This window comes from Exiguobacterium sp. s64 (genome assembly GCF_018618035.1).
GTDB classification, from domain to species: Bacteria; Bacillota; Bacilli; order Exiguobacteriales; family Exiguobacteriaceae; genus Exiguobacterium; species Exiguobacterium mexicanum_A.
The window spans coordinates 1-114,944 of record NZ_JACSLH010000006.1; the positions used below are offsets into that span (position 1 = coordinate 1).

Annotated in this window: 119 protein-coding genes, 3 tRNA genes, 2 pseudogenes and 1 other annotated feature (1 of these 125 running past the window's edge); of the genes and pseudogenes, 48 read left to right on the top strand and 76 right to left on the bottom strand. The window is 52.0% G+C overall.

Features of this window, described 5'->3' with window-relative positions; genetic code table 11:
- Positions 1–114: 114 nt before the first annotated feature.
- Positions 115–648: a YceI family protein gene (locus tag KNP64_RS09840; RefSeq protein WP_034780985.1), complete on the bottom strand. Its 534-nt coding sequence runs from the start codon at positions 646–648 to the stop codon at positions 115–117.
- 221 nt (positions 649–869) lie between these two features.
- Here KNP64_RS09840 and exaC point away from each other — a divergent pair, with 221 nt between their 5' ends.
- From exaC to KNP64_RS09855, 3 genes are all read left to right on the top strand, one after another.
- The gene (gene exaC, locus KNP64_RS09845; RefSeq protein ID WP_214793297.1) at positions 870–2,390 is read left to right on the top strand and encodes an acetaldehyde dehydrogenase ExaC; all 1,521 of its coding nucleotides are present in this window, start codon (positions 870–872) and stop codon (positions 2,388–2,390) included.
- 1 nt (position 2,391) lies between these two features.
- Positions 2,392–2,751, top strand: a complete 360-nt coding sequence (locus KNP64_RS09850; protein ID WP_214793294.1) for a DUF779 domain-containing protein — start codon at positions 2,392–2,394, stop codon at positions 2,749–2,751.
- A 149-nt stretch (positions 2,752–2,900) separates the two neighbouring features.
- Positions 2,901–3,620 (top strand): nuclease-related domain-containing protein, encoded by a 720-nt coding sequence (locus tag KNP64_RS09855; protein ID WP_214793291.1) that lies wholly within the window; start codon positions 2,901–2,903, stop codon positions 3,618–3,620.
- Between the two features lie 49 nt (positions 3,621–3,669).
- On the opposite strand, the gene KNP64_RS09860 is transcribed toward KNP64_RS09855, so the two are convergent.
- The 12 genes from KNP64_RS09860 to recX form a co-directional block, all read right to left on the bottom strand.
- Positions 3,670–4,740, bottom strand: coding sequence for an ABC transporter substrate-binding protein (locus KNP64_RS09860; protein WP_214793288.1), 1,071 nt, complete (start codon positions 4,738–4,740; stop codon positions 3,670–3,672).
- A complete protein-coding gene (locus KNP64_RS09865) occupies positions 4,737–5,537 on the bottom strand; it encodes an ABC transporter permease (RefSeq protein ID WP_034780992.1) in 801 nt (266 codons plus the stop codon). Before KNP64_RS09865 ends, KNP64_RS09860 begins: the two co-directional genes overlap by 4 nt.
- Positions 5,534–6,355, bottom strand: coding sequence for an ABC transporter permease (locus tag KNP64_RS09870; protein ID WP_034780994.1), 822 nt, complete (start codon positions 6,353–6,355; stop codon positions 5,534–5,536). The genes KNP64_RS09865 and KNP64_RS09870 overlap by 4 nt, the downstream gene beginning before the upstream one ends.
- Entirely contained in the window at positions 6,342–7,448 is a 1,107-nt protein-coding gene (locus KNP64_RS09875) for an ABC transporter ATP-binding protein (RefSeq protein ID WP_214793285.1), read from the bottom strand. The genes KNP64_RS09870 and KNP64_RS09875 overlap by 14 nt, the downstream gene beginning before the upstream one ends.
- A 13-nt stretch (positions 7,449–7,461) precedes the next feature.
- Positions 7,462–8,001, bottom strand: a complete 540-nt coding sequence (locus KNP64_RS09880; protein WP_214793282.1) for a helix-turn-helix domain-containing protein — start codon at positions 7,999–8,001, stop codon at positions 7,462–7,464.
- Between the two features lie 164 nt (positions 8,002–8,165).
- Positions 8,166–8,435 carry a YfhJ family protein gene (locus KNP64_RS09885; protein WP_214754143.1) on the bottom strand — a complete coding sequence of 90 codons (270 nt, stop codon included), beginning with the start codon at positions 8,433–8,435 and terminating at the stop codon, positions 8,166–8,168.
- The gene (locus KNP64_RS09890) at positions 8,432–8,746 is read right to left on the bottom strand and encodes a YfhH family protein (RefSeq protein WP_214793279.1); all 315 of its coding nucleotides are present in this window, start codon (positions 8,744–8,746) and stop codon (positions 8,432–8,434) included. Before KNP64_RS09890 ends, KNP64_RS09885 begins: the two co-directional genes overlap by 4 nt.
- A gap of 70 nt (positions 8,747–8,816) precedes the next feature.
- Positions 8,817–9,995 (bottom strand): RtcB family protein, encoded by a 1,179-nt coding sequence (locus KNP64_RS09895; protein WP_214793277.1) that lies wholly within the window; start codon positions 9,993–9,995, stop codon positions 8,817–8,819.
- A 9-nt stretch (positions 9,996–10,004) separates the two neighbouring features.
- Complete coding sequence (locus KNP64_RS09900) at positions 10,005–12,050, bottom strand: ABC transporter ATP-binding protein (protein WP_214793274.1); 2,046 nt, start codon at positions 12,048–12,050, stop codon at positions 10,005–10,007.
- A gap of 22 nt (positions 12,051–12,072) precedes the next feature.
- Entirely contained in the window at positions 12,073–13,797 is a 1,725-nt protein-coding gene (locus tag KNP64_RS09905) for an ABC transporter ATP-binding protein (protein WP_214793271.1), read from the bottom strand.
- Positions 13,798–14,113: 316 nt separating this feature from the next.
- On the bottom strand, positions 14,114–15,751 hold the full coding sequence (locus KNP64_RS09910; RefSeq protein WP_214764197.1) for an L-lactate permease: 1,638 nt from the start codon (positions 15,749–15,751) through the stop codon (positions 14,114–14,116).
- 49 nt (positions 15,752–15,800) lie between these two features.
- Complete coding sequence (recX, locus tag KNP64_RS09915; RefSeq protein ID WP_214764198.1) at positions 15,801–16,613, bottom strand: recombination regulator RecX; 813 nt, start codon at positions 16,611–16,613, stop codon at positions 15,801–15,803.
- Positions 16,614–16,771: 158 nt separating this feature from the next.
- On the opposite strand from recX, the gene KNP64_RS09920 reads away from it, so the two are divergent.
- The 5 genes from KNP64_RS09920 to KNP64_RS09940 all read left to right on the top strand — a co-directional run bounded on the left by KNP64_RS09920 (position 16,772) and on the right by KNP64_RS09940 (position 21,854).
- On the top strand, positions 16,772–17,680 hold the full coding sequence (locus KNP64_RS09920; protein ID WP_214793268.1) for a TIGR01777 family oxidoreductase: 909 nt from the start codon (positions 16,772–16,774) through the stop codon (positions 17,678–17,680).
- Between the two features lie 13 nt (positions 17,681–17,693).
- Positions 17,694–18,845 carry an amidohydrolase gene (locus tag KNP64_RS09925; protein WP_214793267.1) on the top strand — a complete coding sequence of 384 codons (1,152 nt, stop codon included), beginning with the start codon at positions 17,694–17,696 and terminating at the stop codon, positions 18,843–18,845.
- 201 nt (positions 18,846–19,046) lie between these two features.
- On the top strand, positions 19,047–19,613 hold the full coding sequence (locus KNP64_RS09930; protein WP_021067763.1) for a GNAT family N-acetyltransferase: 567 nt from the start codon (positions 19,047–19,049) through the stop codon (positions 19,611–19,613).
- 169 nt (positions 19,614–19,782) lie between these two features.
- Positions 19,783–20,472, top strand: coding sequence for a response regulator transcription factor (locus tag KNP64_RS09935; RefSeq protein ID WP_021067764.1), 690 nt, complete (start codon positions 19,783–19,785; stop codon positions 20,470–20,472).
- Positions 20,469–21,854 (top strand): sensor histidine kinase, encoded by a 1,386-nt coding sequence (locus tag KNP64_RS09940; protein ID WP_128123765.1) that lies wholly within the window; start codon positions 20,469–20,471, stop codon positions 21,852–21,854. The genes KNP64_RS09935 and KNP64_RS09940 overlap by 4 nt, the downstream gene beginning before the upstream one ends.
- Positions 21,855–21,878: 24 nt before the next feature.
- On the opposite strand, the gene KNP64_RS09945 is transcribed toward KNP64_RS09940, so the two are convergent.
- Positions 21,879–22,166, bottom strand: a complete 288-nt coding sequence (locus KNP64_RS09945) for a hypothetical protein (RefSeq protein WP_034781013.1) — start codon at positions 22,164–22,166, stop codon at positions 21,879–21,881.
- A 127-nt stretch (positions 22,167–22,293) separates the two neighbouring features.
- Between KNP64_RS09945 and KNP64_RS09950 the strand changes: the two genes are divergently transcribed.
- On the top strand, positions 22,294–22,503 hold the full coding sequence (locus tag KNP64_RS09950) for a hypothetical protein (RefSeq protein ID WP_214793264.1): 210 nt from the start codon (positions 22,294–22,296) through the stop codon (positions 22,501–22,503).
- A 31-nt stretch (positions 22,504–22,534) separates the two neighbouring features.
- On the opposite strand, the gene cdd is transcribed toward KNP64_RS09950, so the two are convergent.
- The 3 genes from cdd to KNP64_RS09965 all read right to left on the bottom strand — a co-directional run bounded on the left by cdd (position 22,535) and on the right by KNP64_RS09965 (position 24,620).
- Positions 22,535–22,942, bottom strand: a complete 408-nt coding sequence (gene cdd / locus KNP64_RS09955) for a cytidine deaminase (protein ID WP_214793261.1) — start codon at positions 22,940–22,942, stop codon at positions 22,535–22,537.
- A gap of 95 nt (positions 22,943–23,037) precedes the next feature.
- On the bottom strand, positions 23,038–24,414 hold the full coding sequence (rlmD, locus tag KNP64_RS09960) for a 23S rRNA (uracil(1939)-C(5))-methyltransferase RlmD (RefSeq protein WP_214793258.1): 1,377 nt from the start codon (positions 24,412–24,414) through the stop codon (positions 23,038–23,040).
- The gene (locus tag KNP64_RS09965) at positions 24,411–24,620 is read right to left on the bottom strand and encodes a hypothetical protein (protein WP_016510454.1); all 210 of its coding nucleotides are present in this window, start codon (positions 24,618–24,620) and stop codon (positions 24,411–24,413) included. The genes rlmD and KNP64_RS09965 overlap by 4 nt, the downstream gene beginning before the upstream one ends.
- Before the next feature lie 85 nt (positions 24,621–24,705).
- Here KNP64_RS09965 and yfkAB point away from each other — a divergent pair, with 85 nt between their 5' ends.
- The 3 genes from yfkAB to KNP64_RS09980 are packed head-to-tail and all read left to right on the top strand — an operon-like array spanning position 24,706 to position 27,244.
- Complete coding sequence (gene yfkAB / locus KNP64_RS09970) at positions 24,706–25,812, top strand: radical SAM/CxCxxxxC motif protein YfkAB (protein WP_214793255.1); 1,107 nt, start codon at positions 24,706–24,708, stop codon at positions 25,810–25,812.
- A gap of 53 nt (positions 25,813–25,865) precedes the next feature.
- Positions 25,866–26,060 carry a hypothetical protein gene (locus KNP64_RS09975; protein WP_021067771.1) on the top strand — a complete coding sequence of 65 codons (195 nt, stop codon included), beginning with the start codon at positions 25,866–25,868 and terminating at the stop codon, positions 26,058–26,060.
- A gap of 41 nt (positions 26,061–26,101) precedes the next feature.
- The gene (locus tag KNP64_RS09980) at positions 26,102–27,244 is read left to right on the top strand and encodes an MFS transporter (protein WP_214793252.1); all 1,143 of its coding nucleotides are present in this window, start codon (positions 26,102–26,104) and stop codon (positions 27,242–27,244) included.
- A gap of 41 nt (positions 27,245–27,285) precedes the next feature.
- Here the strand turns inward: KNP64_RS09980 and KNP64_RS09985 are convergent, their stop codons facing one another.
- Both KNP64_RS09985 and KNP64_RS09990 read right to left on the bottom strand, forming a co-directional pair.
- Complete coding sequence (locus KNP64_RS09985; RefSeq protein ID WP_128123764.1) at positions 27,286–27,588, bottom strand: hypothetical protein; 303 nt, start codon at positions 27,586–27,588, stop codon at positions 27,286–27,288.
- Positions 27,589–27,726: 138 nt separating this feature from the next.
- Positions 27,727–28,662 carry a DMT family transporter gene (locus KNP64_RS09990; protein WP_034781029.1) on the bottom strand — a complete coding sequence of 312 codons (936 nt, stop codon included), beginning with the start codon at positions 28,660–28,662 and terminating at the stop codon, positions 27,727–27,729.
- A gap of 199 nt (positions 28,663–28,861) precedes the next feature.
- Between KNP64_RS09990 and KNP64_RS09995 the strand changes: the two genes are divergently transcribed.
- The 4 genes from KNP64_RS09995 to KNP64_RS10010 all read left to right on the top strand — a co-directional run bounded on the left by KNP64_RS09995 (position 28,862) and on the right by KNP64_RS10010 (position 33,335).
- Positions 28,862–30,769: a heavy metal translocating P-type ATPase gene (locus KNP64_RS09995; protein ID WP_214793249.1), complete on the top strand. Its 1,908-nt coding sequence runs from the start codon at positions 28,862–28,864 to the stop codon at positions 30,767–30,769.
- Positions 30,770–30,888: 119 nt separating this feature from the next.
- Positions 30,889–31,815 carry a carbohydrate kinase family protein gene (locus KNP64_RS10000; RefSeq protein ID WP_034781033.1) on the top strand — a complete coding sequence of 309 codons (927 nt, stop codon included), beginning with the start codon at positions 30,889–30,891 and terminating at the stop codon, positions 31,813–31,815.
- Between the two features lie 66 nt (positions 31,816–31,881).
- A complete protein-coding gene (locus KNP64_RS10005) occupies positions 31,882–32,319 on the top strand; it encodes an NUDIX domain-containing protein (protein WP_034781346.1) in 438 nt (145 codons plus the stop codon).
- 68 nt (positions 32,320–32,387) lie between these two features.
- A complete protein-coding gene (locus KNP64_RS10010) occupies positions 32,388–33,335 on the top strand; it encodes a YihY/virulence factor BrkB family protein (RefSeq protein WP_138859927.1) in 948 nt (315 codons plus the stop codon).
- Between the two features lie 41 nt (positions 33,336–33,376).
- On the opposite strand, the gene KNP64_RS10015 is transcribed toward KNP64_RS10010, so the two are convergent.
- Positions 33,377–33,928, bottom strand: a complete 552-nt coding sequence (locus tag KNP64_RS10015; protein ID WP_034781037.1) for a beta-class carbonic anhydrase — start codon at positions 33,926–33,928, stop codon at positions 33,377–33,379.
- A 19-nt stretch (positions 33,929–33,947) separates the two neighbouring features.
- Complete coding sequence (locus tag KNP64_RS10020) at positions 33,948–34,847, bottom strand: 1,4-dihydroxy-2-naphthoate polyprenyltransferase (protein WP_214793246.1); 900 nt, start codon at positions 34,845–34,847, stop codon at positions 33,948–33,950.
- 166 nt (positions 34,848–35,013) lie between these two features.
- Between KNP64_RS10020 and KNP64_RS10025 the strand changes: the two genes are divergently transcribed.
- Genes KNP64_RS10025 through menC form a run of 6 tightly spaced genes read left to right on the top strand, consistent with a single transcriptional unit; the run spans position 35,014 to position 42,116 of the window.
- Positions 35,014–36,399, top strand: a complete 1,386-nt coding sequence (locus KNP64_RS10025) for an isochorismate synthase (RefSeq protein ID WP_034781040.1) — start codon at positions 35,014–35,016, stop codon at positions 36,397–36,399.
- Positions 36,396–38,045 (top strand): 2-succinyl-5-enolpyruvyl-6-hydroxy-3-cyclohexene-1-carboxylic-acid synthase, encoded by a 1,650-nt coding sequence (gene menD / locus KNP64_RS10030; RefSeq protein WP_214793243.1) that lies wholly within the window; start codon positions 36,396–36,398, stop codon positions 38,043–38,045. Before KNP64_RS10025 ends, menD begins: the two co-directional genes overlap by 4 nt.
- The gene (locus KNP64_RS10035; RefSeq protein ID WP_214793321.1) at positions 38,045–38,821 is read left to right on the top strand and encodes an alpha/beta fold hydrolase; all 777 of its coding nucleotides are present in this window, start codon (positions 38,045–38,047) and stop codon (positions 38,819–38,821) included. The genes menD and KNP64_RS10035 overlap by 1 nt, the downstream gene beginning before the upstream one ends.
- Entirely contained in the window at positions 38,822–39,646 is an 825-nt protein-coding gene (menB, locus tag KNP64_RS10040; RefSeq protein WP_021067784.1) for a 1,4-dihydroxy-2-naphthoyl-CoA synthase, read from the top strand.
- 48 nt (positions 39,647–39,694) lie between these two features.
- Complete coding sequence (menE, locus tag KNP64_RS10045) at positions 39,695–41,065, top strand: o-succinylbenzoate--CoA ligase (protein WP_214793240.1); 1,371 nt, start codon at positions 39,695–39,697, stop codon at positions 41,063–41,065.
- Positions 41,049–42,116, top strand: a complete 1,068-nt coding sequence (gene menC, locus KNP64_RS10050) for an o-succinylbenzoate synthase (RefSeq protein ID WP_214793237.1) — start codon at positions 41,049–41,051, stop codon at positions 42,114–42,116. The genes menE and menC overlap by 17 nt, the downstream gene beginning before the upstream one ends.
- 49 nt (positions 42,117–42,165) lie before the next feature.
- Here menC and map read toward each other — a convergent pair whose 3' ends face one another.
- From map to KNP64_RS10075, 5 genes are all read right to left on the bottom strand, one after another.
- Positions 42,166–42,915, bottom strand: a complete 750-nt coding sequence (map, locus tag KNP64_RS10055) for a type I methionyl aminopeptidase (protein ID WP_214712413.1) — start codon at positions 42,913–42,915, stop codon at positions 42,166–42,168.
- A gap of 11 nt (positions 42,916–42,926) precedes the next feature.
- Complete coding sequence (locus KNP64_RS10060) at positions 42,927–44,120, bottom strand: EAL-associated domain-containing protein (RefSeq protein ID WP_286038425.1); 1,194 nt, start codon at positions 44,118–44,120, stop codon at positions 42,927–42,929.
- A gap of 35 nt (positions 44,121–44,155) precedes the next feature.
- Positions 44,156–44,407, bottom strand: a complete 252-nt coding sequence (locus tag KNP64_RS10065; protein ID WP_034781064.1) for a hypothetical protein — start codon at positions 44,405–44,407, stop codon at positions 44,156–44,158.
- Between the two features lie 100 nt (positions 44,408–44,507).
- The gene (gene cshA / locus KNP64_RS10070; protein ID WP_214793231.1) at positions 44,508–46,010 is read right to left on the bottom strand and encodes a degradosome RNA helicase CshA; all 1,503 of its coding nucleotides are present in this window, start codon (positions 46,008–46,010) and stop codon (positions 44,508–44,510) included.
- 163 nt (positions 46,011–46,173) lie between these two features.
- On the bottom strand, positions 46,174–47,025 hold the full coding sequence (locus KNP64_RS10075) for a CvfB family protein (protein WP_214793228.1): 852 nt from the start codon (positions 47,023–47,025) through the stop codon (positions 46,174–46,176).
- Positions 47,026–47,313: 288 nt separating this feature from the next.
- On the opposite strand from KNP64_RS10075, the gene KNP64_RS10080 reads away from it, so the two are divergent.
- The 5 genes from KNP64_RS10080 to KNP64_RS10100 all read left to right on the top strand — a co-directional run bounded on the left by KNP64_RS10080 (position 47,314) and on the right by KNP64_RS10100 (position 50,865).
- A complete protein-coding gene (locus KNP64_RS10080; protein ID WP_021067792.1) occupies positions 47,314–47,463 on the top strand; it encodes a hypothetical protein in 150 nt (49 codons plus the stop codon).
- Between the two features lie 128 nt (positions 47,464–47,591).
- Positions 47,592–47,834: a hypothetical protein gene (locus KNP64_RS10085; RefSeq protein ID WP_034781078.1), complete on the top strand. Its 243-nt coding sequence runs from the start codon at positions 47,592–47,594 to the stop codon at positions 47,832–47,834.
- 85 nt (positions 47,835–47,919) lie between these two features.
- On the top strand, positions 47,920–48,180 hold the full coding sequence (locus KNP64_RS10090) for a hypothetical protein (protein WP_034781079.1): 261 nt from the start codon (positions 47,920–47,922) through the stop codon (positions 48,178–48,180).
- A 94-nt stretch (positions 48,181–48,274) separates the two neighbouring features.
- Positions 48,275–48,976, top strand: coding sequence for a lysophospholipid acyltransferase family protein (locus tag KNP64_RS10095; RefSeq protein WP_034781080.1), 702 nt, complete (start codon positions 48,275–48,277; stop codon positions 48,974–48,976).
- Positions 48,973–50,865, top strand: a complete 1,893-nt coding sequence (locus tag KNP64_RS10100; RefSeq protein WP_034781087.1) for an ABC-F family ATP-binding cassette domain-containing protein — start codon at positions 48,973–48,975, stop codon at positions 50,863–50,865. The genes KNP64_RS10095 and KNP64_RS10100 overlap by 4 nt, the downstream gene beginning before the upstream one ends.
- 86 nt (positions 50,866–50,951) lie before the next feature.
- Here the strand turns inward: KNP64_RS10100 and KNP64_RS10105 are convergent, their stop codons facing one another.
- From KNP64_RS10105 to KNP64_RS10125, 5 genes are all read right to left on the bottom strand, one after another.
- The gene (locus KNP64_RS10105) at positions 50,952–51,587 is read right to left on the bottom strand and encodes a response regulator (RefSeq protein ID WP_034781089.1); all 636 of its coding nucleotides are present in this window, start codon (positions 51,585–51,587) and stop codon (positions 50,952–50,954) included.
- The gene (locus KNP64_RS10110) at positions 51,584–52,612 is read right to left on the bottom strand and encodes a sensor histidine kinase (RefSeq protein ID WP_214793225.1); all 1,029 of its coding nucleotides are present in this window, start codon (positions 52,610–52,612) and stop codon (positions 51,584–51,586) included. The genes KNP64_RS10105 and KNP64_RS10110 overlap by 4 nt, the downstream gene beginning before the upstream one ends.
- A complete protein-coding gene (gene liaF, locus KNP64_RS10115) occupies positions 52,609–53,301 on the bottom strand; it encodes a cell wall-active antibiotics response protein LiaF (RefSeq protein WP_034781097.1) in 693 nt (230 codons plus the stop codon). The genes KNP64_RS10110 and liaF overlap by 4 nt, the downstream gene beginning before the upstream one ends.
- Positions 53,302–53,387: 86 nt before the next feature.
- On the bottom strand, positions 53,388–54,059 hold the full coding sequence (locus tag KNP64_RS10120) for a PspA/IM30 family protein (RefSeq protein WP_138859937.1): 672 nt from the start codon (positions 54,057–54,059) through the stop codon (positions 53,388–53,390).
- 22 nt (positions 54,060–54,081) lie between these two features.
- The gene (locus KNP64_RS10125; protein ID WP_034781108.1) at positions 54,082–54,465 is read right to left on the bottom strand and encodes a lmo0954 family membrane protein; all 384 of its coding nucleotides are present in this window, start codon (positions 54,463–54,465) and stop codon (positions 54,082–54,084) included.
- Between the two features lie 245 nt (positions 54,466–54,710).
- Between KNP64_RS10125 and rsgA the strand changes: the two genes are divergently transcribed.
- Both rsgA and KNP64_RS10135 read left to right on the top strand, forming a co-directional pair.
- The gene (gene rsgA / locus KNP64_RS10130) at positions 54,711–55,682 is read left to right on the top strand and encodes a ribosome small subunit-dependent GTPase A (protein ID WP_214793222.1); all 972 of its coding nucleotides are present in this window, start codon (positions 54,711–54,713) and stop codon (positions 55,680–55,682) included.
- A 209-nt stretch (positions 55,683–55,891) separates the two neighbouring features.
- The gene (locus KNP64_RS10135; protein ID WP_214789138.1) at positions 55,892–57,118 is read left to right on the top strand and encodes an NAD(P)-dependent malic enzyme; all 1,227 of its coding nucleotides are present in this window, start codon (positions 55,892–55,894) and stop codon (positions 57,116–57,118) included.
- Between the two features lie 39 nt (positions 57,119–57,157).
- On the opposite strand, the gene pflA is transcribed toward KNP64_RS10135, so the two are convergent.
- Together pflA and pflB are read right to left on the bottom strand one after the other, a co-directional pair.
- The gene (gene pflA / locus KNP64_RS10140; RefSeq protein ID WP_021067805.1) at positions 57,158–57,874 is read right to left on the bottom strand and encodes a pyruvate formate-lyase-activating protein; all 717 of its coding nucleotides are present in this window, start codon (positions 57,872–57,874) and stop codon (positions 57,158–57,160) included.
- A 59-nt stretch (positions 57,875–57,933) separates the two neighbouring features.
- A complete protein-coding gene (gene pflB / locus KNP64_RS10145; protein ID WP_214793219.1) occupies positions 57,934–60,180 on the bottom strand; it encodes a formate C-acetyltransferase in 2,247 nt (748 codons plus the stop codon).
- Positions 60,181–60,540: 360 nt separating this feature from the next.
- Here pflB and KNP64_RS10150 point away from each other — a divergent pair, with 360 nt between their 5' ends.
- From KNP64_RS10150 to KNP64_RS10160, 3 genes are read left to right on the top strand one after another with little or no spacing between them, the layout of a single operon-like run.
- Positions 60,541–60,963, top strand: coding sequence for a hypothetical protein (locus KNP64_RS10150; protein WP_214754245.1), 423 nt, complete (start codon positions 60,541–60,543; stop codon positions 60,961–60,963).
- A gap of 54 nt (positions 60,964–61,017) precedes the next feature.
- Positions 61,018–62,184, top strand: coding sequence for a DEAD/DEAH box helicase (locus KNP64_RS10155; protein ID WP_214793216.1), 1,167 nt, complete (start codon positions 61,018–61,020; stop codon positions 62,182–62,184).
- Positions 62,181–62,822, top strand: coding sequence for a hypothetical protein (locus KNP64_RS10160; RefSeq protein WP_138859941.1), 642 nt, complete (start codon positions 62,181–62,183; stop codon positions 62,820–62,822). Before KNP64_RS10155 ends, KNP64_RS10160 begins: the two co-directional genes overlap by 4 nt.
- A 29-nt stretch (positions 62,823–62,851) precedes the next feature.
- On the opposite strand, the gene KNP64_RS10165 is transcribed toward KNP64_RS10160, so the two are convergent.
- The 23 genes and pseudogenes from KNP64_RS10165 to KNP64_RS10275 form a co-directional block, all read right to left on the bottom strand.
- Positions 62,852–63,952, bottom strand: coding sequence for a hypothetical protein (locus tag KNP64_RS10165; RefSeq protein WP_214793213.1), 1,101 nt, complete (start codon positions 63,950–63,952; stop codon positions 62,852–62,854).
- A 10-nt stretch (positions 63,953–63,962) separates the two neighbouring features.
- Positions 63,963–64,769 (bottom strand): hypothetical protein, encoded by an 807-nt coding sequence (locus KNP64_RS10170; protein ID WP_214793210.1) that lies wholly within the window; start codon positions 64,767–64,769, stop codon positions 63,963–63,965.
- Positions 64,766–65,446 carry an ABC transporter ATP-binding protein gene (locus KNP64_RS10175; protein WP_214793207.1) on the bottom strand — a complete coding sequence of 227 codons (681 nt, stop codon included), beginning with the start codon at positions 65,444–65,446 and terminating at the stop codon, positions 64,766–64,768. The genes KNP64_RS10170 and KNP64_RS10175 overlap by 4 nt, the downstream gene beginning before the upstream one ends.
- On the bottom strand, positions 65,424–65,816 hold the full coding sequence (locus KNP64_RS10180; protein WP_214793204.1) for a GntR family transcriptional regulator: 393 nt from the start codon (positions 65,814–65,816) through the stop codon (positions 65,424–65,426). The genes KNP64_RS10175 and KNP64_RS10180 overlap by 23 nt, the downstream gene beginning before the upstream one ends.
- A gap of 123 nt (positions 65,817–65,939) precedes the next feature.
- Positions 65,940–66,545 carry a kinase gene (locus KNP64_RS10185; RefSeq protein WP_138859946.1) on the bottom strand — a complete coding sequence of 202 codons (606 nt, stop codon included), beginning with the start codon at positions 66,543–66,545 and terminating at the stop codon, positions 65,940–65,942.
- 57 nt (positions 66,546–66,602) lie between these two features.
- A complete protein-coding gene (locus tag KNP64_RS10190; protein WP_034781132.1) occupies positions 66,603–68,288 on the bottom strand; it encodes a b(o/a)3-type cytochrome-c oxidase subunit 1 in 1,686 nt (561 codons plus the stop codon).
- Positions 68,289–68,759, bottom strand: a complete 471-nt coding sequence (locus KNP64_RS10195) for a cytochrome c oxidase subunit II (RefSeq protein ID WP_034781134.1) — start codon at positions 68,757–68,759, stop codon at positions 68,289–68,291.
- 22 nt (positions 68,760–68,781) lie between these two features.
- Positions 68,782–68,901, bottom strand: coding sequence for a cytochrome c oxidase subunit 2A (locus KNP64_RS10200; protein WP_232819585.1), 120 nt, complete (start codon positions 68,899–68,901; stop codon positions 68,782–68,784).
- 244 nt (positions 68,902–69,145) lie between these two features.
- On the bottom strand, positions 69,146–69,856 hold the full coding sequence (locus KNP64_RS10205; RefSeq protein WP_214764219.1) for a Crp/Fnr family transcriptional regulator: 711 nt from the start codon (positions 69,854–69,856) through the stop codon (positions 69,146–69,148).
- Between the two features lie 174 nt (positions 69,857–70,030).
- A complete protein-coding gene (locus tag KNP64_RS10210; RefSeq protein ID WP_214793201.1) occupies positions 70,031–71,416 on the bottom strand; it encodes an aldehyde dehydrogenase in 1,386 nt (461 codons plus the stop codon).
- A 99-nt stretch (positions 71,417–71,515) separates the two neighbouring features.
- On the bottom strand, positions 71,516–72,673 hold the full coding sequence (locus KNP64_RS10215) for an MFS transporter (RefSeq protein WP_214793198.1): 1,158 nt from the start codon (positions 72,671–72,673) through the stop codon (positions 71,516–71,518).
- 141 nt (positions 72,674–72,814) lie between these two features.
- Complete coding sequence (gene deoD / locus KNP64_RS10220; RefSeq protein ID WP_034781140.1) at positions 72,815–73,528, bottom strand: purine-nucleoside phosphorylase; 714 nt, start codon at positions 73,526–73,528, stop codon at positions 72,815–72,817.
- A gap of 15 nt (positions 73,529–73,543) precedes the next feature.
- Entirely contained in the window at positions 73,544–74,251 is a 708-nt protein-coding gene (locus KNP64_RS10225) for a response regulator transcription factor (protein ID WP_214793195.1), read from the bottom strand.
- On the bottom strand, positions 74,248–75,996 hold the full coding sequence (locus KNP64_RS10230) for a sensor histidine kinase (protein ID WP_214793192.1): 1,749 nt from the start codon (positions 75,994–75,996) through the stop codon (positions 74,248–74,250). Before KNP64_RS10230 ends, KNP64_RS10225 begins: the two co-directional genes overlap by 4 nt.
- A 107-nt stretch (positions 75,997–76,103) precedes the next feature.
- Entirely contained in the window at positions 76,104–77,303 is a 1,200-nt protein-coding gene (locus KNP64_RS10235) for a M48 family metallopeptidase (protein ID WP_214764224.1), read from the bottom strand.
- Positions 77,304–77,397: 94 nt separating this feature from the next.
- Positions 77,398–78,507, bottom strand: coding sequence for a PQQ-dependent sugar dehydrogenase (locus tag KNP64_RS10240; RefSeq protein ID WP_251126399.1), 1,110 nt, complete (start codon positions 78,505–78,507; stop codon positions 77,398–77,400).
- A gap of 35 nt (positions 78,508–78,542) precedes the next feature.
- Positions 78,543–80,003, bottom strand: a complete 1,461-nt coding sequence (locus KNP64_RS10245) for an MDR family MFS transporter (RefSeq protein WP_214793187.1) — start codon at positions 80,001–80,003, stop codon at positions 78,543–78,545.
- Between the two features lie 63 nt (positions 80,004–80,066).
- Positions 80,067–80,785, bottom strand: a pseudogene (locus KNP64_RS10250) (ABC transporter ATP-binding protein).
- Between the two features lie 24 nt (positions 80,786–80,809).
- Positions 80,810–81,250: pseudogene (locus KNP64_RS14990) on the bottom strand (right-handed parallel beta-helix repeat-containing protein); the annotation flags it as partial.
- Between the two features lie 214 nt (positions 81,251–81,464).
- Entirely contained in the window at positions 81,465–82,760 is a 1,296-nt protein-coding gene (locus KNP64_RS10260) for an ABC transporter substrate-binding protein (RefSeq protein ID WP_214793178.1), read from the bottom strand.
- A 182-nt stretch (positions 82,761–82,942) separates the two neighbouring features.
- Entirely contained in the window at positions 82,943–83,926 is a 984-nt protein-coding gene (gene asnA / locus KNP64_RS10265) for an aspartate--ammonia ligase (RefSeq protein ID WP_371815333.1), read from the bottom strand.
- A 66-nt stretch (positions 83,927–83,992) separates the two neighbouring features.
- Positions 83,993–84,234, bottom strand: a binding site (T-box leader).
- Positions 84,235–84,340: 106 nt separating this feature from the next.
- A complete protein-coding gene (locus tag KNP64_RS10270) occupies positions 84,341–85,246 on the bottom strand; it encodes a carbohydrate ABC transporter permease (protein ID WP_251126400.1) in 906 nt (301 codons plus the stop codon).
- Positions 85,243–86,148: a carbohydrate ABC transporter permease gene (locus KNP64_RS10275; RefSeq protein WP_034781156.1), complete on the bottom strand. Its 906-nt coding sequence runs from the start codon at positions 86,146–86,148 to the stop codon at positions 85,243–85,245. Before KNP64_RS10275 ends, KNP64_RS10270 begins: the two co-directional genes overlap by 4 nt.
- 242 nt (positions 86,149–86,390) lie before the next feature.
- Here KNP64_RS10275 and KNP64_RS10280 point away from each other — a divergent pair, with 242 nt between their 5' ends.
- The 3 genes from KNP64_RS10280 to KNP64_RS10290 all read left to right on the top strand — a co-directional run bounded on the left by KNP64_RS10280 (position 86,391) and on the right by KNP64_RS10290 (position 92,315).
- Positions 86,391–88,076: a formate--tetrahydrofolate ligase gene (locus KNP64_RS10280; protein WP_214793175.1), complete on the top strand. Its 1,686-nt coding sequence runs from the start codon at positions 86,391–86,393 to the stop codon at positions 88,074–88,076.
- 19 nt (positions 88,077–88,095) lie between these two features.
- Complete coding sequence (locus KNP64_RS10285) at positions 88,096–89,025, top strand: alpha/beta fold hydrolase (RefSeq protein ID WP_214793172.1); 930 nt, start codon at positions 88,096–88,098, stop codon at positions 89,023–89,025.
- Between the two features lie 266 nt (positions 89,026–89,291).
- Positions 89,292–92,315, top strand: coding sequence for an SH3 domain-containing protein (locus KNP64_RS10290; protein WP_215114005.1), 3,024 nt, complete (start codon positions 89,292–89,294; stop codon positions 92,313–92,315).
- A 42-nt stretch (positions 92,316–92,357) separates the two neighbouring features.
- Here KNP64_RS10290 and KNP64_RS10295 read toward each other — a convergent pair whose 3' ends face one another.
- From KNP64_RS10295 to KNP64_RS10305, 3 genes are read right to left on the bottom strand one after another with little or no spacing between them, the layout of a single operon-like run.
- Complete coding sequence (locus KNP64_RS10295) at positions 92,358–92,771, bottom strand: hypothetical protein (RefSeq protein WP_214708708.1); 414 nt, start codon at positions 92,769–92,771, stop codon at positions 92,358–92,360.
- Positions 92,768–93,322: a hypothetical protein gene (locus KNP64_RS10300; RefSeq protein ID WP_214793166.1), complete on the bottom strand. Its 555-nt coding sequence runs from the start codon at positions 93,320–93,322 to the stop codon at positions 92,768–92,770. The genes KNP64_RS10295 and KNP64_RS10300 overlap by 4 nt, the downstream gene beginning before the upstream one ends.
- A 2-nt stretch (positions 93,323–93,324) precedes the next feature.
- Positions 93,325–93,684: a hypothetical protein gene (locus KNP64_RS10305; protein WP_034781168.1), complete on the bottom strand. Its 360-nt coding sequence runs from the start codon at positions 93,682–93,684 to the stop codon at positions 93,325–93,327.
- Positions 93,685–93,812: 128 nt separating this feature from the next.
- Between KNP64_RS10305 and KNP64_RS10310 the strand changes: the two genes are divergently transcribed.
- From KNP64_RS10310 to KNP64_RS10325, 4 genes are all read left to right on the top strand, one after another.
- Positions 93,813–93,886, top strand: a tRNA-Gly gene (locus KNP64_RS10310).
- Between the two features lie 16 nt (positions 93,887–93,902).
- A tRNA-Gly gene (locus tag KNP64_RS10315) sits at positions 93,903–93,976 on the top strand.
- Positions 93,977–94,156: 180 nt separating this feature from the next.
- Complete coding sequence (locus tag KNP64_RS10320) at positions 94,157–94,957, top strand: MBL fold metallo-hydrolase (protein WP_034781170.1); 801 nt, start codon at positions 94,157–94,159, stop codon at positions 94,955–94,957.
- Between the two features lie 395 nt (positions 94,958–95,352).
- On the top strand, positions 95,353–95,559 hold the full coding sequence (locus KNP64_RS10325; protein WP_016508383.1) for a DUF3006 domain-containing protein: 207 nt from the start codon (positions 95,353–95,355) through the stop codon (positions 95,557–95,559).
- Between the two features lie 45 nt (positions 95,560–95,604).
- On the opposite strand, the gene KNP64_RS10330 is transcribed toward KNP64_RS10325, so the two are convergent.
- Positions 95,605–96,156 carry a TlpA family protein disulfide reductase gene (locus tag KNP64_RS10330; protein WP_138859961.1) on the bottom strand — a complete coding sequence of 184 codons (552 nt, stop codon included), beginning with the start codon at positions 96,154–96,156 and terminating at the stop codon, positions 95,605–95,607.
- A gap of 74 nt (positions 96,157–96,230) precedes the next feature.
- Between KNP64_RS10330 and KNP64_RS10335 the strand changes: the two genes are divergently transcribed.
- Positions 96,231–97,082: an aldose 1-epimerase family protein gene (locus tag KNP64_RS10335; protein WP_251126401.1), complete on the top strand. Its 852-nt coding sequence runs from the start codon at positions 96,231–96,233 to the stop codon at positions 97,080–97,082.
- Positions 97,083–97,116: 34 nt separating this feature from the next.
- On the opposite strand, the gene KNP64_RS10340 is transcribed toward KNP64_RS10335, so the two are convergent.
- The 3 genes from KNP64_RS10340 to KNP64_RS10350 form a co-directional block, all read right to left on the bottom strand.
- On the bottom strand, positions 97,117–97,335 hold the full coding sequence (locus tag KNP64_RS10340) for a PspC domain-containing protein (RefSeq protein ID WP_034781174.1): 219 nt from the start codon (positions 97,333–97,335) through the stop codon (positions 97,117–97,119).
- A 27-nt stretch (positions 97,336–97,362) separates the two neighbouring features.
- The gene (locus KNP64_RS10345; RefSeq protein ID WP_034781176.1) at positions 97,363–98,067 is read right to left on the bottom strand and encodes an SDR family oxidoreductase; all 705 of its coding nucleotides are present in this window, start codon (positions 98,065–98,067) and stop codon (positions 97,363–97,365) included.
- A gap of 79 nt (positions 98,068–98,146) precedes the next feature.
- Positions 98,147–99,376: an LCP family protein gene (locus tag KNP64_RS10350; RefSeq protein WP_214793163.1), complete on the bottom strand. Its 1,230-nt coding sequence runs from the start codon at positions 99,374–99,376 to the stop codon at positions 98,147–98,149.
- A 202-nt stretch (positions 99,377–99,578) separates the two neighbouring features.
- On the opposite strand from KNP64_RS10350, the gene KNP64_RS10355 reads away from it, so the two are divergent.
- Positions 99,579–100,493 (top strand): hypothetical protein, encoded by a 915-nt coding sequence (locus tag KNP64_RS10355; RefSeq protein WP_214793160.1) that lies wholly within the window; start codon positions 99,579–99,581, stop codon positions 100,491–100,493.
- A 180-nt stretch (positions 100,494–100,673) separates the two neighbouring features.
- Here the strand turns inward: KNP64_RS10355 and KNP64_RS10360 are convergent, their stop codons facing one another.
- Positions 100,674–100,898: a hypothetical protein gene (locus KNP64_RS10360; RefSeq protein ID WP_214764239.1), complete on the bottom strand. Its 225-nt coding sequence runs from the start codon at positions 100,896–100,898 to the stop codon at positions 100,674–100,676.
- Between the two features lie 475 nt (positions 100,899–101,373).
- Here KNP64_RS10360 and KNP64_RS10365 point away from each other — a divergent pair, with 475 nt between their 5' ends.
- Positions 101,374–102,093, top strand: coding sequence for a hypothetical protein (locus tag KNP64_RS10365; protein ID WP_214793157.1), 720 nt, complete (start codon positions 101,374–101,376; stop codon positions 102,091–102,093).
- Positions 102,094–102,151: 58 nt separating this feature from the next.
- On the opposite strand, the gene KNP64_RS10370 is transcribed toward KNP64_RS10365, so the two are convergent.
- Positions 102,152–102,523, bottom strand: coding sequence for a hypothetical protein (locus tag KNP64_RS10370; protein ID WP_034781184.1), 372 nt, complete (start codon positions 102,521–102,523; stop codon positions 102,152–102,154).
- A 102-nt stretch (positions 102,524–102,625) separates the two neighbouring features.
- On the opposite strand from KNP64_RS10370, the gene KNP64_RS10375 reads away from it, so the two are divergent.
- Positions 102,626–103,042 (top strand): VOC family protein, encoded by a 417-nt coding sequence (locus KNP64_RS10375; protein WP_138859966.1) that lies wholly within the window; start codon positions 102,626–102,628, stop codon positions 103,040–103,042.
- Between the two features lie 9 nt (positions 103,043–103,051).
- Here the strand turns inward: KNP64_RS10375 and KNP64_RS10380 are convergent, their stop codons facing one another.
- Positions 103,052–104,101: an NAD(P)/FAD-dependent oxidoreductase gene (locus tag KNP64_RS10380; RefSeq protein WP_034781187.1), complete on the bottom strand. Its 1,050-nt coding sequence runs from the start codon at positions 104,099–104,101 to the stop codon at positions 103,052–103,054.
- A gap of 189 nt (positions 104,102–104,290) precedes the next feature.
- On the opposite strand from KNP64_RS10380, the gene KNP64_RS10385 reads away from it, so the two are divergent.
- Both KNP64_RS10385 and KNP64_RS10390 read left to right on the top strand, forming a co-directional pair.
- Positions 104,291–105,139: an ABC transporter ATP-binding protein gene (locus KNP64_RS10385; RefSeq protein WP_138859968.1), complete on the top strand. Its 849-nt coding sequence runs from the start codon at positions 104,291–104,293 to the stop codon at positions 105,137–105,139.
- A 116-nt stretch (positions 105,140–105,255) separates the two neighbouring features.
- Positions 105,256–105,810 carry a methyltransferase family protein gene (locus KNP64_RS10390; RefSeq protein ID WP_214793154.1) on the top strand — a complete coding sequence of 185 codons (555 nt, stop codon included), beginning with the start codon at positions 105,256–105,258 and terminating at the stop codon, positions 105,808–105,810.
- A 65-nt stretch (positions 105,811–105,875) separates the two neighbouring features.
- Here the strand turns inward: KNP64_RS10390 and KNP64_RS10395 are convergent, their stop codons facing one another.
- On the bottom strand, positions 105,876–106,685 hold the full coding sequence (locus tag KNP64_RS10395; protein WP_214793151.1) for a DUF368 domain-containing protein: 810 nt from the start codon (positions 106,683–106,685) through the stop codon (positions 105,876–105,878).
- 108 nt (positions 106,686–106,793) lie between these two features.
- A complete protein-coding gene (locus KNP64_RS10400; protein ID WP_138859970.1) occupies positions 106,794–107,348 on the bottom strand; it encodes a GNAT family N-acetyltransferase in 555 nt (184 codons plus the stop codon).
- A gap of 100 nt (positions 107,349–107,448) precedes the next feature.
- Here KNP64_RS10400 and KNP64_RS10405 point away from each other — a divergent pair, with 100 nt between their 5' ends.
- Positions 107,449–108,198 (top strand): sugar nucleotide-binding protein, encoded by a 750-nt coding sequence (locus tag KNP64_RS10405; RefSeq protein ID WP_214793148.1) that lies wholly within the window; start codon positions 107,449–107,451, stop codon positions 108,196–108,198.
- A 16-nt stretch (positions 108,199–108,214) separates the two neighbouring features.
- Here the strand turns inward: KNP64_RS10405 and cypC are convergent, their stop codons facing one another.
- On the bottom strand, positions 108,215–109,456 hold the full coding sequence (gene cypC, locus KNP64_RS10410) for a CYP152 family fatty-acid peroxygenase CypC (RefSeq protein WP_214793145.1): 1,242 nt from the start codon (positions 109,454–109,456) through the stop codon (positions 108,215–108,217).
- Positions 109,457–109,539: 83 nt separating this feature from the next.
- On the opposite strand from cypC, the gene KNP64_RS10415 reads away from it, so the two are divergent.
- On the top strand, positions 109,540–109,899 hold the full coding sequence (locus KNP64_RS10415; RefSeq protein ID WP_214793142.1) for a potassium channel family protein: 360 nt from the start codon (positions 109,540–109,542) through the stop codon (positions 109,897–109,899).
- Between the two features lie 18 nt (positions 109,900–109,917).
- Here the strand turns inward: KNP64_RS10415 and KNP64_RS10420 are convergent, their stop codons facing one another.
- Positions 109,918–111,276: an alanine/glycine:cation symporter family protein gene (locus KNP64_RS10420; protein WP_138859974.1), complete on the bottom strand. Its 1,359-nt coding sequence runs from the start codon at positions 111,274–111,276 to the stop codon at positions 109,918–109,920.
- Positions 111,277–111,407: 131 nt separating this feature from the next.
- Positions 111,408–111,677 carry a membrane protein insertion efficiency factor YidD gene (gene yidD / locus KNP64_RS10425; protein ID WP_138859975.1) on the bottom strand — a complete coding sequence of 90 codons (270 nt, stop codon included), beginning with the start codon at positions 111,675–111,677 and terminating at the stop codon, positions 111,408–111,410.
- Between the two features lie 205 nt (positions 111,678–111,882).
- Between yidD and KNP64_RS10430 the strand changes: the two genes are divergently transcribed.
- Positions 111,883–112,665 (top strand): pyrroline-5-carboxylate reductase family protein, encoded by a 783-nt coding sequence (locus tag KNP64_RS10430; RefSeq protein ID WP_138859976.1) that lies wholly within the window; start codon positions 111,883–111,885, stop codon positions 112,663–112,665.
- Between the two features lie 36 nt (positions 112,666–112,701).
- Here KNP64_RS10430 and KNP64_RS10435 read toward each other — a convergent pair whose 3' ends face one another.
- From KNP64_RS10435 to KNP64_RS10455, 5 genes are all read right to left on the bottom strand, one after another.
- A complete protein-coding gene (locus KNP64_RS10435) occupies positions 112,702–113,406 on the bottom strand; it encodes a DUF554 domain-containing protein (RefSeq protein ID WP_214793139.1) in 705 nt (234 codons plus the stop codon).
- A 159-nt stretch (positions 113,407–113,565) separates the two neighbouring features.
- Positions 113,566–113,638: transfer RNA gene (locus tag KNP64_RS10440), tRNA-Val, on the bottom strand.
- An 86-nt stretch (positions 113,639–113,724) separates the two neighbouring features.
- A complete protein-coding gene (locus tag KNP64_RS10445; protein ID WP_214793136.1) occupies positions 113,725–114,282 on the bottom strand; it encodes a GNAT family N-acetyltransferase in 558 nt (185 codons plus the stop codon).
- 67 nt (positions 114,283–114,349) lie between these two features.
- Positions 114,350–114,664, bottom strand: coding sequence for a DMT family transporter (locus KNP64_RS10450; protein ID WP_021065258.1), 315 nt, complete (start codon positions 114,662–114,664; stop codon positions 114,350–114,352).
- Positions 114,661–114,944 carry the 3' portion of a DMT family transporter gene (locus KNP64_RS10455; protein WP_167491846.1) on the bottom strand. Its footprint extends 61 nt past the window's final position, so the window shows 284 of its 345 coding nt (coding positions 62–345); its start codon lies off the right edge, out of view — the gene reads right to left on this strand; its stop codon occupies positions 114,661–114,663. Before KNP64_RS10455 ends, KNP64_RS10450 begins: the two co-directional genes overlap by 4 nt.

Consider the following 114,944-nt stretch of genomic DNA (forward strand, 5'->3'; position numbering starts at 1 on the left):
GCGGCTCCCTGCTTGCCCCCAGAAAAGCGAGCTGTGCCCGGTCGGGCAAATAAAAAAGACTGCAGACAATGTTTTGTCTACAGTCTGAAAGTCGCTCGCGAGAGCGACTTTTTTTTATGCCTCCGACTCCGTGAACTGGAGCTCAAAGTCAAACTTCACTTTTTTATCGACGAGGACGCCGCCCGCTTCAAGCGCCTGGTTCCACGTCAATCCGTAATCTTCCCGGTTGATCGACCCGTCACCGGTGAAGGCGTGCTTCATGTTGCCCCATGGATCTTTCGCGCTTCCCTCATATTCGACTTCGAACGTCTCTTCCCGGGTCGTCCCGCGAATTGTCAAATTCCCGGTCAGTTCGAATTCACCGCCGCCTTTTGAGCGGAACGATGTTGACTCGAACACGATGTCCTCGTGTTGCTCCACATCGAAGAAGTCTCCGGACCGTAAATGGTTGTCGCGATCGCTGTTATTCGTATCGATCGATGCCGCCTTGATCGTCACGTTCACGCGGGCGTTCGCGAGATCGTCCGGTTGTCCGTTCGCTTCGACGTGAAAATCTTTGAACTCCCCTTTTACTTTCGAGATCATCATATGCTTGACCGTAAATGTAATCGAACTGTGTGCCGGGTCGACTTGATATGTTTTTGCCATTATTACGTCCACTCCTTCGATTTAAAATTGATACTAATATGATGTTTACCACAAATCTTGACTTCAAAACATTACCTGCTAAATGTGACAAATTATTGTCAAAAAATTTTGACTTTTATCACATCCTCCCGTTACGATGGAAAAAGGGAACAGTTGGCTTACAGTAAAATGTAAGCGCATACATAAGGTCCTTACACTTTACGGAAAAGGGAGGAACGACCATGATTTATGAAGTCCCAAACTCGACAGGCACGAAAGTTCACTTTAAAGACCGCTATGAAAACTACATCAACGGAAAGTGGACCGCGCCTGCAGGGGGAGAATATTTTGAGAACACCTCTCCGGTAAATGGTAAAGTTTTATGCGAAGTCGCCCGCTCGACGAAAGAAGATATCGAGCTCGCCTTGGATTCTGCCCATGCCGCCAAAGACTCCTGGGGCAAAACGTCGGTCACCGAACGCTCTGTCATTTTAAATAAGATCGCCGATCGTATGGAAGCGAACCTCGAAATGCTCGCATACGCTGAGACGTGGGAGAACGGGAAAGCCGTCCGTGAGACGCTCAACGCCGACCTTCCGCTCGCCATCGATCACTTCCGCTATTTTGCGGGCGTCATCCGGTCACAGGAAGGCGGCATCAGTGAACTCGACAACGACACGGTCGCTTATCATTTCAATGAACCGCTCGGTGTCGTCGCCCAAATCATCCCATGGAACTTCCCGATTTTGATGGCGGTCTGGAAAGTCGCGCCGGCCCTTGCTGCCGGAAACTGTATCGTGTTGAAACCAGCTGAACAGACGCCTGCTTCCATCATGGTGCTCATGGAATTGATTGAAGACTTGCTCCCGCCAGGCGTGTTGAATATCGTCAACGGGTTCGGACTCGAGGCCGGCAAACCGCTCGCGTCGAGCGACCGCGTCGATAAGGTCGCGTTCACGGGTGAGACGACGACAGGTCGACTCATCATGCAGTATGCCTCACAAAACATCATCCCGGTCACGCTCGAACTCGGCGGCAAATCGCCGAACATCTTCTTTGCCGACATCATGGACGCCGATGATGATTTCTTTGACAAGTCGATCGAAGGACTCGTCATGTTCGCCTTGAACCAAGGCGAGGTATGCACGTGCCCATCACGCGCGCTCATCCACGAGTCGATTTATGAGCCATTCATGGAACGCGTCCTCGAACGGGTCAAAGCGATCAAACTCGGAAATCCGCTCGACCCTGACGTCATGATGGGTGCCCAAGCCTCAAATGAGCAGATGGAAAAAATCTTGTCGTATTTGGAGATTGGAAAGTCGGAAGGCGCGGAGTGCCTCATCGGCGGTGAACGCAACATGATGGACGGCGAACTCGCTGACGGTTATTATGTGCAGCCGACCATCTTCAAAGGCCATAACAAGATGCGTATCTTCCAAGAAGAGATTTTCGGACCGGTCTTGTCGGTGACGACGTTCAAGGACGATGCCGAGGCGCTCGCCATCGCGAATGACACGTTATATGGACTCGGTGCCGGCGTTTGGACGCGTGACATGAATCGGGCTTACCGGTTCGGTCGCGAGATTCAAGCCGGTCGCGTCTGGATCAACTGCTATCACCAATATCCGGCCCATGCCGCGTTCGGCGGATACAAGATGTCTGGGATTGGCCGTGAGAACCATAAGATGATGCTCAACCATTATCAACGGACGAAAAACATGCTCGTCAGCTATAGCGAACAAAAACTCGGGTTCTTCTGAGATGGTGAATCGCGTCGAGGCCACCCCCGCCACGCTCGCGCTCCTCGAACAGCTGAAACGAAAACATGGACCGCTCTTGTTTCACCAGTCGGGCGGTTGTTGTGACGGGAGCTCCCCGATGTGTTTCCCCCAAGATGAGTTCATGATCGGGGATCATGACGTCCTGCTCGGTGAGATTGGTGGGTGTCCGTTCTATATGCACGAGAAGCAATACGATTATTGGAAACACACCCAGCTCATCATCGACGTCGTCGAGGGCCGGGGCGGCATGTTCTCGGTCGAGGGCGTGGAAGGAAAACGATTTTTAAGTCGTTCCCGCGTGTTCACGGACGAAGAACGGGCCGAGTTGCATCAAAGCTGAATGTAGAAGACCAGTCATCTCGATGGCAGGTCTTTTTTCAATCAATAGACATCTTTTTCTTAAAATCACATTTCCAATTATCCCCAAAAATCAACCTAAAAATCGGCTCGATTCGATATAGTAAAGAGAGACACGAAAGGAGGCAGCCCATGTCCGAGCTTCTAACGAGCACGTTCAACGGAATGTTGATTTCATTGGTCAGTCTATTCGGTCCTTTGTTCCTGGTGATGAGCGGTATGTTGTATACGAAGGTCAAGCGCTATAAACGGAGCCGCTATTACGCCCAGACCGGACACAGCTATTTCAAAGTCGTTCAAGACACCGGCTTATACGGCGAGTATTTATGTGTCGCCGCCATCGAGGAGCGCGTCCCGAATCCCTTCATCTTGACGAATCTATATTTGCCCCATCCAAAGAATCGAGAGCGTACGACTGAAATCGATGTGGTGTTCATCAACCAGAGTGGTGTCCACGTGATTGAGTCAAAAAATTATAGCGGCTGGATTTTTGGACATGAACAAGAACGGCACTGGACGCAGTCGATGCCGAATCGAAAGAAGTTCCGCTTTTTCAATCCGATTAAACAAAACGAGTTGCATATGAAAGCGATGGAACAAAAGCTTGCTGTGGAGCGGAGTCTGCTCCACTCTTGGATCGTCTTCAGCGACCGGTCGACCTTGAAACGCATCGACGTGGCGGACGTTCCCGTCTTGAACCGGAAGACATGGAAACAGCAGATTGCCTTGCCAGGCGAGGCCCGGTTGACGTTGGCGGAACAGACGGCCATCTACGAGCAGCTGCTCCAATTCGCATCTGCGGACGAAGCCGTCAGGGAGGCCCATATCGCTGCCAAGCAACGGGTGACGTGATTCCCCGCCCCATCCAAAAAAGTCCCGCTCACGGTGAGCGGGACTCCTTTTATTTACTTTGCATTTTAAAGCGCAAGTAGAGTTCGTTGTAGTACGCGTTCATGCGCTTGCCTAAGTTCTCATACACTTCGAGCTCATCTGTCACTTCTTTTGACGGATAAAAACGTTCGTCTGACGTCACTTCTTCATCTAAGAATTCAAGTGCCGCTTCGTTCGGTGTCGAATATCCGACATAGTCGGTATTGCGGGCCGCGATTTCCGCGTCAAGCATGAAGTCGATGAACTGGTGCGCGCCTTCGACGTTTTTCGATGTGTTCGGGATGACGAGGTTGTCGAACCAGAGATTCGTCCCTTCTTCCGGGATCACGTACGTCAACTCTTCGTTCTCGTACATGATTTCGGAGGCGTCACCTGACCAGACGACGGCCGCGGCCGCTTCGCGATTGGCCATGAGCATCTTGATTTCATCGCCGACGATCGCTTTGATGTTCGGCCAGAGCGTCTCGAGCTTTTTCTCCGCCTCGAGCAACTCGTCTTTGTCCGTCGTGTTGAGCGAGTAACCGAGCGAGTTCAGACCGAAGCCCATCACCTCACGAGTCCCGTCTGCGAGCAAGATGTCATTCTCGAGCGGCATGTCCCATAGGTCGTTCCATGACGTAATCTCACCGTCGACGAGCTCAGGGTTGTACACGATACCGACCGTTCCCCAGAAGTAAGGGACCGAGTACGTGTTACCCGGATCGAACGACTTGTCGAGGAAACGTGGGTCAATGTTATCGAAGTTCTCGAGCTTGTCATAATCGATTGGCAGGAGCAGGTCCTCTTCGATCATTTTACTGATGGCGTAATCCGACGGGACCGCAATGTCGAACGCCGTACCGCCTTGCTCGATTTTCGTGAGCATCGCCTCGTTCGAGTCGAACGTCTGATAGATGACTTTCAAGCCCGTCTCTTCCTCGAACTCGCCAATCAAGTCTTCATCGATATAATCGCCCCAGTTGTAGACGACGAGCGTGTTATCGCCGCCGAACCCTTGCGCCATATTGATTTGATACACCCAGAGCAAAAGGCCGAAACTGACGACGACCGGTACCGTCAACATGATGACCAATTTTTTCATCGTCTTACCTCCTTCGCTTTACCACCGCGTTGGGCAAGTACATAATACCCAAGGACGAGAATGAGTGTGAACAAGAACAAGATGGCTGACAAGGCGTTAATTTCGAGCGAGATACCTTGGCGAGCCCGTGAGTAGACTTCGACGGCAAGTGTCGTAAAGCCGTTGCCGGTCACGAAGAACGTGACGGCAAAGTCATCGAGCGAATACGTGAGCGCCGTGAAGAACCCGGCGAAGATGCCCGGTGTGATATACGGCAAGATGACTTTCGTCAACACGTCCCACGTGCTCGCGCCGAGGTCACGCGACGCATCGATGAGCGTCGGGCTCATCTCTTGCAGCTTCGGCAAGACCAAGATGACGACGATCGGCACCGAGAAAGCGATATGCGCCAATAGCACCGAGTAGAAACCGAGCTGAATCCCGAGCATCGTAAACAGGATGAGGAACGACGCCCCGATGATGACGTCCGGACTAACGATCAACACGTTGTTGAGCGATAAGAGCGACGTCTTCGTGAAGCGTTGCCGCGCCGTATAGATGGCGAGCGCGCCGATGACGCCGAGCACGGTCGAGATCGTCGCCGACAGCAGAGCGATGACGATCGTGTTCAAGACGATGACGAGCAGGCGTGTGTCGGTAAAGAGCGACTTGTACCAGTCGAGCGTGAAGCCTTCAAAGTTACTCATCGTCCCGCCACTGTTGAACGAGTAGACGACCAAGTAGATGATTGGTGCGTAGAGGATGAAGAACACCGCCATCAAATAGAGGTTGGCTAATTTAAATTTTTTCGGTTTCATCGACGCACCGCTCCTTTCGCGCCCCAGTCACGTGTGATGACCATGACGAGGACCATCGCCAAAATCAAGAACACGGCAATCGTCGAGCCCATGCCCCAGTTTTGCGTGACGAGGAATTGTTGTTCAATCGCCGTCCCGAGCGTGATGACTCGGTTTCCGGCGATGAGTCGGGTGATCATGAACAGTGACAATGCCGGGATAAAGACGATTTGAATCCCTGACTTCACGCCGTCGAGCGTGAGCGGGAAGATGACCCGGCGGAATGTCGTCCAGTTCGAGGCCCCGAGGTCACGCGACGCATAGACGAGCGACGGCGGGAGCTTTTCAATGGCGTTATAAATCGGCAAGATCATGAATGGGATGAAGATGTACACCGACACGAACACGAAACTAAAATCCGTGAACAAAATCTGTTGTGTCCCGATGCCAATCGCCTCTAAAAATTGGTTCGTGATGCCATACGTCCCGAAGATGCCGAGGAATGCATAGGCTTTAAGCAATAAGTTGATCCATGATGGCAAAATGATGAGCAAAAGCCAAAGTTGCTTATGCTTTGTCTTCGTCAATAAATAGGCGGTCGGATACCCGATCAACAGCGAGAAGAACGTGATCAAGAACGCATACCAGAAGGAAGACAACGTCATCGTCAAATACGTCGACGTGAAGAACATCTGATAGTTCTCTAAACTCAAGTTCCCTTCGATATCAAAAAACGAGTAGTAGACGACGAGCAGGAGCGGCGCGATGACGAACAGCGCGATCCATAACCAATAGGTCGTCAAATAGACCGTCTTCGCGGTTTGACTAGTTTGATTCATGAGTGACCTCCTCATAGGACTCGAGACGACGGTCGAACTCTTCCTCCGTCTCCCCTAAGCGCATGACGTGAATCGCCTCGTCATCGAACGTGAGGCCGATTTTTGAGCCGACGACCGATTTTTTCGTTGAATGGACGAGCCATTCGTTCCCTTCTTGGTCATAGCAGCAAATCTCATAGTGGACGCCGCGGAACAGTTGCGAGTCGACGTCGACGACCAGTTTCGCCGAGTCGACCGACGTCATCTCCAAATCTTCCGGACGGATGATGACTTCGACTTTTTCATTGCGATCAAACCCTTGGTCGACACAATCGAACGTCTTCCCGGCGAACGTGACAATGTTATCTTCTGGCATGACGCCCGGTACGATATTCGACTCTCCGATAAAATCAGCGACGAAACGGTTGATCGGCTCGTCGTAAATGTCGGTCGGTGTCCCGCTTTGGACGATCTTTCCGTTATTCATGACGAAAATCTCATCCGACATGGCGAGCGCTTCTTCTTGGTCGTGCGTGACAAAGATGAACGTGATGCCGAGACGCTGTTGCAATTCACGAAGCTCATATTGCATCTCGGTCCGGAGCTTCAAATCGAGCGCCGAGAGCGGCTCATCGAGCAAGATGACTTCCGGTTCGTTGACGATGGCACGGGCGATGGCGACACGCTGTCGTTGCCCGCCTGACATCTCATCGATTTCACGTGACTCGTACCCTTTCAAGTTAACGAATTTGAGCGCCTGTTCGACTTTCGTCTTCACGTCCGCTTCTTTCATCTTTTTGATGCGCAGACCGAATGCGACATTCTCGAACACGTTCAAGTGCGGGAAGAGCGCATAGTCTTGAAACACAGTGTTCACTTGACGTTTGTTCGCTGGGACGTCGTTAATGCGCTTCCCGTTGAACTGGATATCGCCTTCTGTCGCATCCGTGAAACCTGCGATCAGACGCAAAATCGTCGTCTTCCCACAGCCAGACGGTCCGAGCAACGTGTAGAACTTCCCTTTCTTAATCTCGAAGCTGATGTTTTCTAAGACGACGGTGTCATCGTAACGCTTCGACACATTGTCAAAGCGAATAATCGTTTCTGGGTTCATTTCAGTTCCTCCCTTATAAATATGAATGGGTCGCGACGATTAAACATTCACTCTCGCCGTCATAGTCGTTGACGAGTTGATGCGAATCGGAGGCGACATAATATAACGTTTCTCCGGCTTTTGCGAAGTATGTGTGGTGGCCGAGCTTGAGAGCGACCCGCCCTGACAGGACGTAGACGAACGTCTCCGAACGGGAAGGCTCGTAACGCTTGAATTCCCCATGTTTGGAGAACGTCAGCAAAATCGGTTCCATCTCTTTTTCGTTCGATTCCGGGATGAGCCATTCAGTCCGATATTTCCGTTCCTCGTCGACGTAGACGGTCCGATCGTCCTCGGTATAGATCACTTTTTGATTCACATCTTCATCAAAAAATTCTTTCGGCGAACATCCGAGCACTTCCAACAAGTCGAATAGCGTCTCAAGCGAAGGTGAACTCAAATCACGCTCGATTTGAGAAATATAGCCTTTGCTCAAATCCGTGCGCTCGGCCAACTCTTCTTGCGTCAGCCCTTTCTTGACGCGGAGCCGCTTGATTTTTTGACCGACTTCCAAGTCACAATCCCTCCTTTCAGCTTTGATTCAAGTTTAGTGAAAGATGATTCCAACTAAAGAAAGTTTATAAATACTTAACTACAAAGCGAACTAATAGCGACCTTTATTATAACGGATTGTGTGCAGTTTGCAAGTAAAAAATCACGCCGATTTCCGGCGTGATTTTAATGGATGTCGCGCTGGGACATCAAATGTTTGAACTTCTCGTTTTTCGTTTGGAACAAGTGAAGCTGGGGCCCGTATGCATCGATCTGTTGGACGACGTATTGGAACGATTTCGCTTCCCCTGGATACGGTTCGCCGGCACGGGCGAGCGTCGTCTCAAAATCCTCCCACAACACTTCAACCCACGTCAACGCCTCGAGCTCGCTCAAGACATCGTTCTTCTGTTTCAAGATTTCGGCCAAGCGCTCGTATTGTTCGGTCCGGTTCATGCTTTCACCTCCGACAGCTCTGAGAGCGGAATCGCATGTTCAGCCGTCTCCCCTTCGAACGTCCCCCAGCCCATGACGCCGTTCACAAATTTCAATCGGAACGGACGGTCATTATAGTTGACGATGTACGTCGTCCCCGGCTTGAACGATTTCGGGTCAATCAAATAACTCTCGGCGATCGCGATGCGTCGCAAGACGACCTCGATTTCACTGACCATGCCCATCTGTTCGGCTTTCCGCTTCCGTTCATGGAGCGCTCGAATCTCTTGTTCGAGTTCATATTTCGATAAATCACTCAATCGTTTTTCCATTTCGCTCACCTCTCTTGTAGCGTATCAGATTTTTCGCGGAAAAGAAAAAGGCGAAACTGAATTCGCCCTTTCAGTTCGCCTTGAAGTTGTAGAGCGGTTTGATGACTTGATTGATGGTGACAGCCGGCTCGATATAACGGACGATTTCCTTCATCGACTTATAGACGAACGGTGACTCGTCAATCGTCGATGGTCGGACCGAAGTTGACCAGACATCCGCCATCGACTTTTTAAATTCGTTGAAGTCGACGCGTTTTCGCGCGGCCGAGCGCGACATGACGCGACCCGCACCGTGTGGACCCGAGTAGTTCCAATCCGGGTTGCCTTTCCCGGTACAAATGAGCGAGCCGTCGCGCATGTTCATCGGGATGATGACCCGCTCGCCGTTCCGCGCCGAGATGGCCCCTTTCCGAAGCATCATCGCGTCGTGGTCGATATAATTGTGGACCGTATCGAATTGATCGACGACGTTCCAGTTCATCGCCTCGACGATGACGTCGGTCATGGCGAGACGGTTGGCGGCCGCATACTGCTGTGCGATGCGCACGTCGTGCATATAATCTTCCATCGCTTCCCCTTCGACGTAGGCAAGGTCGCGGAATCGTTTCCGTACCTCACGCTCCGTCTCGAGATAGGCCGAGATGTCCTGCTGCCGCCCCGTTGCCTTCATCCGTTCAATCTCGTCTTGAATGTCGGTCGTCTTCATCATGTGTTCGACCGCCAACTGTTGATAATGATCGGCGATTTGGACACCGAGGTGGCGTGAGCCGGAATGAATGACGAGAAACGTGCGTCCGGCCTCGTCCCGGTTCACTTCGATGAAATGATTGCCCGAACCGAGCGTGCCGACCGAGCGGAGGGCCCGGTCCAGTTTATACGGTGCCCGCACGTCCTCGAGCGGGAGCTCGGAGGCGTAAGGGTGTTCCGCATCCCGGATGTTCATCCCACTCGGTACATATTGACGGATGACGTCGTCGAGCCGTTGAAAGTCGATGCGCTTTACCTTGATCTCCGTACAGAGCATGCCACACCCAAGGTCGACGCCGACGAGGTTCGGCACGACCTTGTCGTGAATCGTCATCGTCGTCCCGACGACCGATCCTTTGCCGGCATGCATGTCCGGCATGATTCGAATCGAGGCGCCTCGCGTGAACGGTTGATCGACAAGTGTTTGGATTTGGGCCCGCGTCGTATCGTCAATCCGTTCATTGAACACTTTGGCCCGGTTATGCTTTCCGATAATCTCCATAAGACCTCCTCAACTGATGGCTTGTTGTTTACTTTGCAACTCATGCATCCGGGCGTAGACCCCGCCATCAGCGATGAGTGATTGATGGTTGCCTCGCTCGATGATGTGACCGTGATCGAGGACGAGGATTTGGTCCGCTTCCCGTATCGTCGAGAGACGGTGCGCGATGACGAACGTCGTCCGCCCGTACGTGAGCGTCTTGAGCGCGTCTTGGATGAGCGCTTCTGTCTCCGAATCGACACTTGCCGTCGCCTCATCTAAGACAAGGATGGCTGGGTCGAAGACGAGGGCACGGGCGAAACTGATCAACTGGCGCTCTCCGCTCGAGAGCGAGGCGCCGCGTTCGATGACCGGCTCGTCTATTCCATGTGGCAACTGTTTGACGAATCGATCGGCTCCGACCGCCGTCAACGCTTGCCAAATCCGCTCGTCCGAGATCGTCTCGTCACCGAGCGTCACGTTCGTCCGAATCGAACCCGTGAACAAGAACGGGTCTTGGAGCACGATACCGAGATGGGCGCGTACGGCTTGCGTCGGCAGTTTCGTCACGTCCATGCCATCAATGTTGAGCGTTCCTTCTGACGGGTCATAAAAACGCATGAGCAGGTTCATGATCGAACTCTTGCCGCTGCCCGTATGACCGACGAGCGCCACCGTCTCACCCGGTGCCGCATGGATGTCGATGTGTTGAAGCACCGGTTTCCCGGCCTCATAGCTGAACGACACGTCCTCGAAGGCGACCTCGCCTTTAAAGCGTGCAATCCGTTCCGTGGACACGTCTTCCCCTTTCTCGTCGAGCAACTGGAACATCCGGTCTGCCGAGACGAGCGCTTGTTGGAGCGGGGACAGTTGGTTCATGATTTGTGTGACCGGCTCAAAGATCCGTGACACGTAATCGATATAGGCGTATAAAATCCCGAGCGTGAGCACGCTGCCCGTTCCAAGCGTCTGCGCACCGACGACCCAGATGAGTAAGGCGAGCGCCATGTTGCGGAAGAAGTTGACCAAGTTGTGCGACATGAGCGCATCCAGTTTGAGCAGTTTCCGTCTCGTTTGGAAGTTGTCGCTGTTTTTCTCGTTGAACTCGTCATAGACGAGATTTTCTTTGACGTACGACTGAATGATCGGCATCGTCTGGATGCTCTCATTCAATTGGGCGTTCATATCCGCGACGAGGGCACGGACACGGAAGTTGTTTCGGGTCGACAGGCGTTGGAACAGCTTAATCCAGACGATGACGACCGGGATGATGATGAGCGAGACGAGACCGAGGCGCACGTCCAAGAAGAACATGGCGATCAGGACACCGATCATCATGACGACGCTTTGGAAGACGCGTGCGAGCACGCCCAAATATAGGTCGCGAATCGTCTCAGTGTCATTCGTGACGCGGCTGACGATTTTCCCGATCGGTGTCTGGTCAAAGTAGCGGACCGGAATCGTCTGCAAATGTCGCATGACGTCGAGTCGCATCGTCTTGACAATCTTATGGGCCGATCGCTGGAGGAGCATCTGTTGCCCCCAGTTCAAACCCGCCGCGATGAGGAGCAAGACGACATACAGGCCGGACAACAACAGCACGGCCCGCAAATCCGTCTCATAGAAGCGGAAGACGTCGGTCGATGTGAGCGGCACGATATTGTCGTACGTCGCTGATTCCTCGCTCCGTGTGATGGTGAGGACGCCGTCTTCGACTTCACGTACCCCACCACTCATGACAGCGTCTGGGACGAGATAGTATCCGTCCGTCGTCTGAACGATCGAGACAGGTCGGACGACGGTCTCTCCGTCGAGCCGTGTCTCTTTTTCATAGGAGTTGCCGTCAAAGTCGACACTCCCGCCTGACTCGACTTGAACCCAATCGCGCTCGATGGCGACGATATGGTCGTCGATGATAATTTTGGCGATATACGGTCCGGCTAGTTCGGCCCCGACCGCTAAAAATAGTAAGGTCAAACCGAGGAAAATCGAGTGTCTCACTTGTTTGGCATAGCCGACGAGTGAACGGATCGTTTTTTTCCTGCGGACTGGATCTAATTCGTATTGATCGATCATGAGAGATTCCCCCTTTCCCGGATTACTCCGACTCTCCTTGTCGAACGTATTGTTCATAATACCAACCGCGTCGTTCCATCAGTTGGTCATGTGTGCCCCGCTCTGTGACGCGACCGTCTTGCAACACAAGAATCTGGTCGGCATGGGCGACAGCGGACAGGCGGTGCGCGACGATGAACGTCGTCTGTTCGGCCCGGCTCGTCCGGACCGAATCGATGATGCGTGCTTCCGTCTTGGCGTCGACCGCTGAAAGCGAATCGTCGAGCAAGAGGATCTCTGGGTCTTTCAAGAGAGCGCGGGCAATCGAGAGCCGTTGTTTCTGGCCACCCGAGAGCATGACCCCTTGTTCCCCGACGACCGTGTCGAGACCGTTCTCTAAATGCTCGATATCGGTATCGAACGCCGCAAGTCGAATCGCCGTTTCAAGGTCTTGTTCCGTCGCATCGTTTGAGCCGAACAAGATATTGTCACGGACCGTTTTCGAGAACAGCAAATGTTCTTGCGAGACGTAACCGCTCCAACCGCGCACGGTATCGAGTTTGATGTCGTGAATCGGGACCCCGTTGACGAGTAGCGAGTCATCGATCGGATACTCGCGGAGCATTTGACGCAATAGCGTCGTCTTCCCGGCCCCGGTCGGTCCGACGATGCCGATCGTCTCGCCACGCGACACGTGCAAGACGATGTTTTCAAGCGAGGCTCGGGTCGATCCTGGATATTGGAACGATAGTGATTTGAACGTGATTTTCTCCGGGACGCCGACTTCGACCGTGCCGGTCGAGACGACGTCCGGTGTCTCGTTCATCGTCGCCTCGATTCGTTCAAGGCTGGCCGTCCCCCGTTGCACGACGTTGATCAGTTCCCCGAACGCGTACATCGGCCAAATGAGCATCCCGAGATAGATGTTGAACGAGACGAGCTGTCCGAGTGTGATGTCGTTCGTGAACACGAGATACGTTCCGAACGACAAACCGATCAAATAGCTCAAGCCGACGAGCAGTTTAATGACCGGTTCGAACAAGACGTCGATTTTCGCGACGTGCATGTTTTTCGCCATCACGTCGTCGGTGATCGTGTCGAATTTCTTCGTGTCCGCCTCTTCTTGGACGAACGAACGGACGACCCGAAGGCCTGAAATCGATTCGACGACTTGGTCGTTCATCACGCCGAACGCGTCCTGTGCCGCTGTGAAGCGAGCATGGATTTGGCGTCCGAGCTTATTCATCGACCAGGCGAGAAGCGGCATCGGCAAGAGTGCGGCGAGTGTCAACTTCCAATCGATGAACACGCCCATGATTGTGAGGGCGATGAGCGTCATATTGAACGAGTCGACGAGCGTCATGACGCCGAACCCGGCCGTCCGTTCCACCGCCTTCAAATCGTTCGTCGCGAGCGCCATCAAATCCCCGGTGCGGTGCTGTTGATAAAAGCGCGGTGTCTGGCGGAGCAGGTGCCCGAAGAACCGGGCCCGTAATTTCTTCTCGAGCAGGAACGCCGTCCCAAACAGACGGGCAATCCATACATACGAGAGGACGTACGATAAAACCATAATGCTCAGCAATGACCCGACGATGAGAACGAGTCGCTCTGTCGTCAAGCTGCCTTCACGGATCGCATCAATCGCCTGCCCGATAATCCACGGCGGGAGCATATCGACGACCCCGGTGATAATCAACAAGATGATGGCGAAAATATACGTCCGCTTCTGTCTTTTAATAAACCAATCCAATTGTTTAATCAGTTTCATGACTGATTCCCCCTTTCGTCCTTTCCGTGCACGCAAAAAAAGCGCACGTCACCTGATTGTGCAACCAATCGGATGAAGTACGCTTCTGAGTCTTCAGTCTTTTGCATGGTCAGGGAAAGGACACTACCCCTATCCAGCTGCCAAATTACGCAGTCAAATACGAGTAGCCATATGATGTTGTGTGTGTGCGTTGTAGTGTTGGGATGTACTTCATCATGCTGGCTCCTCTCTGTTCATAGTTTGAAAATCTACTAAAACCTTAGCAGACTGTTCAGAAAATTGTCAATATTATTGTCGTAAATAATTTGTAACTTTTTTACAAGAAGAAGGTGGCGAGCATCAAGCCAACAAGACCTGTCGCCGTCACGTAGTAAATCATCGGCATGAGCGTATAGCGAATGATCGTTCCTTCTTTCCCAAGAAGACCTGCGACCGAGGCGACCGCGACGACGTTCAAGACACAAATCATGTTACCGGCGTTGGCTCCTGCCATCTGCATCGATAACGCGAGCGTCTCGTTCAAACCAACGGATTCGGCAACATTCGTCGTCAAACTTGAGAACATCATGTTTGAGAACGTGGCCGATCCGGAAACGAAGGCGCCGAGCGCCCCAATCCATGGTGCGACGAGCGGCCAGACACCGCCGAACGTATCGGCTGCAGCCGTGGCGAGTTCGACCGGCATCGAAGCCAGGCCAGCTCCACCATTTTCTGAGTGAATGAAGATTCGAACCATCGGCACTGACGCAGCGAGCGTGATGGCCGTCCCGACGACACCGAGCGTCGTCGCTTTAAAGACCGAAGTCACTTGTGACCAACTCATGTTGTGGAGGAAGAATGTCGCAATCATCGTCAAGATGAACATGAACCCTGGCGAATAGAACGGTTCCCACGACGTCGAGATTCCTTCGACCCCGATGATGTTTGGCAAGTCAATGCGGACACTGCGTGCCAATTCATTCAAGAATGGCACGGTCCGTGTCAACACGAGGAAAATCGTCAAAATCAAATATGGCGCCCACGCCTTCCACTGCGGAAGTTCACGTTTGCCTTTACCGACAGACGGCTTCTCAAGCGGCTGCTCGATCTCATCGGCATAACCGTCGAACGTCCACACCCGTTTTGGCATGAGGATCCCTTTGCGTGCCATTGTGACGAGGATGACGAGACCCGTCAACCCGCCGAGCATGCCCCCGAATTCAAATCCGAGGATGAGTGTCCAAATGTAGGCCGGGATACTGTAAACGAGTGCTGCGATAATGGCAATCGGGAACACTTCGAGCGCCGGCTTGATTGACTTCTCTTTGCTAAAGAATCGGGTCAGCATCAAAATCAAGATAAACGGAATCAACAAACCGACGAACATGTCGATGAGTACCGTCTGTAAGACGACGCTTGTCAAAAACTCGATCGTTTCCGGTTGATTGACGTCAAGCGACAGCCCGTTCCCAATTCCGATTAAAGCTGGTGTGCCGACCGCACCGAACGTGACCGCCGAGACGTCGGCCGATAAAGCGATGACGACCGCTGCAATCGGCGGGAAGCCGAGGGCGATCAACAGTGGCGCCGCAACCGTAGCTGGTGTCCCGAAGCCCGAAGCACCTTCGATGAATGAGACGAACAACCAGCCGACGATGAGCACTTGAATCCGGGGGTCCGGTGTGATGTTAACGAATCCAGAGCGAATCGCGTTCATACCGCCACCCTCTTTCATCGTATTCATCATCCCAATCGCACCGTACACAATCCAGACCGTCGTGACGGCGATCACGAGTCCTTGTAACGTCGCCGCCATAATCCGTGTCGCATCGAGTTGCCAGACGAAGAACGCCAGTCCTGCCGTCAATACGAGCGAGAGCGGCATCGCGACCGACGCCGGTAAACGCATAATGACCAATAATACGAGCACTGCCACAATCGGCATGAGTGCTGTAATCCATTCAAAAATCGTCAATGTAGACCCACCTTTTCAGATTTTTCCCCTACCGTAAATGAATCTCCCGTTATGACTCTTGTTCAGCGAGTCGATCTAAAGCCCGATCAATCACCTCATATGGAAAACCTTTGCGTCGAAGCTGCATCTTCATCCGCTGTTTCCGCTCATATGGGGCATATCCACTGAACTTCCGATTTAATTTTTCCGCCTGTGTCAAACAAGCCGAAAGTTCAACGTCCTCATCCTCGTTCTCCCAAAACGTGAGAATCGCCTCTGAAATGATATCAAACGTAAATCCCCTTTGCATTAGGGTTTGTTGAATTCTTTGTTGCACTTCTGTGGCAGAACGGCGATTTGTTTCCATTTGTTTCCGATTTACGAATTTTCCGGCCTTTTCAAGCTGGTCTTCGTGTGAAATTGCGCCGATGACTTCTTCAATGATGTCAGCGTCGATTCGGAGCTGGGTGAGTTCTCGTTTGATTTTGATCGGTCCGCTCGGACTCGTATTGAACTTCGTCTGGGTGTAGGCTTTGGCAAATTCAGCATCGTTCAAGTAGCGCTGTTCGATTAATCGCTCGATGACGCGCTTGATGGCTGCCTCATCTATCTCTTTCTTCACGAGGTAGTCACGCACCTCTGAAACGGCACGCATCCGGTACGATAAATAATTGACGGCCGCTTTATATGCTTTTTGTTCTTCTTCGGCTTGAAGGACGTCACGGACGAAGTCGTCTCCGAGCTCCATCCCTTTCGTCAATTCATATTTGATGAAGACGTCGAGGTCGATGGCGAACGCAAACTCCTCACGCCCGTCCTTCTCGACGTACACGTTGAGCCGGTCTTTATTTTTCTTCTGGGTCGTAAACTTGGCAATTTTCACGAAATCCCTCCATTTCCTGCTTCTAACATATCACGTTCCCCTTTCTAGCAGGATTTTTGATAAGTTAGAAGAAAGGGTATTCACAATACGAACGGTCCGCTTTCTTTATGGAACCCATACCCGTTTTGAAATCGCTTCAATATACTGGAGGGAGACTTATGAAAATTGCAATCACCGGCGGAACCGGACTAATCGGTCGCCCGCTCGTCCGCGCGCTCGCCGAGGCCGGACATCAAGTCGTCGTATTGACGCGCCGCCCGCGCCCGCGACAAGGAGGGATCTCGTTCGTTGAATGGTTAACGCCTGACAGCCATCCTGAGTTCGAGTTGCAAGACGTCGACGCCTTCATCCATTTGGCTGGCGCCTCCATCAACGATGGACGCTGGACACATAAACAGAAACAAGCCATTCTTCAAAGCCGAATCGACGGGACGAAAGAAGTCGTCCGCATCATTAAAAATATGAAACGCAAGCCGAGCGTCGTCATCAGCGGGTCCGCCATCGGGATATACGGTGAAGATCGATCCATCACGTATTCGGAAGCGACACCGCTCCCCGACCGGACCAACTTTTTAGGCAACGTCTGCGTGTTGTGGGAGAAAGAGGCTGCCCCGATCAAAGACATGGGAATTCGCCTCGTCACGATGCGGACCGGTGTCGTCTTATCGAATGACGGCGGTGCCTTCCCGCTCATGAAACTGCCGTACACGCTCGGTGTCGGAGGACGGCTCGGCTCAGGACAGCAATGGGTACCGTGGATTCATTTGGACGACCTCGTTCGCCTGTTTGTCCATATCATCGAGACGACTTCCATCGAAGGCCCCGTCAACGGCACGGCACCGACGCCCGTCACGATGAATGAGTTTGGAAAAACGCTCGGACGCGTGATGCATCGCCCGCATTGGGCACCTGCCCCAGCACCGCTCCTCAAGCTCGCGCTCGGAGAGAAGAGTGTCATCGTCCTTGAAGGGGCGAAAGTCGTCCCGACGAAAGCACTCAATCACGGTTTCCGCTTCCGTTACGAAACGTTAGAGCCCGCTTTGAAACAACTACTTCATTTGATTTGAAAGGAGCTAGCACGTGAGTAATTTGTTAATTCGTAACGCCCACATTTATCCAATCACTGCCCCACACTTTTACGGAGATTTGCGCGTCAAGGACGGCAAAATCATTGAAATGGCGGACTTGTTGGACCCGCTCGACGGAGAGACGGTCATCGAAGCCGAAGGCAACTTCTTGTTCCCCGGCTTCATCGATGCCCACACCCATCTCGGACTGTATGACGAAGGGACGGGTTCAGTCGGGAACGATGCGAACGAGACCGTCGAGGCGATGACGCCGCACGCACGGGCCATCGATGGCGTCTATCCGCTCGATGAGGGCTTCCGGGAAGCGCTCATGGCCGGGGTGACGGCCGTCCAAGTCATGCCTGGCAGTATGAACGTCATCGGCGGCGTGACGAGTGTCATCAAAACCCATGGCCGCTTCATCGAGGACATGGTGCTCCGCCGCTATGCCGGCCTGAAACTCGCGCTCGGCGAGAACCCGAAGCGCGTCCACAGCATGGGGAAATCCGGCGAGTTGACCCGCATGGGAATCATGGGCTTGTTACGTGAAGCGTTCCGGACCGTTGATTCGACAAAGACGATCGGCACGTTCGGTAGCCAGATGATTCAACTGGCGCTCGATCGCAAGATGCCGATTCGTGTCCACGCCCACCGCGCCGACGATATTTTATCGGTTGTCCGCTTCGCACAAGAGTTTGACCTCGATTATCGGATCGAGCACTGTACGGAAGGACATCTCGTCGCCGAAAAGTTGCGCGAACTCGGTGTCAAACATGTCACCGTCGGACCAACGTTCACACGGAAGTCGAAAATCGAGCTCCAAAACAAGACGTGGGAGACGTACCGAATCTTACATGAGCACGATATGATCGTCTCCATCACGACGGACCATCCTTATACGCCGGTTCAATATTTGAATTTGTGCGCCGGTCTTGCTGCCCGCGAAGGACTTCCCGTCGACGTCGCGCTCCGCGCCATCACGATTCATCCGGCTGAATCGCTCGGAGTAGACGACCGCATCGGCTCGCTCGAAATCGGCAAAGATGCCGACCTTGTCCTTTGGAGTCACTTCCCGCTCGACTACATGTCAAAGCCGATTATGACCATCGTCGATGGCCACATCGTTTACTCGACGAACCGATCGAAAACACATCATGAGATGTGAGTGAGGCCAGTCGTGAAAGCGCTCTTATTATTTTTTTGTGAAGTTGCATTTTATTTACTTGCTTTTTCAAAAAAACTATATAAAATAATCTTGTAACTTCATAAAAGGGAGCAGCCAAGGCAAGTTCGAACAACGAAGCCAGAAGTATGCTTTCGTTACAACTATTCTTCAGCGGTCTGAAATAGGAGGAGGAATGTAAAGGTGCTCAAATTTCGTGAGCTTACCGACTGCGCGGAGTTGTTCGAACTGATGCAACACCCAGATGTCTTTCCGTATGTCCGTCAAAAGACGGTCCACTTTGACGAGTTTTTATTTAGCACGAAGCAAATCATCGAGCTAGAAGAGCAAGGAAACATCATCTCACGTACCATCACGAACGAGTTTGGTACCCCGATTGGGACAATCAGCTTGTTCGACGTGGAATCGGGCTATGGATTCCTCGGGACGTGGCTTGGCAAACCGTATCACGGCAAAGGTTACAATCAAGTCGCGAAAGAAGCGTTCTTCTCTGAACTTTTCTTCGAGCTTGACATAGAAAGTGTATTTTTAAAAATCCGTCAATCGAATGAGCGTTCGATCGCGGCGGCTGAGAAACTACCGTACGCTTTCTGCGCTAACGAGATCCGGTCTGAACTATTGACTGAAATCAACCAAGGGGACGTCGAATATGTCTTGTATGAAGTGTCGAAGTCGAGTTTCCAACTCTACTTGCACTCACTCCATGCGCCTGAATTCGACCATACCTATGAAGCACAGCTCGAAGCGTAAGCCAATTCTGACAAAGAATTGGCTTTTTTGTGGCATTTTTGTGTGGATTTCATGAGGACAACTTTACGGCAATGAATATTTCTGTTCTAATTCGGAGAGATAGGTATGATAGAGGTATGAGGGAATTATCACACAGCCTCGTTAACCGTTTTGTAAAGGAGAATGCCCAATGTCAGAACCAACGTTTCGCATCTTAGTGACCGATGATGAAGAACAAATGCGGGATTTACTCGTTTCGAATTTAGAGAAGGAAGGATATGAGACCGTCACAGCCACGAACGGCCTCGAGGCAATCGACTTATTGAAAGAACAGTCGTTCCACCTCGTCCTGCTCGACGTGATGATGCCTGAACTCGACGGCCTCACGGCGTGCATGCGCATCCGCGAGTTCTCGAACGTCCCGATTATCATGCTCACGGCCCGGTCAGAAGAACTCGATCGCATCCATGGCTTGAAGATCGGCGCGGATGACTATATCACGAAGCCGTTCAGTCCGCGCGAGCTGCTTGCCCGCATCGAAGCAACGCTTCGTCGGACGCATAACTTCTCGAAAGAACAAGAAGCGACGTTCGATACCGGAGTCTTGTCCATCGATATCGATGGCCGTGCGGTCAGCGTGAAAGGCAAAACGGTCAACTTGACCCGCAAAGAGTTCGATTTGCTCTACTTGTTCATCACGAATGAAGAGAAAGTATTCTCACGTGAACAGTTGCTCGATCAAATTTGGGGCACCGAGTACCACGGTAACCTTCGGACGGTCGACACGCATATCAAGACGCTTCGCCTCAAGCTCGGTGAAGCAGGTGGCTACATTCAAACCGTCTGGGGGATCGGCTACAAGTTCGAGGCGACCGTATGAAGCAATACACGATCCGGAAGCGGATTTGGATCACCATCTGGACCGCTAGCCTCTTCTCCGCGTTCGTGTTCATCATCATGACGTTTTACTTATACGACAAGTTCTATATTCAGACGCAGGAAGAACTGCTCATCAACCGCGGAGAGAAGCTCGTCACCATCTACAAGGCGGACGGCTTCTCTGACGCGTTTTCGGACAGTATGACGTACACGAACGAACTGACCGAGACGAAAGTGTTCCTCTCGTCGGTCAGGGAAGACAGTCTCGGCTCAGGCAAGACGTTTTTACGGGAACAAGACCTCGCCAAACTGCAAGACGGCTACGCGATCTCCGTCACCCGTAAACACCCGACCGAGGATGTGGATATCCTGATGTCCGCCTTCCCGCTCATCCGGGACGGCGAGCTCGATAATGCGCTCATCCTATATATGGAGTTAAGTAAAATCAGTGAGCCGTTCCAACCGATTCGGCTTATGATCACGTTCTTGCTCATCTTGATGATCGTGAACTTGCTCATCTTCGGGACGCAAATTATCGATACGATCATTCAGCCACTCATACAAATGAAGCGAGCCTCGCAAGTATATGCCAAAGGCGACTTCTCGCACCGTATCCCAATTTATTACGATGATGAAATTGGCGAGCTCGCCGAGACGCTGAACCGGATGGCCGAGTCACTCGGTCTCGTCGAAGAGCAACGGAAAGAATTTTTGGCGAACGTCAGTCATGAATTGCGGACACCGTTGTCATATATTCGGGGCTATACGGAAATGCTCCAAGACCCGTCGCTCGACGAGAAAACGAAAAACCAATATTACGAAATCATCGAGAATGAGACAGAGCGCTTGCAACGGCTCGTCAACGACTTGCTCGACTTGGCCCAACTCGAACGCGACTCATATCCGATGACGAAAGAACCGGTCGTCTATTCGCAAGTGCTCGAAGATGTGTTGTACCGTTTCGAGCCGATTGCCGGGGCGAAAGGCGTCACAATCGAGACGGACCTCGATTTCGACTTGATTATTCTTGGGGACCACGACCGGCTCGAGCAAGTCGTTGGAAACTTGCTCGATAACGCCCTTCGCTACACCGAAGCCGGGAAATCGATCCATGTGAAGACATATGCGACCGCCGACAATGCCGTCACCGAGATTCGGGACGAAGGTCGGGGGATCCCGAAAGAGGATCTCGATCAATTGACGAAGCGATTTTACCGTGTCAATAAGTCACGCACACGCGAAGATGGCGGGACCGGGCTCGGCCTCGCCATCGCCAAACACATCATGGAACGCCACGGCGGCTCGATGCACTTCACTTCAGAAGTTGGCAACGGAACGACCGTCACGCTCACATTGCCGCTCTTGCCGGACAAAGACATATAAAAAAGACAGCCGCGGCTGTCTTTTTTATATGTCTTTGCCTTTATAGGCGTCATCTGATTCATTCATGAGACGTTCCCGCTCGGCGTGCGTCTGTGGATAACCATTCGCTTGCCACTCGGCCCGATAGTTCGAATCGAGTTGAGTGAGGCCTTCCTCCGCCTCATCCTTATCCGAATCGACACTTTCCATCTTGTCCATCTTGCTCCATGTATCGTCATCTCGGTCCTGAGTCAAGAGTGCCGCCACTTTTGGTGCGACGAGCGCGGCCCCAGCTACCCCGAGTACGATTCCCATCAATACTTTCTTATCCATCCGAATACCCCTCCTTAGTCACTATGTACGGATAATTCCACTGTTCTGCGAAATCGAAACCCATCTTCTAAAGCGTTTACACCCATTCAGGAAGTGGAATAACAGTCAAGACAAGGAGGCGATGAAGATGAAACAGTCAAAAGATACGTCCAAGCGACCGTTTGATAATCCGGATGCCGTCGATACCGACAAGGAGAGCATTTTCGACCAGGAAGGCATGGAGACCGTTGACCCGATTCCCGTGGAAGAATTGAACGAAAAAGTGAAAGATGAGAAACAGAAACGCCACTCGAAGGACGATTCGGTCAGCGAGAAGAAATATGACGGCAACAAATAAAGATGCGGACGAGTGCGTCCGCATCTTTATGTTACGTTAAATCTTTTGGAGAGAAGCCGTATGGTAGCATCTCTTCTTTTGTCATCACTTTCGTCTCTCCCGCCATGTTCGCGAGAATCAATGTAAAGTCGTCACTGGCAAACTCGGCGATGACTTGACGGCAAGCGCCGCATGGCGAGATTGGCCCGTCCGTGTCGCCGACGACGACGACGGTCTCGATTACCTTGCTGCCTTCCGATACCGCTTTGAAGATGGCAGTCCGTTCTGCACACATCGACAAGCCGTACGAAGCGTTCTCGACGTTGCAACCTGAGATTTCTTTGCCGGTCTCGTCGATGACGACGGCCCCGACGTTGAACTTCGAATACGGTGTATAGGCACGCGACCGTGCATCAATCGCTTTATGGACGAGATCGTTCACTTTTTCTTGTGGGATCATCTGATGTTCCTCCGCTTCTTAACGTTTATCAAAGAAGTCTGACATCTGAACTATAACGTGAAAACGCCATTCTTGCAAGCGTTTTCACAACCCCGTCAATACTTTTTCTTTTTCTTCTTCTCGAAGACGACAATTGACTCGACATGCGCCGTCTGCGGGAACATATCATACGGCTGGATATAGTTAATTTTATAGTCGGCTTTCATGAGTTGATCCGCGTCACGCGCGAGCGTCTGCGGGTTACACGACACGTAGACGATGCGTTTCGCTTTCGATGAAATCATCGCATTCAACAGTTGATGATCGACCCCTGTGCGCGGCGGGTCGACGACGATGACGTCTGGAATCCATCCGTCTTTCACCCAGCGCGGAATCCAATGTTCGGCCCGGCCTTCGACATAAGTCGCATGGCTGAAGCCGTTCTCACGCATGTGCGCGTTCGCATCTTCGACCGCTTCTGGGACGACTTCCATCCCACGGATCTCTTTTGCGTGCGGCGCGAGCCATAGCCCGATCGAACCGACACCGGCGTACGCATCGATGACGCGCTCTTCGCCCGTGAGTTTAGCCGCCTCGACGACTTCACGATACATGATTTCTGTCTGAGCCGGGTTGAGCTGGAAGAACGCGCGCGGTGACAAGTGGTAATGGACGTCATCGAGTTGCTCGTCCATCTTGTCTTGACCGGCGATATGGACCGTGCGGTAACCGAAGATGACGCCCGAACGGTTCGAGTTGATATTAATGTGGAACGACACGACGTTCGGCAACGCCATGATGCGGTCACTCAGTTCGTCCAAACGCGGGACATCCTCGTTCCCGACGACGAGCACGACTTGAACGTCATCCGTCTTATAGCCCGAGCGGACGATGACGGTACGGGCGAAACCGACGTCACGGCGCGCATCGTATACCGGGATGTCGAGCTCGTTCAAAATACGGACGATGGCGTTGTTAATGTTCGTCGTGTCGCGCTGCTGTACCATGCAGTGTTCGATTGGCACGAGCTCATTCGTGTTCGGTTTGTAGAGACCCGACACGATCTCGCCGCGGCGCGTCGAGAGCGGGAATTGTGACTTGTTGCGGTAATACCAAGGGTTGTCCATCCCTTTCGTCGCACGGATATCCGACTTGTCGACGTTCAATTTCGTCTTTTGACGGAAGGCGTTGCGGACGATTTCTTCTTTATAGTCCATCTGCAGGCGCGGACTCATATGTTGAATCTGGCAACCGCCACACTCGTCATAAATCGGACACGGCGGTTTGACCCGGTCCGGTGAATCATTATCGCGCTTGATGACGCGCGCCTCGGCGTAGTTCCGCTCGACGCGCGTAATTTCGACTTTCGCCTTCTCGCCTGGTAATAAGTTCGGAATGAAGATGACCATGCGATCAATCGTCGCGATGCCCTCTCCGTTAATGCCTAGCCGCTCGGCTTGGGCGCTAGTGTATTCTCCTACGATCAGTTTCAATGTGTTTCATCCTTTCGAGATACTTGTTCTAAATCTTTGGCGTAACGTACGACTTTCGCACGTAAGGAATCAATATCAGCTAACAATCGATGCAAATCCTCTGGCGTCGTGAATTCGTCCAACGTATTGACTGATAAGCACAGTAATTCCGTTCTCGATTTTAACACGTTCATTTTTCCTGCCGTATCTGTTCGTGATTTACCCATCTCGTGATCGCTCCTTTGGTTCGTGACAAAGAGTTGTTATTATAGCATACTATTTCGTGTGACTTGATGAAAAGGTGGAATTGATATGCAAAACATCTCGACAACGTTTGATCCGTGGGAAGCCTACCTCGATCAAACCGAGTTCGGTCGCCTCGTCCTTTCGAACGTCGAAGTGACGACGACCAAGCTATGCAACATGCGCTGCGAACATTGCGCGGTCGGCTATATGCTCGACCAGACGGAAGAGCCTGAAGTACCGCTCGACTTATTGATTTCGCGCCTTGATGAGATCGAGCATTTACGCGCGTTCTCAATCACGGGCGGCGAACCGATGCTATCGATGAAATCGGTGCGCAACTACGTCGTCCCGCTGTTGCGTTACGCCAAAGAGCGCGGGGCAAGGACCCAAATCAACTCGAACTTGACGCTCCCGCTCTCTCGCTACCATCTTATTACCCCTTACCTCGACGTTTTGCACATTTCGCATAACTGGGGGACGGACGCCGACTTCTTAGAGGGCGGTTTCGCGATGATGGATCGCAAACCGAGTGCCGAGGCACGGTTGAAGATGCTTCAGACGATGAAAGACAATGCCCGGGCGCTCACCTCCGAAGGCATCATCGTATCCGCCGAGACGATGATCAACAAACGGACGATCCCGCACTTGAAAGAAATCCATGAAGAGATCGTCGCACTCGGCTGTCAGCGTCACGAAGTTCACCCGATGTACCCCGCAGACTTTGCTAGCGCGCTCGAGTCGGCATCGCTTGCCGACACCCGTCAGGCGATTCATGACCTGCTCGATGTCCGGAACGAGAACGTCTGGATGTTATTCGGGACGTTGCCGTTTTATGCCTGCTCCGACGCACCAGAGGACCGCGCCTTGTTGAGACGACTCCACGAGGCGAAGAACGTAACCGTTCGGAACGACCCAGATGGCCGCTCACGCCTCAACACGAATATCTTCGATGGCCAGATTATCGTCACCGACTTCGGAGACGAGCTCGGCACGCTCGGCACACTGTATGATACCTCGTTCCAAGACGCGTATGAAGCGTGGACGAACAGCAGTCTGAACGCCACACTGTCATGCCACTGCCCCGCCGTCAAGTGTCTCGGACCGAACGCGCTCGTCAAGCAAGCGTATTACCCGGACGTGAACTTTCAAGAACGTGTCGCCGAGCCGTTTTAATTGTTTTGTTTCGGGAAATGTTCAGTATATAACCTGAATCGAGGTGTTTAAAGATGACAGCCATCTATGTATTCATGATCACCGTCATGGCCATCATCATTTTCGGTGGTGTGCTCAGCATCTTATTGACAGCCGCATTCGTTTCAGACAAAGTAGACCGTGATGAAGTATTCAGTCAAGGCAGTTGGGATGATGAACTCTTACACTTGAATCATGTACCTCAACCAATTGACGAACCAAAAAGCTGAGACCCTTCTCAGCTTTTTACTATTTGAGTATGAGGTGAATTATGCAACGATTTCGGTTTTCGATTTTATTACTCGTCGTCTTTATTTCTGGTTTGATTCAAGGCGCGCTCATCCCGCTCTTGTCGACGCTCATCGAACGGGACGGCAACCCGGCCTGGTTGAACGGGTTGAATGCGACGATGCTCTACTTAGGCGTCATCGTCTCTGCGCCGCTACTCGAACGGTTCGTCCGCAAGTACGGGTTTCGGCCGACCATCGTCCTCGGCATCGTCTTGACGGCGCTTGCCACGTTCTTTTTGCCGCTCTGGCCGTCACTGCTCATGTGGGCACTCATGCGTTTCGTCATCGGGTTCGGGGATTCGGCGCTCCATTACGGATCCCAAGTGTGGGTCACGTCTGCGAGCGAGAAGCGAAGTCTTGGCCGGGCGATGGCGTATTACGGGATGGCGTTCAGCCTCGGATTCGCGGTCGGCCCGCTCATCGCCCCGCTCGTCGACCTCCACTTTTGGCTGCCGTTCCTCGTCTTGATCGTCTTCTGTCTCGCATCCTTGTTCTTGATCTTCAAGGTCGACAACGAGTACCCTGAGGCTGAGAAAGTGAAGACCGACTCGAAAGGGCGCATCCGCCTCGTCCTCATCGGCGGCGGATATACGCTCTTACCTGCTTTTACATACGGGTTCCTTGAGGCGAGCTTGAATGCCAACTTACCGATTTTCACGGTCCGCAACGACATCGGGCTGACACAGACGAGTACGCTCATCACGACGTTCATCGTCGCCTCGATCATCGTCCAGTTACCGCTCGGTCGCCTCGCCGATCACTTTGGGAAGAAACGCATCCTGCAAATCGTGTTGACGCTCGGAACGCTCGTCTTCGCCGTCGCCAACCTCGCCGTCGAGCATTACCCCTGGCTGCTCGTCTTGTTCGCTCTTGCCGGGGCCGGTCTCGGCTCCACGTATTCTCTCGGTTTGGCTCATATGACAGAAGTGTTGCCACGTTCGTTGTTACCGACCGGCAATATGCTCTATAGCATCTCGTTTAGCGTCGGTTCGATCAGCGGACCGATGATTGGCGCGTTTTGGATTGCGTTACCGAAAGAAGTGTATTTCTTGATGTACACACTTATTCTCGGCATCTTGGCTGTGAGTCTGTTCACAGCGAAAGCGAAGCCGATTGATGCATAAAAGGGTGAGTCTCAACGGAGACTCACCCTTTTTCGTATCACTCATTCCTTGATTGGACCGAGACGAACGTCGTTTCGTTCGAACGCGCGCATGAACACTTCATCGAGCGCGAACGGTTCTGTCTCTAGTGAGGCCAGCACGTCCGACTTGATTGTGACTTCAATGACGCGATCATTGATATGCCACTTCGTCTGGATGTCCTCCCCTTGCCTCGTTGCACGCGCGTCCACTTGGTCGTGATGCTCCTTCAATCCGCGACTTACGCACTTCATCACGTATTTGACGTACTCGTCCCGTGGTTGACGCGAGATGAGTATATTTCGGACAATCGGATTTCTTGCCATGGCACAATCCTCCCTTCTATCAGATTCGCACGCAAGTCTTTACAACGAAGACCGATTTTCAACCGAAAGAATTCAGAATTTTTAATATATTTTGCCATGGGAACAAGATTCCGTCAACCGTGCGTCAGCTTTGTTTGATCAACGGGCCGAACGGTTGACTCGCCCCTGGAAATAAGTCGAGAGATAGATGCCCGCGATGACGAACAATAATCCGACAAGCGCGTTCCACGGGATCGTTTCACCGAGTAAAACGCTCGATAAGACGACACCGAATAAGGGAACAAAAAACATATAAAGTGATACCCGGCTGACCGGATTATATTTCATGAGTGTGTTCCATAACGTGAACCCGATTGCAGACAAGAGCGCGAGATACAGCAAGAAAAAAAGCGTCGTGACCGTGTAAGGAAGGAACACATCCCCTGGCGCGAGCACATAGCCGACGACGAGAAGACCAAGCGAGCCGAATACCATCGCCCAAGCCGTCATCGGGGCGACATCATGTGCGCGTGAGTAGTCTTTCGCAATCAAGTTCCCGAACGCCCCTGAGATCATCGCCATAATGAGCAAGATCTCGCCAATCCCAAATCCTATCTCTGCGTGCGCTGTCGGCCAGTTGGCGATGACGATCCCAGAGAACCCGAGTGTGAGGGCAATCCCCTTCAATCGGTTGAGACGATCATCCTCATAACGGAAATGGGCAAGCGCCATTTGGAAGAATGAGGTCGATCCCGCGATAATCGAACCTTGCACCCCGGTCGAGATGGAAAGCCCGATATAAAAGAACAAATATTGTAAGAATGTCAAAAATGCCCCTAAATGTGCATACGCCTTCAACTTTTCCGCGTTTAATCGAATCGGCCGTTTGAAGACGAGGCGGCTAATCACGAGCAAGAGCAGTCCGGACAATAAAAAGCGTTCGCCGGCAAAAAACAACTGCTGGCCGTACTCGTGCTCTTGAATATCAAGCGCCTCGTAGCTCAGTTTGATGAACGGGAACGCGCTCCCCCATAAAAACGTGTTGAATAGCGCGAGGAACGTGACCGTCCAAGGGCGTTGAAATACATTTTGCATGACACAAAAACTCCTTAATCTTTTAGTTTGTGAGTTATTACGATTGGTGCTAAAATAGACTTACATGATAATCATTATAAATAAGGTTATGAGCTTAAATTAGTATTAAATCCAATCATATCAACAATAGATAATGATAATCATCCTCAATCATTATCATTTAACTGATATATATTCTCATTTAGAAAGAGGTGCTCACATGAACACATCAACCGTCACACAGAAAAAAAGCCACGTCTTCAAACGGGCCAGCTGGATGGAACATATCGAGCTCATCATGGCGCTCATCAGCGGTGTATTGATTGTACTCGCATATATCGCGGAAAGACAAGACGGAGCTCCTGCGCTCTACGTCACCCTCTATTTGACCGCCTTTTTAATCGGCGGATATGCCAAAGCGAAAGAAGGTCTAACCGATACGTGGGAAACCCGTTCGTTGAACGTCGAACTGCTCATGATCATCGCGGCCATCGGCGCCGCGGCCATCGGCTATTGGATGGAAGGTGCCATCCTCATCTTCATTTTCGCTTTGTCCGGTGCACTCGAGACGTACACGATGAACAAAAACGAACGCGCTCTTGAGTCATTAATGGAACTGCAACCTGAACAAGCGACGCGATTGAACGCTTCGGGCGGCCTCGAGGTCGTCCATATCGACGACCTTCGCGTCGGAGACCACATCTACGTAAGACCCGGCGAACGCATCCCGGTCGACGGTCGGATTTTGAAAGGCAGTGCCTCAATCGAGGAAGCCGCCATCACCGGTGAATCGATTCCAGTCGACCGAAACGTCGGCGACGAGGTATACGGCTCAAGCGTTAACTTGAACGGTGTCTTGACGTTAGAAGTAACAAAGCTCGCCACGGAAACGTTGTTCCAAAAAATCATTCAAATGGTACAGCAAGCGCAAGAAGAAAAATCACCGTCCGCCCAGTTCATCGACCGGTACGAGGGACGCTACGTTCAAGTCGTGCTTGCCTCCGTCACCGCAATCATCTTGCTCGGCCCGGTATTGACGCCGTGGTCGCTTGAGACGAGTATTTACCGCGGTATGATTTTACTCGTCGTCGCTTCGCCGTGCGCCCTCGTCGCAGCCATCACTCCGGCCGCACTCGCCGCCATCGCTTCGTCCGCCAAACATGGGATTTTGTTCAAAGGCGGCGTTCACATCGAGAATATGGGCCGTTTGAAAGCGATCGCCTTCGATAAGACAGGCACGCTTACAATCGGTAAACCAGAAGTCCAATCGGCATTGATCCATCCAACCGTTGAGAAAGAGCACGTCTATCGCATCGTCAGCTTGATTGAAGAACATTCGATGCACCCGCTCGCCGAAGCGCTCGTCCAATTCACAGGGAATTACACAGGAACGATGGAACACTTCAAAGACGTGACCGGGTCCGGGATTGAAGCGACGATCGATGGTGTCGCCTATCGGGTCGGCAAACAAAAATTCGCCGATCCGAGCGGAGATTTCTTCCGCGACGATGTCGAACGTTTAAAAGCTGCCGGCCATACGCTCGTGTTCGTCAGCGATGAAGCGAAGACGATTGGAGCGTTCGCGCTCCGGGACACACTGCGCCCTGAAGCCAAACAAGCGATCAAACGACTCAACCAGCTCGGTATCGCGACGATCATGATCACGGGCGATAACGAGGCGACAGCCCGCGCCATCGCCACTGAGGCCGGGTTGACCCGTTACATCGCCGAATGTCTCCCAGAAGAGAAGGTCGAGCAGATTAAACAATTAAAACAAGAATACGGTAGCATCGGCATGATTGGCGACGGCATCAACGACGCCCCTGCCCTCGCGACAGCCGATGTCGGGATCGCGATGGGTGAAGGGACAGACGCCGCCCTCGAGACGGCCGACGTCGTCTTAATGAAAAACGACCTCCGTCGGTTGAGCTCGGCCATCAAACAGTCCCGTAAATTGAATCGCGTCGTCCTCCAAAACGTCGTGTTTGCCCTAGGTGTCATCCTCGTGTTGATCGCGACGAACATCTTCGAACTGCTCGTCATGCCGTTCGCGGTCGTCGGCCATGAAGTATCGACCATCCTCGTCATCTTGAACGGGCTTCGTTTGCTCAGCACCTCGTGGGAATGACAAAATTCGACACTCATTCAAACCGTCGTTGAAAGCCGTTAGTAATTTCGCTATAATTGAAACAATGTGTCTAATGAGACCGGAACTGATAGGAAGATTGGCTAAAGGTGGTACAGTATATGAATACGATTGCAGTAATTGGCAAGGTGTTTGTCGATATTAAAGGAACCTCGTTCGCCCCGCTTCATAAAGATGCCAAGAACGTCGGTGACATCGCGTTCTCGAACGGTGGGACCGGCCGAAACGTCGCCCAAAACTTAGGTGTTCTCGGGAATGACGTCCGTTTCGTGTCGACCGTGACGAACGATCAAATCGGGATGGGTGTTCTCGAAGAACTCCGCGGTTTGAACGTCAACGTCGATCACGTCGATTTGCTCGATGACAATGGGATGGGCATGTGGCTTGCCGTCATGGATAACAACGGTGACCTGCAAACGTCAATCTCGAAGCAACCGGACGAAGCGATGATGGAAGAATGTATCCTCCGTCGCATCGATACGGTGTTCGCTGAAAGTGAGGCGGTCGCGATTGACCTCGACTTGTCGGTCAATGTATTGAACGAGACCATTGAACTGTGCCGCGAAATGAAGCTTCCGCTGTATGGCGTGTGCGGTCATCTGTCGGTGATTGAACGGAACCGTCATTTACTCCAAGGTTTCACCGGCTTCATCTGTAGCCGCGAAGAAGCGGAGATTTTGTCTGATATGTCCATCGTCACAGTGGACGATGCGTTACGCGTCGCCGAAGTGCTCGCGATGAAAGGAGCTCCGCTCACAATCGTCACGATGAGTGAGCTCGGCGCCGTCTATGTCGACTTACGCACGAATGAACAAGGTCACGTCCCGACGACGAAAGTGAAAGTTGCCGACTCGACCGGTGCGGGTGACTCATTCTTCTCCGCTGTCATCTCTGAGTTGATGAAACGTCACCCGATTGAAGATGCGCTCCGACTCGGGATGCGCGTCGCTGGGAAAGTCATCGCCTCGCACGATAACGGCCTGACACCTGACATGTACGCCTCACTTGAACAACCAGCAACAGATTAACCAAAACGCATCGGCCGCGAGTCGATGCGTTTTGTTCACGATACGAAATCGAAAGGAACGATTCCATTGGTCAGAACGAAATTACGCAGTGCCATCATCCTCGTGAATGAACATGACGAAGTCGCGCTCATTCGCCGAGAGAAAGAAAACCTTTTGTATTATGTATTTCCGGGCGGTGGTGTCGAATTCGGTCATACGGCTGAAGAGACGGCCGTCCGTGAAGCGTTCGAAGAGCTCGGCGTCCACGTCGAACTTGAAGGCGTAGCCGCACATGTCGCCTTCAATGGAGAGTTGAACCCATACTACTGGGCCCGGATGACCGGTGGTGAGTTCGGGACCGGGACAGGTGAAGAATTTCAAGCAGAGCAAACGAACGGATCGTATACGCCGATGTGGGTAAAGCGAAGCGCGCTCAGCCATTTACCGGTACGACCACCGTCACTCGCCGACTTGCTGTCGAACGAAGCCGAGCGATTTTTCAATAAAACGCTGGCCGAAGACTGATTTCATGTGTAGCCTCCTGACATTTCGGGAAAGAACGTTTCTAACGATAACGTTCAGGAGGCACATATATGGATACTACAGAAGTAAAAGAAAAAAAGAATTGGTTCGCCTTCGGGAAAGAGTTGCTTCGTCGCTTCAAAGAACATGATGTTCAAGATTACGGCGCGACACTCGCTTTTTTTTGGTTCTTATCGATTTTCCCGGGTATCATCTTCATTCTCGCATTGCTGTCGTTCTTTGACATTTCTCAGGCGTCGTTCCAAGAGCAGTTGAACAACTTGGCGCCCGGGGCGGCCGCGACTGAATTTTTGACCGGTATCTTCGACGCCATCGGCGAACCGCGCGGCGGACTCCTCTCAATCGGTGCGATTTTAGCCATTTGGTCGGCGGCTAAAGGGGTTGAACGCTTGATCAATATGGCGATTCACGCGTACGGGGAAGATAACGAACGTAATTTCTTCGTCAGCAAAGGCATCGCCCTCGGGTTGACGTTATTACTCGGCGTTGGCATGTTACTGCTCATCGTCTCGAACGTATTCGGTTCGCAAATCATCGATTTCGTGGCCCGTTTCATCCCGATTTCGGGGGCCGATGTCATCTTGATCAACGTGTTCCGCTACGTGTTGACGACCGTCATCTTGATTTTCACGCTGTCAATTTTCTATAAAATCGCCCCGCAGCAACACGTGTTCTGGAAAAGCACGATTCCAGGTGCGATCTTTGGCGTCATCGCCTGGCAGCTCGTCTCCCTCGGCTTCAGCCTGTACGTTTCGAACTTCGGCAATTACGATTCGACGTACGGCTCACTCGGAGGAATCATCGTCACGTTGCTTTGGCTCCAGCTGACCGGCATGATCATTTTGATCGGCTCAGAAATCAACGCTACTTGGCAACGTTTCTTCAAAACGCCGAGCGAACGTGAGTACGAGAAAAACTATAAGAAAAATAAAAAGTCCAAATCAAAAGATTCGGACGAAGACGACTATAAAGATATCCCCGTCAACACATACGGGTAACGAAAGAAAGGCGGTCTCTCCAGAAGAGACCGCCTTTTGCATTATGCTTCGACGACGTCAAGACGACCGGTCGCAGGGTCGATGACGAACCCATGGACGTTCGTGCCCGGCGGCAAGAGCGGGTGGTTTTTGACGAGGTTGACCGAGTTGACGACGTTCGCTTCGACCGAGTCGAACCCGTGCAACCACTTCTCCAAATCCATCCCTGACGACTTGAGTGTTTGAAGTGTCTGCGGTTCAATGCCGCGACGTTCCATTTCTGCGATGACCGCATTCGGATCGATCGCCGCCATGCCGCAATCATAATGACCGATGACGATGACCTCTTCGGCCCCGAGCGCATACAACGCGACGAGGATCGAACGCATAACCGATCCGAACGGATGTGACAATACGGCTCCCGCATTTTTTATGATTTTGGCATCCCCGTTTTTTAGTCCGAGGGCTTGAGGCAACAACGCCGTCAGACGCGTATCCATACACGTTAAAATGACGATTTTTTTATCGGGAAACTTATCCGAGACAAATTGCTCATATTGTTTCTCTGTTACGAATTTTTCATTGAACGCTAGCATTTCTTGAACGACTGACATGTGGTTCCCTCCTCTTAATTCACGCGATTAGCCGCGCGACCATTAACCCGATGACCATCCAAGCGCCAAACAACGTGTTCACTTTTGCGGTCATCGCCATCGCCGGCATGAGTTCAGCCGGTTCACGCTTGACCCAAAAACGCTTCACTGCCCGTACCATGATTGGAATTGTCAGCAATGACAACAGCACCCACGGCGTCACGCCAAACCCAAATACGGCGACGAGGATGCCGACCAATGCCGCGATAAAGAATCCGGCCAAGACGAGAACGGCACGACGATGTCCGACGAGACAGGCGATTGTTTTGCGCCCATTCACTTTATCATTATCCAAATCACGAATGTTGTTCGCGAGCAAGATCGCCCCAATCAAAAGCGCCATCGGAAACGATACGAGCAACAGTTCTGTCGTCACCGTCCCGATTTGGATATATCCCGAGATGCCGATGATGACATAACCCATGAATAGGCCAGCGACGATTTCCCCGAACGGCGTGTAGGCGATCGGGAGCGGACCTCCCGTGTACAGGAATCCGACAACCATCGACAGCACACCGATCCAAATTAAATGCCAACTCGTTGAAGCCGCAATATAGAGCCCGAGCACAGCCGCCACCCCATACATACCGAGCGCGATCCCGAGCACTTGTCCGGGTGTGAACCCATCACGTACGATCGAGCCACCGATTCCAATGGAACCTTCGTGGTCGAGTCCACGCTTGTAATCATAATATTCATTAAATAAATTCGTCGCGATTTGAATCAAGACCGAGGCGATGAGCATCGCTAATAACAATCCCCACTTCAACTCGACTTGCCCGAGGACGATGAACGTCCCTAACAGCACCGGTATGAAGCTCGCTGTCAACGTATGCGGGCGAACCATGCGCCAATACGCACCTTTCTCTCTCTTCTTCATGCACTTCCCTCCCTTCGTTAGTTTACGTCTCTTTGAAAAAACCTGTCAATGCCCGCCGCTCGGACGGCTCCCTTCACTTTCTCGAGCATTTGACGGCCAGTTCTGTTGTGAAGTCATGATACACTAAAGAATGAGAATTCCATTGGATTGAGGAGGCTTTTCTTTCATGCCAGATACTCAAACACACATTAAACAACGAATCGAACAAGCCCATAAACGGGCACGTGCTTGGCAACGACCGGTACTTGCCTCGTACACGTGGGAAATCCCTTCGTTCGACGCGTTCCATATTATTCAAAACACTGAAACGTCCCACTACTATTTTTCGACGCCAGACCGCTCCCTCGAGATGCTCGGATGTGCCGATGCGCTCGTGTTGACGGCTTCTGGTCCCGAACGTTTCCAACGTCTACAGTACGATTGGAGCCTGCATCGCCGGGACGTCGACGCGGTCATTTATGCGTTCTCAGGCTTTTCGTTCGACACGTTCGTGCGGCCCCAAAAAAATATGTGGGAAGCGTTCGGTGAAGCATCGTTGGTCGTGCCGAAATTTTTATATCGCCGCTCGGGCGACAAGCACACGTTGACCGTTTCGACGCTCGTCTCGGCCAAACGTTCGGTCGAACAATATTTGATTCAATTGGCCGATCAACTCGCCCAGTTCAACGCGCTACATGCGCCCGACGAACAAACACCGACTTACTCGCAAGTCAAAGACGGCGTCGACCATTTCAAGTCAAGTTTCCAACAAGCTAAACTGAACATCACTGAAGAACGAGTCGAAAAGATCGTCATCGCCCGGGAAGAAATCTATCAGACCTCGGAAGAGGCGTTCCCGTTCGCGACGACACTGCGCCACTTGTCAGAACATCAGACGGGCAGTTACGTGTTCTTGTATCAGCCGAAGCGGGAAATCGGATTTTTCGGAGCGACGCCGGAACGGCTCGTCAAGAAACAAGGACCGTACATTGAAACGGCCGCCATCGCCGGCACCATCAAGCGACCAGACACCGAGATCGAATCGGATGTAGCCAAACAGACGTTACTCCACGACGCCAAAAACCTCGAGGAACACCAAATCGTCGTGAAGGACATCAAGAACGCTCTCACACCATACGCGGCTACCATCAAGGCACCGGAGTCGCCGCGCATCTTGGAGAACCGGTCGGTGTTCCATCTGCACACACCGATTCAAGCAACGCTCGATACGAACGCATCCTTGCTGTCGATCATCGAGTCGCTCCACCCGACCCCGGCGCTCGGTGGATCTCCGAAACGGACATCTGTCCGCTTGTTGCGCGAGATTGAACGGTTCGACCGCGGCTGGTACGGGTCACCGTTCGGTTGGCTGAACACGGACGGTGAAGGAGAGTTCGTCGTCTCAATCCGGTCGGCTCTTGTCCACCATCAATTCGTGGCGCTATACGCAGGCTGTGGAATCGTCCAAGAGTCTGAACTCGAAGCGGAGCTCGCCGAGACAGAAATCAAGCTCAGTCCAATCAAGCAAGCTCTCGGATTGGACAAAGTACGCGCAGGAGGCAATGAAGCATGAATGAACCGTTAACGGAGTGGGTCGCCGGTATGATGAACCGGCTCGTCGAACAAGGAGTCGAGGACGTCGTCATCAGTCCCGGCTCTCGCTCGACACCGCTCGCCATGGCCGCCTATCTTCATCCGAGCGTCCGACATCATATCATCGTCGACGAACGGTCGGCCGCCTTTTTCGCACTCGGGTTGACTCGTTCGCAATCATCGTTGCGCCCGGTCGCGCTCATCTGCACGAGCGGCACTGCCGCCACCAACTACTTTTCGGCGGTGGCCGAGGCAAATATCTCACAACTGCCGCTCGTTGTGTTGACGACCGATCGGCCGCACGAACTTCGGAACGTCGGGGCGCCTCAAGCGATCGACCAAGTCCGACTGTACGGCGAACACGTGAAAGCGAGCGTCGATCTACCCGTTCCTGAAGCAGCGAGCCAGCGCTACATGGAACAGACAGTCGCCCGGCTCGTCCGGACGAGTATTCAAGCACCGTTCGGTCCGGTCCATGTGAACATCCCGTTCCGTGAACCGTTGTTGCCGGATATCGAGCGCTTGACGTCACTCCTGGGCGGTGAATCCGAATCCTCTGAGCCGACCTATCTTAAACCGACAAGTCTCGACTTGAAACGGTTCAAACAAGAGATTGACGTCAATCGTCTCGCCTTCATCGTCGGACCAGGTACTCCGACATCATGGCTTGAGCCTCTCTACACGTCGGCGCTGGCCCATCGTATTCCGGTCTTCGCCGACCCATTGAGCGGGATGCGCCGGTTTGACCATGTCTTGACGAACTATGACGCGTGGCTCGCGAGCGAGCATCGCACGGAATGGACACCTGACGCGGTCGTCCGGTTCGGGGCTGCCCCCGTCTCGAAACGGCTGAATCAGTGGCTTCACGACGTGCCATACGTCTTGATCGAGCAACCGGGATCGTTCCGCGACCCGTCGAACAGCGCCACGGTCGTGTACGGCGATGCGATTAATTATGTCGCCAACATCAACAAAGACTACGACGCCGACTTATTCGATCGTTTCGCATTGTTCGAACGCGTCGCCGAATCCGCAAAACCTGCTTTGAGCGGAGAAAGCGCATTGACGCGTCATTTGCTAGCGTCTCGTCTTGATCGCATCTTCGTCAGCAATAGCATGCCGATCCGTGATATCGATACAACACTTTCAGCCGGTCAGTCAATCGACGTCCTCGCCAATCGCGGGGCGAACGGGATTGACGGCATCATCTCGAGCGCGCTCGGTGCCTGTCACGATACGGACAAGGCCGCCCTGTTAATTGGCGACTTGGCGTTTTATCATGACAGCAACGCCCTGCAACTCGTCAAATCGCACCCAGGTACGTTCTCCATCGTCGTCGTCAACAATGATGGCGGCGGCATCTTCTCCTTCTTGCCACAAGCTTCGATCGCACCGCAAATGTTCGAGGACTTGTTCGGGACGCCGCTCCACTTGAACTTGCGCGGATTTGCCGAGACATACGGACTCAGCTATCGCTTGCTCGAGCAGCCTGAAGATGTCATGACGGCGATTGAAGCAGGTGTTCAGCTGATTGAATTTCCGTCTGATCGCGCTAGAAACGTGGCCGAGCATCGTCGTTGGACCGCTTCGCTCACGGACCGTTTGACGACGGAGAACGAGTCGTGATGCGTTCCGTGCGTGGCGTCTCCTATGAGGTGCTCGAACGTGGAAGCGGCCGTCCCGTTTTGCTTCTTCATGGGTTCACCGGGAGTGCGGCTTGGATCTCCCAGTTCCCTGAGCTTCCCGTCCGGCTCGTCGCCCCGTCGCTATTGCAACACGGCGGCACCGGACAGCAAGCGGTCGGGCGTGCCAAGATGAGTCAACAGATTAAAGACTTGTCGGCGCTACTCGATACGGACGAAGGTCCGTGGACGGTCGTCGGTTACTCGCTCGGCGGACGTATCGGGATGACACTCGCCGCCTATGATGATCGGGTCAACCACTTCATCGGCATTAGCACGACGCCCGGGCTCAACATAGCGGCTGAACGTCGACAACGCCGGCTTCAAGACGAAAAGCTCGCCGAATTCATCGAGCGAGCAGGACTTGAGGCGTTCGTTGACCGTTGGGAACGTCTTCCGCTCTGGCATCAAACCGATGAGATGCGCGCCGCCCTCCGTCCCGAGCGGTTGGCCCAACGTCCAGCCGCACTCGCGGACAGCCTCCGCGCCATCGGGACGGGTAGCATGCCGTCGCTCTGGCCGCTACTCGACCGTTTACCTCGCACCGATTTGATCGTCGGGGAACACGATGTGAAGTTTCAACAGATTGCTCGGAATATGCAGTTGATTCGTCCCGATATTGAAATTCATGAAATTTCGGACGCATCTCATGCTCCACATGTCGAGAATGCCCAACAATTTGGTACAATGATAGAGAAATTGATTATAGGGGGAATTTAAATGGAATCAGTAGCAAACTGGACATCGGTCCGCACGTACGAAGATATCAAGTACGAGAAGTGGAACGGCATCGCCAAAATTACCATCAACCGCCCGGAAGTACGGAACGCATTCCGTCCACTCACGGTCAACGAGCTCATCGACGCGTTCGCACGCGCCCGTGACGATAAAGAAGTCGGTGCCATCATCTTGACTGGTGAAGGCGATCAAGCCTTCTGCTCAGGCGGCGACCAAAAAGTCCGCGGCCACGGCGGCTACGTCGGTGACGACGAGATTCCACGCTTGAACGTCCTCGACCTTCAACGTTTGATTCGCGTCATCCCGAAACCAGTCATCGCCATGGTAGCCGGTTATGCGATCGGTGGCGGACACGTCTTGCACGTCGTCTGTGACTTGACGATTGCAGCCGACAACGCCCGTTTCGGTCAAACTGGACCAAAAGTGGGCTCGTTCGATGCCGGTTACGGTTCAGGTTACTTGGCCCGCATCATCGGCCACAAGAAAGCACGCGAAATCTGGTACCTCTGCCGTCAATACGACGCACAGCAAGCGCTTGACATGGGACTCGTCAACACGGTCGTTCCACTCGAGCAACTTGAAGCCGAGACGATCCAATGGTGCCAAGAGATCTTGCAACACTCTCCGACGGCACTTCGCTTCTTGAAAGCAGCGATGAACGCCGACACGGACGGACTCGCAGGACTTCAACAGCTTGCCGGCGACGCGACGCTTCTCTACTACACGACAGACGAAGCAAAAGAAGGCCGCGACGCCTTCAAAGAAAAACGCGATCCAGACTTCGGTCAGTTCCCGCGTTTCCCGTAAATCGACAAAGAGTAGCGACTTCGCTACTCTTTTTTGGAGGTTCTGATGATGAATCGTTATGTGACACAACATCGACGCGACGCCATGGCACTCGTCACCGCGTCCGTCAGTTTGACTTGGGCCGAGTTAAGCACGGAAAGCTCCCGTTTGGCCCACTTCCTGGAACGGGTCGCGCCCGAAGCCCGGCATATCGGATTACGCGCTGTGAACAGCGCTGATTATGTCATCGCTGTCCACGCCATCCAGTTACTCGGAAAAGTACTCGTTACGCTCAACACACGGTTGACGATGAGCGAACTGGCAGGACAAATCGAGACGGCCGATATCGATGTATTGCTCGTCGATGAACCGATTGAACTGTCGATCACCCAATTCGCGTTGACGTCACGAGATGAGGCGTCACTCGCCACACCGCACGAGTGGGCAGACGATGAAGTCATGTCGCTCATGTTCACCTCAGGCACGACTGGACGGGCCAAGGCCGTAAAGCAGACGTTCGGCAATCACGTCGCGAGCGCTGAGGCGGCCAAGACGCGCCTCGGTTACGGGACAAGTGACCGGATGCTCGTCGTGACGCCGCTCTTCCATATGAGCGGACTCGCGCAAGTGTATCGGAGCGCTCGTTTCGGTTCGCTACTATACGTCGAACCGAAGTTCGATGTCGCTCGTACACTCGAGTTGATTGAGACGGCGAGAATCACCCACATCTCGCTCGTTGCGGTCATGCTTAAGCGGCTCCTCGACGCAGGTCTCTCCTGCCATCAGTTGCAACTTCTGCTCGTCGGCGGCGGTCCCGTACCGCGTCCGTTGCTCGAAGAAGCCAAACGGCGGCAGTTACCGGTCGCCCAGACGTACGGGATGACGGAGACGTGTTCGCAAGTCGCGACGCTGTTGCCAGCCGAGGCACTCGCCCACATCGGTTCGAGCGGTCAAGCAATCGCGCCGACCCACCTCCGTATCAATGCGGATGGGGAGATTGAAGTGAACGGACCGACGGTGACCCCTGGTTACTATAAACAGCCAGAGGCCGATGCTTGGACGCCCGACGGCTATTGGCAAACGGGCGACCTCGGCACGATGAAAGACGGTTACTTGTACGTCCATGACCGCCGCAGCGATTTAATCATCTCCGGCGGTGAGAACATTTATCCGGCCGAAATCGAGAGCGTGTTATTGCGTTGCCCGGGCATTCAAGACGTCGGGGTCGTCGGTCGTCCCGACCCGACTTGGGGAGCGGTACCCGTCGCCTTCACGGTCGGTACGTTCGATTTCGATGAGGCGATTCAGCTGCTGCACGACCATCTGGCATCTTATAAACATCCGAAAGCATGGATTGCCGTCGACGAGCTGCCTCGTAACGCCAACGGTAAATTGATGCGTCATCGCTTAAAGGAGGCTGACCATGATTCGTCGCGCTGAACTGTATATTGTCCCCCTCACGTTCAAACATCCGATTGTCACCGCCCACGCCGTGTTGACGACGAGACGGACGGTCATTCTCCGGCTGGAGACGGTCGACGGTGTTGTCGGCTACGGGGAAGGTGTCGCGTTCGAGACGCCATGGTATACGGCTGAGACCGTCCGCTCCGTCATCGATACGTCGACTTTGATTGTCCAACTCCTGAAAGGGATGACGTTGTCTGCCGCCTCGTTCGGTACCCATGTCAGCTCGATCATCGGCCAACCGATGGCGAAAGCGATGTGGGAGAGCGCTCTATGGGAAGTGGAAGCGGCCCGCGCGAATCAGACATTAAAACAATACGTCCAAGCCGGCGACGCCGTGGCATGCGGCCGGACGATCGGCATCGGTCTGCTTAGTCAAACGCTGAACGCTATCGAGTCGGCACTTGCGTCCGGATTCGACCGCATCAAGTTAAAAGCATCTCCCCATGAACTGCTTCCGGCGCTCGGCGAGATTCGGAGCAATTTTCCGAACGCCCCGCTCATGATTGATTTGAACGGAAGTGGCTCCGGGCAACCGCTCGACTGGTTCGAGGCGTTAGACACTCACCGTCTCTTAATGATTGAGCAACCTTATCCGAGCACCCATTGGGTCGAGACAGCGAATTTACAGGCACGTCTCACCACACCGATTTGCCTCGATGAATCGATCAGTTCAGCACAAGACGTGGCGACGATGCATCGGCTCCAAGCCGGCCGCATCGTTAATATCAAACCGGCCCGCGTCGGCGGCTTGAGCGAGGCGCTGGCGATTCGCGATAGCGGTACCCCCTACTGGGTCGGTGGGATGTATGAGTCCTCCATCGGCCGTTATCACACGCTCTTATTCGCCTCATTGAGCGGAGCCGCCTACCCGGCCGATATGGCCGGGACGAGCGCTTACTTCGAGACCGATTTGCTCGATACCCCGCTCGAGGTCGAGAACGGACAATTGATGCTTCCCGATCAAGTCGCACCGGATTGGAAGATGATCGAGCAACTGAGCGAACAGACGATTCGACTCCTGTAAAAACTCCGCAAAAAAGGCGGCAGACTTCGCGTCTGCCGCCTTTTCATCGTTAACGGAATGTGCCCGTCAATACTTCATAGCCGTCTTTCGTGACGACGACCGTGTGCTCGAACTGGGAGACGAGGCTGTTGTTCGGGGTGAACAACGACCAACCGTCCTCTTCTGATTGATAGACGATTTCATCTTTCGTCGAGATGAACGTCTCGACGGCAATGACTTGTCCTTCTTTCAAGATGTCGTTCTCTTCACGGCTATAGTAGTTCGAAATCGTCTCCGGCTCACCGTGAAGCGTGCGACCGAGGCCATGGCCCGCCAAGTTACGGATGACCGTGAAGCCGTTCTTACGGGCATCGGCATAAATCGCTTTCCCGATTTGGTTGACCTTGACGCCGGCCTTCACTTTGCTGAGACCCGCTTCGAGCGATGTCAATGACACTTCGACCAAACGCTCGTGTTTAGCCGATTTCGGTGTGCCCGCGATGACCGTACGTCCTGTGTCCGCATAGTAGCCGTCCTTCACGGCGGATACGTCGACGTTGACCACGTCGCCATCTTGGATGACGAGGTCACCTGGAATCCCATGGGCTGCGACGTCATTGATGGAAATACACGTATAACCCGGGAACTCATACATCGTGATCGGGGCCGAGGCGGCCCCTTCCGCTTCCAAAATACGCTGCCCGATTTCATCCAACTGTTTCGTCGTCATGCCCGGTTTGACCGCTTTGGCCATCTCATCGCGTGCCAAGGCGACGATTCGCCCAATCTCACGCAATGCATCGTAATCATAATCTAACATCGTTTTCCCTCTCAATCTAATAATCGATTTTGATATAAGAACTCTTCTGATAAGTCCGCAAACAAGAACATGCCGTCCGGTAACGGATAACTGAACGTCCGCGTCACTTCGTTCGAGCTGAAGTCACGATAATCCTCAGACAAGTAGCCGCGTCCACGCACGTCCATTGCCGCCATCGTTCGAATGAAGTACGGTCGGAAACTCCAGTTATAACCGCGATACGTATTGTCGACCGCCCAATCCGACTGCGCCTGATACACGTTCGCGCTCGTCTGGAACCCGGTTTGGTCCGTCAAATAGTAGCGGACGAACGTGCCTTCGAGTTTCGGCGCGATATGGAGCAACCACTCATCTTTTTTATCACGCGACCACTTCCCGCTTTGGACGAGGTCGTGAATTTGTTTATGAAGTTCAAACTCGAGCTCATACAACCGTTTCAATCGCTCTTGGTCGTGCAAAAAGAACGACGGCACTTCCTGCGTCAAGACGCTCATACCTTTCGCTTCGCGCGGCGGCATCGCATCGCTTTGCCCGAGGAGACTTCCCATATAATAACGTCCGCCATGACGCCACGCATAACGCAACTGTCCGAGATGGTCGATCGATTTATAGAGGAGCGGAGCCCCGAGACGGGAAGCGATATATTCCATCGTCTGAAGCATTTGCGGATACGTGACCGATAACGTCTTCTTCTCGACCATCGTCGCCAAATCGACGAGCAACATCTCAGGCGCCACCGTCATGATGTCTTCGATGCTCGTTGATTCTGCGAAGTCGAGCGCGACTTTAACACCAGATGAACGATAATATTGGACGACTCGTGACAAGCGTGACACGTCAACGAGATCCGTCCCTTGAAGCGTCACATAAATGCGATGGAGCGGGAAGTTCAATTCTCGAAGCGGGGCCAAAAACGCCTCGCCTCCTTGTTCGAGAATCCACTCTGACCGACATCGGAACGTGACGAATTGCGTCGCATCCCTTAACTGTTCGGCCGCTAAACGCTCCATCCGTTTGGCGATATCGAGCTGATACTCGAGCGGAACGTCATCGTCGTAAAAGAATGGGGTGAGCGACTCGCCCCTGAACTGTCCATGGACCATATAACCTTCTACTTGGAAGGTGGCGGCTCCCAGGATTGGTTCAAATGTCACTTCGACTTCTTCTGGATTCATCATCACATCCACTGCGTCCAACTTGATCACCTCGTCTTTTTTCTAAACACGAAAGCGAGCTGGGTTCAGCTCGCTCGTGTATGCACATACATATAGGCACCGAAACAAGCAATGAAATATACGATACTCATCACACCGTAGCCGATTCCCATCTTCCCGCCGACGCCGATGGCCATCACAAGCCAAATCATCGCGCCGAACAGGAGCGTGGCGACCGGGATATATCGGAAATTCGGACGCTCGGTCCGCGTTATAATCGGTTTCAAAGCCAGGACGCACGCCACTAGTATGACGAGACCAAAACCTAGTTCAATCATCCGTTGACACCTCATTTTTCTGTCTCTACTCGTTTAGTGTAGCATGACACCAAAAAAAAAACCGCAAATCCACTTAAGGAGATGCGGTTTTAGTTATTGATTAGTCACGCGGACGGCGTGGGCCACGGTCGTCCGAACGACGACGGTCGTCTCCACCCGTACGTTTGCCACGGTATCCACCGCCGCCACCGCTGCGTCCACCACGATCGCCACCACGACGGTCTCCACCGCCACGGTTGCCACGGTATCCACCACGGTCGTTGCGTCCACCTTGACGTTTCACGCGAACTGGTTCTGCATATGAGATTTCAACAGGAGTTGAATCTGGCTCTTTCGTCAATCCACGAAGTGCCGCTGCAAGAATTTCAACTGCCTCGTACTCTTCAAGAAGTTCCGTCGCAAGTTGCGTGTAAGCTTTGAAGTCGCCCGCTTGAACGCGCTCAATCAATTCTTCAGCTGCTTGCTTTTGGTTGCCTTCAAGTACTTCAGCGATTGTCGGTACGTGACGACGGTTCATCTTCTTGTTCGTCACACGCTCGATTGCTTTGACTTGACCGAACTCACGTGGCGTGATAAACGTAAGGGCTGTACCTGTTTTACCAGCGCGGCCTGTACGTCCGATACGGTGCACATAGCTTTCCGGATCTTGTGGGACGTCAAAGTTGTAAACGTGTGTAACGCCTGAGATGTCAAGACCACGTGCCGCAACGTCTGTCGCGACCAAGATGTCGATTGTGCCGTTTTTGAAACGACGGATGACTTGGTCACGCTTTGATTGTGTCAAGTCACCATGAAGACCATCAGCTGTGTAACCACGTTTGATGAGTGCTTCCGTCACTTCGTCAACACGTTTCTTCGTACGAGCGAAGATGATGCTCAGTTCTGGTGAGTCGATGTCGATTAAACGGCAAAGCGTATCGAATTTTTGACCTTCGCGCAATTCGAGGAATTGTTGGTTGATGTTCTCAACTGTCATTTCCTTCGCTTTGACTTTGATAATTGTTGGCGACTTCATGAAGCGCTCAGCAATCTTCTTGATTTGTGGTGGCATCGTTGCAGAGAAGAGAAGCGTTTGACGTTCAGCCGGGAGGCCTTTCAAAATCATCTCAATATCTTCAACGAAGCCCATGTTGAGCATTTCATCTGCCTCGTCCAAAATCACTGTTTGGATTTCGTCGAGTTTGATTGTCTTACGCTTCATGTGGTCCATAAGACGTCCTGGTGTTGCGACGACGATTTGTGGGTTCTTTTTCAAACCACGAATTTGGCGGTCGATTTGTTGGCCACCGTATACTGGAAGTGCGTAAACGCGCTTCGTTTCACCAATTTTATTCAATTCTTCTGCAACTTGAATCGCAAGTTCACGTGTCGGTGCAAGAACAAGTGCTTGGACTTGACGTGCCTTTGTATCGATTCGCTCAATTGTCGGAATACCGAAAGCTGCTGTTTTCCCTGTACCTGTTTGTGCTTGACCTAATACGTCCACTCCTGTGAGTGCGACAGGAATTGTCTCAGCTTGGATCGGTGTCGCTTCTTCGAAGCCCATCTTGAGTACACCTTTTACTAATGCTTCGCTTAACTGTAAATCTTGGAATTTTGTCAAATTATATTCTCCTTTTTTCATACAAAAAACGTCTGAGGTTTTGTTCTACAGACGTTTTTCCAATGTTTCCTCGTAGTCAACTTTACTAACTATAACGTATTTGTTTCTAAAATGAAAGAAATACATTCTAAAACTTTTCATAGCCACCTGGACATGAGTTATCTTATTTCAATTTATAGCCGTTGTCGAGTTTTTCAACTTGCTTTTCTTTCAGCAGTTTCCCGAGTGCGCGTTTGAACGCCGCTTTACTCATCCCGAATTCACGATCGATCACGTCCGGCGCCGTCTTGTCGCCATAAGGCATTTGGCCGCCGCGTTCTTCTATATAAGCACGGATACTTTCCGCGTCCGGGTCGATCGCTTCATATGCCCGTGGTTTCATCGAGACGAGTACCGTCCCGTCTTGTTTCACTTGCGTCACACGCACGGTCAATTGCTCACCGAGATGTGGCCAACGTGTCATCTCTGCTTCATGTAAGAAACCGAGTGATTCATTTTCGACCCAGACGTTCACACCGACGTCGCGTCGATTGACGACGACCGCATGGACATCTTGATTGCCCCATTCTTCTTTAGCGGGACGCGCCAACAAGTTCAAGTACGCATAGTGGGCCGGTTCCCCTAGAAGACGGCTCTTTTGATCGTACTTGAGACGAATGCAAAGCTTGTCCCCTTCTTTTGGCCAATACGACCGGTTCTCAGGAAGATCATCTAATGAGACGAGTACATCCTTTTGAATCCCGATATTGACGAACACACCGGTGTTATACCGGACTCCAGTCACTTCATACCACTCATAGTCATCGAACGTGACGCTCGGAATCGTCATCGTCGAAGCGAGACGTCCTTCTGAGTCGTGATAAAGGAAGACCCGCACCGTCTGTCCGACTGTGACTTCTTCAGTTTGTTCTTTTCGATGAAGGAGTACCTCTTCGCGACCGTTTCCGATAAACACACCAAAATCAGCTGAACGTTCCGCGACCAAGTCTACTACTTCTCCTGCACGTAATGCCATACAATCCACATCCTTTTTCATCTGTTACTGTCAGTATACCTACCTACACACGTTCCTAATCATATCACGTTCGATTTTCTTACTCCGTTCAATTGTGTCTAAAATGTGAACAAGATTGCCCCCCCGTTTTGCTAAATGGGTCCGTATACTAGCTTCTATATTTCAAATTTTGTGACAATTTTGTGAACGTGCATTTTCCATCTAGTATCCACATTTTGAAAACGTTATTATTAAGGAAGTGTTGTTTAACGAATTAGGTTTCAGCCATGGCCGAACGGGGGATAATAAATGTTTGATGTTCAATCTCGATCATTTGCGAAGCGCTTTATGAAAGGCTTATTGATCGCTTTCTTCGCGCTACTCGCTTCACTTAGCTTCATTTTTTCAAACGGAGTCGATACGAACGTATCCTCATCCGTCACGATGGTCCAAGAGTAAACGCCCTCTCCTGACAGAAGGCGTTTTTTTGTTTTGTTCCGACAAAAAAAGGGATTTTTTATGCATCTGTCGAACGAACATAACGTTCGGCTTTTATTATTGAATCATCTGGGAAGGGAGAGTCACTCATGCTATTTTATTTTCTCACCACGATTCTTTCGGTCGTCGGTTTGTCCGTCTCGCTCCAAACCGGTTTTTTCAAAGACCCGATCGGTACATTCCTGTTCGCCGTATTGCTCGCCATGGGCTTATCTTCATTTAAACAGTTGGTCGCACAAACGAACGTCTTGCTCATCGAGCGCCGGAATCAAAAAAAGATCAAGCGCATCGTGGCGCGCATGCATTCAACTACGCGTAAACGTTCTACATAACGCTCGTCTTCCCCCTCCACTTTTGTTATTCTATTCTAGACAAGAAGAGCAAAACGGACTCAACCCGTAGGAGGCACAAACACGTATGAACGAAATCCCTTTATCGAACGAATGGCTATTGCGTTATTCACCTGTCATGGAGCTATGGCTAAAAGAAGACGGCATCTTGCTCGTCGACGATGACAATCGCATTCGACTCACGCTTGAAATCGGCAGTGACCAAGTCATGCAGTTCAAGAGCATCGAACAAGATGGGGCTTACTTTGCTGTGGACCCGGTGAATAAACGAATCACGTTCGAACTCGAGGAAGAAGAAGAGGAAAGCGATTCTCGCTTCTGGGAATAAAGATTCATGCCGAAGAGTCGGATTCTCGTCAAGAGAGGAAGACTCTTTCTTCGTGTCCAGACTCATTACTGAACGATCGAGAGGAGAAATATGTATGATCCGCACCGCCATCTGGTTTATCGCCTTTTTCGCCGTCTTACCGCTGACACTTCCGTTCTATCCGAAAGCGAAGCGACTGACGCCCCCGGAACGTTATGGATACGTCCAAACCGTCGCCTATAAGTGGGCAAGCTTTCTACTACGAATCGCCGGCGCTCGCGTCCGTGTTCACGGCCAAGAGAACATCCCGAATGAACCGGTCGTCTACGTCGCGAACCACCAAGGGAACTTTGATGTCCCAATTATGATCACAGCGACGAAACATCCAAAAGCGTTTATCTCAAAAATCGAAGTGCAAAAGTTCCCAATCATTCCGCGCTGGATGGAACTGATGGGTTGTATCTTCATCGACCGCAGCGACCGGCGCCAGTCCATTAAAGCAATCCGTTCCGGCGTCGAGACGATCCAATCGGGACAGTCGATTATCGTCTTCCCGGAAGGCACCCGCTCAAAAGGCGGACCGATCAAAGAGTTCAAAGCTGGTAGCCTGACGCTCGCCACATCAAGCGGTGCCAAAATCGTCCCTGTCGCCATTAAAGGAAGCCACCATTTGCTCGAGACGACAAACCGAATCACACCGGGTACGGTCGACGTCACGTTTTTACCGGTCATCGATCCGGCAGACGTCCCGAATAAAGAAATTGCGGCGCTGGCAGAGACGATGATTCGCCGCGTCGTTGAAGGAGAAGAATCATGAGTTTATTAGCCATCGAAGGCATTCATAAAGAATTTGCAGATAAAGTCTTGTTCGACGACGTCACGATGACGATTCACCCAGGTAATCGCATCGGGGTCATCGGGGTCAATGGCTCCGGAAAGTCGACGTTCTTAAAAATCATCGCCGGCGTCGAGACCGCAGACCGGGGTTCGATGCAACACCCGAACGATTACCGGATTCGCTATTTGACCCAAACGGTCGACTTCGCCCCCGGGCAAACGATTTTAGATGCGTTGTTCACGAGTGACACCCCGTCCGTCCAAGCGTTGAAACAGTATGAGCTCGCGCGTCAAGCACTCGAGGCGAACCCGACGAGCGAACAATGGTTGGAACGCTTTATGAAAGCCCAGCAAGCGGTCGATGCAGCCGACGCATGGGAGACTGAAGCGAAGTTGAAATCGATTTTAAATCGGCTCGGTCTTCCGGACGTGACGGCAGAGATTAGCTCGCTTTCCGGTGGACAACAGAAACGGGTCGCTTTGGCCGCAGCCCTACTCGATGAAGCTGACTTGTTATTACTCGATGAGCCGACGAACGAACTCGACGCCGATACGATTGCTTGGCTTGAGACGATTCTCGCTGATTACCGGGGGGCCATCCTGCTCATCACCCATGACCGTTATTTCTTGAACCGAGTCACGAATCATATCCTTGAAATCGCCGATGGTACGAGTTACTTCTATGACGGCAACTATGAGCTCTTCCTTGAGAAGCGTGCCGAACGAAAAGCCCGGTCGCATTCAATGGAGCAAAAGCGGCAAAACATCTTGCGTCGTGAGCTCGCTTGGCTGCGTCGTGGTGCCAAGGCGCGGACGACGAAACAGAAGGCACGTATCCAGCGCGTCGAGGACTTGAAGCATCAAGAGACGCTTGCCGAGGATGAGGCGCTCGAAGTATCCGTCGGTTCGCGCCGCCTCGGGAAAAAAGTAATCGAGGTGGAGAACTTGTCCTTCGGTTATGACGATCACTTGCTCATTGAAGATTTCACGTGGTTGTTCGGACGCCGGGAACGGTATGGCATCGTCGGACCGAACGGGAGTGGGAAAACGACACTCATGAACTTGCTTGCCCACCGCCTCGAACCGACGAACGGAACGGTCGTCCACGGGGAAACCGTCCATCTCGGATATTATGGGCAACAAGTCGAATTCGAAGACACAACGCGACGCGTTATCGACGAGATCGAGCGCATCGCCCAAGTCATCTATACGCCGGACGGCGAAACGATCACGGCCAGTCAGATGCTCGAACGCTTCCTATTCACCCCGGACGCGCAATACAAACCGATTGCCAAACTGTCGGGTGGAGAGAAACGCCGCCTCGTCTTGCTTCGGATTTTAATGGACGAGCCGAACGTGCTATTTTTAGATGAACCGACGAACGATCTCGATACGGAGACATTGTCCGTCCTCGAGGACTATTTGGAGTCGTTCCCAGGCACGGTCATCGCCGTCAGTCACGACCGCTATTTCTTAGATCGGATCGCCGAACAGCTGATTGCGTTCGAAGACGGGACGATCAACGTTTATCATGCGGAGTACAGTGACTATTTAGCCACACTCCAAGAACAGACGAAGCAACAAGTGAAAAAAGAATCGAAAGAGAAGAAAGAGCGTGTCAAAGTCGATGTCGTCAAATTCACTTTTAAAGAGCAGAAAGAATGGGAGACGATCGAGGATGATATCGCCTCTCTCGAATCTGAGATCGAAGCAGCCGAGGCACGGCTCGCCGCAGCGGGTAGCGACCTCGGTAAAGTGAATGAACTGTACGCCGACATTGCCGCGTTGAAAGAAGCGCTCGATGCGAAGATGGAGCGATGGGAATATTTATCGGAGATTGATGAACAAATTCAAGCACAGAAGAACTAAAAACAAGGATCACGCGTCGGCGTGATCCTTGTTTGTCGTGTAGCCATGTATGGACAATTCGAGTGCAGCGCTTGGAAGCACCCTGTTCATCCTTTACTGACGATATTATGTTGAAACGCATAAACGACGGCTTGCGTCCGGTCGTAGACGTCAAGCTTCGTCAGAATGTTGGAGACGTGTGTCTTCACCGTCTTCAACGAGATGTATAGTTCATCGGCGATGACTTGGTTCGATTTCCCTTCCGCCATCAATTGCAAAATCTCACGTTCCCTTGCCGTCAGACTCTCGTGCAACGTCTTTTCCGGATGTCGGAGCCGTTCGAGCATCTTGCCCGTCACTTGGGCGGCCATGACCGGATTGCCGGCTGCCGTTTGACGAATCGCATCGGCGATTTCGTTGGCGTTCGCCGTTTTCAAGACGTAACTCATAGCCCCGGCCTCGATGACCGGATACACTTTCTCGTCATCCAAGAAACTCGTCACGACCAAAATCTTGGCCTCTTTCCAACTCGCCTTGATCCGCTTCGTCGACTCGACCCCATCGACAGGCTCCATCACTAAATCCATCAAGACGACATCGGGCTTCTCGGCGATGGCAAGCTCGGCCCCTGTCGCGCCATCCGATGCTTCTCCGACGACTTCGATGTCAGGCTGCGTCGACAGAAACGCCGAGACGCCGGCCCGCACCATCTCATGGTCATCAATCAATACGACTCGAATCATTCTAACCCCTCCACTTGTTGTTTCACACGCACTTCAATCTGAGTACCGACGCCTGGCACACTGACGAGTCGTAACGTCCCGCCGACCTCAGCCGTCCTCTCTCTTATCGATTGTAAGCCATATGAGACGACTTGTGTATCATCGACATTAAAGCCGATTCCGTCGTCGTTTATTTTTAAGATGACCGTCTGTTGCACGGTCCGCATTTCGATTTCAAGTCGTTTCGCTTTCGCATGGCGAAGCGTGTTGCTGATCGCTTCTTGGACGATGCGGAACAGTTCATTCTCAGTATGTCGCGACAATTCGACTTCTTCGAGGCGCCATACGAGCTCGGTCGATTGTTTGCGTGACAGTTCTTCTAACAGGCGCTCGATTCCCGTCTTGAGCGTCATTCCTTCGAGCTCGACCGGACGGAGTTGCAACAGAAGCGAGCGCATTTCCGCCTGAGCAGTTTGTGCCATCACTTCGACCTGCTCGATTTGTTTGGCCGCCACGTCTGGTTTTGAAGTGATTGTCTGTTTGGCCGCCGTCGTCATCATCGAGATGGCGTACAGTTGCTGACTGACCGAGTCATGGAGTTCACGGGCGACACGGCGCCGTTCTTCGACGACTGCTTCGCTGCGCGCTTCCTCGACACTGACAGGTCGGTCCCCGACCCGTTTGGCCATCTCAATCATTTCCGTGCGTTGCTTAGAAATCCGGGCAATCCGTTCGAGTGTATCTCGATAAGGCGACAATGGACGGAATGTAATCTCTTTTTGATTCTCAAGCTTCCACAAGGCAATCGCTACTTCCCGGAAGTCGCGTCGCAAATAAAAATACGAACCGACCCCGAAGATGCTACCAATCAAGACGGCGATGACGAGGATAGACACACCGAAAGGCAACCCTTCTTCACGTGTGAACAAATCTCGGAGTGAAGTCGAGTCACCTATTAAAAATGCGATCGTGACGAACAGTGCCGTCAGTAGGCTGCTAAATAACTGATGCCAGACGACCGTCCTTGGATACGAATCTTTCTTCATACGGTCATCACCTCGACACTTCCGCTCATGAGCACGATATGGATGCGGACTTTCCGTGTTGCTGCTTGATAATCGTCCGAAGCCGTGTAAAAGCGACGGTTGAACACCGGTGAATAGTTCGACTCATCGACTTGAATCTTGCCGAATCCGATTGATGCATCAATCGAGTAATCGTAGCCGGCCGGAATGAGAATTCGGACGTCCCCGGCGAGTCCGTTCAATAGTAAGAACGTCTCTCCCTCCGGAATGATGGCGCGCGACAAGTCGAGTTCGACGTCACGCAACAAGAAGAATTCATTCGTGTCTTGAAGCACGTAGTGACCGCTCTCTTTCGTCCCGAACGAAAAGGCCTGTTCTTGCCGGATATGTGACTTGAACCGACTCGATTCGAGCGGACGATTCTTGTACAGCCGATAGCCGAACATGAGCAATAAACCTGACAATACAAAACCGAACGCCGCCGACGAGAAGATGAGCCCGACGAGCATGATACCGCCAATCCCGTAAAAGATATAGCTGACCGGCTGATTGCCTTTGCGGCTAAAACGACGCCCGATATACAGCAACAATAGCGGGACGACCATGCTGAAGAGGACGCTGTTACCACCCGTCGCGATATCGATAAATAGTCCAATGGCGAATAGAATGATCATAAAGCCGATGATTTGGCGTGTGTTCCAACGTTCCACATTGCTTCCCCCTCTCTAACAGTATGTAACATGAAGCAAAGAAGCGATGGCCCAACCATTCGCCGGACCATCGCTGAACCGTTGCGTCAGTCTTGTTTGAAACGACGCTCAAGTTCTTTTAGTTTTGCTTCGAAATCATCTTCGTCCGCTGGATCGATCTTCTCTTCAGCGGCCGGTTCTTGTTTCTTCTCTTCTGCTTTTTTCTCTTCTTCCGTAAATGGATGTGTCTTCGACGTCTCTGCCCCGAAGATTTGATCGAGCGCACCTTTCAATAAATCCAGGTTCTCACGCATTGCGAACTCATACCGTTTGTTTTGCATCTCATCGAGTTTCAGTCGCATCTCGAGAGCTCGGCGCTCGAGGGCATCGAGTTCACGTGCTCCTTCGTCGAGGAGACCTTCAAAATAACGATACTGCTCGCCGTAGTGCTTCGACTCGAGAGCTGCCCGTTCGGCGAGCTTGTCTTCGCCTGCTTGTTTGGCGAGTTCCGTCTGCTCGTAACGCTTATCGGCCATCTGCTTGGCATCATCGCGTTTTGTAGCAAGTTCCTCGAGCAATGACTTTTGACGCTCAACGAGACGTTCGACTGACAGCGCCTCTTTTTCAGCACCGCGGATATGGCGGTTCAATTCGGCTTCCCCACTTGAGCGTGGAGCCGAACGTGGCCCCTCTTTATCTTGAAACTTCTTCATCTCTTTCGATAGTTCTTTCGTCAACTCGTTAGCTAAATCACGAAACTGGTCAAATGGTGTTTTCATCTTGATGTCCTCCTTTTGAATCTTAGCGACGGTTTACAAACTTCTGCCACACTTGATCGAACGATTGAAAACTGCTGCGGCTCGCACGCGACCCGTCCGCATTGAAAATCTCGACGTCTTGTTTTTGGTTGGCATACATCATATACCCTTTAAACAATACCCATGCCACCACAATCCCGATCAACGCCCAAATATTCGATAAAATTGTGATGATCCCGATCACGGCAAGCGCGCCGTAACCGATTTTTGCGCCGACATGTGTCACGGCCATGAATCTGACTCCAGCCCACAGTGCTAAGAGCGCCCCCAAACCGAACATGATCATGTTCGGTAAAAAGCCGATTAGAACGAGAACTAAAGAGATCGCGGCCACAATGAACAATACTTGCTTCACCTGGCGATTCATCGATTATCCCTCCTCGTTAAGTACACTCTTATCATAATACGTTATTTTCAATAGTGCGACGAGCGGAAGGCTTGTTTTCCCTCGGTCTGTAGACTGAGATGATAGCGTTCTCAAATCGTGTGCTATACTAGATGCATCGAACAACAGAAAGGATGATGTTTTATGAGCACCGTACAATTCGCAGTACACACTTTGTCAGCCAACAGGAGGGAGACTGTCCTCCACAACTAAAAGGAGGATTCTATTTGAATCAAACAACGACAACGGGACGTGTCACGGCACAGTTCCAACATATGTATACCATCACGACTGAAAGTGCGAACTATACGTGCAGTGTCACCGGGAAATTCCGACATGAGGCCGAAAGTGAGCGCGACTATCCGGTCATCGGCGACTTCGTCGAGTTCACCGTTCGTGAGCATGGTCAAGGCGTGATTCGACGTCTCCTTGAGCGGCGCACTGTCCTGTCACGGGCAGCTGCCGGCAACGAGACGCGCGAACAATTGATCTGCGCGAACGTCGATTTTATCTTGATCACGATGGCGTGCGGGCATGATTTCAACCTGCGCCGGCTCGAGCGCTATTCGCTCGCCGCGTGGGAAACCGGAGCCACACCGCTCATCATCTTGACGAAATCGGACCAAGTCGACAACGCCGAGGCGCTCGTCGATGAGCTCGCTTTGACGGTTCCGGGGGTCGATGTCTTCCCTGTCAGTTCACTCACAGGCGACGGCGTCGAGGCGTTGCGAGCCGCACTGCCAAGCGAAAGCACGATCGTACTCGTCGGTTCGTCCGGCGTCGGGAAATCGTCACTGACGAACGCGCTTGCCGGTGAGACCGTCGCCGAGACACAAGCCGTACGCGAGAGCGATGAACGCGGCAAGCACACGACGACACATCGTGAACTGTTCCGGATTGACAATTTGTTCGTCATCGACACCCCGGGCATGCGTGAGTTCGGACTTTGGGACGGGGCCGATCACCTCGACGACACGTTTCGGGATATCGAGGCACTCGCCGAGACGTGTCGGTTCCGGGACTGTTCGCACAGCACCGAACCGGGCTGTGCCGTCCGATCCGCCATCAAAAACGGTATACTCGATGCGAAACGCTGTCAGAGCTTCGTCAAGCTCGAGCGCGAGCTCCGCTACGCGGAAAAACGGCAAACAGAGGCGGCACGTCTCGCTGAGAAGAAGAAACGAAAAACGAAAGCTTAATCTAAGAGAGGAGTCACAGAAAAACTGTGGCTCCTTTTTCGACCTTCCTGCCCTAGCACCAAGTCTTATCACCAATCCGACATTTGTGAACAATCGTTCAGAAATAGTTCGCATAAATGCAGGCAAAACCCTCGAAAGAAAGCGGTTTCTCCGCTACAATGGATTCGTATTCGCACAGATGAAAATCGCTAGCACACAGGGAGAGACTTATGAAAACATTGAACGAACGCGCACTTGAGATGCACGCCATGCACCACGGGAAATTGGAAACGACACCGAAAGTCGACGTCGACACGAAAGAAGCGCTCAGCCTCGCCTACTCACCGGGTGTCGCCGAACCGTCCCGTCGCATCGCTGAAGATAAAGAATTGTCTTACGATTATACCCTCCGTGCCAACACGGTCGCCGTCGTCTCGGACGGAAGTGCCGTCCTCGGCCTCGGCAATATCGGTCCAGAGGCCGCGCTCCCGGTCATGGAAGGGAAAGCCGTCTTGTTCAAAAGCTTTGCCGGGGTCGATGCGTTCCCCATCTGTCTCGACACGCATAACGTCGACGAGATCGTCCGGACGGTCGAATTACTTGCGCCGACATTCGGTGCCGTTAACTTAGAAGACATCAAGGCGCCCGAATGTTTCGAGATCGAGGCGCGCCTGAAACAGACGCTCCCGATTCCCGTCTTCCATGACGACCAACACGGGACGGCCATCGTTGTCCTAGCAGGTCTCGTCAACGCACTGCGACTCGTCGACAAGACGATGCCTGAACTTCGGGTCGTCATGAACGGTGCCGGGGCTGCCGGCATCGCCATCGCGAAACTGTTGAAGCGTTTCGGCGTCGAAGACCTCGTCATCTGTGACACGAAAGGCGCAATTTACGAAGGACGCGTCGAAGGGATGAACCCGTTCAAAGATCAAATCGCCAAAGCGACAAACCGGAAGCAACATGAAGGGACGCTCGCCGATGTGCTTCAAGGTGCCGATGTCTTCATCGGCGTCTCGGCGGCCGGTGCCGTCACCGAAGAGATGGTTCGTTCGATGGCTGTCGACCCGGTCATCTTCGCACTCGCGAACCCGATTCCGGAGATCATGCCGGACCTCGCGACAAAAGCCGGGGCGCGTGTCGTCGCGACCGGTCGTTCCGACTTCGCCAACCAAGTGAACAACGTCCTCGCCTTCCCTGGTATTTTCCGCGGGGCGCTTGACGTTCGCGCCACCGAGATCAACGAAGAGATGAAGGAAGCGGCGGTCCACGCGATTGCCGATTTATTGACCGAAGAAGATTTGGCGAACGGTGTCGTCATCCCAAGCCCATTCGATGAACGAATCGCACCGGCCGTGGCGGTCGCGGTTGCCAAAGCCGCCGTCGAGACCGGCGTCGCCAAGCGCCCACTCGATGAGGCCGCCATCCGTCAGCACGTCAGTCAAAAACATTTGTAATCTAAAAACTGCGCAGACCATGACGGTCTGCGCAGTTTTTTAAACGGTTCCTTGTAAGATCCCTTCCGCCCATTCGACTTCTTCCGTCGTCGGGGGTTTAATCCCTTTGAGCGGATAGTCGAGACCGAGTGCCTCCCATTTATAGACACCCATCTCATGGTACGGCAAAATTTCGACTTTCTCGACGTGGTCGAGCTTTTGAATGAACGCGGCCGTGCGGCGGAGCGCTCCTTCATCAAGTGTCCATTCTGGGACGAGGACGTGGCGAATCCACATTTTCGTTCCGCGCTCGGATAAATGTTCAGCAAGCGCGAGCGTGTTGACGTTGCTCCGTCCCGTCAGTTTCTTACACATGTCATCGTCGATATGTTTGATATCGAGTAAGACGAGATCCGTATGATCTAAGATGGCGTCCAGGTTAGGGGGACGAAGTGCACCCGACGTGTCGAGTGTCGTGTGGAGCCCGTGTTTCTTCGCTTCACGCAAGAGCGCTTCTAAAAACTCTGGCTGCGCGAGCGGGTCGCCCCCTGAAATCGTGATACCGCCTTTTGATGCTTCCATGAACGGACGATAGCTGAGCGCTTCTTGAATGACGTCCTCGGCCGAACGATGGTTATTCTTTTTGAAATCCCACGTGTCAGCGTTGTGGCAATACAAGCAACGAAGCGCACAACCTTGTAAAAAGACGATAAAACGAATTCCCGGGCCGTCAACGGTTCCAAACGATTCGACCGAGTGTACATATCCCATTGTCATCGAAATGACCTCCTAACGAATGAGCGGCCTTCAGAAGAAGGCCGCCAAGCCTTGATTACTTACAATGAACCGTGGAACGTCCGGTTGATGACGTCGATTTGTTGCTCGCGTGTCAACTTGATGAAGTTGACGGCGTATCCAGAGACACGGATCGTGAGCTGTGGATATTCTTCCGGATGCTCCATCGCATCGAGCAACGTCTCACGGTTGAAGACGTTGACGTTCAAGTGATGTCCTTTATGCTCGCCACCCATGTAACCGTCAAGGAGTGCCGCCAAGTTGAGTTCGCGGGCCACTTCTTCTTTGCCGAGCGCTTTCGGTACGATTGAGAACGTGTATGAGATTCCGTCTTGCGCGTGCTCGAACGGGAGCTTCGCGACAGATGAGAGCGAAGCGGCAGCACCTTTCGTATCGCGACCATGCATTGGGTTCGCACCTGGGGCGAACGGTTCGCCGGCACGGCGTCCGTCCGGTGTGTTCCCTGTTTTCTTGCCGTAGACGACGTTTGATGTGATCGTCAAGACCGATTGCGTATGGAGCGCGTCGCGGTATGTTTTATGCTTACGCACTTTTTCCATGAACGACTCAACGAGTTCGACGGCGATTGAATCGACACGTTCATCGTTGTTTCCGAATTTAGGGAAGTCGCCTTCTGTCTCGAAGTCGACAGCAATGCCTTGCTCGTTTCGGACCGGTTTCACGGTCGCATATTTGATGGCTGACAGACTATCTGCTGTGACCGAGAGACCGGCGATTCCGCATGCCATCGTCCGTAGGATTTCTGGGTCATGAAGTGCCATCTCGATCCGTTCGTACGCATATTTATCGTGCATGAAGTGGATGACGTTGAGCGTGTTGACGTAGAGCTCGGCGAGCCAATCGAGCGTCCGATCGAAGTCGGCATACACTTTGTCGTACGTGAGCACGTCTTCGGTGTTCATCTCCCAAACCGGTGCGATTTGGTCGCCGCTCTTCTCATCGCGGCCTCCGTTCATGCTGTAAAGGAGTGCTTTTGCCATGTTGGCGCGGGCACCGAAGAACTGCATCTGTTTCCCGATCTTCATCGGTGACACACAGCAGGCGATGCCGTAGTCGTCGCCAAACTCTGGAAGCATGAGGTCGTCGTTCTCATATTGGATGGCGGACGTCTCAATCGACATCTTCGCGCAATATTGTTTAAATCCTTCTGGCAATTTCGTCGACCAAAGCACCGTCAAGTTCGGTTCTGGTGCTGGCCCGAGGTTTGAGAGTGAATGCAAGAAGCGGAATGAGCTCTTCGTCACGTTCGAGCGACCATCCTCACTCATCCCACCGATTGACTCGGTCACCCACGTTGGGTCACCCGAGAACAATTCGTTGTAGTCAGGCGTGCGCAAGAATTTGACGATCCGGAGCTTCATGATGAAGTGGTCGACGATTTCTTGAACGTCTGACTCGGTCAAACGACCTGCTTCGATATCACGTTCTGCGTAAACATCGAGGAATGTCGAGACACGTCCAAGTGACATCGCGGCGCCGTTCTGTTCTTTGACGGCTGCGAGATATGCAAGGTATACCCATTGGTACGCCTCTTGTGTATTTTCCGCCGGACGGCCGAGGTCAAACCCGTACGCCGCACCGAGTTGTTTCAACTCTTGGAGGGCCCGGAGCTGCTCAGACATTTCTTCCCGTGTCCGAATATCTGACTCTGATAAGAAACCGCCACGGTTCGCCAAGTCTTTTTTACGTTCTGCAATCAAGAAATCTAACCCGTACAAGGCAACACGACGGTAGTCGCCGATAATCCGTCCTCGGCCGTAAGCGTCAGGAAGACCTGTGATGATCCCTGACTTCCGCGCCGCCCGCATCTCAGGTGTATACGCATCGAAGACACCTTGGTTATGCGTTTTGCGAATTTCCGAATAAATCTTTGTGATTTCAGGGTTCGGCTCGAAACCGTATGACTCAAGGGCAGCGTCGACCATCCGGATCCCGCCGTTTGGATGAATCGAACGTTTGAACGGCTCGTCCGTTTGAACGCCGACCACTTTCTCGAGCTCTTTGTTTAAGTATCCCGGTCCGTGCGAGACGATGGTCGATGGGTTGTTTTGATCGACCGCCCAAACACCACCGCGTTCCCGCTCTTCTTTCGTCAATTCCATCACTTGTGCCCAAAGACGGTTCGTCGCATCGGTCGGTCCGACGAGGAAACGATCGTCCCCTGTGTATTCGTGTCGGTTCAAACGGATAAACTCACCGACGTTCACTTCGTTCGTCCACTGCCCAGGTACAAATCCTGACCAGGCTGATTTAATTTCGGTTGCCATTGTGGGTCACTCCTCATAGTTGAGATAACTGCGTGCTTTCTATAAGTTGAGTGTACGTGAAAACGTGAACATTTTGTTTTACATTCTTGTGAAAGTTGTAACAATCTCATGAACGTTGGCATAAAGCCGTTTTTGTAAGCGCTTTAAATACTGTTATAATGCAAACACCCTTCTTTCTGAAACAGATAAGTCTTGTTACGGCACGATTCAACTCATTTCTGTATCATTTCAGATGGGATGTGACGATTTATACAGTTTTCGTAGTGATGTACCTCACACCTCGGGGATAGAACTTGAATTTTTGCCTTATATCGGACACAATGAAGGCAGAACATTGTAGAAGAGGAAGGGGTTCTTCCCATGACGTACGAATTATTGACAGCCGCTCACGATTTAAAGACCGGTGACCGCATCTCTCTTAAAGTAGAGGAAAACGGTGAACAACGTGACGGATTCATCACAGAATTTGAAGACGCAGGTTTTTGGATTCGGTTTGACGACGACATCGAAAACGAGGATTTCATCGACTACCGCGATAACTTGCTCGTTGCTCTCATCTCGCGCCCGATTGACGTGGCAGCGACGTATCCAGAGCTCGCTTCATACGAACGGTTGACGAAAGAATTGCAGTATCGTGTGTATCAAGGCTTCACCGTCGAAGGCGTCGAGGCGGCGGCTGACCAAATCGATGTTCACATCAAACTCATCGAGGACGGACAGACGTTCACACAGACACTCCGTTCTTCATTCGACCAAGATACTGAACATGTTCGCTATATCTAAGACAGGGAGCGCTTAAGCTTCCTTTGTTTTTGCCCCACGATAAGGAGAATTGATATGAACTTTACAAAACCATTTATTAACGAAGCCTGGGATCGCCTTGGCTTTACTGAACCAATGCCGGTCCAAGCCGAAGCCTTCCCGCTTCTTCTTGACGGAAAAGACGTCACGATCGAAGCGCCGACAGGTACCGGGAAGACGCTTGCTTACTTATTACCCGCCATCGAAAAAATCGATGCGTCGAACGACCGTATCCAAGTCGTCATCGTCGCGCCGACGCGTGAACTCGTCATGCAGATTCAAACGGTCGCGCAACGCTTCACCGAGAAAGGTGACGTCCGCATCGCTTCGTTCATCGGTGGCGTCGAGTTGAAACGTCAAATCGACCGGTTGAAGAAAAAACCACATTTGATCGTCGGGACACCGGGCCGACTCGTCGAACTCATTGAGAAGAAAAAATTGAAACTTCACGAGACGCATACAATCGTCCTCGACGAAGCCGATCAAATCATCGATAGCGGTTTGACAGAATCTGCCGAACGGATCATCAAACATACGGCGCATGAACATCAAATCGCCCTCGTCTCGGCGACACTCACAGACACGCTTCAAGCTTGGGCTGCCCCATTCTTGAACGAACCGGCCCACGTGAAAATCGAGCGGGCGGTAAGCGCACAAGTCACCTATGGCTTCATGTTGACGACGCGCCGGTATAAACCAGAGTTGCTCCGCCGCCTGTCTCACGTCGACAACGTCAAAGCGCTCGCGTTCATCAACAACCGGTCGTTCTTGCCACCGTTGAAAGGTGAGCTCGACAAGATGAAAGTGAACTATCGCATGCTCGACAGCTTGAAAGGAAAGCGCGAACGTGTCGAAACACTTCGTGAGTTCCGGAAGGGTGACTACCCGCTCCTCATCACGACTGGCCTCGCAGCCCGTGGTCTCGATATCGAGGAAGTGACGCACGTCGTCCACTTCGACTTGCCAGAATCAATCGATGACTTTATTCACCGCTCAGGCCGGACGGCACGCGGGAATGCGGCCGGGACCGTGCTCTCGCTCGTGACAGATGAGGATTTGACACATTTGAAATCGTTCGCCCGTCAACTCGGCGTTGAATTGAAAGAACTCGAGATTTACCGTGGCGACGTCATCGAGAAGCGAATCGAGGATAAACCGCCGGTCGTCAAGCGTCCTGTGAATAAACGAGGACCACGCCGATGAAAAAAGACCGGAAAGTAATTCCATTCCCTTTGCTCGTAGAAGAGTCCGAATTGCTGGCCGAGCTGAAAAAAATGTATGAGCAGGCCGCGCTCGCGCGCAGCACGCAATGGACGAACTATATACAAGAGATCGCCTCGGAAGGCACGTGGCACTTGAAAGACGCGGAGTTGTTCCGCGACTTGTTCATCGATTGGGCCGTCTTCTTCGAGACGGACGAAGACGGGATGACGCCGCATGGTCGGTACTTGGCGGATCACAAAACCGAGATGTCCCCCGCCCTCTATCACGCGCTTCGGGGCTTGGCGGTCCCGCGCTGCTCGGTCTTCGAAGTGACCGAGGACGGTTTACGCGATTGGGAGACGAAAGAAATCTACAAAGTGACGCTTCCGGAGGCTCGTGAACCGGGCGATGTGATGCTCGGCAAACTGCTCGATATCCGCGGCAACTGGCGGTTCGGATCGGCGTTCCTCGCCCTCCCGGCGAAGATGGCCGGTAACGTATCGGACCTGTATATCGATTTCACCGACGAGGTCGGTCCAGGTGCGTTCCTCGACCAGTTCCCGGAGTTCTGTGCGGAACTGATCGACATGTTGCTTGATTTAGAAGAAGGGATTATCATCCCGAAACCATCAAAATAAGCGAGAGGCGGGCGCCTCTCGCTTATTTTTTATTCCACGTAATATTCTGTGTTGGTCACCAATGCTTTCGCCTCGTCGTTCGTCGCTTTCACCGTGGCGCTCGAGACGGCTTTTCCATCTCGATAGACGTCGATGACGGCCCCGTCTTTCGTCGGGCGCGCGTGATACAGGTGGTCACCGACGTATGACGTCGTGCCGACCGAACCATCGATGACTTGACGCGTCGATTGCTTCCCGGTCTTCAAATCGACGACCAGTTCGGTCCCGTCTTCCTGCAAGGCGATCAATCGATCCTCATAGACGGTCGCATTCCACATGTCTCCGTCCGGCGTCAATTCAATCACTTGCTTCGTATCCACATCGTATGCGTAAACCCCAATTTTGTCCTGCTCGCTAACATATGATTCTCCTCCTTCGGTGACGGTCGTCTGTTCGGTCATGCCAACCGGGATGAATCGATTGTCAGCGGCAATCGTCGCCATATAAGGACGAAATGCCCAGGAAGTTCCTCTTACAGTCGAAATCGCCTCGTCTCCTAGCTCCAAGCTTTCCATCGTGATCTGTTTCGCATCTTCATCGAACCTGGCGATTTTCGTTTCTGATTTTGTCCCGTATCCGTTGCGATAGATGACGTGTATGTCACCTTCATGGACAAACAGACCCGCCCAAAGGCCATTCATGATTTCCGTCGAACCGTTGACGTCTTTCCCGAAAACGTGTTTGGTCACGTCCTGTCCGTCAAAACGGAACACTGCAATCTCTTTGTTGCCATTCTGTCCGACCCCGATATAGCCGTCAGGCGTCCGGATCGACTGCACGAACGTCAGACCAGAGAGCTGTCGATAAAATCCGCGCACGGACGCATCGACCTCGTCGTCATACGCCAACGCCTGTTCGATGTAACTCGAATTGGTCGTCACACGACTTCCATCGGTCGTCAACTCGAAACGTTCATTGCCGCCTTCCTCTGTCTGGTAATAGACGCTCACCGTCTGCTCTTCCCAAATCTCCGGATTCGACGTGACGGCCAACTCCCACTCGGCTTTCGTCTCCCGCATATCGACAGCAAACGTCCCGAGGCCAATGACGACAACCGCGCCGAGCGCGGCCACATTCCACATTCGTTTCATACGTTCCACCTCACACACTTAGTTTCTTCGTCAAATAGCGACGACCAATCCATATCGTCGCTATCATCCATGCCACTAACCCGATGCCGATCACAAGCATCAACTCGTCCATGAACAACCGGTTTTCTAGAAAATAGAATGCCAACATAGGAACGAGAAGCAGCGTCCCGAGCATGACGAGCGCAAGGATCGGCGCCCATAACGTCCGTTGCCATAGACTCCGTTCTATCAACACGAACGCAAAGATGAACAAGATGACGAGCACAATCAGCACTTGATGAATTAGAAAATTGACGAATGAGGCGGGATACATGACGGAGAGCGCCCCATCGAAGCGAATCGCCTGTTCGAACGTACCGCTCACGGGAACCATCTGGGAATCGAACCAGCCGGTGAACGCTATGTATTGAAGTTTGAGCGCAATCCATTGGACCGATAAGAGGCCGAGCACCATCAACATCATCGTCGCGAGCTTCGCTCCGAAGACGAGCATCCGTTGTTGCGGCATGAGCAACAGCCGCATCATGAACGTCCCGCGGCCTTGGAAGTCACGATACCAAATCCAAAAACTGAAGAATACCATCGCCGTGACAGCAACCCCAATCGACAAGATGAACGGTGTCCCTCCGAGATAATTGGCGAACGTCAAGATATAATCCGGTGTCCCGGTGCGACGCATCTCTTCATACATGTTCGTCTCGCTCCATAAGAAGATACCGAGCCATGCGAACTGCGTGACGACGAGCAATGTGATTAAGATGAGATACGGTTTCGTCATCCGCTCGACTTCCCATCCGAGTAGTTTCAATAGATTCATGCGCCATACTCCTCTCTCATGACGTCGACGATCGACTTCCCATGAATGAAGCGGACGTCCTCGACGTCGAACTCACGGACGATTCGACCGTTGTTCAACATGACGGCCTTATCGACCAAATATTCGATGTCTTCAATCTCATGCGTCGTAATCAAGACGCCGCGGTCTTCCATGATGTCACTCGAGAACAACTCGACGATTTGTTCTTTCGAGAATACGTCGATGCCCGAGAACGGTTCGTCGAGCAATAAATAGTCCGGGTCTTGGGCGATGCCGAGCGCCAAATTCACTTTCGCGAGCGTCCCTTTTGAGAGTTCATTCAACTTGTCCTCGGGGAACAGCTTGAACTCATCGACAAGACGGGCAAACAATTTCGGGTCGAACTTTGGATAAAAGTCGCGCATGAACGCCTCGCACTGTTCAATGGTGAAATGGATGGGGAACGTCGAATGATCCGGTACGAACGCGACACGATTCAAGTCGAGCGGTTTGCCGTCGACGAGCACCGTACCTTGGTCGAACGGCGTCAGTCCCATGATCCCTTTGAGAATGGTCGACTTCCCGGTCCCATTCAAGCCGATCAGGCACGTGATTTCTCCTTTTTGGGCCGTGAACGACACGTCTTCGATAACTTGTTTTCTCCGGTAACGTTTTTTAACTCCCAATACTTCGATCATCGAGATTCCCCTCCCCGTATTGCCGTTTGATTTTATCGACGAGCTCATCCATCGTGACGTCGAGTTCTTGAATCGATTCGACGAAGACGGCGACCGCCTCATCGACGAGTTCCGTCCGGATGCGTTTCAATACATGGTCATCGGTCGTCACGCGGCTCGGACGGTTCCGTTCGGTCGTAATCAATTGTTGTTCCTCCATTTCCTTGAACGCCTTTTGGACGGTGTTCGGATTGATTTTCAGTTCGGTCGCGAGCTCGCGTCGCGACGGCATCTCTTCGCCCGCCTGCAGTTCACCAAGCGCCATCTTCTTTTTGAAGTAATCGACGACTTGAATGTAGACCGGGGCTCTCGTGTTGAATTGTATGATCATGTTGTCACCTCTCTAAGTGTATGATGCGACTAATACACTATCTAACTGTATTATCACCATAGTACACTAACGGAGTCAACAGTTTTTTCCAAAACAAAAACGCATCCCCTATAAATGGATGCGTCAACTGGATTGAACGATGTGATTGGCTTTGGCTTTCGGGTTGACCGTCTTCAAATAATGCACTTCTCCGGGCCAGTACCGGCGCTCGTACTTGGCAATCCGCTCCGACAACTCGCCGATATACGTATCCCGATTCAAGACCCGTTCATACCGGACCTCCCGCGGACAGTCGAGATAGACGACGTAGTCAAAATAAGGGCGCCACTCGTCCCGCAATAAGAAAATTCCTTCGATCAAGACAAGTGCGTTCGGAGCAATCTCGATCGTTCGCATGACGATTTCGTCCCGGTCGCGCGCATAGTATGGTAACGTCAGCGTTGTCTCCCCTTGCCGCAACGGTTCGAACAACGTCTGGACAAGTAAGTCGACGTCCCATTGGAGCGCATAATATTCCATCGCTTCCGATTGTCCCGTCCCGTAACGCCGATGCCGCTCGACGATAAAATCATCGATATGTAGCATCATTTCCTTCGGTGAGGTCCCGCGCAGTTGATCAACAAGCGTCGTCTTCCCAGCTCCGCTCAATCCGTCGATGGCGACGATGAACGGCCGGCCTTGCGGATACTTGGCGTGTTCTCGACGAATGATTTCCCGTAAAGTGTCCATCCCCTCATCCCCTTCCTACAAAAAAAGTCAGCCCTAAACTACAGGGCTGACTTCAGTTTACCAGAGCACCCAGCCTTTCGCTCCCGGTGGCGCACTCTCAATCAAGTGCCAAATCGGGACCGTATAAGCGAACGCAATCAAGACGAACGTGACGGTGATCCATAGTTTCCAGTTTTCAAAGAAACGAGGCGTCTCCATCGCTGCCTCTTCCGTCTCAGCGAGCGGGAATTCTTCCTCCCCTTTCGGCGCGAGGAACGACAAGTTGAACATTGAGTAAACGAAGATGAGGACCGAGATCAAGAGGATCGTCCCGCCAATCGCCATGGCGATGTGGTATGGAATCCATTCGCGCGTAAGCGCATCCGAGAAGTACGTTGCCGGTCCGGTCCGACGCGGGTTGCCTTGGAGTCCTGAGATATGCATTGCGTAAGACATGATTGACATCCCAAACGCCCACGTTCCCGTTTGAATCAATCCGAGTCGGTTCATCTTTTTCGTGAGTGTACGACCGCGCAATACCGGTACGAGCCAATATGCCGTTCCGAAGAACGTCAAGGCGACGGCCGTCCCGACTGTGATATGGAAGTGACCTGTGACCCAAAGTGTGTTGTGGACCATCGCGTTCAATTGGTGCGATGCGTTGATGATCCCGCCGGCTCCGGCTGGAATGAAGAACAACATGCCGACGAACGGCGCGAGGAAACGGACATCCCCATATGGCATTTTCTTGACCCAACCGAATAACCCGCGGGCACCGAGTGCGCGACCACGCAGCTCGAACGTCGCAAACAGCGAGAACGCCGTCATAAACGACGGGATAACGACGAGGAACGTCAAGATGACTTGAACGAACTTCCAGAACGGCTCAATCCCCGGCTCTGTCAACTGGTGGTGGAAACCGACCGGGAACGAGAACAAGAGGAACAATAGGAACGCCATCCGGGCGAGCGCATCCGAGAAGATTTTCCCGCCGATGACTTTCGGCACGACCGTATACCAGACGATATAGGCCGGCATGAGCCAGAAATAGACGAGGGGGTGACCGAAGTACCAGAACAACGTCCGTGATAACTCAATCCCGACCGTATCTTTCCATCCGAGCGAGAGCGGTAGCAGCTGGAACAGAATCGTTCCGGCCACACCGAGCGTCGCGATGACCCACAATAGCATCGTCATGACACTCATATACGCCGGAAGCGGCGGGTGAATACCTGGGTTCTCCCGTTTGTAGTCCGCATACATCCGGAACATGGCGAACGCAGACAACCATGTGCCGACGACGAACAAGACGAGGCCGATATAGAAGATCGGGTCGGCCATGAGTGGCGCGTAAAACGTATACAACACAGTCGCTTTATTGGCGAGCACCATGATCGTGACGAGCACGGCACCGGCGATGATCATCCAAAATCCGAGCCACGCGACCCGGGTCGGGAACGACTCAAAACGTCCGAACGACTTAGCGAGGAGCGCGTAAAGAAGACCGATGATGAACATTGTCGTGAAGACGAGACCGAGCATGATGCCGTGCGCGGTCAAGAGTTGATAATAACCGAACACTTCCGGGATGACGCCCGTTCGGATGAGCGTCTGCATGAGTCCTGCCAAACCGCCGATTAAGACGGCGAGGACCGAAATGACGACATGGGCATAGGCGAGGCGCGCTTCTTTAACACCGATACTTGGTACCGGTACGCCGCGTTCCATTTCCCACTGTTTTAATTTTGAGGCTACGTCATTCATTTAGTCCACCACCTTAATTTTTGTCGACATCATGTGATGTCCGGTTCCACAGTATTCGTTACATAGAATCAAGAATTCGCCTGCTTCTTCGAACGTATACGTGAGCGAGTTGATGTGACCTGGCACGACCATCATATTGACCGGTGTCCCTGTCAATTGGAACCCGTGGACGACGTCCGGTGACGTGACGAGAAACGTGACTTTCGCCCCTTTTGGGATTTCCACATTGCCCGGTGTGAATGTGAACGCTTGGGCGACCATGACGAGCTCATACTCGTTGTCACCGATTTTATGAAGCCCTGGTTTGTCGAACGGTGCAGTTTGATGCACTTTTGCCGGGTCGATCAAATCGGCGTCCGAAGCCGGCTGATTCCCTGCCGCAAACGCAGAGATACCGAGCACTGTCAAAAAGACGCCTAATAGAATAATGCCGAATACTAACCAATACTTCTCAAGTTTATGAATATGCATCGTGCTTCCCTCCTCTTGCTCGTTATCGTGTCACAAATAAGTAAAAGACCGACGACCACATGGCAATGATGACACCAGCGACAATCATGACCGATGTGAACGTGCCTTTTAAGTTCGGTTCTTGTCCATCGTTTTTCTCCACGTGAAGGACCCCTTTCCCTTTGATTTCCACTTTCATTGTATGAAAAGGGGCACTGATTAATATGTGACATTTGTCACTTCAAAAGTGACAATCACATCAAATTTGCGTAGTTTCCACACATAAAGTTCACATTTGAAAAAAAGGCATACAAAAAGGCGATTGCTCCGACATCAGTCGGTCCAATCACCTGTTCATGTTCTCATGTCGTGACGCCGCACGTTTTTCAATGCTTATGAACGGCAAGTCAAAGCCGACAAATACCGGCGGGACAGCCTTCGCAGTAACATAGCTCTTTTAGGAAATCGATGTCATGCAACACCATCGATGTCGGAGTCGTCGTTAACACGCCTTCTTTCCGCCACTGGTTCATCATTCGATTGACCGTTTCGCGAGGTGCACCGATCAATTGTCCGAGTTCGCCGTCAGACGGATGTCTCGGAACTGTGACCCCCTCTGTCTCCTCTACGCCGTGCATTGCCGCCATGCGAAGCAACGTCGAGGCGAGCGCCCCTGGCTTCCCATACAGCAACAAGTCACGCAACTTCATCTCGGACTGTTTACGCATCATCGAAGTCCAACGCAACACCTCCGTAGCCAGCTGCGCGTCTTGACGCACGAGCTCGTCCATCTCTTGTTTTGAAATCCAGCCGATGACACTGTCCTCGGTCGTCTCGATACTGTAGGAGCTCGGGAATACATCGTCGATGTCGAACTCTCCAAAGAAGTCGTCAGCGCCGTATATGAACATGATGAGCGAACTCCCTTTTTTCGTCAGTTTCGTAAATTTGACGGCACCGCTCTTCAAATAAAAGAACTTACTGCATTTTTCTCCTTCCCAACAAACGATACTCGCTTTTGAATATTCTTGAAACGTCATCATCTCGAATAAGAGCTGTTTCGTCTCTTCTGAGAAGACGAAGCTGTTCGGTTGGGTCGTCCCACATTTCATAGTCATGTTGTCTGCTCCCTCCACTGGTCTCATGCCTAATCTGGCCTCGTGCGTGATATATGGTTTTATTATACAGGAGGGCAATGGGCATTTTCATAAAAGTATGTGACATTTCAAACAATCTTCTTATTTTTTCGTTCACAAAAAAAAAGACTGCAGGCTCTCTGCAGTCTAATCCAATCATCGGTAGACGAGTCGAATCAACTTCTCGGCTCCTTTGAAGTTCGGATAACGAACCGGCAAATCAAATTTCGTCGTATTGCGTAAAATCGATTTGGCATGGCTGAACGTCTCAAAGCTGTAGCGACCATGATACGAGCCCATTCCGCTCTCACCGACGCCACCGAACGGCAGGTTCGGGTTCGTCAAATGCATAAGGACATCATTGACACAACCTCCGCCAAACGTGAGATGCTTCATCACCTTCTGCTCCACCTCTTTCGTCTCAGTGAACAAATAGAGCGCGAGCGGGTGTGGGCGCGCTGCAACGAAATCAATCACTTCATCGAGTTGACGATACGTGAGTACCGGTAGAATCGGCCCAAAAATCTCATCCTTCATAACGTTTGCGTCTTCTTCGATGTCCGTCAATACAGTCGGAGCGATCTTCAATTGATCTCGGTCGGTCTGACCTCCGAAAAATACGTCGCCTTCCGTCAAATATCCGGTCAAACGGTCGAAATGTGTCTCATTGACGATTCGTGTGAACCGCTTCGTCCCGACGCCATTCCCGAACATCGTGAACGCTTCACGTTTAATGGCTTCGAGGAATACCTCTCGTTTCGATTCATGGACGAGGACATAGTCTGGAGCGACGCACGTTTGCCCGGCGTTCATCCATTTGCCCCAAGCGATCCGTTTCGCCGCAATCTCGATATTGGCATCGTCATGGACGATGGCCGGCGATTTCCCGCCGAGCTCAAGCGTGACCGGCGTCAAATGTTTCGCCGCCGCCTCCATGACAATTTTTCCGACCGGTGTCGACCCAGTGAAGAAGATATGGTCCCACTTCTTTGCGAGCAGTTCCGTCGCCACGTCTTTATCTCCTTCGACGCTGACGACGTAGCGGTCAGTGAACGCCCGTTCGAGCACTTTTGTGATTATTTGGGCGACGTTCGGTGTCAATTCCGAAGGCTTCACGACGGCCGTGTTCCCTGCGGCAATCGCTCCGATGAGCGGTGCCATTGCCAATTGAAACGGGTAGTTCCATGGAGCGATAATCAGTACCGTGCCATAAGGTTCATACATGACCTCACTTTTCGTCCCGAGATGAATCGAAGCACCGCGGACTCGCTTCGGGCGCATCCAACGTTTCAACTCACGAGTCGTCCGTGTAATCTCATCGTAGACGAAACCAATTTCCGTCGTGAACGCGTCGAGTTCCGATTTGTTCAAATCCTGCTCCAACGCTTGGAGAATTTCGGCCTCATGATGTTTGATCGATTCTTTTAAAAACGTCAGCATACTGAGACGGAATGCGAGCGATTTGGTCGCTTGTGTCCGATAGAAGCGACGTTGTTTACGGATGAGCTCTTCGATGGTCAACTGTTCGATTGGTGCGCGCATAAATCTGCCTCCCTTAGATGATAGCGCTAGCTTCATCTTATCATTTTCTCTTGGCCATCGACCATTTTGAACCTTCGCTCCGCACACTCTCGGTCTGCCTTATCTCACGGGCACGTTCCGCTTTTTCGCTTGTTGCATCATGACGAGAACCAACCCGGCGGCGAGCAAGATGCCTCCGGTCACCGTGAATTTTTGCGTCACCGTGATGGAAAGCCAGCCTAAAAAAGCCGATCCCGTTACCGTCCCGAGCGAGAAGAAGGCATAAAAATATCCGTAGGATTTGCCACGGTTGGCATGGTTGGTGGCTTTGATCAACATCGTGTTGATGGCTGGGAACAAGATCGCGAAACCGACACCGTACAAGGCGAGCACCCCGTATAAGAGACTAGATGTCTCGGCACGGCCGATCAACAGTTGGCTCACACCAAGAATGCCGACACCGAGTGCCGCAAGTTTCGCTGGTTCGATTTGATCGAACAAACGGTTCGTCGGTAACACAAATACGAGCACCGCCATGATTCCGAACGTACTAAGCAGTGTCCCGCTCAAGCGGGAGTCATAGCCGAGCGACTGTACATAAAGTGGTAGCAAGAACGCGATCGCACCTTGCGAGAACATTAAAAGGAAGGCACCGATATACGCCTTCACGACGTCACGTTCAAGCCGTGATTTCCCTTCCTCTTGACGGCTCGATGTTCCGAGCGACAGTTTCGACGGACGTAAAAAGATGAGTGCGAGTAATGCGACCATCGCCCCATAAAACGCGACGTATGTGAAAACGACGGGGACGGTCGTTCGACTCGCCATGATCCCACTGAACGCCGGCCCGATGATGGCCGCCAACCCGACAAAACTGCCGGTCAATGCCACTTTCTTCCCTTGACGGTTCGCTGCGGTCAAATTGGCAGACAACGTGAACGCGGCCGGTACGATCAAGCCGGCGACGAACCCGTGCACGACGCGGACGATGAGAAGCGTCGTCGATGTGTCGACGAGATGGTATGACAATAGACTGAGGCTCGATAGCCCGAGACCGACGAATAAGATGACGATCGGACCGATCCGGTCAGTCCAGATTCCCGATAAAATGTTGCCGAACGTGTTCGACAATGAATAAATGGCAATGACGAGTCCGGCGATGAACGGTGTCGCACCGACCGATGTCGCGAACGTGCTCATGACTGGAAGCTGGGCAAAAAGATCAAAGAAAGCAAAAAAGACGATACTATAAATGACAAAGGCAGATGCTTTGTTCATAGTCACAACTCCTTGGTACAGCCCGATTTTCGAACTGTTCGTTTCAGCTTCAGTCTAGCTTGCCGGTTTCACTTTGTATACACGGGAAGGCGCACGGACGCAAAAATGCCCTACAAACCAGTGGCTTGTAGGGCATTTGCATCAGTTCGTGACTTCGACCGCTGTATCGAGTGCGACACGGATCATCTCGTCAAACGTCGTTTGACGTTCTTCGGATGTCGTCTCTTCTCCTGTCAACAAGTGGTCTGAGATCGTAAGAATCGTCAACGCGTTCACTTTATGTTTCGCAGCGAGTGTGTAGAGTCCTGCCGCCTCCATCTCGATGGCGAGGCAACCGAAGTCGGCCCACTTCTTGAAATGGTGGAAATCATCTTGATAGAATTGGTCGGCTGTGAAGATTTGACCGACTTTGACCGGGATGCCGGCCTTTTCAGCGTTCATATAAGCGCGATGTAGGAGGTCGAACGTCGCTGTCGGTGCATAGTCCATCCCGTTGAAGCGCACACGGTTTTGACCCATCTCACTCGATGCGCTCATCGCGATGACGACGTCACGTACTTTAACGTCTTCTTGAATCCCACCGGCCGTACCGACACGGATCAAGTTTTTCGCGCCGTATGACATGATCAATTCGTTCACGTAAATCGACATCGATGGAACGCCCATTCCTGTCCCTTGAACCGAAATGCGTTTCCCTTTATATGTTCCTGTGAAGCCATACATCCCGCGGACCTCGTTATATAACTCGACGTCCTCAAGGAACGTTTCCGCGATATATTTCGCGCGAAGCGGATCTCCCGGTAACAATACCGTTTCTGCGATTTGTCCTGGTTCTGCCCCAATGTGTACACTCATGATTAAATTCCTCCTTCAAGATAGTCGGTGACACTGCTCCCGATATTTATTCGGGGTGATGCCAACCTGTTTTTTAAAGACTTTCCGGAAATATTTATCATCCGAAAAGCCGACCGCTTGGGCGACTTCATAAATACGTTGTCTACTCGTCTCAAGGAGACGTTTCGCCTCGAGCATCCGGATCGACAGCAAGTATTCGGATAAGTTGACGCCGTACTGCTGTTTGAAGCGACGCGATATGTATTCGCGGCTCAAGTAAAAGCGCTCGCTCATCCCTTGTAAGCTGAGTTCTTCCGCATAATGGCGTTCGATGAACGCGCCAATCTGTAGAATCGGATCGTCTTCGTCAGGAATGACGTCGGCGAGGGCACGTGCGAGCGTCTCGTTCAAGACATCCGGGTCGATCGGCTTCAACAAGTAATCAAAACTACCGAGCTGAATCGCACGCCGCATGTACGAATATTCGTCATAACCGGTCAATACGATTAGCTTGGTCGCCTCAGCTTCCTTATGAACCCATTCCATCAGCTCGATGCCGTTACAACGAGGCATCTGCAGGTCCGATATAATCAGTGCCGGCCGTTCCTTGGCGATGATTCGTTTCGCTTCTTCCCCGTCCTGCGCCTCGATCACTTTCGTGACGCCGAGCTGTTCCCACTCCCCGAGCAGTTTCACCGCTTCCCGTACCGGCGACTCATCATCGACGATCAATACTTTCGTCATGACGCATCCGCCTCCTTTACGGCCGGGAAACGCATGACAATACGAAATCCGCCTGTCTCTGGTGTAGCCAACATAAACTGAGCCTCCCGATTATAGTTTAACATGAGTCGATCCCGAATGTTCTTTAAACCGGTGCCTTCTGCACCATTCAAAGGTTGGGTCGACTTCTCAATCCGTTCTTTTAACAGCGCTAGCTCTTCGTCCGAGATATCGCGTCCGCTATTCTCACATCGAATCACGAGATCTGGCCCTGCTTGGTGAATCCGGACCGAGAAGCGGTTCGCTTCTGTCGCACCGTCCCGCTCAAATCCATGCTTAAAGAAGTTCTCGGCGAGCGGCTGCAAAATCATCTTCGGTACGGTCAAGTCGAGGAGCGTCTCCGGCACGTCGACCTCGATCTCAAATTGATTCGGGAACCGGACTTGCTGCAGCCGAATGTAAGACGTGAGGTGGTCGACTTCTCGCCTAAGCGTCACCATCGATTCGTCCGGATGCATCGTGTAACGCATCATCGACGAGAGTTGGGTAATCAGACGGTACACCGTCTTACCGTCCCCTTTCAACGCGAGCGTCCCAATCGACTGCAAGGCGTTGAATAAAAAATGTGGGTTCGTCTGGGCTTGGAGCGCTCTCAGTTCATTCGTCCGATTTTCGAGCGCTAGACGATATTCTCGTTGAATCAAATCGTCAATGCGTTCGATCATCCGTTTGAATTGCCGTCCGAGCACACCGAACTCATCATTTCCGAGGGAATCGAACGAGACCGTCATATCCCCTTGTTCGATTCGCCAAATGTTCGAGGTGAGCGTCTTGATTGGCGTCGTCAAGCGCATCGAAGCGTAGGTCGCACCGATCAACGCCAATACGAGCGACACCATCCCAACAACGAAGATGATGAACGACGTCCGTGACGCCGGTTCGGTCAACAGTCGATCCGGTATCGATTTCCCGACGTAGAACGTCTGGTTCTCAAATTCGAACGATTTGACGATGCGATGATGCTTCCCATCGCTCGACAGCGAGTTCGTCGACACGTTTTGCGGGATTTCACCATCACCGAGTTGTGCGAACACCTGATTACCGCCCCCTACGAACCAGAGGCTCTCGCTCGGATTGTTCTGTAGCGAGGCGAGTTGCCCGATGAAGATGTCCTCTGGAATATCAATCGACAAAATCGCGAGCGGCTGATCCGTCTCAATCTTATCGAGTCGGAAATGAAGCGTGACGACCTGCTCTTCCGAGACGAGCGGACCGAAATCATGATAGGGCACGAGCGGATGCGAGGCCTCGAGCAGGACGCGGCTCTCTTCATACTTTAATAACTGTTGCTGAATCTCACTCGGCTGCCGTTTCGAACGCGGGGACACTTTCATTTTATAGGCGGCGAACGAATCCATATCTTCGAGCATGAGCAGTTGGATTTGGGCCACATCTTCACGGGATAGGTACATCCCGAGGAGCGCCCGTCGTACCTCGAGTTCAGTCTGTTCAAGCGACAGTCCCGGCCCGTACTCGAGAATATCGAGCACATCCCGATTCGCATACAGACTTGTCGGCAAGCGGCTCAAGTCTGAGACATATCGCTCCATTTGTAGGGTCCCACGTTCAAGCGACCATTCGGTGAGCTGAAGCCCCCGTTCCCGCTCCCGGTCTTTGACGTACCAAAAGGAAATGACCGTCGCCAAAATGACGGGAACGATAATCGTCAAGGCGATCATTCCCGTCAGCTTCGTCCGAATGCTCATCCGCGCATCGCCTCCTCGCTATCATTATATCACGGTCCATGCAAGCGTTTGCAACAGCTGTTATTAAAAAGGTTTATGGCCACACGCATGGCCATAAACCTCTCTGTTCACTCGTACGATTGAATCAATTCGATGATTCCTGTTGGTTGACCGGAGTCGGCAGCGAGTTCAGCCGGGGTCATCCCGTCCTCGTTCTCAAGGGACACGTCGGCACCGCTCTCGAGCAACAGCTCGACCGTGTCGATGTCCGCGCCTTCCCCGTATAACAAGTTATGGAGCGGCGTATCGCCATACAGGTCTTGCGTGTTGACGTCAGCACCGTCCGCCAGCAATGCCGCGAACTCTTCGTACGATGCATCGTTATAGGCAAGTTCTTGAATCGGCTCTTCTGCCATGGCATCAAGCGAGCCGAACCCTTCTGAGAAGCCAGTCAATCCGTCGCTCGTGAACAACCAGGCGACAATGGCCACATTGACAATGACGCTCAATACAATCGTCCCGATAATCGACCCTTTGACATACCCTGCCGTCTTGAAGACCGGAACGTTCGTCTCACCGGCGTTCGTCGCGATGGCCGCAATCCGTTTCGGGAGCGGCGGATGCGTCGATAACAGCTCGCTCAACTTGGCGATAAATCCGTTCTCACGGCTCGCTTCGTACAAGTAGTCAAACTCGCTCACTTCTTTTGCCAACTTCCCACCGATCGCAAGAATCGTGAGGGCACGTTTCGATGCGGCTTGGTCTTGAATGTAGTGGGCGGCCATGCGGTCACACGTAAATTCACAGGCGCGCGAATAGGCAGACCCTAAAAACGGGATCCAGCCGCCGAGCATCATGGCCCACTGTTTTTGAACGTGATTACGGCGAATGTGTGCCAGTTCATGCGCAATGACAAACTCGACTTCTTTCGTGTACCCATCACGTGACAACTCGACGATATCCGAATACAAGATGACCATGTTCTTTTGGAAGAAACGTGTCGCGAAAGCGTTCAAGACGCCCCCGGCTTGAAGAATGTAGACGTCCGGGAGTAGGCGAATCCCCATCTCTTGCCCGACACGCTGATACGTATGATGCAAGTCGGCGAATTGACGCTCTGTCACTTTGACGCCGTTCGTGCGAATATATCCGATTTGAAGCCAGTGCGTGAATAGAGACAGTGCTAAAATCGTTCCGATTATCCATAAGAAAATGCCGAGAGAGGCGATTGTGAAGACGATTCCTAACACCACCGTCAACACGCTGGCCGCGACGAGCAGTCCAAAATACAGCTTTTCGTTCTTATGTACCAATTGTGATTGTTTCATGTAAAATTCCCCTTCATTTTCCATATGAAGTCCATTATACCTGATAATTGGATATCGACAACAAAAAAATAGAAACTGACACGGGTGTCAGTTTCTATTCGAGGGTCAAGCGATACAGCTGATCATCCTCATTGCTCGGATTTCCGCGTCCATCCGTATTGTTCGTGATGAAGTAGAGCTCTCCGTCTCCTAACCAGACATCACGGATACGCCCTTTGTCCTCGACGAGCGGGGTGACCTCTTTTGTCTCTCGGTCGATGGCAACAAGGCGATTCCCCCGAAGCGTCGCCATGTATACGTAACGGTCGTCCGCCGCGATTCCCGAAGGTGCCCACGATGTCTCCCCGACTTCGAACCATGGTGTCTCGAGACCATCTTGTTCCTTGTCTGCCTCGATGAGCGGCCAGCCATAGTTGTTTCCCCGCTCGAGAATGTTCACTTCATCGTGACCGGACGCCCCATGTTCACTCGCATAGAGCGTGTCGCCAACTTTCGTCAAACCTTGGGGATTGCGGTGGCCCGACGAATAAATCCAATCGGTCGGCTCGCCTGTTCCGGATAAGGACACCCGTAACACTTTTCCGGCAATCGACGTCTCATCTTGAGCGAGATCCGGAACGAGGGCGTCTCCCGTGGTGACCCAAAGTGCGTCGCCATCGAGCAATAAGCGGCCGCCGTTGTGGAACTGGGCGCCTGGGATCTCATCGAGCACGACAGCCGTCTCTTCAAAGCGCTCCCCGTCCCACGTCAATTCGACGACCCGGTTTCGTACGTCCCCAGGTGTCCCGTACGTATGATAGGCGTACACTTGTCGGGATGTCGTGAAATCTGTCGTCAAGGCCAGGCCGAGTAAACCACCCTCGCCGATTTCGAGCACATCTTCTTCGAGGACGACCGGTTGTCGATCGAGATTCCCGTCCGCATCGATGACGGCGATTGTGCCACCTCGTTCCGAGATAAGCCATCCTTCGTCGGTCCTTACCATCGACCACGGTACGTCCAATTGCTTAACGACAGACTCGCTCGCACCGAATGTCAGCGAATCGTCTGCTTCCGATGTTGGTGCATCGCCTGGTGTATCTTCCGCAGGTGTTTCTTCGGTCGACTCTTTGCCCGGAGTCTCTTTTGGCGCCGGTGCGTCAGCAGGTTCCGATGCACAACCTGCTAATACGGCAAGAGATAACACAAGGATCCATCGTTTCAACATGATCGCCTCCTTTTCACCATCATACCGTGTCTTTAGTTGTCGCGTGAAGGTTCAGGTGGATTAGCTGGTAAGCGAAGCGCGATCAACAACGCGATGAACGCCGCGAGTGCCGCTCCGATGAAGACGGTATTCAATCCGGTGGCGATGAGTTGCTCGCCTTGGAGCCGGACCGTCGTGTTTAACGTCTCGGTGACGCTTCGATTAAAGAACGATTCGAGTGATACGTCGCTCAAGCCCGCCTCGTCACGGAAACCGCTGAGGACGATAAAGTTGAATACTGCACCAAACACGGCAACACCGAGCGTCTGACCGACTGTACTCAAAAATGAGTTCGCGGCCGTCGCGGTCCCGCGTTGCCGGTAAGATACGACGGTCTGCAAGACAACGATGAACATCGGCTGTGACAAGCCGAACCCGACGCCAATAATGGCGACAGCGAGGTAGACGAACAGATCTGGGCTTGATTGCGTGAGCAGCGTCAAGATGATTGTCCCGATCAACAAGAGACTCATTCCTGTCACGGCCCGACGCCGTGGCGAGGCCGCTCCAAGTGTACGGCCGCCGATAATCGACGTGAATGTCCAAGCGACCGAGAGTGGCATGAGCATGAATCCGGCTTCGGTCGCTGATTTCCCAAGGACGGCCTGTGCCCAAATCGGGATATAGGCCGACATTGACACGAGGACCCACGCCGCGAAGAAGACGGCCCCATTGATCGACGCGATGATTGGTTGTTTCAATAATTCGAGTGGCAACAACGGTGTCTTCGCCCGTCGTTCCGATACGAAGAAACTGGTGAGCAAGATGACGCTGAAAACGGCACTGGCGACGACCGAGGCCGTCCAGACGTTCGTCTCGCTGAACGTGATCAGCCCATACAAGAACGCCGTCGTACCGAACGCAAACAACAGCGCTCCTTTGACGTCAATCCGTTCCGTCGTCTCGGTCACGGTCTCTTTATAGAACGTGACGATCATGATGAACGATAAAAGTGCGAACGGTACGTTCAATAAGAAGACGTAACGCCAAGACAACGTCTCGACCAAGAACCCGCCGATGACCGGACCGAGCACGCCCGATACGCCCCACACCGCGCTCAAAATCCCTTGAATCTTGCCGCGCTCTTCGTATTTATACAAATCGCCGATAATCGTCATCGAGATCGGTAATACCGCACCGGCGCCGAGCCCTTGAAGCGCCCGGAAGACAATCAGTTGTTCCATCGATGTGGCAAGTCCGCAAAGAAGTGAGGCGAGCGTGAACAGCCCGATTCCAAATAACAGGACACGCTTTCGGCCGAACAAATCGGCCACCTTCCCATAGATTGGTGTCGATACCGCCGTGAACAGCAAGAAGGCGGCAAACACCCAGCTTACGAGGGCAGCCCCATTCAATTCGCTCGCGATGACCGGCGTTGCGACGGAGACGACCGTCCCTTCAATCGCCGCTAAAAAAGTCGCCAACAACAGCGCGACCGTAACATTCTTTCTCATTTGTTTCATCTCCCCAATAAAATAGCGGTGCCGGAAGGTTCCGAGCACCACTTCAACTGTCTATTATTTTGTGCGAGCCGCGCCGGTTTGACAAGCCTCAACTTCCGATTCGAAAAAGAAACGTTTGATTTCAGCATAAGCCGCCGCTTCGTCCGTGACGAGGACGCGACCTGCGAGCCGACCGTCCTTGAGCATCCATACTTCATCAGCGAGCATCGCTGCCACATCAAGCTGGTGTGTCGAGCAGACGATCGTCGCACCACGCTCAGCTTCTTCCCGCAACAAGCCACCGAGCAGACACATCCAAGTCGGATCGAGTCCGTTCGTCGGTTCATCGAGGAGCAAGATGTCAGGTTTCGTCACGAGCGCCTGCGCCAGTAGGAGACGTTGACGCATCCCTTTCGACAACTTCCCGACGGCTCGGTTTCTCAATCCATCGAGACCGACGCGCTCCAACAGCGCTAAATCTGGTTTCACGCCTTGCCATAATGTGTAATAGGCGTACGTCTCACCGACGGTCCAAGACGGATCGAACGCAAAGTCGTCTGGCATGTATCCAAACGTCCGATGGTACGTCTTCCCGCCATCGATCGTTCGACCCTTAAGGATACGCTCCCGACGCTTGGGGGAATCGTGCCGTTCATAAGATTCAACAGCGTCGACTTCCCAGCCCCGTTACTGCCGCATAAAGCGACGACCTGGCCTGAGTCAATCCCACCGTCAAGCGGATGGAGCGCCCATGACTCGCCGTATCGTGAGTTCGTGACGAGCGGCCGGGTCAACTCGTGTCCGGTCCCGTTTTCAATATAAATGCCGTCACGGACGTCGTCGACGATGGCTCCTTTGATGACGGTCGCCTCGCTATCCTCGATGGAGATTCCTTCCTCCTCACCCTTCCCTGTCACGTTCGGTCGAATCAACCTGACCCCGTAACTGTTCTCGACGGCGATCCCGGTCCCGGTCGCCTCAATCGTAACGTCGATGACTTGATGACCGAGTCCCACGACGAGCACCGCGGATACGGTCGTCCGTTCGCACTGTTCGATCTCGACGTTCTCGAGCACGGCCCCGGTCCCTTCGAGTTGAAACGCAGGATGTTCACAACTACTGAACCGCTTTCCTTCACCGTTAAACGTTTCGTTCGATTGAATCACAATCGGTTCTTTGAGCGACACCGGTTCCTCGTTCGCTTGAACAGTGATCGGTGAGAAGAACCATAACGCGAGTAACCCGCATAGTCGTTTCATAACCCCTCCTCTTGATGAATCGCTTACAGAACATATTGTACGAAAACCCTAGGGGGGTATGTGTCATTTTTATAGGATTCATGTGACAGTTTCTTCATAAAAAAACACAAGTGGCGAAGGGGTCATTTCGCCGCTTGTGTTGCTATCATTTCGCCGCTTGTGTTGCTATCATTTCGCCGCTTGTGTTGCTATCATTTCGCCGCTTGTGTTGCTATCATTTCGCCTTATCGGCCCATACTTTCGTGAAGTCTTGAAGCATCTCGTCGCCTGTCTTTTGACCGCCCACGTATGCTTGCATCAGTGCGCCATACTCGTTGACCGCACCATCCGGATACTTGAACCAGTTCCACGAGATCGTCTTGCCTTCGTTTGAATAGGCCAAGATATCGTCCGCAAGTGGTCCAAGGTCGTTCGCTTCAATCGATTTGAACGCCGGGATAAATTTGAACTTGTTGACCATGTAGTCTTTACCCGTATCGGACGTCGCCATCCATTCGAGGAAATCCTTCGCTTCTTCCTTATACTCGGAGTTTTTGTTGACGACCCAGTTGTTCGGGACACCGACCGGGAGGCGGTCCATCTTCTCTTTGTCATCATTGATCGGAATTGGCACAAAGCCCATCTCGATGTCCGGGTTCACGTCAAGAATCATCTGTTGCGCCCAGTTCCCTTGTTGAAGCATCGCCGTCTCACCTTGAGCGAACTGAGTGACTTGCGTGTTATAGTCCGTCGTAAGTGGATTTTTATTTCCATATTTGATCGTGAGGTCGAACAGTTTCAAGAACTGTTGGAATTGCTCGTTGTCCTCGAATTTTCCTTTATTCTCGTTCAGCGCCTGGATAAACGCATCCGGATCGTCTTGCTGCGCCATCGGAATGTTGAGCAAATGGATACCGAGAATCCAGAATTCGGCATAACCGACCGAGAACGGCGTGATGCCTGCTTTATCCAACTTCTCAGCCGCATCCGTCAACTCAGACAACGTCTTCGGCAGTTCGCTGACGCCCGCCTTATCGAACAGCTCTTTATTATAGATGAAACCATAGCCTTCCAAGTTCATCGGCATCCCGTACAGTTTGTCGTCCATCGTCATCGGTTCTTTGGCCACTTCGGTCAAGTCACCGACCCATTTCTCGTCCGACAAGTCTTCCAACTTGTCTTTCCACGTTTGTGCTTCGGTGAAGCCACCGTTATTGAAGATGTCCGGTTCATTGCCTGACGCGAACTGGGACTTGAGCGCTGCCCCATAGTCGGCTCCGCCTCCGACCGTTTGGACGGTCACTTTGACGCCCGTCTCTTCTTCGTATTCTTTCGCCATCGCCTCGAGGTCTTTGGCGATTTCCGCCTTGAACTGGAAGACGTTCAACGTGACGTCTTGTTTGTCCCCGCTATCCGCGTTCGCATCGTTCGATCCTTCATCTTCCGTAAGCGACCCGCCGCCACAGGCCGCAAGAGTCAATACCATCCCAGCCGTCATCACGGCGGTCGATAATCTCCATTTACGTTTCATTTCGCTTCCTCCCTAAGTATAGAGTCGACAATCATGATTCCAATCGGTACACCCTAACTTTAGATGAAAACGCTTCCATTATGTAGGTGTCAAAATTGACGTGTAGGGTGGAAAATGTTGCACAGAAAACCAGGACTTTCTTATTGAAAAAGAAAGTCCTGGTTTTAGTTTCTTCTATATAATTACAACAGGCTGATTCCGGCTTCTTCACACGCGGTGATCATCTCACTCGGCCAAACCGAAGATTGGACTTCGCCGATATGGCGGGCACGAAGCAAGTACATGGCGACACGGGATTGCCCGATGCCCCCTCCGATGGTAAGCGGGAGGCGTCCTTCGAGGACGGCTTGGTGGAACGGGTACTTCCGTTTCTCTTCGGCACCGGCAGTAGCCAACTGCTCAGCGAGTACCGTCTCGTCGACACGGATCCCCATCGACGACAATTCGAACGCCGATTCGAGTTCCGGGTGCCAGACGAGGATGTCGCCGTTGAGTGACCAGTCATCGTAGTCGGCCGCACGACCGTCATGCTTATCGCCTGAGGCGAGTGCACCACCGATTTGCGAGAGGAAGACCGCACCGTACGCTTTACAAATCGCGTGCTCACGTTCTTTTGGTGTGAGCGTCGGGTAAAGGTCTTCGAGTTCTTGGCTCGTCAAGAAATGAATCGTCTCTGGCAAAATCGCCTCAATCCCGTACATCGATTCGACCGTCTGTTCCGTCTCGCGGAGTGCCGCGTAAATCGATTCGACCGTCGCCTTCAAGTACTCCGTCGTCCGGTGTTCCCGGGCGATGACGCGTTCCCAATCCCATTGGTCGACGTGAAGCGAGTGCGTCGCGTCGAGCTCTTCATCACGACGGATGGCGCGCATCTGGGTGTACAAGCCTTCCCCGACCTCGAATCCGTAACGGCCGAGCGCTTCTCGTTTCCATTTCGCGAGCGACTGAACGATTTCAAGTTCGTGTCCCGGATACTGCGTGTCGAACTGAATAATGCGTTCGACGCCGTTCAAGTGGTCGTTGACACCGCTCGCCGATGTGACGAACAGCGGGGCCTGCACTTGTGTCAACCCAAGCGCCGTGCTGAACTTGTCTTCGAATGTCGCCTTCACTACTGTAATCGCCTGTTGTTTCGCTTTCATCTTGCTTGTTGCTGTCGTTGTCATGTTTTCTTCCTCCAATTGTGGGATTTTGGGACGGAGCAATAGAAAAAAGCCCTCCAATCCCATGGACTATGGGACGGAAGGCTTCAAGCTCCGCGGTGCCACCCAAATTAGTAGACGAATCTACTCACTTTTTCGAGACGAACATCTCGTAGTTCCGATAACGGGGAACATTCCGGCTACGTCTACTTGCAAAGCGTTCGGGTAGCGACTCCAGGAGGTTCTTCGACAGAGATTTCAGTCCGGGCTCTCACCTTCCCCGGCTCGCTTTGCTTACGTCTTCTGTGTACTCGTCCTTTCAATGTCGTTCACAATTGAATTGACCCAATTATTATAAATATTCCGACAAATGTCAACAGCTTTTTTCAAAAAAAATTCTCCCCCGTGTAGCGGACGGGGGAGATCCCTTGGGAAGGGTTATTTGATCGAGCCGCTCGTAATCCCTTTGATAATATGCTTTTGCATACCGAAGAAAAAGACGAGGAGCGGAACGATCCCAAGGACTAAACCTGCGAGTGCCAAATCCCATTGTTTTGTATATTGTCCGAAGAAATAGAACGTCGCGAGCGGAATCGTCCGCAGTTCGATGTCTCGGAGGACAAGTGAAGGTAACAGAAAGTCGTTCCAAATCCAAAGGCTGTTCAAGATGATGATTGTCACCGTGATCGGTTTTAAAAGCGGGAACACGATGCGCCAAAAGACGCCCCACGTCGAGCAACCGTCAATGATGGCTGCTTCTTCGATTTCTTCCGGAATCGACTTCATAAACCCGTGATATAAGAACACGGAGATGCCTGACCCAAACCCGAGATACATGACCATCAGTCCCCAATGGCTGTTTAACAACCCGAGTACGCTCGATACTTTCACGAGCGGAATCATGATTGACTGGAACGGGATGACCATCGCCGCGACGAACAAGAAGAAGATGACCGTCGAAATCCAATGTTTCGTCCGGACGAGCTTCCAAGCCGCCATCGATGTGAACAACACGATCAGTAGGTTCGCGCCGGCCGTGATGAGGAGCGAGTTCAAGAAGACGCGTCCGTAGTTCATCGCCTCCCATGCCTCTGAATAGTTCGAGGCGAGCCAAACGTTCGGCAAGGCAGACGTATTCGTGTAAATCTCGGCGATCGATTTGAACGAGTTGACGATGACGTAATAGAACGGGACGAGGTACAAGAGCCCGAGTAAAATCGCCACCAACTCGACGAGACCGAGCCCCGCCGTATATCCGCCCGTCCGCAACGGCTTTTGCGGCAACAATTGTCGTGGTGCCTGATCGATATTCGCTTCGATGCGTTCAATTTTTTCCGTCGTCATGCCTCCACCTCCCGCTTTTTCGTCAAGTACACTTGCGTGACGGTAATCGCCGCGACGACGAGGAAGAAGATGACTGCTTTCGCCGAGCCGAGTCCGTAGTTATTATTCACAAACGATTCGGTATAGATGTTCAAAGCGAGCATCTCCGTCGATTTGAACGGCCCGCCGTTCGTCAGTGATAAGTTCGTATCGAATACTTTGAACGACCATGAGATGGTCAAGAACAGACAAATCGTGATCGACGGCATGATCATGGGGAGGGTGATATGACGAAGCATCTTCAACCGGTTTGCCCCGTCGATTTTAGCCGCTTCAAGTAAATCTGTCGGCACATTTTGGAGCGCCGCAATGTAAATGACCATGACATAGCCCCCACCTTGCCAAATGGCGACGATGACGATGCCCCAGAACGCCGTCTGAGCGTCACCTAGCCACGGCAGTTCGAACAGACTCCACCCCGTCAATGCACCGATTGATTCAAAGCCCTTCACATAGATAAACTGCCAAATGAACCCGAGAATAAGCCCGCCAATCAAGTTTGGCATGAAAAAGACGGTGCGCAGAATATTGCGCGTCTTAATATTCATCGTCAATAGTAAAGCCAATAGGAAGCCGACGATATTCGTCAGCACCACGGCCACGAGCGTATATTTCGTTGTGATCCAGAACGAAGCGCGGAACTGTTCATCTTCAAATAAAATCCGATGGTAGTTGTCCAGTCCGACCATATTCAATTGCCCCGTCACACCGTTCCAATCTGTGAAACTGTAATAAATCCCGTTGAAAAATGGAATAAGCACGATTGCCACAAATGCCAAAAAGGCCGGACCAACGAATGCGATAAAACTCGCCGGCTTCTTCCAATTTCGTCTCCGTTTGATTCGTTTCGGTGTTTCTGTCATGTTCATCGCCTCCACTATCAACTTACCTTCCTGGACCAAAAATGAAAACGGATACATTTGACGGAAAGGGTGGAATATATTGCACTCAATGGGTGAATTCTACGAAGCGATGGGTTATGATAAACTCAATGACAACACGAACGAGTCTTCCCTAACGAAAGATTAAACCTTGATTCCGGGTCGATTCACGAATGAAATGTACTAAATAGGTTATAATGTTCGAAAGTGGAGGGATTTTATACATGACGACGATTAAACCGTTATCCGACCTAACAATTGCCCAACAAGCCGAGATGCTACCTGTCAAAGAGATTGCGGAAAAACTCGGTTTACAAGAAGATGACCTCGATCTATACGGGAAATATAAAGCCAAGTTATCATTCGATGTCATCGATCGGATGGCGACTCGAGAAGACGGGAAACTCATCCTCGTCACGGCGATCAATCCGACTCCAGCCGGCGAAGGAAAGTCGACCGTGACCGTCGGACTTGGACAAGCGTTGAATCAACTCGATAAACAAGCAATCGTTTGTCTACGTGAACCATCACTCGGTCCGACGATGGGCTTAAAAGGCGGTGCGGCCGGCGGCGGTTTCAGCCAAGTGTTGCCGATGGAAGACATCAACCTTCACTTCACAGGTGACATGCATGCGATCACCGCAGCTCATAACACGATCAGCGCCATGCTCGATAATCACCTTCATCAAGGGAACGACCTCGGGATCGACGTCCGTAAAATCGTTTGGAAACGTGTCCTCGACTTGAATGACCGTGCACTTCGTCACGTGACGATCGGCCTCGGCGGCAGTGCCCACGGGGTACCGCGTGAAGACGGATTTGACATTACCGTGGCGTCTGAAATCATGGCCATCCTCTGCCTCGCCGATTCGTTGACCGACCTCGAGGCACGCATCAAGCGCATCGTCGTCGCCTACGATCAAGACAACGAACCGATCACGGCCGAACAAATCGGGGCGGCTGGTGCCGCGACACTGTTGTTGAAAGAAGCGTTCAAGCCGAACCTGGTGCAAACACTCGAACAGACGCCCGCGCTTGTTCATGGTGGTCCGTTCGCCAACATCGCTCACGGCTGCAACTCGTTGATTGCGACAAAAACTGCGCTCAAGCTCGGTGAATACGTCGTCACCGAAGCGGGATTCGGAGCCGACCTCGGTGCCGAGAAGTTCTGTCACATCAAGTCACGCATCGGTAAATTAAATCCGGACGCCGTCGTCCTCGTGGCGACAGTCCGTGCCTTGAAAATGCATGGCGGCGTCGCCAAAGACCAACTCCACGTCGAGAACGTCGGAGCCGTCGGGAACGGATTAAAACTTCTCGCCAAACATGTCGAGACGATGGGGAAACTTGGCTTGCCGACCGTCGTCGCCCTCAACCGATTCAATTCAGACACGACCGAAGAGTTGGCGGCCGTCCTCGACTGGTGTGAAGCGAACCACATTCGATTGGCGCTCAGTGAAGTGTGGTCAAACGGAGGCCAAGGCGGACGCGCGCTCGCCGAGGCCGTCATCGAGACGATTGAGTCGAATGAGAGTGCATTCACCCCGCTCTATGCGTTGACCGATTCGATCGAACAAAAAATCTTGACGATCGCCCGTGAAGTGTATGGGGCGGCCGACGTCACGTTCACCGCGACCGCAAAAAAACAAATGGCTCAAATCGAAGCGAACGGCTGGCAACACTTGCCGATTTGTATGGCGAAGACGCCGTTCTCGCTGTCAGACGACCCGACGAAACTCGGTTACCAGCACGGGTTCACTGTGACCGTAAGAGAGTTGAAACCGTCGGTCGGCGCTGGCTTTCTCGTCGCCTTGACCGGAAACGTCTTGACGATGCCGGGTCTGCCGAAGCAACCGGCCGCCTTGAATATGGGAATCGACGAGACCGGTAAAGCGATCGGATTATTTTAAACGACTCGGAGGGATACAGATGGATGTCACGGAACATACGTATGCGGACGGGTATCGGACGCATGTGCTACACATTCCCATCTTACAACCAATTGGAAATTGCTTCATCTTTCACGGTATGCTCGAGCATCACCGACGATATGTCGAATTCGCTGATTTTTTGTCAGAAATTGGTTTTAACGTATTCCTATGCGATCTCCGCGGTGCCGGTTCTTTGGCACGGGATCAGTCCACTTACGCCCACTTGTCTCCACATGAAGGATTTGATCAAATGGTTGATGACGCTATCTCACTCCTCGATCACTATCAAGACGAGTTGCCGACTGTCGTCCTCGGCCATAGTTTCGGCTCACTGCTCGCCCGTCGCCTCGGGCAACGGTTAGGTCATCGCCTGGCTGGCGTCATCGCCGTGTCTCCGCCTCCACATTCGGGATGGATCGGGCGGATCGGACTGTATGCGATCGATTTGGCCATCCGGTTCAAAAAGAGCCAATATGAATCTCGCTTTTTCGAACGCTTGCTGTTCGGACGATACAACTTAAAGTTCTTACCCGCCACGACCGAGAGCGATTGGATTTCAAGCGTTCCAGAAGAAGTATCCGCCTATGTAAACGACCCGGATTGCGGTGGCATTCCGACGCTCGGCTACTTGCATGAGGTCGCCCGCGCCTCACTCGATGTGACGTCCACTGCCCGGATTCACGAGCATCCGAAAACGTTACCCATCTTGTTCGTTGTCGGGGCTGACGATCCGGTCGTCCATGACGGTGAAGGACTCACGGGAATCGTTCATAAACACCAAGTTGCCGATATCGAGTTGACCGTTCTCACCTATGACAATGCCAGACATGAGATTTTGCGTGAACGACAACGACAAGACGTGTGGACCGATATCGGCGATTGGATGCATCAAACCGTACAATTCGAAAAAAGAACCTCCATTTCCTAGGAGGTTCTTTTTTCTTTCCATAATAATACATCACTTTTCTAATTCATTTACCTTTTTTGTAATTTACATTCTTCTTTCCAATTTTTAAGTACGCTATACTTAGACCGCACACTACATGAATACATACATGTTGATCTGTATTCACCGAAAGGGGTAACACATTGAAGCCAACAATCACACGATTGAGCACGGCCGTCCTCATCTCTAGCACAATGTTGAGTACGCTTGTTCCCGCTCATTCATATGCAGCAACATACGAAGGAACCGTGAATACATCTATTTTAAACGTACGTTCCGCCACTTCGACCACTTCGGACATTGTCGGGAAATTGACGCAAGGCGAGACCGTTCAAGTGTACACAACGAACGATAACTGGGCCCAAATCGAATTCGAGGGCGAAAAACGCTACGTGTCGGCGACGTATTTGACATTGAAATCAACCGTTGAAAAGACAGCGACGACAACGGCATCGGCCTACACAGCGGACGCGAACGTCAACTTGCGTTCGTCGACGTCGACTTCTGCCGTCATCCTCACGACGATCCCGAAAAACGCGACCGTGACCTATATCTCTTCGCACGGCGCGACCGGCTCGTGGATGAAAGTGACTTACGGGAAATATACAGGTTACGTTGCAGCCCGCTACTTCACACCGACGACGCCTGTCGAAACGCCTTACTATACTGTCAAGACAGCCGTGCTGTATGACTCGACAGGTTCAGGGGCGACGAAAATTGGAACGATTCCGGCAGGTGCCAAAGTGACGCACCTCGCCTCACTCGGCGCGACCGGTTCGTGGTTTAAAATCGAGTACGGCTCGACCGTCGGATACGCCCCGGCCCGGAACTTCTCGACTTCGCTCTTGACGCCGGAAGCGACGACCCCTTACTTCGCGGTCAAGAACGTCGCTCTCTATAACAGTTCCGCCTCGGGCGCGACGAAAATCGCGACGATCCCACTCGGTGCCCAAGTCGAACAACTCGCGATGCCAGGGCTGAGCTCATCTTGGTTCAAAATCCGCTACAATGGCGTGACCGGCTATGCGGCAGCACGTAATTTCTCAAAGACAAAACCAGAAACCGTCGTGCGGACGCCTTACTATGCCGCTCGTGACCTCGTCTTGTATAAATCATCAGCTTCAGGGGCGGAACGTCTACGGACAATCCGGGCCGGTAGCAAAGTGACACAAGTGTCAGAGGCCGGACTCGCAAGTTCGTGGTTCAAGATTGAATATGATGGCGTGACCGGCTATGCCGCGGCTCGAAACTTCTCGACGACTCCGCCAGAAGTGATTGTGATCAAACCTTATTACGCGATTCGCAACGTGGCGATGTATAATTCATCGGCTTCGGGTGCGACGAAAATTGACACGATTCCATTCGGCGCGAAAATCGAGCAGATTTCGCAGAGCGGATTGTCGAGCTCATGGTTTAAAGTACGTTACGACGGGAAAACGGGCTATGCAGCTTCACGCCATTTCTCAGTCGACAAACCGGAGGTGATCGTCGTGACCGATTATTATACGACGCAACGAGTCGTCCTCTATGACCGGTCTGTTTCACCGAAAACAAAAATCGCCGTCATTCCGACGGGAACGAAAGTTCAGCAAATTTCTGAGGCTGGCTTGACGAGTTCGATGTACAAAATCAAGTACGGCTCGCTCACGGGCTATGCGACCGCCGCTTATTTCGCCGACAAGCCACCGGCTCCGGAAGAACAGTTAGAAGCTGAACGGGAAGTCGAGGTCGTCGTCGCTAACAATGGCACGTTGAACGTTCGGACGAAGCCGGTGGACGGAAACGTTATCGGCACGCTCGCGAACGGCACGGTCGTCAAAGTGAAACCGATTGTCGGTAGCGACTGGGGCGTCATCTCGTATCTCGTCAACGGTTCGCTCGTGAAAGGGTACATCTCCCTCACGTATACGAAACCGTACACGCCGCCTGTTGCCGGCAGTAAAGAGATGGTGATCACAGAGACGGCTTATCCGTATACGCTCGCGACGATGGTGGCTACCCAGCGAAACGTCATTTCTCAATCAGACGCTTTCCGGGCCGCGAACGCGTATGTGCCGAAGTCGCTGATTTCCAAGAGCACGACAGGTGAACTATTCACGACGAAGTTTCAATATCTAAAATCTACCGCTTCGTCTTCTGCAACGACTCTCGCTACGTTACCGAATCACACTAAACTTGCTTACCTCGGCTCTCAGCAAGTCGGGACCGCAATTTGGTATAAAGTGAAATATGGTTCCTTTACGGGCTATGTCATGGCAACAGCGACCGCACCGGCCGGAAAAGTCATAGCAACCGAACTGTACTCAACTCGATTCCAGTATTTGAAGGCGACCGCATCGTCAGCATCAACGAACGTGACCAGCGTATCGACCAATACGAAACTCGACTACCTTGGTACACATAAAGTCGGCTCGACGACGTGGTACAAAGTGAAGTACGGATTATTCACCGGATACGTGAGTGCCGCTAACGTCGCTGGGAACGTCAATGTATTAAAAGATGCAGCGATGACGTCCCACTCGTTTGGGGTAATCAATCCCGGTGAAGATGTCGCCATTACAGGGGAAACGGATCAATACTATACAATCGCTTATTATCGTCCGAGCGGATACCATATCCGTGTCTTCGACCAATCATGGCGACGGGCGACGGATGAAGAAATCACGCGCCAAGTCTCCCCATCATCGTTTGCTAAAACTTCGCGTGAGTACTTCCAATTCCTAGATTTGTCGAAGGGCGCTGACTTGACTGCCAGCGTCTTGAACAAGTCGCTCATTGGAAAAGGTATTTTAGCAGGCCGTGGCCAGGCGTTCATCGACGCCTCACGCACGCATAACGTCAATGAGATTTATCTATTGTCACATGCATTGATTGAAACAGGTCACGGCACATCTGGCCTCGCTACCGGAACGCTCGTCTCGAGCGTCGACGGCAAGGCCGTCACGCCGAAGACCGTCTACAACATGTATGGCATTGGTGCGATCGATGGGAACGCCCATGTCAAAGGTGCCGAACGCGCTTATAAAGAAGGCTGGTTCACACCGGAAGCTGCCATCATCGGCGGTGCCAAGTTCATCGGCGACTCGTATATCAACAATCCGAGCCGGAAACAGAACACACTCTATAAGATGCGGTTCAATCCAAGTAACACCGGCACAGACCAATACGCTTCAGACATCGCATGGGCGACGAAACAAACAACCAGTATGTATAACATGTACCAACAGCTTGACGCCTACACGCTTTACTTCGATGTACCGAAATTCCAGTAAGACACAAAGAGACACGCAACCGTTATAGGTGCGTGTCTCTTGTTATGTCCATTCGATCGAGTCGATAATCGATTCGATTTCCAACTTTTCATTCGTCACTTCATCGGCGACATACGTCAAAAACAAAAGTCGCTTCCCGTCTGTCAACGACCATACGTCGAGATGCATGCCGTCTTCAATTCCGCTCGCGTAGGCCGTCGTCATGCCGCCGGCCTCCGACGTGACGCTTGGGGCGACTTTGACGTCGATTGGGAACTCGCCTAAGAACGTGTTCAACTCTTGAAGCGCGGCGTCACTCGGGGCTTGCGCTTCCTCCGCTTCATAGATGGACATTTGAAGCGTCCCTTGTGCGTCTGCCTCGACCGAGTAAAAACTGACGTGGTCTTCTTCTTCGTTATATTCAAAGTGTTCTGGGTAGGATAGACGGATCCATCCGTCAATCTCGTATTCCTTCATGCTGTTTGCTCCTTCGTCTTCTTGAATGCTAGTCCAGTCACCATTTTCGCTTGAAGCGCATATTTGAGACGCTCCGTCACGTAAAGGCGTTGGCTGTTTCGATCTTGGGCAATCATATGCCCGAATAAATTCAATCTCACGGTTTGTCGTGATAAAAAGTAGAGCCGGTCCGGGTCTAGTGGACGATACTCACCAGAGTCCTCGAGATGTTCAATCTCAAAGCGGCGTAACACATTGAGTGCACAGTATTGATCCGTTTTCCCGGTGCTCGTGTGCAACTCGACGCGAACGAGTTGAATATCGTATGGGCATAAGTTCATAAAAATCGGGCCAATCCGTTCGTGGATGAGCAAAACGCCCATATCCGTCTCAATCAAATCGGGAAGCGCCTGCTTGTCTTGAGAGATACTCAAGACGACATAAGGACGTTCAGTCGGTGCGAGCAATTCCCCTTTAAAAAAGCGGAATCGTTGGATGCCGGTCAATACACGGGCTCGCCAGGCACTGCCCCGAGCTTCCGCTTCAATCCGATATAGCCTTTCTCGACTCACGACTACTCCCCCTTCAATTGTTTGAGCGACGCGACGAATCGTTCCCACTCCTGGTCGTCACAGACGACCTTACTTTCAATTCCCCATTCTTCATCGATAGTCAAACGTACTTCGTTCGTTTCGAGATGACGCGTGAGCTGTAACGTCCCGATTTGGACGAATAACGGTTCAATGATGAACTGATCGGTCGCCGGACTGACCCATTTCAAGCGCTCTGTCCGGAGAATCACATGCCAATTCGCCTCACGGCTGATTGAGAATGTCCATTGGCGCAGCTTCGTCTCATGATTAATTTGTTTGCCTTCTTTCATCATCCGAAAGCCCTCGCTCATCATCTGTAAATAGGATTTACGCTCACTCATGCCCCATCCACTCCTCTCTCCTATTATCTTAGCAAGACGACCTAGCCGCAACAACCAATGTTTTTTCAAAAAAGGGTTTGCAAAGCTAAAATCTTGTGCTATTATATTACCGTAACGTTAAGCGTTTCGCGGGTGTAGTTTAATGGTAAAACCTCAGCCTTCCAAGCTGATGACGAGAGTTCGATTCTCTTCACCCGCTCCATTTTAAAATTTCATATGCGGGTGTAGTTTAATGGTAAAACCTCAGCCTTCCAAGCTGATGACGAGAGTTCGATTCTCTTCACCCGCTCCAATTACCGACATATACGCGAGAATTTGCTCGCACACATAACCGCACGGTACACCGTGCATGAAGCAGGACGTCATTCGACGTTCTGCTTTTTTTGTTTTTCACGATAATAGCAGTCATACCGGCGACGCTTAAATGATGACGATTCGGGAAAAGGATGGAAGACAAGAAGGAGGGATTCCCGTGATTCAAGTACGTCTTCAACCGTTCACTGTTTACGAAAGTGCACTCATGCGAACGACTTCGACGTTGATTGAGACGAATGAGAGCTTAATCGTCATCGATCCGAACTGGCTGCCTGAAGAGATTGCCACCATCCGCCGAGACGTCGAACTGCGTCGACAAGGCAAAAAGCTGTATGTCATCTATACGCACCAGCATTACGACCATATTATCGGTGCCTATGCGTTTCCCGATGCGACCGTCATCGCATCTCAGGCGTTCGTCGAGACGGATGCGCGCTCGCAGTTAGACGAGATCCAGTCGTTTTATGAGCAGTACTATATCGATCGCCCCATCGTCAAACCGGCCGTCGACATCATGATCTCCGAGGACGGGACGCTCGCACTCGGCTCTACCCCCATCACGTTTTTATTGACGCCAGGACACGAGTCGACTCATATGTCTTTAATCGTCGAACCGCTGCGGCTCCTGATTTGTGGTGACTACGGGTCCAATATCGAGCCTCCGTTCATCGAGCATGATGCCGAGGCGTATTTGAATTCCTTGCAAAAACTCCAAGCCGCCATTTATGAGTATGAGATTCGGTGGCTCGTCCCGGGCCACGGCGATTTATGCGACGATCGCAGCAAAATGATGGAGCGACTGAGCGCCGCCGAAGAATATATCCTCGCCTTGCCAGAAGAACGCGTTTGGTCTCCCCATTGGCCCGAGCACGCCTTTTTCCAACGCGTCCATGAACGGAACCGTAAGCACGTCGAACAAAAAGCGAAAGATCGCGAGTCACGGCAGCAAGATTATTGACACAAAAAAATCGCAACGTCTCCCCAAGACGTTGCGATCCCCCCTATTATGTAGACCTATTTCTTTGTGATGCGCTCTGAACGGACCGTGAACATACGGTCAATCCCATAAATGGTCACGCCGGTTAAGGCGAGCAATCCAATCATAGCTGATGAAAACATTGACCATACCCCCATTGTTCACAAATTCGTCAAAATCACCCCGTGCCTTCATTATAGAAGAAAACAAACAAAAAAGAAAGCGTTTTCTCCTAACTTTCTTCACAATTTCGTCACCTCTTTGAGTTCCCATTTGCTTGTCCAGCCTTGCGCAAATATGTGTAGCTTTTGTGGAATGTGGGAATACACTCTATAAGAATAAAGAGACAGAAAGCTGTTCGTTGAGGAGGAAGAGGCATGATTAAGTACGGCACATTAGTGCGGGTCGAAGGGAAGTATGCCGTGTTACGTTGGAACAACGGCTCGAGTTTCATCCCAAGACGATTCTTGCCATCAGAAGCACGTGTTGGCGATACAATCATTCGAGACAATCATCACTATTATCTCGAGGAAGACATGACACCGAATTTTGATGCGCTCATCAAACAACATTATAAAAAGTAGACAAAGACAGACCGGTTCACTCCCAGTCTGTCTTTGTCCGTTCGTTTACTTTGTTTTGTCTCGCAACCAATCGAAATCGACCGGTCCGACTTGTTTGGCGGTGATCACACCGTCTGATCCGATGACATAGGTCGTCGGCATGGCCACAATGCGATACGTTTTTACAGCCTCGCCGTCTTCGTCTAACAGGACCGGGAAACTGAGCGGCACTTCTTCTAAAAATGCATCGACATCTCGTCGGCCGCGACGTTCGTTATTCGTGATGTTCACGCCTAGCACAGGGACGCCCGTCTCATCGCTAAATTTAATCAGTTCAGGTAGTTCTTCACGGCACGGAGGACACCACGTCGCCCAGAAGTTCACTACAACCGGCTGTCCATTGTAATCGGCGAGCGATAGGCGTTCCCCTTCGACCGTCTCCAGTTCAAGGGCCGGCGCGCGTTGACCGACCTCGAGACCGCCAAGTACGCTATCGTCCGTGGCGATGCTGACCGCCGGTTCCTTCGCCTGACTATTAAACTCGTCATATCCTTTATAGCCTAAACCGGCCACGAGGCCAGCCATGATCAATCCAATCGCTAGTTTATGAAATCGCATGATTTACCCCTTGTCCTGTGTACTGTTCACTCCTAAACTTAACTTATCATATCATTCAAAGGAGAGTAACTATCTTGCAACTTTACAACGAGAAAGTTAGCGTCACACTAAAAGCACACGGTGCCGAAATGACCAGTTGGAACGTCGACGGGACGGAGCTCCTCTGGCAAGGTGACCCAACGTATTGGGGCCGGCAAGCCCCAATCCTTTTTCCGTTCGTCGGACGCCTGCTCGACGACCGTTACTTATATGACGGAATGACGTACACGATGAGCCAACACGGATTTGCGCGCGACGAACTGTTCGAGGTCGCCGAGGCAACAGACACACACGTCCGCTTTGTCCTGCGCGATTCTGTCGAGACGCGTAAACACTATCCATTTTCATTCGAACTGAATGTCATCTATCGCCTCATCGGCGAAGAGTTGAGCGTGACGTATCGTGTCGTCAACCGAGATGATACCGTCCTCCCGTTCAGCATCGGCGGGCACCCGGCCTTTAATATCCCATTTGCCGGGGGGACGTTTGAAGACTATACGATTGACTTTGGGGAGACGCGAACACTCGACCGTCTATTGCTCGAAGGACCTTACTTGACGGGTGCCTATCAACCTCTCGGGGAACGCCGTTACATCCCGCTGACGCATCATTTGTTCGACCAAGATGCCCTCATCTTTGAACAAATCGAGTACGCAGCGCTTCGACATCAACCGAGCGGTCGGGCCATCGTCATGGAATCCCCTCACTTCACCCATTTCGGCATCTGGTCGCCTCCACACTCCGACGCCCCGTTCGCTTGTCTCGAACCTTGGTTCGGACACGCTGACTACAAAGGTCATCGGAAGGACATCCACCATAAAGAAGATATGCAATTGCTCGACCCTGGTGAGTCGTTCGAGGCGACTTACACGCTCTATACCGAATAAAAAACGAGCTGACCGATGCGGTCAGCTCGTTTTGTTAAAAGCGATTTTCTTGCTCCGCCTCATACTCTGACGGCGGTTTTTTCATGACGATGGCCAGGACGATATAAATCAATAGACCAGGACCCCCGAACAAAGCGAGGACGACGAAGATGATGCGCATTAACGTGACATCGACCCCGAGGTATTTCCCTAGTCCCGAACAGACACCGGCAATCATTTGATCAGACGGATCTTTATACAATTTTCGTTCCATCAGGACACCTTCTCCTCCAGATTTTCGTTAGCGTTGTGGTCGACGAAGCGTTGTTCTGCCTCCAGTCGCCACTTCCCCACGACTGTCAAAATCGAGTGCTTCATTGATTGGGGTACTGCCGGATTTCACTTCGATCCGACGGCCATACAATCCACGATTATCGAGCGAAGCGGTGATGATCGTCGCGACGTCCGTTTCAGAAATCGTCGCACCATTCGCATCACTCAAGTCTTCCGATGCCTCAATCGAGCCTTTCCCTGGCCCATCTACAATTGTCACTGGGCAAATGATCGTGTAGTTTAAACCGCTATGTTCGATATACTCATCGGCCGCGTTATTGGCAGACAAGAAGTTGAAATGTTCTTTCGGTGCCGCGTCCGGTTGATCCGCGCCGTATGCACTGAGCAAGACGACGTGACGGACACGTTCTTTTTTAGCAGCGTCAATCGCTTTCATCGCGACGTTGCGGTCCAGCAGTTCGATTTCCTTGCTTGATCCATCTGCCCCTGCCGTTGCCGCGATGATGACGGCATCTTGTCCCGAGGTCGCCTCGTGAATCCCTTTATCCAATTCTTTCTCGACGTCGACGGTGAGCACGCGCGCACCCATCTTTTCATACTCTGCCTGTAGTTCAGGATAACGAATTAAAGCGGTCACTTGATGCGATTTCGCTAAACTTTTCAATACACGTCTACCGATTTTTCCTGTTGCTCCAATGACTAAAACTTTCATTCAAATTTCCCTCCTCAAAAGAGTAGTTCATTTGATTAAATTTCCTCTTTCGGAACGGAATCAAACCCTTTTCGCGAAATTATCTCACCGTTCCCCACATCGTCAAGTCGAGGGCGTCACGAATGGCTTGAACACTCGCTTCGGTCGGTTGATAGTAATAGACGTTATCGATGTAGGCGTCTTCTCCTTCGATTTGAAGTTTATCCACCTGCGGCTGTAATACCATCGTCATTCCGATCGATGCCATCTGCAACGGATTCATTTCGAGTCCCATTTCGTCTTTCATGAAACGATACGTCGCCGGGATTTTCGTCCACCCCGTCGGACTGGCCAATTTATCGGCGACGGCCGACATGACTTCGGTTTGGCGGTTAGAGCGGGCACCGTCCGTGTCTGTCTTCCGGTGACGGGCGTAGGCGAGCGCCATGTCCCCGTCCATGGCGTAAGACACTCCTTCTGTGTACTCATACGTTTGATTGAAGCCTTTCTCGCTGAACGAGTGGGTCGCTGTGACGTTGACGCCGCCGACGAGGTCAATCAATTCCATAAACGTTTCAAACGTGATCACGACTTGACCGTCGACCGAGGTTTCCGTCAGTCCTTCTACCGCCCCGACCGTACAATCCGCACCGCCATAGGCGAACGCATGGGTGATTTTATCGCCTTCTCGTTCTGGTTCGCAAGGAATCGCTGTATACGTGTCCCGCGGAATCGAGACGTTTTGAACAGTGCGTGAACGTGGTACAAATTCCATCAACTGTAAAGAGTCCGTCCGTGATCCAGATAATGATTCTCCGACGCGGGCGTCACTTCCCATCACTAAAAACGTGACAGGACGCGTTGCCATATAGCCGACTCCGATGAGGAGGAGCAACATGACAAGCAATAGCTTCCCTTTCCACTTCCGGCGGCGCGGTTTGTCTTTCGGTGCGGTCGCCTCATGTTTGACGTGAGTTCGTTCCGGTTCACGTGTTTGGCGTCTCGGTTCCCGTCGTTCTTCTCGAAGTGGCTTTGATTTACGTTTCGTGCCGAACGGAAGAGTTAACTTCGCTTTCGGTTTCCGGACGTCGCGCGCTTTCTTTTTTGGTTCAGACGACTGTTCATTCGCTCGGTTTAGAAACGGATGCTCGCCTTGTGTCGCCTCTGCTTGCCGGCCCGTCTCCCATCTTTCCGGGTTCTCTTCGTTTGTTTGATGATTTATCGTTTCGTGTCGAGCTTGTTCGTTTAGCTGAGCCTCTTCACTCAACCGTTCCCGTTCGAGCTCACGCTTTCTGCGTTCGACACGTGATAAGTGTTGATCGTCATTCATATGCAATACCTCAATTATGGTTAGATTTTTCTACATTATCATCGACAAACGTTTTTCTGACAACGGTTAACGTAAAAATCCGTCTCAAGCATGAGACGGAAGGGTTGTTTTGAATCGAAAGCGGGAAAGGAATAATAATTGGTGTCTGCCCATCTGCGGACAGTTACTTTGTTCGACGTCCTCTTGAAAGGAGGGAGAGCTAATGCGTATCGGGAAGTTACGGATGTTGCTAGAACAGTACGGCGAAGCCACGCTTCGCGATGTGATTGTCGAGATGTATCGAAACATCCCTAAAACCGTGATTGAAGAGAAAGACATCGACTTTATGGTCAGCCAGTTCACACGATATAAAGAACAAAAATCGTCAGACGAACGTCATTCGCTCTCACAAACCATCGTCCTCGCTGAACGTTTTGTCGAATTGGCTTATGATCACTTATATGTAGTACCGAACCAAGTGATGAGTGAACGTGACCAAAAAAATTGGTACATTCATGCGAAAAAAATCATTCGCGATTTAGTCTATTACGCGGATGACGAGCCCGAGGCCCGGACGATGTACGAAGAAATGTTTTTGTTGCTGTCGTCTTCAGCGGGAGAAGAACCGCTCTTCACAACGAGCGATCCTTTCCGGTTGTTAAAATTGTCTCAAACCACGATGTTATCCCAACTGATTCAGTATTATCAACTTGATGCCCCCACGACCGCCGTTTGGATCGATCGTTCCTTATACACCGCACTCCATGTCCCAAAAGATGTTGACTCGACTCGGGTCGACCTGCTCTCGACACTCCTCGATCAATCTTATAATTCGTCCGAATGGAATTTGCTCCGTGAACGTTTGACCACGTTGTGCGACCGCACATTAGCCAAAGCCCACACAGACGAGAACGCCCTTGCCGATTATCAAGCCTTAAAGATGCTTGAGCTGGAATTACTCGTGGAGCGCGGCCATTTATCAGAAGCCGAACAAAAGTTGTTCGCCGAATATATCCCTTTCTTCTCCCATCGTTCAGAACCGTTCAAAGTATATGTGAATATGCTCGAAAGTCGTGGCCACGCGAATGAAACGAAACGACTGCGACGACTCGCCAAAGAAAAACGAATCCAATTTTAATCATACAAAAAAGGGAGTCAATCGACAGCGTCGGTTGACTCCAAAACATGATATGAACGAGGGGTGTTCATCTGAAAAGGAGGGGAAGTTGGTGCAGAACTTCCTTCCTACACGTTTAGTATAAATTAGATTTGAAACCGCTTCCGATTCAGATATTGCATTTTTGTGAACGTTTTCACGTTATTCAATCGCATTGATAATCCCTAGCCCAATCACGGATAATAATACAATCAATACAAAAATGAACACCATCTCGTTCGGGGAGCGAAACCCTTCATATAGTTCTACCGCTTCGTCAACGATGACGTTCTCATGGACAACGATCGGATTCGTTTCCGCCTGCGTCGTATGCGGTATACCCATCAACACTACTGCTAATAACCAAAAACTTATTACGTATCGCATAGTCGTCTCCTTGACTCGTTTCTTACCCATCAGTATAGCATGTCTTTTTCATTTAACCTGAATTGGATTGTTCTACGTTTTAACAAATATCACACCCTGTTTCATCCTCCGCCATCAAACCTCTTTATGTATGTCTTAGCCAGATAGAGTCTCGTCCTTGCGCCATTTCCACGTCAAATCGGAAAAATTTTTGGGTGTTTTTTGAAACAAATACGCTCTTGATTTCCCAATAAATGTTCATCAATTTAATACGAGCATTTAAATGTGGTAACGCTTACAATTTAAGGGTATCTCATTTTATATAGAAAGTAGGACCGCTCGGATGAAGCAGACCTTTACAATCAAAGAAAGTCGTGAACTTCCACCCCATCTTCGACCATTGCTCCACAATCTTTATCCCCCTCAGCACGTCCCGAATCTGTTCAGCTTTCCACCACAGTGCTCGTTGTATACCGGTTGGCTAGGAAATGAGCTCATGGCCGCCATCACCGTGGATTATCGTGACCTCCCCACCACCCAACAGATTCGCATGACTGATGCAGCCTATACAAATTTCGCGGCATTGCGTGGGTTGATCGATCGCGTCTTGTATCAATTCCATCCGCATATCGGACAAAAAACGATGGTCTCTTTAAATGTCCAAAACGCAAAGGCACTTCAACGACTCGATTCGTTCACCGCCATCGGGTTCACACCTCATCTTGAGTCGACCGTTTATGATTTACCTGTACTACCGTTCCAAAAAGAGACATACGTGCAATGGCAACTCTGCCTTGAGCATCCCGAAACGTATGCGTCATGGTCATCGACCCGCAATCAGTACGCCCGTCTTTTGCCAGGCGCCTTACCGGTTTCGGCTAGAACCATCGACGAATGTCATCGAAATCAAGGTGCGTTCCATTCATTGAGACGGAACGGTGCTGTCGTGGGCACGATGTATAGCCGAATCGAGTTCTCGCGCTTGCATATTCATGAGCTCCACATGACGTGCGACTCATTCACGACCCGAGAAGGTCTCTCGTTCCTCCAACAATCATCTTTCATAAAGTTGAAAAAGATTCAAGACGTCAAGGTCACCGTGACATCGCTCCAACCAAGCTTGCGAGACGCCCTACTAAAACAAAAAGCCACCCAAACATCTGTCAGCACTCATACATTTTTAAAAGAATTGGTCCCTTATCCTTCTGTACAGTAAACAGTAAAAAAACACGAAACGTTCTGGGTCCTTCATCGGACTCGTTCGTTTCGTGTTTTCATTCGGCAGCGTTTGTCGATTCCATCGCGAGCGGTGGCATCTGTTCAAAAAGATCGGTTCTAAGTCCTGTATCGCGCCGATCCAACGATTCGATTCGATCGAATTGGATCTCGCGGTCCGCCACGCTGAACCAATAGGTGATATGTGGCTCGTCTGTAAAACGCAGGGCATAATTGGAACCGTTCAAATGAAAGTCCACTTCCGTCGACAAGATTTCAGCAGGACCAATTTTTTTATGTGTCGTCAATCGTTCCAGGACGACTTGTTCTTCATTGATCCGATAATCGACAAACGTCGCAAGTGAGAGTCCAAACACAAATGACACCAGCGCGAACGCGCTGATCAATCCAAGAGTGATCTTTCCGTTCATTTCGCCGTCCCTCCCTCTTTCAGTATATCGGATTCCGACAAAACGTTGTGAAGTGACATTTTGTTCAAGTTTCGTCAAACTAGAGTGTGAGGAGGGATCAAGATGCACATTGACCATACCGGAATCGCTGTCCGTGATTTAGACGAAGCGATTTCATTTTACACGACCGTCCTACAAGGGAAGCTCGTCGATCGCTACACAAACACAGCGGTCGGCGTCGAGACGGAAATCGCCGTCATCCACGTCGGTGACGATGTGATTGAACTGTTGTTGCCGACGAGCCCGACGAGTCCAATCGCCCGCTTCATGAAAGCACGAGGCAAAGGCGTCCACCATATCGCCTACCGGGTTGATGACTTAACCCAATCGATCGAGTCGCTCAAACGAGACGGCATTTCCTTTTTAGAGGACACGTTGCGGACGACGGCAAAAGGCCGACGTCTCATCTATATGGACCCACGTCATTCGGGCGGCGTCATCGTCGAACTGTGCGACTATCCGACAACAAACAAGCAGTGAGGGAGCCCCTCACTGCTTTTGTAATGCCTGCTCGATGATATCACGGTTTTTTGTCTTCAACCGTTCGTTGTGCGAGGACACCATCGCCGCTTTCGTGGCGTCCGGATCGATGAACGTCTTTGCACGGTTGACGGCATTGGCCGCATCTTGGAAAGCGCCCGCGATGAGGTGGACTTTCCCTTCATGCGTTAAGATATCGCCCGCTGCATATAAACCTGGCACCGACGACTCGCTGCTCGCATTGCCTTTCACGTAAAAACCATCCACCATCTCGACTTGTAACTCGCAATCACCGAGCAGCGCCGTATCCTGCTCGTACCCATGGTTGATGACGACTTCGTCGACTTCTACGAGATCACGTTCCCCCGTCCCGCAATCGACGAGCGAAACCGCATGAATCGTCGTCCCATCCCGAGAGATGAGGTCTTCGATTTGCGTATGCAACCGACAGTCGACACGGCCACAAAGCAACTTATCGACTTGTGACTCATGTCCCTTGAGCGCTTCTTTCCGGTACGTTAAAATGACGCGCTCAGCAATCGGTTCGAGCTCATTGGCCCAGTCGATGGCACTGTTGCCGCCCCCTGAGATCAACACTGTCTTTCCTTTGAACGCCATGAGCGATTTGACCGTATAGTGTAAATTCGAGACCTCGAAGCGCTCTGCCCCGCTGATGTCGATTTTCTGTGGTTGTAGGATGCCGCTTCCTGTCGCGACGATGACCGTCTTGGAAACATGCTGTCCATGTGTCGTATCGAGTACGAAATGGCCTTGGTTGTCCTTCGTCATCGATTCGACTTTCTCTCCGAGCACGACGGTCGGATCAAACGTCAAGCCTTGTTCCACCAATTGTTCGATAAGGCGAGCACCGGTCGTCGGTGTGACCCCGCCGACGTCCCAAATCATCTTCTCTGGATAGACATGGATTTTGCCGCCGAGATGTGGTTGAAACTCAATCAATTTCGTCTTCATCCCACGAAGCCCACTATAAAACGTCGCATATAGTCCGGCTGGTCCGCCTCCAATAATCGTTACATCATATACATCTTGTTCGCTCATCGCCCTCACCCTTCCTTGAAACTCCAGCGCCATTGATTCTCATTCTCATTCACTATACCTTGAAACACGCCTGTCGACAATCTATTTTGACATCAAACAAACATTGACACGATGTGTGGCACTTGCTATAGTAGATTCGATATTGAGAATCATTATCACGGGCGTCATCTACGGAAAGGGGAATCCATCATGTCACGGATACATACGACAGATATCGAGGTCGGATATGGCGACAAGACGATTGTAAAACAATTGAGCTTGTCGATTCCCGACCATAAAATCACGACGATCATCGGACCGAACGGCTGTGGAAAATCGACGCTCTTGAAGGCGATGACCCGGATTCTTTCTCCGTCTAACGGTTCAGTCCATTTGGACGGAGCCGACATCGCCAAATGTAACACGAAAGAGATCGCCCGAAAAATGGCGATCCTGCCGCAAACGCCAGAAGGTGCCGGCGGATTGACGGTTGGAGAACTCGTCTCCTACGGCCGGTTCCCTTATCAATCCGGATTTGGCCGCCTTTCGAAACATGATCATGAAGTGATTGATTGGGCGCTTGACGTGACCGGGACGCTCGCCTATAAAGACCGCAGCGTCGATGCCCTCTCAGGCGGACAACGTCAGCGTGTATGGATTGCGATGGCGCTCGCCCAAGAGACCGATTTGATTTTCTTGGACGAACCGACGACGTATCTCGACTTGGCCCATCAGCTCGAAGTACTCGAACTGCTCGAGACGCTCAATCGAGACCAAGGACGAACCATCGTCATGGTCCTCCACGACTTGAATCAGGCCGCTCGCTTTGCCGATCACATCGTCGCGATGAAAGACGGCGAAGTACTCGCGACAGGAACGGCCGAAGAAGTCATCTGTCCGCTCGTCCTCAGACAAGTATTCCACATCGATGCCATCATCGGTCGCGACCCGCGGACCGAGAAGCCGATGTGTCTCACGTATCACTTGATCAAAGAAGAGACAAACGAAGTGAAACACGACAAACAGGTCGCCGCAGCACTGCTTACCAACGCGTATTAATCGGCTGAGCACTACTTAACGTCCCGCACATTGCGAGACGTTTTTTCATTCAGCGTGCGTTTTTGGGGAGGAAGACGCGGGTATTGAGTGGAAGATACTGAGAAAGGAGGCACGCTATGGATTGGTTAGACGGGTTCTTCATTCTCATCTCAGTCGCTTGGCTATATGAAATTTGGCGTTACCGAAATCGGTCCGAGCCGACCGACGGCGCCAGTGAGCACGCCAGTTTTTACATCGTTTCATTGATCATGGTCATCGTGTTCGCGGTTTCCATCGGATTATCCGTCTGGACAGATGTACGTCAACCGCTTCCCCAACGTCTGCTCGGACTCGGTTGCTACGTAGCCGGAGTGTCGCTCCGCTATTGGGGCATCGGGCAGTTGCGCCATCAGTTCACCCGTCACGTCGTCGTCCGTCCCGAGGATGAACTCGTCAGTTCGGGGCCGTATCGCTATTTACGTCACCCGCTCTACACAGGGCTCTTGTTTATCACACTCGGGTTTTCACTTTACTTCACGCATTGGGGCATCGCCTTATTCGGCGCATTCTCGATTGGTTTAGCGCTGTTATGGCGAATTCATATCGAAGAGAAGATGCTGACCTCTCATTTCGGGAGCGCGTATCGAACGTGGGCCAAATCGCGTAAACGATTGATCCCGTTCATCTATTGAGCAACAATCGCTGAATAAACCAAAAACATGCACGCCGTCAATCGATGACGGTCGTGCATGTTTTTTTATACAGAGAAGCGTCCGAGCAGACGGACGATCATAAAGCCTGCTCCAAATGAGAGGATACTGAGCACCCACATGAGCGTCGTGTCCGGGAGACCCGGGAATACGACCGCGAGCGAGCCGATGACGAGGCCTAAAATGACAGAAAACGTCATGCCTGGAAAATGGCCGAGCAAATAGCGGATTACTTTACTGCTGACGATGAAACCGACCGCCACCCCAAGACCGACGATACCGATGATGAGAATATTCAAGTTCGATAACGCACTGATGACGGTTGGATAGACCCCGATGAGAAGCAAGACGAACGAGCCGCTGATCCCTGGTAACAACATGGCCATACTTCCGAGCCATCCTGAGAAGAACAACAGGATCGCCGTGCTTGTGGAAAGTTCTGTAATGATGGCCGTATCCGCCGGTTTAATGATAGCCATGCTCGCCACAAGAATGGCCCCGATCGCCATGGCGACGATATGTACCGGACGCATGACCGCACGCGATCGAAATTCAAACAGGAGCAACGGGATTATCCCGAGAATCAACCCGATGAAAAAGAACTGGGTCGGCTCGTAATATTCAAGCAGCAAAAATTCGATTACGCGGCTAAGACCTAAAATCGCACCCGCCATCCCGATCCCGAGCGGAATCAAGAACAAGATATGCTGTTTCCAATGTCGACTGAAAATCCCACTGATCGCTTCAATCAACCGGTCATAAATTCCTAAAATAACTGCAATCGTCCCACCACTGACACCGGGAATCAAGTCACTCGTCCCCATCGCGATGCCGCGCAGGATATTTTTCCATTCCATACATGATCTCCTTTTTCGCTACTGATTCATTTCAAGCATTTAGTATAGCCGAGTCGCAATCATTTTGCATCGGTTTTAAGACTGATAATTGACCGATTGACGGTTCATTCAAAGCGCGAGCGCCATATAATCAAACCGTCCTCCGGAGATATCGATTTCTTTCACTTTTTTGAAACCGAGCCGCTCATATAACCGCCCGGCTGCCGGATTCGTCTGGTCAACGTTGAGCGTGACTTGTGGGATGCCTATCTCACGGGCATGGTCGATCGCTTGTTGAATCAGTTTCGTCCCAATCCCACGGCCGCCGAACGACGAGTCGACAGCGACCGAATCGATATAGAGCACATCCCCTGAGGTTTCGACGTCTAACGTGTCCGGTTGCCCTTGGGTCCGGAGCCACGTCTTGATCGGTTCATCCAACTGCGATGCCCGTTCCCCGTGGTAGGCAATCAGAATGCCCGCCATCACTGTCTCGTTTTCCGCCACCCAAACGTTTTCGTAGCTCAAGCGGTTTCCGGGCTGACCAATCCACATCGAGAGTCGTTCGAGTACTTGTTGTTGGTCTGACGTACCGGTCAACGAATACGCAATTTCGTGAATCGCCGCGTAAACGAGCGGTGCGATTTGCGTGCTATCATCCGGTGTCGCTTTTCGAATATTCATCTTTATCGCCTCCACCCATCAGTCTAGCACAAAGCTTCTTTCAAAGGGTTTGTCGGACAGTGAAGTGTGGGATGATACAAACAGAAGGGAGGAATAAGTAATGAAAGCAATTTTGACAGGCATGAACGGGACGGTCGCCCCTGTCGTCGCCCGTACATTAAAGCGGCACGGCATCGAGCCGGTCGCGTGGGACCGCACGAAAGTGTCCACATCTGACGAGGCTGAGATGCGAGCCTTTATCGAATCGGTCCGCCCGACTTATTTTCTTCATATTGGCATGGGCGCCGTCGAATGGGCCGATACGCTCGCACGTCTATGCGGGGAATACAAAATCCCCTTCCTCTTCACGAGCACCGTCTCCGTCTTCTCCGACGATGTGACGGGACCAATCACCCCGGACACACCGCCCGATGCAACAGATGAATATGGTGCCTATAAACGGGCGTGTGAAGAAACCATCGCCCGGACTAATCCCGGTGCCCAAATCGTCCGCCTCGGTTGGCAAATCGGGGACGGTCCCGGTTCGAACAATATGATGGATTATTTCGAGACCGAGCTGAAGCGAAACGGTATAATCGTCGCGAGCGCACACTGGTACCCGTCCTGCTCGTTTTTAGAAGATACGGCGGACGCCTTGTTCGAGATTTTGACGAAACGTGGGCCGGGACTGTATCAATTGAACGGCAACCCGAGCCATTCCCTCTATGACATCGCACTCGGCTTGAAAGAGTTGCATGACACATCATGGCAAATCGAACGAACCGACGAACCGAAACGGGATAACCGTATGGTCGACACGAACATCACAATCCAACCGATCACGAAACGGTTAGCCTTGCACACAAAATGAGTCGCCTCTCGGCGACTCATTTGCGTTCAACCTGTTTCAATACGAGCCCGCTTTTCGGCAAACTCGGTAAGTCCACAAAACTATAACTAAGGTCTTGAGACGGTACCTCATAGCGATAGCGGTTCAAGAACACGTCGATCGTTTCACGCATGATGGCGATCGTCACATGTTCCCCGGCGCAGCGATGCCCAAAATCCACATCCCCGCCACCTTGAGGGATGAACGTGAACGGGCTCTCGGTCCAACCTTTGAACCGGTCTGGATTGAACTGTTCGGGTTCCGTCCAAAGCGAGGGGTCGTGGTTCGTCCCATACAAGTCGAGCAAGACGAGCGTCCCTTGCTCGAACACAAACCCATCCCATTCGAAGTCCTGCTTGACGCGCGCGGCCGTCACCGGGAAGAACGGATAAAAGCGCCGGACTTCTTGGACGAACCATGTCGAATCCGTCTCGCCGTAGGCCAACCGGGCACGAGCCTCAGGAAACTGATGCAACGCGAGCACAGTGAACAAGACGTAAATCGACACCGCCACGGTCGGTCGTATAATATTGATCACCTCGACCGCCACGACATCGGCCGGAAGCAGTTCCCCTGCCTCATCACGATGCCATGAAAATTCATACAGCGCTGTCTGTTCGTTCGGAAGCAACCGGTTCGTCCGCACTTCCTCGACCATCTTCCGAACCCAAGACTCGGCCGACGACCGGGCCGCCCGTCCACGTATGTGCTTTGGTCCAAGGGCCGTCCCCGATTCGAACAACAACCGCATCTCATCCGTCCGCTGTTTCACTTCATGCTCGTCGAGCGGGACCCCGGCCCATTCACAAACGGCCCGCATGAGGACTTCTTGAGCCATACCATAGAGCATTGTTTCGTCTTCGGCCGCATCGAGCGCTCGTTCCCATTCACGGCTGACAAGTCTCGTCAGGCGCTCGATATTTCCTGGGAACATGAGCGACATGAACATCTTTTTTCGATGTGCATGCGCCGCACCGTCCAGCGTCTGCACCCCGTCCTCCCCGAACAACGTCTTCAGCAACCGCTTCGGTGCCGCGTCTTGCCGAACGAATTTGTCCGCGTCATAAAATAAAGCGGCTGCCTCGGAACCACCGAGACAGATTGCTCGCTCCCCAAGCAAACGCGTTTCGAATAGGTTTGACTGAAAGCTTTTTCTGCGGTTCGGGACATACAAGTAGCCCTCCCGGAGGAACGCCAAGCTATGGTCGAGCCCTTGTTCTTTCGGAATCGGTCGTGTCATGATGTATCATCCTTTCCAACTTTTCTATAGAGGATGTTCCCCTGTTATTAGCGAACAAACCTATAAAGAAAGGAGGCGGGCGAATGCTCTCATTTATTTTGACATTTCGTCGCATGTTTCGCGGAATCTGGCGCGGTCTGAAAGACGCTGAGTTTCAAGTGTTGTTCAGTCTCGCCCTTCTGACCATCATCTCGGGGACACTATTTTATTCACGGTTCGAGGACATGCGTTGGCTTGACGCCTTGTATTTCAGCGTCGTCACGCTCCCGACGATCGGCTATGGGGATTTCGTCCCGACGACCGATCTCGGTAAAGTGTTCACGATCGGCTACGTCATTACTGGTGTCGGCATCATGGTCGGCTTCATCACCAAAGTCTTTGACCACCTCCAGCAAGCGCGACTCGAAGAGGTCCGCAAACGAAACACGCCACCGTCTCCTTGAAGACGGTGGCGTGTTTCGTTAAGATGCTTTTCGATTTCGATTTTCGAGCTCGAGTTGCTGATTGAACCGTTTCGTCTCGGCGATCACAACACCCGACAAGAACAGCAGACCAATCAAGTTCGGGATGGCCATCAAACCGTTAAACACATCGGAAAGGGCCCAGACCAAGTTAAGGTTCGTCGTCATCGCGCCGAGTCCGGCCACGAGGACGAAGGCGATGCGATACGGAATAATCGATTTCTGGCCGAACAAGTAGTGAATCGAACGTTCTCCATAATACGACCATCCGAGCACCGTCGAATAGGCGAACATGACGAGGCCGATTGTCACGATATATCCGCCAGCCGGCCCTAAAAATTGCTCAAACGTCGCCGTCGTCAACGCGACCCCTTCGAGCCCCGACCCGATTTGTCCGCCCATGACGAGCGTAATCCCTGTGACCGAACAGACGATGAGCGTATCGAGGAACACTTGCGTCATCGAGACGAGTGCCTGACGCCCTGGCATATCCGTCTTGGCCGCCGCCGCCGCGATTGGGGCCGATCCAAGACCGGCCTCGTTCGAGAAGACGCCGCGGGCCACCCCGTAACGAATCGCCGCCCCGATCGCTCCTCCACCAATTGCCTCGGCGCTTAACGTGCTGCTGAAGATGAGTGAAATCGCATCTGGAATGAGCGTATAGTTCATAATCATAATCAATAATCCACTGCCGAGATAAAAGACGATCATGACCGGTACGAAGTAACTGACGACGCGACCGATTGATTTGACACCGCCCAAGATGACCGCACCTGTGAAAATCATAATCAAGATACCGGAGACATACAACGGCACGTCAAACGTCGTCTTGAGCGCCATCGCCACCGAATTCGTCTGTACCCCGTTTCCAATCCCGAACGCCGCGAGGGAAGCGAACCCCGCGAAGGCGACAGCGAGCCAGCGCTGTTTCAAGCCGCGCTCCAAGTAATACATTGGTCCCCCAGCCATTTGTCCCCGCTCATCAGTGACCCGATATTTGACCGCGAGCACGGCTTCCGCGTATTTGGTCGCCATTCCGAAGAAACCGGATACCCACATCCAGACGATCGCGCCTGGCCCACCGAGCACGACGGCCGTCGCGACCCCAACGATATTCCCCGTACCGACCGTAGCCGCGAGCGCGGTCATGAGTGCTTGGAAGTGACTGATGTCCCCTTTCGATGACTTGTCCTGATTTTTAGAGAATGCGAGCTTCAGTGCGTAAGGCAACTTCGTGATTTGAATTCCCCCGAGACGTACCGTCAAATAAATGCCTGTCCCCACAAGCAAAATCAATAACGGTGGTCCCCACACAAAGTTTGAGATCGTACCGATGAGTTCACTGAACGATTGACCCATGTTGTATTCCCCTTTCCCCGTATGTAATGAGTACATCTCTATTTTTTCAGAATACTTAGAAGATTGTCAAAAGTATTGTGATAAAACAAGTCAGAGAAAGAGGGGCTGTATCTAAAACAGCGAGCCGTCGATTAGACGTCTCGCTGAGATGGGGGTTTTTCACGTTGTAACGGCGCCTTCCAATCGAACTCGTCCGGCACGTAGTCGAGCCCGCCCGAATGGAACGGTTGGCAACGCATGAGCCGGCGCGTCGTCAAATAACCACCTTTGAGTGCACCATGTTTCTCGATCGCCTCGATCCCATAATGCGAACAACTCGGATAAAACCGACACGTCGGTGGTTTCCACGGAGAAATGAAGCGTTGATACCCTTGAATCCCCCGGACTAACACTCGTTTCACGTTTCATCGCCTCCTGATTGATTACTGCCATGATAGCTCGACCGGTTCGACTTGTCATCCGTGACGTCTGCGACAATCCAGTGACAAGACGGTGTCACGTTTTTCCTTTGTTTTACAATTTGAGCACGAGAGGCGCTATTTGACGTATCATTTGTTATGATAGGCAACATGTACACGACCGAATCTATATGAAGAGGTGACGATTATGAATATTTTAATGGTAGGAGCAGGATCGATGAGCGAGTCACTCGTCCGCGGATGGTTAGCCTCAGGCCTGTCTCCTGAACAAATCACGATGACGAACCGGAGTGACCGGACACGTCTTACAGAACTTCACACTGAGCTGGGCGTGCAAATCGTCGACGAAGAGGATGTCAACGCGTATGACATCGTCGTCCTTGCGATGCAACCGGACGGAGTGCTTCCATATGTAAGCTCGAAGACGTGGACCACACCGCTCCTCGTTTCCGTAGCGGCTCATATCGAACCGAGCGAAATTGAAGAGGCGTCAGGTCTCCCTGCCGTCTGCGCGATGCCGAATACGCCAGTGGCTTATCAAAACGGGATGACCGGGCTCTGGTTCGGACCCGAGACCGATGATACGGTCCGTGAAAAGGCGACGGCTTTGTTTGAGCGTGTTGGTCGTACAGCTGTGACTGATGCGAAGACGATGTCGGCCTTTATGGCCGCCGCCGGTTGCAGCCCCGCTTTCTTTTACGAGATTGTCGGGTCGATGACACCGGTCTTGACGGAAGCAGGATTTGACGAAACGACGGCCCGTCAAATCGTCGCCCAAGCGATGAAAGGATCAGCTGAGCTTCTCCTCCATGAGACACGGCCGACGAACGACTTGATCGCAGATGTGGCCGCGCCGGACGGTCCGACCGATCGGGGTGTCGGTGTGCTTCGCTCGCGCGATTTAGCAGACGTCATGGCTTCTGCCCTTCGCGAAAGTGCGAGAGAAGAAGTCGAACAACCGAAGAATTGAAAAAATCCGAGAAACGCATCGCGTCTCTCGGATTTTTTATTGGACGATATGTAAAATCGAGACGATGACCGCGACCATCAAAATCCCCGGCAATAGATTCGCGACGCGAATCCGAGTGATGCCGACCAAATTTAAACCGATCGCGACGATCATGACGCCGCCGGTCGCTGTCATTTCTAAAATAAAGTCATCCATGAGCGATTCCGGGATAAACTTCATGATTTGGATGGCGAGCAAGGCGATTGCTCCTTGGTATAAGAGAACCGGGACGGCCGAGAACATGACCCCAATCCCTAGCGTCGAGCTAAGGACGAGTGCCGTGAAGCCGTCAATCAATCCTTTTGTATAGAGGACATCATGGTCCCCGCGCAATCCACTGTCGAGTGCGCCGATGACGGCCATCGCCCCGATGACGAAGATGAGCGTCGCCGTGATGAAGCCTTCGGCGATACTCGACTTGCTCTTACCGCCGAGTCGGCGTTCCAATTGATAGCCGACCTCGTTCAACTTCTCATCAAGCTTCCACCATTCACCGAGCGCCGCCCCGATGACGAGACTGCCGATGACGATTAAAAAGTTCTCACTCTTCATCCCCATTTGAATCCCCAGCAAGACGACGGCGAGACCGATGGCTGCGGTGACCGTCTCTTTCATTCGTTCGGGGATGCGGTGAAATAAAAGTCCAAGTAATGTGCCAATCACGATCAACGTCGCGTTGACGATTGTTCCGGTTAAGACCATTGTAATATTCCCCGTTTCTGTATGTAATGAGAGGAATATACCAACTGTTTATGTAGACTGTCAATTGAAAGAAAAACAAAAAAAAAGCCACTTCTCGCAAGAAGTGGCGTCGCGGAAACCCACGTTCCTATGGGTTTCGCATCGGGTTTGGCACCCAAGTGATTCTGACTGGGCTCGAACCAGCGACCTCTACCCTGTCAAGGTAGCGCTCTCCCAGCTGAGCTACAGAATCAGGTCGTGTCCTCTCTTAAGGACACTATTAATATATCAAGAAACTAATGCCTTGGCAACTGTTTTTTAAAACTTTTTTACTTTTTTTCAACGCGTTATTTCTTCCCGTTTCATATGGCGGCATAACCGCTCTAAATCACCGGCATATACTGAGACGAGCATGCCTTGATATTCAGTGTCACGGTCCCAATGCAGTCCGTTCGCTTTCGCGACTCGTTGCGATGGGACGTTATCCGGATGAATCAAGGAAATGATCTCTTTCTCACCTTCTTCGAACGCATGACGCATGAGACGAGCCGCTGCCTCGCGTCCGTAGCCCATATGCCAATGCTTCGGCGCCAACCAATATCCGACTTCAAGTTCAATCGTGCCGTCGAGTTCATGGAGCAACGTGCCGGCATGACCAATCGGCTCGTCATTTTCATGCGACATCAATTTGAGCAACCCGGTTTGACGACCCGTCTGATAGCGGGCCAACTGGCGCTCGAACCACTCGATCGTCTGTTCATCCGTATATGGCTTTCCGTCCGGGCTAATAAAACGCATCACGCGCGGATCTTGGAGTAGCGATTTCACGAAATAAAAATCAGCAATCGTGTAAGGTTCGAGTCGTAGACGCTCGGATTGCAGTTTGATATGACTCATCGTCCCCGCCCCTTTCGTTCACAGTCTGAACTATTCAATTCCCGTTTTTATTCGAAGCTAATCCTGATCACGCGACAACTTTCAATCCGATGACGCTTCCGATAATAAGCAATAAGAAGAAGATACGCCACCGGTCCCGGGATTCGTTCAAGTACAGCATGCCGAGCACGACCCCGCCGGCCGCCCCAATCCCGACCCAAATCGAATACGCCAATCCGAGCGGGAGCGTCTCGAGCGAACGCGACAACAAATAAAAGCTTAAGGCAAACGTTCCAACCGACAAGATCGACCATTTAACAATCTGATAGCCTTTTGATTTACCCATCCAAAAGACGGCCATCATCTCAGCAAGACCCGCACCAATCAAAAATACCCAACTCATGCCGACTCACCTCCCGTCACTTGTTTCAGTCCGACCACACCGATCAGAAGTGTGATGATAAAGACGAGCTTCATCCCGGTGAGCGCCTCGTCGAACAAGAGCGCCCCGACGATGACCGTTCCGACGGCTCCGATGCCGGTAAAGACGGCGTACCCCGTCCCGGCCGGTAAGGTGCGGAACGACATCGCCAACAATCCAAAACTCACAATCAATAATAGAATCGTCATCACGCTCGGACCGAGCACCGTGAACCCGTTCGACAGCTTCATCGTCGTCGCCC

Coding starts and splice junctions, on each gene's coding strand:
- KNP64_RS09840 (WP_034780985.1), bottom strand. CDS start 648: ATGGCAAAAACATATCAAGTCGACCCGGCACACAGTTCGATTACATTT.
- exaC (WP_214793297.1), top strand. CDS start 870: ATGATTTATGAAGTCCCAAACTCGACAGGCACGAAAGTTCACTTTAAA.
- KNP64_RS09850 (WP_214793294.1), top strand. CDS start 2,392: ATGGTGAATCGCGTCGAGGCCACCCCCGCCACGCTCGCGCTCCTCGAA.
- KNP64_RS09855 (WP_214793291.1), top strand. CDS start 2,901: ATGTCCGAGCTTCTAACGAGCACGTTCAACGGAATGTTGATTTCATTG.
- KNP64_RS09860 (WP_214793288.1), bottom strand. CDS start 4,740: ATGAAAAAATTGGTCATCATGTTGACGGTACCGGTCGTCGTCAGTTTC.
- KNP64_RS09865 (WP_034780992.1), bottom strand. CDS start 5,537: ATGAAACCGAAAAAATTTAAATTAGCCAACCTCTATTTGATGGCGGTG.
- KNP64_RS09870 (WP_034780994.1), bottom strand. CDS start 6,355: ATGAATCAAACTAGTCAAACCGCGAAGACGGTCTATTTGACGACCTAT.
- KNP64_RS09875 (WP_214793285.1), bottom strand. CDS start 7,448: ATGAACCCAGAAACGATTATTCGCTTTGACAATGTGTCGAAGCGTTAC.
- KNP64_RS09885 (WP_214754143.1), bottom strand. CDS start 8,435: ATGAACCGGACCGAACAATACGAGCGCTTGGCCGAAATCTTGAAACAG.
- KNP64_RS09890 (WP_214793279.1), bottom strand. CDS start 8,746: ATGGAAAAACGATTGAGTGATTTATCGAAATATGAACTCGAACAAGAG.
- KNP64_RS09895 (WP_214793277.1), bottom strand. CDS start 9,995: ATGGAGATTATCGGAAAGCATAACCGGGCCAAAGTGTTCAATGAACGG.
- KNP64_RS09900 (WP_214793274.1), bottom strand. CDS start 12,050: ATGATCGATCAATACGAATTAGATCCAGTCCGCAGGAAAAAAACGATC.
- KNP64_RS09905 (WP_214793271.1), bottom strand. CDS start 13,797: ATGAAACTGATTAAACAATTGGATTGGTTTATTAAAAGACAGAAGCGG.
- KNP64_RS09920 (WP_214793268.1), top strand. CDS start 16,772: ATGAAAATTGCAATCACCGGCGGAACCGGACTAATCGGTCGCCCGCTC.
- KNP64_RS09935 (WP_021067764.1), top strand. CDS start 19,783: ATGTCAGAACCAACGTTTCGCATCTTAGTGACCGATGATGAAGAACAA.
- KNP64_RS09940 (WP_128123765.1), top strand. CDS start 20,469: ATGAAGCAATACACGATCCGGAAGCGGATTTGGATCACCATCTGGACC.
- KNP64_RS09945 (WP_034781013.1), bottom strand. CDS start 22,166: ATGGATAAGAAAGTATTGATGGGAATCGTACTCGGGGTAGCTGGGGCC.
- KNP64_RS09950 (WP_214793264.1), top strand. CDS start 22,294: ATGAAACAGTCAAAAGATACGTCCAAGCGACCGTTTGATAATCCGGAT.
- cdd (WP_214793261.1), bottom strand. CDS start 22,942: ATGATCCCACAAGAAAAAGTGAACGATCTCGTCCATAAAGCGATTGAT.
- KNP64_RS09965 (WP_016510454.1), bottom strand. CDS start 24,620: ATGGGTAAATCACGAACAGATACGGCAGGAAAAATGAACGTGTTAAAA.
- yfkAB (WP_214793255.1), top strand. CDS start 24,706: ATGCAAAACATCTCGACAACGTTTGATCCGTGGGAAGCCTACCTCGAT.
- KNP64_RS09975 (WP_021067771.1), top strand. CDS start 25,866: ATGACAGCCATCTATGTATTCATGATCACCGTCATGGCCATCATCATT.
- KNP64_RS09980 (WP_214793252.1), top strand. CDS start 26,102: ATGCAACGATTTCGGTTTTCGATTTTATTACTCGTCGTCTTTATTTCT.
- KNP64_RS09985 (WP_128123764.1), bottom strand. CDS start 27,588: ATGGCAAGAAATCCGATTGTCCGAAATATACTCATCTCGCGTCAACCA.
- KNP64_RS09990 (WP_034781029.1), bottom strand. CDS start 28,662: ATGCAAAATGTATTTCAACGCCCTTGGACGGTCACGTTCCTCGCGCTA.
- KNP64_RS09995 (WP_214793249.1), top strand. CDS start 28,862: ATGAACACATCAACCGTCACACAGAAAAAAAGCCACGTCTTCAAACGG.
- KNP64_RS10000 (WP_034781033.1), top strand. CDS start 30,889: ATGAATACGATTGCAGTAATTGGCAAGGTGTTTGTCGATATTAAAGGA.
- KNP64_RS10010 (WP_138859927.1), top strand. CDS start 32,388: ATGGATACTACAGAAGTAAAAGAAAAAAAGAATTGGTTCGCCTTCGGG.
- KNP64_RS10015 (WP_034781037.1), bottom strand. CDS start 33,928: ATGTCAGTCGTTCAAGAAATGCTAGCGTTCAATGAAAAATTCGTAACA.
- KNP64_RS10020 (WP_214793246.1), bottom strand. CDS start 34,847: ATGAAGAAGAGAGAGAAAGGTGCGTATTGGCGCATGGTTCGCCCGCAT.
- KNP64_RS10025 (WP_034781040.1), top strand. CDS start 35,014: ATGCCAGATACTCAAACACACATTAAACAACGAATCGAACAAGCCCAT.
- menD (WP_214793243.1), top strand. CDS start 36,396: ATGAATGAACCGTTAACGGAGTGGGTCGCCGGTATGATGAACCGGCTC.
- KNP64_RS10035 (WP_214793321.1), top strand. CDS start 38,045: ATGCGTTCCGTGCGTGGCGTCTCCTATGAGGTGCTCGAACGTGGAAGC.
- menB (WP_021067784.1), top strand. CDS start 38,822: ATGGAATCAGTAGCAAACTGGACATCGGTCCGCACGTACGAAGATATC.
- menE (WP_214793240.1), top strand. CDS start 39,695: ATGAATCGTTATGTGACACAACATCGACGCGACGCCATGGCACTCGTC.
- menC (WP_214793237.1), top strand. CDS start 41,049: ATGATTCGTCGCGCTGAACTGTATATTGTCCCCCTCACGTTCAAACAT.
- map (WP_214712413.1), bottom strand. CDS start 42,915: ATGTTAGATTATGATTACGATGCATTGCGTGAGATTGGGCGAATCGTC.
- KNP64_RS10065 (WP_034781064.1), bottom strand. CDS start 44,407: ATGATTGAACTAGGTTTTGGTCTCGTCATACTAGTGGCGTGCGTCCTG.
- KNP64_RS10075 (WP_214793228.1), bottom strand. CDS start 47,025: ATGGCATTACGTGCAGGAGAAGTAGTAGACTTGGTCGCGGAACGTTCA.
- KNP64_RS10080 (WP_021067792.1), top strand. CDS start 47,314: ATGTTTGATGTTCAATCTCGATCATTTGCGAAGCGCTTTATGAAAGGC.
- KNP64_RS10085 (WP_034781078.1), top strand. CDS start 47,592: ATGCTATTTTATTTTCTCACCACGATTCTTTCGGTCGTCGGTTTGTCC.
- KNP64_RS10090 (WP_034781079.1), top strand. CDS start 47,920: ATGAACGAAATCCCTTTATCGAACGAATGGCTATTGCGTTATTCACCT.
- KNP64_RS10095 (WP_034781080.1), top strand. CDS start 48,275: ATGATCCGCACCGCCATCTGGTTTATCGCCTTTTTCGCCGTCTTACCG.
- KNP64_RS10100 (WP_034781087.1), top strand. CDS start 48,973: ATGAGTTTATTAGCCATCGAAGGCATTCATAAAGAATTTGCAGATAAA.
- KNP64_RS10105 (WP_034781089.1), bottom strand. CDS start 51,587: ATGATTCGAGTCGTATTGATTGATGACCATGAGATGGTGCGGGCCGGC.
- KNP64_RS10110 (WP_214793225.1), bottom strand. CDS start 52,612: ATGAAGAAAGATTCGTATCCAAGGACGGTCGTCTGGCATCAGTTATTT.
- KNP64_RS10120 (WP_138859937.1), bottom strand. CDS start 54,059: ATGAAAACACCATTTGACCAGTTTCGTGATTTAGCTAACGAGTTGACG.
- KNP64_RS10125 (WP_034781108.1), bottom strand. CDS start 54,465: ATGAATCGCCAGGTGAAGCAAGTATTGTTCATTGTGGCCGCGATCTCT.
- KNP64_RS10135 (WP_214789138.1), top strand. CDS start 55,892: ATGAAAACATTGAACGAACGCGCACTTGAGATGCACGCCATGCACCAC.
- pflA (WP_021067805.1), bottom strand. CDS start 57,874: ATGACAATGGGATATGTACACTCGGTCGAATCGTTTGGAACCGTTGAC.
- pflB (WP_214793219.1), bottom strand. CDS start 60,180: ATGGCAACCGAAATTAAATCAGCCTGGTCAGGATTTGTACCTGGGCAG.
- KNP64_RS10150 (WP_214754245.1), top strand. CDS start 60,541: ATGACGTACGAATTATTGACAGCCGCTCACGATTTAAAGACCGGTGAC.
- KNP64_RS10155 (WP_214793216.1), top strand. CDS start 61,018: ATGAACTTTACAAAACCATTTATTAACGAAGCCTGGGATCGCCTTGGC.
- KNP64_RS10160 (WP_138859941.1), top strand. CDS start 62,181: ATGAAAAAAGACCGGAAAGTAATTCCATTCCCTTTGCTCGTAGAAGAG.
- KNP64_RS10165 (WP_214793213.1), bottom strand. CDS start 63,952: ATGAAACGAATGTGGAATGTGGCCGCGCTCGGCGCGGTTGTCGTCATT.
- KNP64_RS10170 (WP_214793210.1), bottom strand. CDS start 64,769: ATGAATCTATTGAAACTACTCGGATGGGAAGTCGAGCGGATGACGAAA.
- KNP64_RS10175 (WP_214793207.1), bottom strand. CDS start 65,446: ATGATCGAAGTATTGGGAGTTAAAAAACGTTACCGGAGAAAACAAGTT.
- KNP64_RS10180 (WP_214793204.1), bottom strand. CDS start 65,816: ATGATCATACAATTCAACACGAGAGCCCCGGTCTACATTCAAGTCGTC.
- KNP64_RS10185 (WP_138859946.1), bottom strand. CDS start 66,545: ATGGACACTTTACGGGAAATCATTCGTCGAGAACACGCCAAGTATCCG.
- KNP64_RS10190 (WP_034781132.1), bottom strand. CDS start 68,288: ATGAATGACGTAGCCTCAAAATTAAAACAGTGGGAAATGGAACGCGGC.
- KNP64_RS10195 (WP_034781134.1), bottom strand. CDS start 68,759: ATGCATATTCATAAACTTGAGAAGTATTGGTTAGTATTCGGCATTATT.
- KNP64_RS10205 (WP_214764219.1), bottom strand. CDS start 69,856: ATGACTATGAAATGTGGGACGACCCAACCGAACAGCTTCGTCTTCTCA.
- KNP64_RS10210 (WP_214793201.1), bottom strand. CDS start 71,416: ATGCGCGCACCAATCGAACAGTTGACCATCGAAGAGCTCATCCGTAAA.
- KNP64_RS10215 (WP_214793198.1), bottom strand. CDS start 72,673: ATGAACAAAGCATCTGCCTTTGTCATTTATAGTATCGTCTTTTTTGCT.
- deoD (WP_034781140.1), bottom strand. CDS start 73,528: ATGAGTGTACACATTGGGGCAGAACCAGGACAAATCGCAGAAACGGTA.
- KNP64_RS10225 (WP_214793195.1), bottom strand. CDS start 74,251: ATGACGAAAGTATTGATCGTCGATGATGAGTCGCCGGTACGGGAAGCG.
- KNP64_RS10230 (WP_214793192.1), bottom strand. CDS start 75,996: ATGAGCATTCGGACGAAGCTGACGGGAATGATCGCCTTGACGATTATC.
- KNP64_RS10235 (WP_214764224.1), bottom strand. CDS start 77,303: ATGAAACAATCACAATTGGTACATAAGAACGAAAAGCTGTATTTTGGA.
- KNP64_RS10245 (WP_214793187.1), bottom strand. CDS start 80,003: ATGAGAAAGAATGTTACGGTCGCGCTGTTGTTGGCGACTTTTTTAGCG.
- KNP64_RS10260 (WP_214793178.1), bottom strand. CDS start 82,760: ATGAAACGTAAATGGAGATTATCGACCGCCGTGATGACGGCTGGGATG.
- asnA (WP_371815333.1), bottom strand. CDS start 83,926: ATGACAACGACAGCAACAAGCAAGATGAAAGCGAAACAACAGGCGATT.
- KNP64_RS10270 (WP_251126400.1), bottom strand. CDS start 85,246: ATGACGACGGAAAAAATTGAACGCATCGAAGCGAATATCGATCAGGCA.
- KNP64_RS10275 (WP_034781156.1), bottom strand. CDS start 86,148: ATGACAGAAACACCGAAACGAATCAAACGGAGACGAAATTGGAAGAAG.
- KNP64_RS10280 (WP_214793175.1), top strand. CDS start 86,391: ATGACGACGATTAAACCGTTATCCGACCTAACAATTGCCCAACAAGCC.
- KNP64_RS10285 (WP_214793172.1), top strand. CDS start 88,096: ATGGATGTCACGGAACATACGTATGCGGACGGGTATCGGACGCATGTG.
- KNP64_RS10295 (WP_214708708.1), bottom strand. CDS start 92,771: ATGAAGGAATACGAGATTGACGGATGGATCCGTCTATCCTACCCAGAA.
- KNP64_RS10305 (WP_034781168.1), bottom strand. CDS start 93,684: ATGAGTGAGCGTAAATCCTATTTACAGATGATGAGCGAGGGCTTTCGG.
- KNP64_RS10325 (WP_016508383.1), top strand. CDS start 95,353: ATGATTAAGTACGGCACATTAGTGCGGGTCGAAGGGAAGTATGCCGTG.
- KNP64_RS10330 (WP_138859961.1), bottom strand. CDS start 96,156: ATGCGATTTCATAAACTAGCGATTGGATTGATCATGGCTGGCCTCGTG.
- KNP64_RS10340 (WP_034781174.1), bottom strand. CDS start 97,335: ATGGAACGAAAATTGTATAAAGATCCGTCTGATCAAATGATTGCCGGT.
- KNP64_RS10345 (WP_034781176.1), bottom strand. CDS start 98,067: ATGAAAGTTTTAGTCATTGGAGCAACAGGAAAAATCGGTAGACGTGTA.
- KNP64_RS10350 (WP_214793163.1), bottom strand. CDS start 99,376: ATGAATGACGATCAACACTTATCACGTGTCGAACGCAGAAAGCGTGAG.
- KNP64_RS10355 (WP_214793160.1), top strand. CDS start 99,579: ATGCGTATCGGGAAGTTACGGATGTTGCTAGAACAGTACGGCGAAGCC.
- KNP64_RS10360 (WP_214764239.1), bottom strand. CDS start 100,898: ATGCGATACGTAATAAGTTTTTGGTTATTAGCAGTAGTGTTGATGGGT.
- KNP64_RS10365 (WP_214793157.1), top strand. CDS start 101,374: ATGGCCGCCATCACCGTGGATTATCGTGACCTCCCCACCACCCAACAG.
- KNP64_RS10370 (WP_034781184.1), bottom strand. CDS start 102,523: ATGAACGGAAAGATCACTCTTGGATTGATCAGCGCGTTCGCGCTGGTG.
- KNP64_RS10375 (WP_138859966.1), top strand. CDS start 102,626: ATGCACATTGACCATACCGGAATCGCTGTCCGTGATTTAGACGAAGCG.
- KNP64_RS10380 (WP_034781187.1), bottom strand. CDS start 104,101: ATGAGCGAACAAGATGTATATGATGTAACGATTATTGGAGGCGGACCA.
- KNP64_RS10385 (WP_138859968.1), top strand. CDS start 104,291: ATGTCACGGATACATACGACAGATATCGAGGTCGGATATGGCGACAAG.
- KNP64_RS10390 (WP_214793154.1), top strand. CDS start 105,256: ATGGATTGGTTAGACGGGTTCTTCATTCTCATCTCAGTCGCTTGGCTA.
- KNP64_RS10395 (WP_214793151.1), bottom strand. CDS start 106,685: ATGGAATGGAAAAATATCCTGCGCGGCATCGCGATGGGGACGAGTGAC.
- KNP64_RS10400 (WP_138859970.1), bottom strand. CDS start 107,348: ATGAATATTCGAAAAGCGACACCGGATGATAGCACGCAAATCGCACCG.
- KNP64_RS10405 (WP_214793148.1), top strand. CDS start 107,449: ATGAAAGCAATTTTGACAGGCATGAACGGGACGGTCGCCCCTGTCGTC.
- cypC (WP_214793145.1), bottom strand. CDS start 109,456: ATGACACGACCGATTCCGAAAGAACAAGGGCTCGACCATAGCTTGGCG.
- KNP64_RS10415 (WP_214793142.1), top strand. CDS start 109,540: ATGCTCTCATTTATTTTGACATTTCGTCGCATGTTTCGCGGAATCTGG.
- KNP64_RS10420 (WP_138859974.1), bottom strand. CDS start 111,276: ATGGGTCAATCGTTCAGTGAACTCATCGGTACGATCTCAAACTTTGTG.
- KNP64_RS10430 (WP_138859976.1), top strand. CDS start 111,883: ATGAATATTTTAATGGTAGGAGCAGGATCGATGAGCGAGTCACTCGTC.
- KNP64_RS10435 (WP_214793139.1), bottom strand. CDS start 113,406: ATGGTCTTAACCGGAACAATCGTCAACGCGACGTTGATCGTGATTGGC.
- KNP64_RS10445 (WP_214793136.1), bottom strand. CDS start 114,282: ATGAGTCATATCAAACTGCAATCCGAGCGTCTACGACTCGAACCTTAC.
- KNP64_RS10450 (WP_021065258.1), bottom strand. CDS start 114,664: ATGAGTTGGGTATTTTTGATTGGTGCGGGTCTTGCTGAGATGATGGCC.